The organism is Stenotrophomonas sp. 93052_Sma, from assembly GCF_056481145.1.
In genome coordinates this window covers 3,304,175-3,415,668 of record NZ_CM151134.1, presented here as the reverse complement: position 1 = coordinate 3,415,668, position 111,494 = coordinate 3,304,175, and the positions used below count along the sequence as shown (strand labels likewise).

Here is a 111,494-nt window from a genome sequence, read left to right as displayed (position 1 = left end):
CACCAGCGCCCGTTGCCACGGGCCGGGCGGCAGCCACGCCAGCAGGCCGGTGACGGCGGCGGCCAGGAGGAAGCCGGCCACGATGCCGGCGAAGGCGCGCGGCCACATCACGGCGACTCCGTACCGGGGCGGTGCCAGGCCGCCAGCGCCGGCAGCAGCATGGCGGCCAGCATCCAGGTGCACAGCATCGCCACCAGGCCGGCGGCAAAACCAAGCTCGGCCATCCACAGCCACAGCGCGGCGGCAGCGGCGACCAGGCCGATCTGGCGGCCAAGGCGGCCGGCACGGCGCAGGCGCGGCCAGCGGCAGTGTGGCGAGGCGGCATAGAAGGCCAGCGCCGAGAACATCGCCGCCAGCATGCCCAGGCTGCAGAAGCCGAGCGTGGAAAGGCCGACGGTGATCATCGCGGGCAGCCGGCGCGGCGGCGGGCCGGCGAACGCGGGACACGGGCGGGGCCGGCGGGAGCCGGTCGGAGCGGGTGGCGCATCACGGGGTCCTGGGGGAAAGCGGGCAGGCTGGCACGGGGCGACCTGCGGCGACATGGTAATCATTGCAATTTCCCCCCGCCAGCGAGGCCCATTCAGCGGACCGTACGGTAGCCCTTGGGCTTTCCGCCGGGCTGGTTTAAGATCATCGCAGAACCCTGACTGGAACAAGGTGGCCCGCGCCCAGCGCCGGCCGAGCGTGCGACATGAGCACTACCACCGCCCACTGTTGACCTGCCCCCGAAGGCCCTGTGTTCCAGGCGCCCTCGCGGCGCTTTTTTATTGCCCGGGCGCCGCCCCGGGAACGCTTTCCAGCCCGCCCAGCGGGCCCCGCACGAAGCCACTGCGATGATCAACATTACTCTTCCCGACGGCAGCCGCCGCGAATTCGAAAATCCCGTCAGCGTCATGGAGGTCGCCCAGTCGATCGGCGCCGGCCTGGCCAAGGCCACCATCGCCGGTGCCGTGGATGGCGTGCTGGTCGATGCCAGCGACGTCATCGACCACGATGCCAGCCTGCGCATCATCACCGCCAAGGACGAGGAGGGCGTGGAGATCATCCGCCACTCCTGCGCCCACCTGGTCGGCCACGCCGTCAAGCAGCTGTACCCGGACGTGAAGATGGTGATCGGCCCAGTGATCGCCGAGGGCTTCTACTACGACATCTACTCCGAGCGCCCGTTCACCCCGGACGACATGGCCGCGATCGAGAAGCGCATGGGGGAACTGATCGCCCAGGACTACGACGTCATCAAGAAGGTGACGCCGCGCGCCGAAGTGATCGAGATCTTCAAGGCCCGTGGCGAGGACTACAAGCTGCGCCTGATCGAGGACATGTCCGACGACATCCAGGCGATGGGCATGTATTACCACCAGGAATACGTGGACATGTGCCGCGGCCCGCACGTGCCGAACACGCGCTTCCTGAAGGCCTTCAGGCTGACCCGCATCTCCGGTGCCTACTGGCGCGGTGACGCGCAGAACGAGCAGCTGCAGCGCATCTACGGCACCGCCTGGGCCGACAAGAAGCAGCTCGAGGCGTACATCAAGCGCATCGAAGAAGCCGAGATGCGCGACCACCGCCGCATCGGCAAGCAGCAGGACCTGTTCCACCTGCAGGAAGAAGCGCCGGGCCTGGTGTTCTGGCACCCGAAGGGCTGGGCACTGTGGCAGGTGGTCGAGCAGTACATGCGCAAGGTGTACCGCAAGACCGGCTACGGCGAAGTGCGCTGCCCGCAGATCCTGGACGTGAGCCTGTGGCAGAAATCCGGCCACTGGGACAACTACCAGGACGCGATGTTCTTCACCGAATCGGAGAAGCGCACCTACGCGCTCAAGCCGATGAACTGCCCGGGCCACGTGCAGGTGTTCAACCAGGGCCTGCACAGCTACCGCGACCTGCCGATCCGCTATGGTGAGTTCGGTGCCTGCCACCGCAACGAGCCGTCCGGCGCGCTGCACGGCATCCTGCGCGTGCGTGGTTTCACCCAGGACGACGGCCACGTGTTCTGCACCGAAAACCAGGTCGAGGCGGAAGTGACCGCGTTCCACCAGCAGGCGCTGGCGGTCTACCAGCACTTCGGCTTCGATGAGATCCAGGTCAAGATCGCGCTGCGTCCGGAATCGCGCCTGGGCGATGACGCCACCTGGGACAAGGCCGAGGGCGCGCTGCGCTCGGCACTGTCCAGCAACGGGGTGGAGTGGCAGGAGCTGCCGGGCGAGGGCGCCTTCTACGGCCCGAAGATCGAGTACCACCTGAAGGACGCGATCGGCCGTACCTGGCAGCTGGGCACGATGCAGGTCGACTTCATGATGCCGGGCCGTCTGGGCGCCGAGTACGTGGACGAGAACAGCCAGAAGAAGCACCCGGTCATGCTGCATCGCGCCATCGTGGGCTCGATGGAGCGCTTCCTGGGCATCCTGATCGAGCACCATGCCGGCCAGTTCCCGACCTGGCTGGCGCCGACCCAGGTGGTGGTGGCCAACATCACCGACGCCCAGGCCGAGTACGTCTCGGGCGTGACCAAAACCCTTGCGGAGCAAGGCTTCCGCGTCAGCTCGGATTTGCGTAACGAGAAGATCGGCTATAAAATCCGCGAGCATACGTTGCAGCGCGTGCCCTACCTGCTGGTCATTGGTGACCGCGAGAAGGAAAATGGGGCTGTGGCGGTGCGTACGCGTTCTGGCGAAGACCTGGGCAGCATGAGCCTGCAGGCCTTCATCGAGCGGCTCCAGGCCGAGGGCGCGTAAGCAAAGGTCCGGTCCGGGGGCACAGGCACCCGGACCGGTTCGATACCCTTGGGAGAACGTAATATCAGCACCCCTGACAACAAACAGAACCGCAAGAATCAGGAAATCCGTGTGCCGCGCGTCCGCGTGATCGGCAGTGACGGAGAAATGATCGGCGTGTTGTCGCGCGACGAAGCGCTGTCCATGGCCGAAGATGAAGGCCTGGACCTGGTCGAAATCCAGCCGCAGGCCGATCCGCCGGTCTGCAAGATCATGGACTTCGGCAAGTTCAAGTTCGAAGCGCAGAAGAAGGCCAGCGAGGCCAAGAAGAAGACCAAGCAGGTCGAGATCAAGGAAGTGAAGTTCCGTCCGGTCACGGACGAGGGCGACTACCAGATCAAGCTGCGCAAGATGCGCGGGTTCCTCGAAGATGGTGACAAGATCAAGGTCAACATCCGTTTCCGTGGCCGTGAAATGAGCCACCAGGAACTGGGCCGCGAAATGGCCAACCGGATCGAGACCGATCTGGGCGAGGACATCGTCATTGAATCCCGTCCGCGCCTGGAAGGGCGTCAGATGGTCATGATGATCGCGCCGAAGAAGAAGACCTGAGGCCTGACGGGCCGCCTTCCGGGGCGCCTGGCTGAATGGTTCAGGGTAGAGGGACGCCATGGGCGTCCCTTTGCTTTTGCAGGAAGCCGGTGAATTGCCGGCGAAAGGGTTGCAGGGGCTGGTGGCAGGGCGGTTTTGCCTGTATCATGCCCGGCTCGACCCACCCAGGACGGGTCGTACGCCGATCATGGCAGGACGGAAAGAGCGGCCCAGGCCGCCGCCAGATCAGTCAGAAACCAGGGTCATATCCCATCAAGGACATTGCAATGCCCAAGATCAAGACCAACCGGGCAGCGGCCAAGCGTTTCCGCAAGACCGCCTCGGGCAAGTACAAGTGCGGCCACGCCAACCGTAGCCACATCCTCACGAAGAAAGCGACCAAGCGTAAGCGTAATCTGCGTCAGACGGGCCATGTCCGTGCAGAAGACGCAGGCCGTCTGGACCGCATGCTCCCTTACCTCTGAGGAACTGAAAAATGGCACGAGTTAAGCGTGGCGTACAGGCGCGTCGCCGCCACAAGAAGATTCTGGATCTCGCCAAGGGCTATTACAACGCCCGTCGCAAGGTCTTCCGCGTCGCCAAGCAGGCGGTCATCAAGGCACAGCAGTACGCCTACATCGGCCGTAAGCAGAAGAAGCGCAACTTCCGTTCGCTGTGGATCACCCGTATCAATGCGGCTGCCCGCATCAACGGCCTGAGCTACAGCCGCTTCATGAACGGTCTGCTGAAGGCCGGCATCACCCTGGATCGCAAGGTCCTGGCTGACATCGCCGTGCACGACGCAGCCGGCTTTACCGCGCTGGCCGAAAAGGCCAAGGGCGCGCTGGCGGCATAAGTCCTTCCCGATGCCGTAACCGTTCACTCGGAACGGTGTCAGGTCAAGGCAATGCATGGGGAAGGGCGCAAGTCCTTCCCCATTCTTTTTTGGGTCCCGGCGAGGCCATGACGGCAGCGCGGGGACGGCGGTGGCGACAGGGGTCGGCCCTTCGCGCATCGCGATGGCAGATCGACTGGAGTTCCGGCCCCCCATGAGCGACATCCAATCCCTCACCGCCCAGGCGCTGGCCGATGTGGCCGCCGCACAGAGCCCCGACGTGCTGGAACAGCTGCGCGTGGCCCTGCTTGGCAAGAGTGGCAGCATCACCTCGCAGCTCAAGCAGCTCGGCGCCCTGCCGGCCGACGAGCGCAAGGCCGCCGGTGAAGCGATCAACCAGGCCCGCGACGCGCTGACCCGCGCGCTGGGCGAGCGCAAGGCGCTGCTGGAAGACGCGGCACTGGATGCGCGCCTGGCCGCCGAAGCCATCGACATCACCCTGCCGGGCCGCAATGGCGACCGCGCCGGCCTGCATCCGATCACCCGCACCCTGGAGCGCATCACCGGCATCTTCGGCCGGCTGGGCTACGAGCTGTCGGAAGGGCCGGAGATCGAGGATGACTGGCACAACTTCGAGGCGCTGAACTTCCCGCCGCACCATCCGGCGCGCCATGCACGACACCTTCTACTTCGGCGACGGCCGCCTGCTGCGCACGCATACCTCCGGTGTGCAGGTGCGCTACATGGGCGACCACGCGCCGCCGCTGCGCATGATCGCCGCCGGCAAGGTGTACCGCAGCGACAGCGACCAGACCCATTCGCCGATGTTCCACCAGGTGGAAGGCCTGCTGGTGGACGAGCATTCGACCTTCGCCGACCTGAAGGGCACGCTGGCCGAGTTCGTGCGCGCATTCTTCGAGCGCGACTTCGAGATGCGCTTCCGCCCCAGCTACTTCCCGTTCGTTGAACCGGGCGCGGAAGTGGACATCGCCTGGCAGCAGCCCGATGGCAGCACCCGCTGGCTGGAAGTGCTCGGCTGCGGCATGGTCCATCCGAACGTGCTGCGAAACGTCGGCATCGATCCGGAGCGCTACACCGGCTTTGCCTTCGGCATGGGCGTGGAGCGCTTTGCGATGTTGCGTTACGGCGTCAACGATCTGCGCGCGTTCTTCGAGAACGATGTGCGCTTCCTCAAGCAGTTCGCGTAAGCGCCGGTCCGTAGAGTCGAGCTTGCTCGACTGCTTCTAAATTCGCAGGCCCAGGCGCATGCGCCGGGCCCACCAGGGTGACACCATGAAATTCTCCGAAAACTGGCTGCGCAGCCACGTCCCGACCCGCGCTTCGCGCGATGAACTGAGTGCGGTGCTGACCGCCATCGGCCTGGAAGTGGAAGACGTGACCGCGCTGGGCGAAGGCCTCGAGCACGTGGTCGTGGCGCGCATCGTCGACGCCGTACGCCATCCGGAAGCCGACCGCCTGCAGGTGTGCAAGGTCGATGCCGGGCAGGGCGAGCTGCTGCAGATCGTGTGCGGCGCACCGAACGCACGTCCGGGCCTGGTTGCGCCGCTGGCGATGGTCGGCGCGCAGATTGGCGAGCTGAAGATCAAGCCGGCCAAGCTGCGCGGTGTCGAGTCCAACGGCATGCTGTGCTCGGCTAAGGAGCTGGGCCTGGACAACGATGCCTCCGGCCTGCTGGAGCTGCCGGATGACGCACCGGTCGGCCAGGCTCTGGTCGAGTACCTGGGCCTGCCGGACGCCAGCATCGAGATCAAGCTGACCCCGAACCGCGCCGACTGCTTCAGCCTGCGCGGCATCGCCTACGACGTCGCCGCCGCCACCCGCAGCGACGTGCTGGATTTCACCGCCGAGACGATTCCCGCCATCGGCAGCCGTGAGCTGGCCATCCAGCTCGACGCCGGCGCCGAAGCACCGCGTTACCTGGGCCGCGTCATCGAAGGTGTCAACGCCGCCGCCGAGACCCCGCTGTGGATGGCCGAGCGCCTGCGCCGCAGCGGCGTGCGCCCGGTCTCGCTGCTGGTCGACATCACCCAGTACGTGATGCTCGAGCTCGGCCAGCCGATGCACGCGTACGACCTCGGCACCCTGCAGGGCAGCATCGCCGTGCGCCGTTCGCGTGCCGGCGAGAGCCTGAAGCTGCTGGACGGCCGCGACGCCGCGCTGGACGACAGCTTCCTGGTCGTGACCGACGCCGATCGTGCGGTCGGCCTGGCCGGCCTGATGGGCGGCTTCGACACCCGCGTCACCGACGCGACCACCGCCGTGTTCCTGGAAGCCGCGCACTTCGCGCCGGCCGCGATCATGGGCCGTGGCCGCAAGCTGGGCCTGCACACCGATGCCAGCCACCGCTTCGAGCGCGGTGTCGACCCGGCACTGCCGCGTACCGCCATCGAGTACGCCACCCGCCTGGTGCTGGACCTGGCCGGCGGTACCCCGGCGCCGGTCACCGAGGCCGTGCGTGAGGCTGACTTGCCGCAGCCGGCAACCATCGTGCTGCGCCGCGCCCGCATCACCCGCGTGCTCGGCATCACCATCGACGATGCGGAAGTGGAGCGCATCCTGCGCGCGCTGGGCATGGACGTGGTTGCCACCGCCGATGGCTGGCAGGTGGCCGCGCCGAGCCGCCGCTTCGACATCGCCATCGAAGAAGACCTGATCGAGGAGCTGGCCCGCATCCACGGGTACGAGCAGATCCCGACCACGCTGCCGGGAGGTGCCTCGCGCGTGGCGATGCCGAGCGAGACCCAGCTGGACGCGCTGAGCGTGCGCCGCCAGCTGATCGCCCGTGACCAGCAGGAAACCGTCAATTTCGCCTTCGTCGACGACGCGCTGCTGACCCAGTGGCAGCTGCGCGACGGCCTGGTGCCGCTGGCCAACCCGCTGTCGGCCGAACTGGCGGTGATGCGCCCGTCGCTGCTGCCGGGCCTGGTCGCCACGTTGGGCCGCAACGCCGCCCGCCAGATCGGCCGCGTGCGCCTGTTCGAGTTGGGCCGCGTGTTCGCCCAGCAGGCCGGCGACGGCCGGCCGGCGCCGCTGGAAACCCCGCGCGTGGCCGCTGCGGTCTGTGGTGATGCACAGGCACTGCAGTGGGGCCTGCCGGCCCGCAAGGTCGATTTCCATGACCTGAAGGGCGATCTGGAATCGCTGGCGGCTGCCAGTGGTGCGGTACTGGAGTTCCGCCCGTCGGCCCGCCCCTACGGCCACCCGGCCCGTTCGGCCGAGGTGTTCCGCGATGGCGTGGCGATCGGCTGGATCGGCCAGATCCACCCGCGTCTGGCCAAGGCAATGGACATCGAAGCCGACGTCTATGCCTTCGAACTGGACCTGGAGCCGCTGACCGCCCGCCGCCTGCCGCGTGCCGGCGAACTGTCGCGCTTCCCGGCAGTGCGTCGCGACCTGGCATTCCTGGTGCCTGAACAGGTGGCCTGGGCCGATCTCGCGGCCACCGTCCGCCAGGCTGCTGGCCCGCTGCTGCGCGACCTGAACCTGTTCGACCGCTACGTCGGCCAGGGCGTCGAGCCGGGATTCAAGAGTCTCGCTATGGGCTTGATTTTGCAGGACAAGTCGCGCACTCTGACGGACCGCGACGTGGATGCGGTGGTGGCCGAGGCGGTCACTGCCATCGAGCGTGAACATCACGCCCGGATCCGCGGCTGAGCGGGCAGCACTCGGGGGTAGCAGGCAATGGCATTGACCAAGGCGGAGATGGCGGAAAAGCTGTTCGACGAAGTCGGTCTGAACAAGCGGGAAGCCAAGGAATTCGTCGACGCGTTTTTCGATGTGCTGCGTGAAGCATTGGAACAGGGACGTCAGGTGAAGCTGTCGGGCTTCGGTAATTTCGATCTGCGGCGCAAGAACCAGCGCCCGGGTCGCAACCCCAAGACCGGCGAGGAAATTCCGATTTCCGCCCGTACGGTGGTCACCTTCCGTCCGGGCCAGAAGCTCAAGGAGAGGGTGGAAGCTTATGCTGGATCCGGGCAGTAACCGCGAACTACCGCCGATCCCGGCCAAGCGCTACTTCACCATCGGTGAAGTCAGCGAGCTGTGCGACGTCAAGCCGCACGTCCTGCGCTACTGGGAAACCGAGTTTCCCAGCCTTGAGCCGGCCAAGCGCCGAGGCAACCGCCGCTACTACCAGCGCCACGACGTGCTGATGGTGCGGCAGATCCGCAGCCTGCTGTACGAACAGGGCTACACCATCGGTGGTGCACGCCTGCGTCTGGACGGTCCCGATGCCCGAGAGGAATCGGCGCTGAGCAACCAGATCATCAAGCAGGTGCGCATGGAGCTGGAAGAAGTGCTGCAGTTGTTGCGCCGCTGATCCCATTTCCATCGTAATCCGCTATACTTCACGGCCCGCCGCACTGGCGGGCACATCGCAGCATCAGTCGGGGCGTAGCGCAGCCTGGTAGCGCATCTGCCTGGGGGGCAGAGGGTCGTCGGTTCGAATCCGGCCGTCCCGACCACTGTGATGAATCAAGAAGCCTGCGCAGCGATGCGTGGGCTTTTTTGTGCGCGCGGTGTATGCTGCGCGCCACTCGTACTACCGCGGCTGCTGAACCCGGTACTCACGAGAACACATCATGGAATCTGCAAGAAACCGTGCCTGGCGTCGCAGCCAGGCGCGCAACCGTGGTGGCGACCGCGCCACGACCGCCTACAGCTACAAGCCCGAGAAGAACTGGAAGCTGCTGTACACGCGCGATGCCAAGCTTGCGCGCGCACGCCAGCTGGGCTTCACCTATCCGGTGCTCAGCGCCCGCCAACTGCAGGAACAGGAATGATCAACCTGCTGTTCGTCTGCAGCCGCAACCAGCTGCGCAGCCCGACCGCCGAAGCCATGTGGCGAGGGCGGCCCGGCTTCACTGCGCTGTCGGCCGGCACCAGCCCGCATGCACGACGCCCCATCGGCCCGGCGGACATCCGCTGGGCCGATGTCATCTTCGTGATGGAGGCCAAGCATCAGCATCGACTGCAGGCCGCATACGCGCGCCTGCTGGAACACAAGCGCCCGCATTGCCTGGATATCCCGGACGACTATCGCTGCATGGATCCCGTGCTGATGGATCTGCTGGACACCAAGGTGACCGCGTATCTCGATCAGCTGCCGGCAAAGCGGTAGATCAGCTCCGGGTCGCCGTCATCCAGTCCATGCACGATGCCGCTGTCGATGAAGCCCGATGCAACGAGCAGGCGCTGCATGGCGATGTTGGAGGCATTGGTCGAGGTGAACAGCTTGCGCTGTCCACGCTGTGCGATCGCGTGCCGCAGCAGTGCGGCGCCGACGCCCTGGTTGCGCCGCTCGCGCCGACCATCAGCATTTCGACGAAGCCTTCGCCGAAGAAGTGCTCATGGAGGGTCATGTAGCCAACGATCTCGCGCTCCTGCTCGGCAACATGCACGTTGCCCCGCGCCAACCACTCGCCAATCTGTTCCGCCCGTCGAGGGTCGCTTGCCGCCACGCTGTCGAGTGCGATCAGCGCGGAGGCATCGGCGGGCGTCGCGTCGCGGAGGCGCAGCGCAGTCGCAGCGGGCATGGTCGGGCTCCTGACAGGAGGGCTCAGTCTATCGGCTCTGCCGCAGGCGCAGCCGCACCCGCCGCAGCCAGCGCGTGCTCGGCAGTCAGTACACGCGGAACTCGGCCCGGCAGCCGTCGCTGACCCACACGCCGCGGCGGTCCCAGCCCCAGTTCTGGTCCTCGATGCAGGCCGTCACCGACTTCTGCTTGATCAGGCGCACCTCGTGGCGCACACGGATACGGCATTCCTTGTCCTTCTTTTCGTAGGACTCGCAGACCAGGCGCTCGCCATCATCGTCACGGTCCCTGCCGCGGCCCGGCCAGCGTCCGCGCCCATAGCCGTCGGCGACGAACTCGGCGCGGCAGCCGTCGGTCACCCACAACGTGCGGCGGCTCTGGCCCCAGTTCTGGTTCTCCACGCAGCGGGTGACCGACAGTTGCCTGGCCAGGCGCATCGGGCCCTCGATCGGGCATTGCGCGGTCTTGTTGAACTGCGATTCGCAGCGCAGCGCCGGAATGTGATCGGTGTCGTAGTCCTGTGCGGCCACGGTGGTGGCGGCCAGCAGCAGGGCAAGGGAGGTGCCGGTGATCGTCAGCAGCAGGCGATGGGACATGTGCAGGCTCGGTGGGGATGGGGCGGCAAGAATGGCCCAGTCCGGGGCTGCCGGAACGCTTCGTTCCGAAGATGGCTCAGTGGCGGTTTAGTAGTACGCGCGGGCCCATGCAGAGGCTTACATCCCGTATCATCGCTGCACATCCGATCGCATCGGTTTACACCCTCTTACATGTCTCCCACGCCGGTCCGCACAGCCTGTGGCTGTTGTCACTGGCATGCGGCCGGCGCGTGGAGGAGGATGCGCGGACCACGACGACCACAGGGGGTTGCGTTGATCAGCAGTACCGTCATTCATCGCTCGGCCGACGCAGGTGGCGCCGAGGTGCGGGTCCTGGACACCACGTTCAAGGGCAAGCATGTGTTCATTGCCTGGGGCCTGCGCGGGCCGGAACTGACCCGCAGCGCGGACCCGGCTGCCACCGTGGCTGCACGCAAGGCGCTGCACGCGGTTGCCGGCCACAGTGAGGGGCCGCGCAGCCCGGAAGTGTTCATCGCCAACCAGTCAGCGGTGGCGATCACGGTCTATCGCCTGCTTACCGAGGCGCGCTCCGGCGATGCCATCTTTTTCCTGTGCGATTCACAGGCGGTGGTCGAGTGGCTCATCACCGCGCTGGAAGTGCAGGGCGCGGACTGATTCCGCGCTCCGGCGCGCATCGATTCACGCCAGCGCCGCGTCCACCGCAGCCCGTGCGTGCAGTGCAGTGGTATCGAACAGCGGCACTGCGCTGTCTTCCGGTCGTACCAGCAGCATGATCTCGGTACAGCCCAGGATGATGGCTTCGGCACCGCGCGCCACCAGTCTCGCGATCACGCCGGCGTAGACCTGTCGTGAGTGCTCGCTGACCACACCGGCGATCAGTTCCTGGTAGATGATGTCGTGCACGCTGCGACGATCATCGGCTTCGGGAACCAGCACCTCCAATCCGAAGCGATCCTGCAGCCGGCCGCGGTAGAAGTCCTGTTCCATGGTGAAGGCGGTACCGAGCAGGCCCACCTTGCGTGCGCCTGCCTGCACGATGGCCTGGGCGGTGGGGTCGGCGATATGCAGCAGCGGCAGTGGGCAGACCGCCTCGATGCGGTCGGCCAGCTTGTGCATGGTGTTGGTGCAGATCAACAGGAGATCGGCGCCACCGGCCTGCAGGCGCCGTGCAGCGTCGGCCATATGGTCGCCCAGCGCATTCCAGTCGCCGTCATGCTGCAGCTGCTTGATGCCGGCGAAATCCACCGACCACAGCAGCAGCTGCGCCGAATGTGCGCCACCGAGGCGCTGCCGCACGTCCTCGTTGATGAGCCGGTAATACTGCGCCGAGCTTTCCCAGCTCATGCCGCCGATCAGGCCAAGGGTCTTCATGCACAGCTCCATGCCGGGGAGCCGTCATTGCAGCACAGCCGATGCGGGAGTTGCACTACACATTAGTGGTTGCTAATGTGTTGGTCATGATCGAGAACGCCCTCTTCAAAGCGCTGGCCGACCCCACCCGCCGCCACATCTTCGAAAAGCTGGCCGAGGGCGGGCAGCATGCCAGCGCGCTGCGCGAGGGCATGGCGATCAGCCAGTCTGCGATGTCCCAGCACCTGGCGGTGCTGCGCGATGCCGGGCTGGTGAGCGAACAGCGCCAAGGCCGTTTCGTCCACTACGAGGTCGATCCGCGCGGGCTGGCGCACATCGGCAACTGGCTGCAGCGCTACCGGGCCTACTGGCCCGCGCGGATGGATGCCTTGCAGGATCTGCTGAAGGAGATGGACTGATGGACGATGTTCTGAACGAAGCGGCTCCCGCGTTGGTGATGGAGCAGTGGCTGCCAGCGCCACCGGAACGGGTCTGGCGCGCACTGTTCGATCCGGCGCTGCGTGAGCGCTGGTTGCCTGCGGCCGATCTTGCCGATCCGCAGCCCTGCCTGTGCGAGGAGGGGCGGGAACTGGGGTTCCACCTGCGCGATGCGCAGCCCCCGCATCTGCACAGCCTGGTGTGTTTCCGGCTGCGCGCGGATGACGGCGGGGGGACGGTGCTGACCATCGTGCATCGCCTCACCGACCTGCGCGCTGCTGCCGTTGGCCGCCAACGACGATCATCGCACCATGATGCGCGCGGCCTGAGCCGGCGCCTGGATCGAACGCTACAGGGAGCAGGCACATGCGGGACAGAATGCAGCTGATACCAATGGTGGTGGAACGCAGCGAGCGCGGTGAGCGCTCCCATGACATCTACTCGCGGCTCCTGCGCGAGCGCATCATCTTTCTCAACGGCGAAGTCGATGACACTGTGTCGGCGCTGGTCTGCGCGCAGCTGCTGTTCCTGGAATCGGAAAACCCGGAGAAGCCGATCCATCTGTACATCAACTCGCCGGGTGGAGTGATCTCCAGCGGCCTGGCGATGTACGACACCATGCAATACATCTCGGCCCCGGTGCATACGCTGTGCATGGGCACCGCGCGGTCGATGGGTTCGTTCCTGCTGATGGCCGGCGAGCCCGGTCACCGTGCGGCGTTGGCCAATGCCAGCCTGCATGTGCATCAGCCGCTGGGCGGGGTGCAGGGCCAGGCGTCGGACATCTTCATCCATGCCGAGGAAATGCAGCGCACCAAGCAGCGCATCACCCGGCTGTATGCGCAGCATTGCGGACGCAGTGTCGAGGAGGTCGAGCAGACCCTGGACCGCGATCGTTTCATGAGTGCCGAGCAGGCATGCGAATGGGGCTTGATCGATCAGGTACTGGTACGGCGCGACGCGCTCGCGGCCTGAGCCTGCCTCTGTAACCACCGCATCCATGCTGCGCTGTGTGTGCCGCGCCAGGCCGGCGCACTCTATGCTGGTGGGATCTTCTGAAGTGGATGTCCGATATGGCCCTGCATACCTGGTGGTGGTTCCTCGCCACGGTGTTCGTTCTGTGTGGTACGCCGGGGCCGAACATGCTGCATATCCTCGGTCGCAGCGTCGGGCTCGGCTTTCGCGGTAGCGTGCCGGCGATGGCTGGCTGCCTGCTGGCGATGCTGCTGGTGCTGGCGGCCTCCGCAGCAGGCCTGAGTGCGCTGCTGCATTCCTCGCCGATGCTGTTTGAGGTGCTGCGCTATCTGGGCGTGGCCTATCTGGCCTGGCTGGGCCTGAAGGCATGGCGTGACAGTTGCCGGCCGGCACCACCGGTGACGGTCGATGCCGCGCTGCCGGTTGCGGCGTCGCTGGGCGCGTGGAAGGTGTTCCGTGGTGGCCTTCTGGTGGGCCTGAGCAATCCCAAGCTGCTGCTGTTCGCTGCGGCGTTCCTGCCGCAGTTCGTCGACCCGTCGCGTGGCCAGGCGCTGCAGTACAGCGTGCTGGTCGCCACCTTCGCCGGCTGCGAACTGTTCTGGTACGTGATGTATGCCGCCGGTGGCCATGGCCTGCGCCGATGGTTGGCCAAACCCTTCGCGCGGCGCTGGTTCGAGCGGCTGGTGGGCAGCGTGTTCCTGGCCTTTGCAGTGGCCCTGCTGCGTTTCCGCCCGCGCTGATTCACGCCGCGCACGCGGCCTGTTCACGACTGCCGCATCGGCTACGGCCTAGCCTGATCATCCAGTACGCAGTCCCCACGGGGAAAGGTTTGACATGATCAAGTGGGCCATCATCTTCGCCATCATCGGCGTCATTGCGGGCGTGCTCGGCTTCGGCGGCATTGCCGGCGCCGCGGTCGGCATCGCCAAGTTCCTGTTCTGGGCCGGCATCATCATCGCCGTGGTGCTGTTCCTGCTCGGCATGACCGTAGCGAAGAAGGTCAGCTAGCGTTGATCGCGCAGCAGCGTACTCAGTGTGCGCTGCTGCGCGAGAACAGATTGATCACCAGTACGCCAGCACAGATCAGGCCGATGCCGATCAACGCCGGTGCATCCAGGCGCTGCTTGAACACCACCAGCCCGATCAGCGAGATCAGCACGATGCCGACGCCGGACCAGATCGCGTAGGCGATGCCGGTCGGGATCGACTTCATGGTCATCGACAGCAGGTAGAAGCACAGTCCATAGCCGACCAGCGCGCCCAGTGTCGGCGCCAGCCGGCTCATGCCGTCGGATGCCTTCAGCAGCGACGTGGCAATTACTTCCAGCACGATGGCAGCGGCAAGGTAGAGGTAGGGATTCATTGAGCGCTCCTGCTTACTGCGGGTCGCATAGTTTCAGGGCCTGTTCGGCCATCGCCAATGCGTTGGCGCGTTCTTCCTCGTCCAGCGGTCGCCCATAGGCCGTGGCCCAGTAGCCATCGGCAGCGCAGCGCGCCGCATACAGTCGGGGATCGTTGGCTTCGCCGGCGAACTCGGCCAGCATCGCACGCTTCCAGGTACGCCAATGCGCGAGCAGGGCTGGTTCCATCAGGTTGCCCAGGGTCAGGCCGATGTCGTTGTCCTGTTCCTGCTGCAGCAGATGCTCGAAATTGGCCTGCACATAGGCGCGGCTGAAACGGCCATGCCCTTCGGGGTTTTCCTGCAGCAGGGCACGCACCCGCGCTTCGAATTCGCCGATGAGCGCTCCGATGGCTTCATCCACCAGCGCCTGCTTGCTGCTGAAATGATGGAACAGCGCACCCTTGCTGACACCGGCGGCCTGTGCGACGTCCTGCACGGTCAGCGCGGCCAGGCCATTACGGCCGATCACTTCAATGGTGGCCTGCAGCAGTGACTGGCGCACGCTGTCGGGCGCCTTGCGGCGCGAGCGGGAGGGGGATGCGGACATGGCGGGAAGAAACCGACTGGACGGTACGATTGTAACGCAGGCCCGTGGTGTTACCGCGCTGCCGGCCAGGGCCGGCAGCGGAACCGTCATGCGTCGATGCGGGCGAAACGCGGCTGCGGTCCGTGTTCGCCCGGTACCTGTTCGACGAACATGGCATACGGGCGCACCCACAGGCCGCCTTCGCCATAGAGCGCGCGATACAGCACCAGTGGCTCCAGCGTCTCGCTGCTGCGGACGATATCGAGCACTTCGTACTCGCCGCCCTTGAAGTGGCGGTAGCGACCCGGGGCCAGGGTGGGTAGCGGGCTCAGCTCAGCCATGGGGTGCGCGCCTCACTCGGGCGCACCCACAGGCCGCCTTCGCCATAGAGCGCGCGATACAGCACCAGTGGCTCCAGCGTCTCGCTGCTGCGGACGATATCGAGCACTTCGTACTCGCCGCCCTTGAAGTGGCGGTAGCGACCCGGGGCCAGGGTGGGTAGCGGGCTCAGCTCAGCCATGGGGTGCGCGCCTCACTTGCGTGCCGGGCTGGCCGGCTTCGCGCAGTAGGCATCGATGGCCTCGGCGGTATTGGCCAGGCCCTGTGCCTGTGCCAGTTCCCACGGGCGTTCGCAACGCTGGCTGTGCTCGCACCACTGGTAGCCGGCCGAACCAATGCATCCGTGGGCATCGCGATCGCCGCCCACCTTCGGTATCGCAGACGAGGTGGGCGCCGCATCTGCATGTGCGGCGGCGTCGTGCTGGTTGGCGCACGCGGTCAGCACCAGCAGGGCTGGAATCAGAAGAAGCGCTTTCATCGGGCGGGCTCCGTGCCTAAAGCGACAGTGTCTGACGCAAATAGCCCTCCAGCAAGCGCTCAGTGAATGGCGGCGCGGATCAGCTCTTCAATCAGCACCAGATAGCTGGCCACGAAATAGAACTTCAGCAGCGTCCAGCGCTGCTGCGAGAAGAAGGTGCGCATGTGGAAGGGGCCCCTGTTGGTGACGGTAGTGTGAAGCTCCGTCAACTCCGTGACAAGGGTCACGGAACGCCTTCACTAAACAGCCTCAGGGATGTGAGGGTTGGGAAGCGCCCGACCGAATCCTGAGGCATTTTCGTACAAATCTGATGGGCCATCTCCGACGCGATCGATAGCCTGAGGGTGTACTGGCACGTGGCCCTGCCGCCTGTCACCGCCTCTTTCCTTCCGCAGGAGCTTCTCATGGTCTTTACCGTCCAATGCACTGCCCGGCACTGGTCCGTGTTGCATCCGAAGGCGGGTGACGCCACCCGTTACGCCCGCGGTGCCGATGCCTTCGACGCGGCCGCTGCGCTGGCCCTCGAGCACCATCGTCGCACCGGCCAGCGCAGCACGGTCCGGGTCGAGGCGCTCGGCAGCACCGTGGATGCGCTCCATATCGGGGAGTGACGCCACCGGCCGAGGCGCAGTCAGCCACGGTTGAGTTGTTTGAATGGGGAAAAAACCGCCGTGGTGCGCCCCCCTGTGCGCCGCGCCACGAATCCCGGATGCTTGCGCCATCGTATTCATCCGGAGATTCCGATGGGCAAGGCACTCACCTGGCGCACCCTGGCCTGCACGCTGCTGCCGATGCTGGCGGCCGCAGGCGGCGCGCAGGCGCAGAGCTATGGCTACGGTTATGACGACGATCGCTATGGCGGTCGTGATGGCGGCGGCATCGTCCGCTGCGAATCGATCAAGAACCGCAGCAATGAATGCCGCCTGGAAGGCCGTGCCCGGATGATCCGCCAGTTGTCCGGTTCGCCGTGCGTGGAAGGCGAGACCTGGGGGCAATCGCGCTACGGTGTGTGGGTCACCCAGGGCTGCCGTGCCGAGTTCGTTGGCGAGTACCGCCGTGGCGGTGGCTGGGGTGGTCGCCATGGCAACGGCTGGGGCAACGGTGGCAATGGCTGGGGCGGGGGTGAGGTGATCACCTGCCATTCCAACGGCCACCGCCAGGAGTACTGTGATGCCCGCATCCGTCGTGGTGTGCGCCTGGTGCGTCAGGATTCACGCAGCGCCTGCATCGAGGGCCAGACCTGGGGCTGGAACCGTCGTGGCATCTGGGTCAGCGACGGCTGCCGGGCGCAGTTCCAGGTGAATTGAGCTCGCCCATCGAAAATCAGAATAATCTGATACAGCTCACATTTTGAACGTCGTATCTTCTGTGATCAGGGCACCCCTGCGTGCCCCTGATCCGTCGCGATGAAGTCTGCCGTAACCGGCACGCCCGTCCCGCCACCGTCGATACGCTGCCTCAAGGAGTGAGCTGCATGTTGATCCGCCTGCAATGCGAGCAACGCCAATGGCGCGTGCTGCACCCGGACCGGCCGGAACCGATCGAGTTCCGCGATGGTGCCCGGGCCTACGATTTCGCTGAAACCCTTGCACGCCTCCACTTCGTCGACACCGGGCAGCGCGCTGCGGTGCGGGTGGAGGCCAGCGGTGCGTTCGTGGAAGCGGTCAGCTACGGCTGAGGGTTGGGGTTTCCGGCCAGATCATCGTTCCGGAGCCCGCCATCCACGCACGGTGGATCTACTTTGCATCTGTCTCCACGCATGGCGTGGATCGACCCCTGTTCCGCAGTAGATCCACGCCATGCGTGGATCTACTGGTGGTGACCGGCCTCAGCCCGCCGCGCTGAGCGGCGGGGTCCCGGCAGCCAGCTGCGGCCAGCGCTTGAGTACCGCCGCGCGGATGCCCGCCGCATCGATACCGGCTTCGGCCAGCAGGTCCTCACGGCTTGCGTGGTGCTGGTAACTGTCGGGCAGGCCCAGGTGCAGGATCGGGCGCAGTACGCCTTCGGCGTTGAGCAGTTCGCCGACGCCGGAGCCGGCGCCGCCGGCCACCACGTTGTCTTCGATCGTGACCAGGCCCTCGTGCTGGGCGGCCACGGCCAGCACCAGTTCGCGGTCCAGCGGCTTGATGAAGCGCATGTTGACCACGCTCAGCCCCAGTTCGCGGCCGACCTGCTCAGCGGCGGCCACGGTGCTGCCGAAGGCGAGCAGCGCGACGCGGCTGCCCTGCAGGCGCAGCTCGCCCTTGCCGATCGGCAGGGTGGACAGGTCGGTACCGGCGGCAACGCCGGTGCCGGTGCCGCGCGGATAGCGCACGGCGGCCGGGCCCGGGTGCTGCAGGCCAGTGCTGAGCATCTGCCGGCACTCGGCTTCGTTGGACGGTGCCATCACCACCATGTTCGGCACGCAGCGCAGGAAACTCAGGTCGAGGTTGCCGGCATGGGTCGCGCCGTCCGGGCCGACCACGCCGGCGCGGTCGATCGCGAACAGCACGTCCAGGTCCTGGATGGCCACGTCATGCACCAGCTGGTCGTACGCGCGCTGCAGGAAGGTGGAATAGATCGCCACCACCGGCTTGCCGCCCTGGGTGGCCATGCCGGCGGCGAGGGTGACCGCGTGCTGCTCGGCAATTGCCACGTCGAAATAGCGCTGCGGGTATTCCTTGCTGAAACGCACCAGGCCGGAGCCTTCGCGCATCGCCGGGGTGATGCCGTACAGGCGTGGCTCGGCAGCGGCGGCATCGCACAGCCAGTCGCTGAACACATCGGTGTAGGTCGGCTTCTTGGCACCGGCCTTGGCCACCAGTCCCTTGTCCGGATCGAACGGGCCGACGGCGTGGTAACCGATCTGGTCGCCTTCGGCCGGCTCATAGCCCTTGCCCTTGGTGGTCATCACGTGCAGCAGCTTCGGGCCCTTGGAGGCGCGTAACGTCTTCAGCGTGGACAGCAAGGCAGGCATGTCGTGGCCGTCGATCGGGCCGGTGTAGTGGAAGCCCATTTCCTCGAACATCGTGGACGGCACGAACATGCCCTTCCAGTGTTCTTCCCAGCGCTTCACGAAGCGCGCCGGGTTGTTTTTCTTGTCGCCGAGGATCTTCTTGCCGCCTTCGCGCAGCGCATTGAGCGTGCGACTGCCGGTGGCGCGGCCGAGCATCTTGGTCAGACCGCCGACCGCCTCGGAGATCGACATGTTGTTGTCGTTGAGGATCACCAGCAGGTTCGGCTCGGGCTCCATGCCGCCGGCGTGCATCAGTGCTTCGAACGCCATGCCGGCGGTCATTGCGCCATCACCGATCACTGCAACGACCTGGCGGTTGTCGCCTTCGGACTGGCGGGCGATGGCCATGCCGAGTGCGGCCGAGATCGAGGTCGAGGAGTGGCCGACGCCGAAGGTGTCGTACTCGCTCTCTTCGCGCTTCGGGAACGGCGCGACGCCGTCCTTCTGCTTGACGGTGTGGATCTCGTCGCGGCGACCGGTCAGGATCTTGTGCGGGTAGGTCTGGTGACCGACGTCCCAGACCAGCTGGTCCTGCGGGGTCTGGTACAGGTAGTGCAGGGCCACGGTGAGTTCGATCACGCCCAGGCCGGCGGCGAAGTGGCCGCCGCTCTTGCCCACCGACTCGATGAGGTAGGCGCGCAGTTCGTCGGCGACCGCCCTCAATTCGGATTCGTCGAACGTGCGCAGGTCATCCGGTGTCTGGATGCGCGCGAGGCGGGGATAGCGGGCAGAGTCGATCATCATGTTCGCACTTGTTCTGAACGCCCATTTTCGCCCTCAAACGGGGGTGGGGCAAGCAAACGCCGCCGCCCGTGACAGGACGGTGAGGGTTGCATTTTCAGCGATTCAGGTGCTCAGTTTTGACCGCTTGGGCAATTGCGCCTTCAGGAAGGCCATCTGGTCGGCCAGGATGTTGCGGTTGGACAGGATCAGATGCTCGATCCAGCTGGGCCGGTAAGGCACCGCCAGCAACGGCATTCCGGCCTGCTGCGGGGTGCGGTCGCTCTTGCGCGAGTTGCAGTGGAAGCAGGCGGTGACCACGTTTTCCCAGCAGTCCAGGCCACCCTTGGACAGCGGCATGACGTGGTCGCGGGTGAGCGTGGGGCGGTTGAACTGCTGGCCGCAGTACATGCACAGGTGCGCGTCGCGGGCGAACAGGGCCGGGTTGGTCAGGTTTGGCGTGGGGTCGATCGCGCGGGAGCGGGCGTGGCCGCGGGCGGCGATGATCGGGTGCAGGTCCATGCCGCTCTGCAGGCCGCTGAAGCGGTTGGTGCCGCCGTGGATGTGCAGGCAGGGATCGCCGAGTGTCCAGGCGACGGCTTCGCGGGCGTAGAGGCACGCCGCATCCTGCCAGGTGATCCAGTCCAGTACGCGTCCGTGGGCATCAAGCGAGAGCAGCCGGACCGAACCGGGGCGATGCAGCGTCGTGGCGTTGGGCGATGCTTCGGCGCCCGGAGCAGAAAACGGAGCTCCGGCTTCGATCAGACCCAAGCGTGTAGTGTCTGTCTCCATCGGGAGAACAGCTTATACCTGAATGTTGACGATTTGTGTATCGCCTGTCGGCGATACACAAATCGTCAACATTCAGGTCCACGCATTCCTCCTATCCCCCGCACCTGTCGGTGCGCCCCCTTTAGCAACCCAGCCCGCCGTTGGCGCGCTGGGTTGCCCGCGCATTCTTCCTAATCCCCGCGCCTGTCGGCGCGCCCCCTTTAACAAAAGGGGGCTTTTCTCCAGATGGATTTCGGTGGTTTCCATCCACGCATGGCGTGGATCTACGGTGTCGACCAAGGTCGACACCTACCAGCAGCAGAAATCTGTCGAGGGCGGGGTGGGTCCGGTTGCGGGGGCGTGAGCGCCATGGATGGCGCGACCGAGGCTACAGGGACGTACTTGCGCCGTCCCCCGCAATTGGACCCACCTCGCCACCCTGCAGGAAGCCAGCTCTTGCCGTTGATGTTGCTGTTGCGGTGGCCGGCCAGCGGCCGGCACTACCGCGGGTGCCGGGCGCAGCCCGGCTCAGGCGCCGAAGCGCTCGTCGTCCATCGCCATCAGCGGGGCGGCGCCGGCCTGGATCGCGGCGGCGTGGCTGAGGGTGCGCGGCAGCACGCGGGCGAAGTAGAACCGTGCGGTCTCGCGCTTGCCCTGGGCGAAAGCGGCGCCGTGCGCGCTGGCATCGGCGGCCGCCACGCTGCGGGCCCACCAGTAAGCCAGCACCACGTAGCCCGAATAGAACAGGTAGTCGTAGCTGGCCGCGCCGAGTTCGTCCGGATTGGAAGCCGAACGCTGCAGCACATCCATGGTCAGCTTGCCCCATTCGGCGGCCTTGGCGCGCAGCGGGCCGATGAACTCGGCCAGCGCTTCGTTGCCCTCGTTGGCCTTGGCGAAGGCTTCGATCTCGGCCAGCATCAGCTTCAGGCCGGCGCCCTGGCTGGACGCGGTCTTGCGGCCGATCAGGTCCAGCGCCTGGATGCCGGTGGTGCCTTCATACAGCGTGGTGATGCGCGCATCGCGGGCCAGCTGCTCCATGCCGTGTTCGCGGATGTAGCCGTGGCCACCGAAGCACTGCAGGGCGTTGTAGGTGTTCTCGATGCCCCATTCGGTCTGGCAGGCCTTGGAGATCGGGGTCAGGAAGCTCACCAGGGTGTCGGCGCGCTCGCGCTCGGCGGCATCCTCGGCGTGGTGGGCGACGTCGATCAGGGTGGCGGCGTGCAGGGCCAGCAGGCGGCTGCCCTCGACCAGTGACTTCACCGTCAGCAGCATGCGGCGCACATCCGGATGGACCAGGATCGGGTCGGCCGGCTTGTCCGGGAACTTGGCGCCGCTCAGGGCGCGCGACTGCAGGCGCTCACGGCTGTACTTCAGTGCGTTCTGGTAGGCGCGCTCGGACAGGCCGATGCCCTGCAGGCCGACGCCCAGGCGCGCGGTGTTCATCATGGTGAACATGGCCTGCAGGCCCTTGTGCGGCTGGCCGACCAGGTAGCCCTGCGCACCATCGAAGTTCATCACGCAGGTGACCGACCCCTTGATGCCCATCTTGTGCTCGATCGAGCCGCAGCGCAGTGCGTTGCGCTCGCCGACGTTGCCTTCGCGGTCGACCTTGAACTTCGGGGTGACGAACAGCGAGATGCCCTTGGCACCCGGAGGGGCGTCGGGCAGCTTGGCCAGCACCAGGTGCACGATGTTGCCGGTCAGGTCGTGCTCGCCGGCGGTGATGAAGATCTTGGTGCCGGTGATCGAGTAGCTGCCATCGGCATTCGGCTCGGCCTTGGTCTTGAGCAGGCCCAGGTCGGTGCCGCAGTGCGGCTCGGTCAGGCACATGGTGCCGGTCCAACGGCCCTCGATCAGCGGCTTCAGGAAGGCCTCGTGCTGCCAGGCCTCGCCGTGCTGCTTCAGCGCTTCGATGGCGCCGTGCGAGAGCAGCGGGAAGTTGCCCCACGCCAGGTTGGCGGCGTTGATCATCTCGTTGAGCGGCACGCCCAGGGTGTGCGGCAGGCCCTGGCCGCCCAGCTCCGGCGAGGCGGTCAGGCCGGTCCAGCCGCCATCGACGAACTGGTCGTAGGCCTGCTTGAAGCCGGGCGGGGTGGTCACTTCACCGGTGGCCTGGTCGAGCACGCAGCCGATCTCGTCGCCGACGCTGTTGAGCGGGGCCAGCACGGTGGCGCTGAAGCGGCCGGCTTCTTCCAGCACGGCATCGACCACGTCGGCGGTGGCGTCGGTGAAGCCCAGGCGGGCGAACAGGGGTTCGACCTTGAGCACATCGTGCAGGGCGAAACGGAGGTCGGAAAGCGGGGCGGTGTAGCTGCTCATCGGTACGTCTCGATTTGATCAGGGACAGGGGGAGCGGCGCCGGGCGCCGCGGCGGAAAGCGGGAGTCAGCGCAGCACGCCCGGCAGGCCCGGGGCCTGGTTGAGGGTGCTGCGGCTGCTGATGTCGAAGCTGCGCTGCTTCTTTTCCTGCGGCGTTGCTGCCACCGTTCCCTTCAGGCCATAGGCCAGGGTGCGGTTGCTGGCCAGCGCATCGGCCACCACCAGGCGTGCGGCCGAGCTGGGCACCAGATCGACCTGGATGACGTCGGCCGAGGTGCCGCCGATGGAAATGCCCGGCTTGGCCTGCAGGGTGCCGGCGTCGCTGTCGCCGACGGTCAGCGCCAGCGCGACGTCATCGAAGGTCATGGGCATGGAGCTGTAGTTCTGCAGGCGCAGGGCCACGGTCCAGTTGCCGTCGGCGCGCACGGTCAGCTGCTGCAGGCTGGCTGCCGGTTCCGAAACACGCTTGACGATGCCGTTGTTGCAGGCAACAAGGGCGAGGGTGCACAGGACGATCAAGGCGATACGGAAGCGGTGGAGCATGGGCGCAGGTCCTCTGGAGGGGTGCGTTGGATAAGCATACTACGGCGTATGGTCGTTTGGATCGCCTGTGGCGACCCGTCGCAGAGGGTAGCGCGTGAAGATGGCGGCCGGGCGTGCGCGGCGCCGGATGGCGCGCGTGGTGCGCCGGATGCGGCGCGGTTCAGTCGGTGGGCGTGTCGCGAATCGGAGCCATCAGGCGCAGTGGGCCGAGGTCGTAGCCCATCGTCTCGGCTTTCTCTTTCAACTGTTCGAACCGGGCGCGATCCATTTCCGGCAGGCGCGAGAGGATCCACAGGTACTTACGGTCCGGCTCACCGACCAACGCCCACTGATAGTCCGGGTCCAGTGCCAGGACCCAGTAGTCCGCCCAGACCAGTGGCACCCAGCTCAGCCAGTCCGGCACGAAGCGCACCTGCAACTGGCCGGGATGGCCGGCAACCGGGCGTGCAACGCCTTCAGCAACCACGCGTTCTCCGTCGCCGTTGCGGCAGGCATTGGTGACACTGATGCGGCCATCGCGGCGCAGCCCGTAGTTGGCGGTGATTTCGCCAACGCACTGCTTCTGGAACGACACCGGAAGATGCGCGATCTCGTGCCACTGGCCTGCGTAGCGGTCGATGTCCAGCGTGTCGACTGCGCGCACCGGTTCGGCGGCGATCACCGGGGAGGCGGCCAGCAGCAGGCAGGCAAGCAGGGTGGGGCGCAGAGGCATCGGCAGGCTCCAGGCAGGAGTCTGGAGCGTAGGTGCCACCGCACATGCCGGTGTAAATGTTTCGTCAACCGGGTGGTGTGGCCGCCGCTTGCGCGGAGCGCGAACAAAAAAAAGACCTGCATTTCTGCAGGTCTCTGAAGATGGTGGCCGAAGACGGAATCGAACCGCCGACACGGGGATTTTCAATCCCCTGCTCTACCAACTGAGCTACTCGGCCAAATTGTGTGGCAACCGTGATCAAACCCGGTTTCCGGAAAAAAAAAGACCCGCATTTCTGCAGGCCTTCGAAAGTGGTGGCCGAAGACGGAATCGAACCGCCGACACGGGGATTTTCAATCCCCTGCTCTACCAACTGAGCTACTCGGCCACATGTTTCGTTGCAGCGAGGTCGCTGCCAAGGACGCGTATATTACGGAGGTCGGCTGCCTTCGGCAAGCGTTTTGCCAAGATTTCTTCACATTGCCGTCTGCGCGCTCGCAAGTGCTTGATCCTCCGTTCTGGGGCGGGGTGTGGCCAGTCGATCATCGTCTGCGGTGGAAATCAGCAGATCGCCGCGATCGCCAAAGCTGCAAGGGCAAGGGCTGCGCCGGACCTGCGCCGGTCCGGGCGATGGAACGCTGTTTTCGTGGCCGCCATCGGGGATGGCTGCGGCGTAGTGTCGGCACTCCTTTCCTGATGCTGGCAACAGCAGAGACCTGGCCATGTCCGATCCCTCGACCACCTCCCGCATCGTGCTTGCGTCGCGTCCGCAGGGGGCGCCAAGTGCAGCCAACTTCCGCCTGGAACAGGTTGCGTTGCCGTCATTGGCCGATGGCGAAGTGCTGCTGCGCAACCGCTACCTGTCGCTGGACCCGTACATGCGTGGGCGCATGGACGAGGGCCCCTCGTATGCCGCGCCGGTGGCGGTGGGCGCGGTGATGGAAGGGCAGACCGTGGCCGAGGTGCTGCAGTCCAACGCCGAGGGCGTAGCCGCAGGTGAGCTGGTGCTGGCGCCGGGTGGCTGGCAGACCCACGCGGTGCTGCCGGCCAAGGCACTGGGGCGCCGCCTGGACCCGGCCGGACTGCCGCTGAGTACCGCGCTGGGCGTGTATGGCATGCCCGGCTTCACCGCCTATTCCAGCCTGCATGAAATCGCCCGTTTGAAGCCGGGTGAGACGCTGGTGGTGGCTGCCGCGACCGGGCCGGTGGGCGCGACCGTGGCCCAGCTGGCCAAGCTGCAGGGCGCGCGTGGTCGCCATCGCCGGCGGCGAAGCCAAGCGTGCCTATCTGCAGACGCTGGGCGTGGACGTGGCGCTGGATCATCGCGCCGCTGATTTCGCCGCGCAGCTGCGTGCGGCGGTGCCCAGGGGTATCGACGTGTATTTCGAGAACGTAGGCGGGCACGTGCTGGATGCAGTGCTGCCGCTGCTCAACGATTTCGCCCGCATTCCGGTGTGCGGCACCATCGCCACCTATAACGAGCGGGGCGTCGAGCAGCCCGGCCCGGACCGGTTGCCCGCACTGTTCAGCCAGATCCTGCGCCAGCGCCTGACCGTGCGTGGTTTCATCGTGCACGACTTCAACCACCTGTGGCCGGAGTTCGAACGCGAGATGCCGCAATGGCTGCGCGACGGCCGCATCCAGTACCGCGAGGATGTGGTGGAAGGGCTGGAGAATGCGCCGGAGGCGTTCTTCGGGCTGTTGCAGGGGCGCAACTTCGGCAAGCTGGTGGTGAAGCTGGATTGAGGCCTTGGCGGTGTGCCTACCAAGGTCGGCACCTACGGGAAGCTGAGTGTGCCGACCAAGGTCGGCAGCTACCGGAAGCTGGGTGTGCCGACCAAGGTCGGCACCCACGTCAGGCAGTCGAGGCCTTTTCCCGGCGCAGCAGTTCGCGCTTGCGCGCTACGCCCCAGGCATAGCCGGACAGGTCGCCATCGCGGCGCACCACGCGGTGGCAGGGCACGGCCACCGCCAACGGATTGCTTGCGCATGCGCGTGCGACGGCACGGCTTGAGCGCGGCGCGCCGATACGCGCGGCGATATCCGCATACGAGGCAGTCTGCCCACGCGGAATCTGCTGCAGCGCCTGCCACACCCGTTGCTGGAACGCGGTGCCGCGGATGTCCAGTGGCAACGTGGCGCCTCGCGAAGGATCCTCGACCAGGCCTACGACCTGTGCCACCAGTTGCTCGTAGCCCTGGTCGGCGCCCACCAGTTCGGCCTGTCGGAAGCGTTGCTGCAGCGACTGCAGCAGGGTCTCCGGATCGTCGCCGAGCAGGATCGCAACCACGCCGGTCCCGCTGCTGGCCACCAGCACGCTGCCCAGTGAGCTTTCGGCAAGCGCGAAGTGGATGACTTCGCCGCGCCCCCCTCGCGCCATTGCTTGGGCGTCATGCCCAGCAACTTCGGTGCGTTCTCGTAGAAGCGTCCACTGGAACCGAAGCCAGCGTCGTGGAAGGCGTCGGTGATGCGTTCCTGTTGTTCCAGCCCGGTGCGCAGGCGGTCGGCGCGCAGCGCGGCGGCGTACTGCTTGGGGGTCAGCCCGGTGGCCTGCTTGAACAGGCGATGCAGGCGCGTCGGGCTGCAGCCAGCGATATCGGCCAGTTCCTGCAGCGAGGGTTCGTCGAGGCTGGTCTGCAGGTGGCGGCAGACCCGTTCGATGCGGTCATCGAGGGCGGTGGTGGCGGTACTGTCCATGGCCGGATTCTGGCACGTGCCGGTGCTGCGGAAACTCCGTTTCCTGCACTCACCTGTGAGGCCCGGAAACGGAGTGTTGGCGGGCCGAACGCACGGCATCGTGGCGGCCACTTCACAACCGGTACCACGACCATGCGCCTGAACAACAAGATCGCTCTCATCACCGGTGCCAGCGCCGGTATCGGCCGCGCCAGCGCGCTGCGCTTCGCCGCCGAAGGAGCAAAGCTGGTGCTCAACGCACGGCGGCCGGAGCCGCTGCAAGCGCTGGCCGAGCAGATTCGCGCTGCCGGTGGCGAAGCCGTGGTGCATGCCGCCGACGCGGCCAACCCGGGCACGGCGCAGGCGCTGGTCGATCTGGCCCAGCAGTCATTCGGCGGCCTGGACATCGCGCTCAACAATGCCGGCATGCTCGGCCCGGGCGTGCCGGCGGCGGAGTTTCCGGTGGATGTCTGGCGCGAGGTGATGGCCACCAATCTCGACGCCGCCTTCCTTGCGGCACGCGCGCAGCTGCCGGCACTGCTGGCGCGCGGCGGCGGCTCGCTGGTGTTCGTCGGTACCTTCGTCGGCCACACCGTGGGATTCCCGGGCATGGCGGCCTATGCGTCAAGCAAGGCCGGGCTGATCGGCCTTAGCCAGGTGATCGCTGCCGAATACGGTGCGCGCGGCGTGCGCAGCAACGTACTGCTGCCCGGTGGCACCGATACGGAGATGGGCCGGCAGGCCGCACCGACCGGCGATGCCCGCGACTTCGTGCGCTCGTTGCACGCACTCAAGCGCCTCGCCGAGCCGGAGGAAATCGCCAATGCGGCGCTGTTCCTGGCCAGCGATGAGAGCAGTTTCGTTACGGGTACCGCGATGCGCGTGGAGGGTGGGGTGTCGATCACCCGTACCTGAGCGCGGTCACGTGCGTGGTGAGTAGCGAATGCCGCTGCTGGCCATGAAGCCTTTCGGATCGAAACGGGCCCAGGCTTCGCCCCAGTTGAACCGGGCTTGGCCGCCGCTCAGCTTGCGACCCAGCGCCGCACCCAGCGTGCGGCGCATGAAGGCGACTTCTGCATCGATTGCGGCCTGGGTCGGCCAGCCGTCTTCCAGTGCTGCACCGGGTAGATCGACCCCCATCGTCACCATGTCGAGCTGTTGTCCGAGGAAGCACAGGCTGATGCCAGCGGGCGCACCGCCCAGGCTGAGCCGGTGCAGGCTCAACCAGTGATAGCCGGTGCCGACATCACGCTCCCCACTTACCAAGGCGGTAAAGGCGATGCGCGCTTCATCCAGTGAGAGCGTGGGGCAGATCAAGGCCGGCAGATTGCCGAGCTGGATGCTGCCGTCGGTCGCATCGAGGCGCATCGGCACGGCGTGTGCTGCGTGCTGGGCAGAAGAGGGCATGGCATACCGGTGGGCGTGGTGCCTCGGATTCTGGCTGCAGGGGGCCGCAGCGGCAAGCCAGTGCCTGCACATGACGTTGGCACAGGACTGACCTGTGGCTTACCCGGCAACCTCTAGCGTGATGGGCAACGTTGGCGTTCCGCCGGCGAGGGAGATTTCAATGAACGAGCGAGGCAAGGATCAGGACCCGAAGCAGGGCATCCAGGAAAGCCGCCAGGACAGGAAGCAGGACGACGTGGCCAAGCAGCGGCCGGGGCAGCGCGATCAACAGGTGCGCGATACGCACTCGCGCAGCCCGCAGCGCAAGGACGGCGGCGAGGAGCCGGCCTGAGCCGGGGGGGCTGAAAAGAAAAAACCCGCAGATCACGGAGATCTACGGGTTCTTCTGAATAGTGGTGGAGCCAAGGAGGATCGAACTCCTGACCTCGTCATTGCGAACGACGCGCTCTCCCAGCTGAGCTATGGCCCCACGGCAGGGCTTCAGTCTAGCCAAGCGCCTGCCGCTTGCCAAGCCGATCAAAGGAATTCCATGTCGAGACGCGAGGCACATCAGCGGGTGACTGTGCCGAAACCGCTTGTTTCGCCGGGTTTGGGTGCTGCGCAACGAAATCGTAACAATTTGGGGGATAATGGCGGCTTGCGCAGTTATCCTCCTTTTTGCCGCCCGGCTCGCGCAGGCCGCACGGACGCCTCCTCAGAGCATTTCATGCCCTCCCATTCCGATTCCCGCCGCCTGTCGGGTATGTCGTCTTCTTTTGTTTCCTTCCGCCGCCATCCGCTGGCCCTGGCCTGTGCCGGCCTGGCCCTGGTCGGCAGCTTCGGCGCCGCCGCACAGGACAGCGCGCCGACCCCGACCGGCCTGGACACGATCACCGTGACCGCCGAACACCGTGAGCAGAACCTGCAGGAAGTGCCGGTCTCGGTGGGCGTGGTGCAGGGCGAGCGCATGCGCGACTTCACCGCCGGCGGCGACGACACCCTGCTGGCGCTGTCCGGCCGCGTGCCGAGCCTGTATGCGGAAACCACCACTGGCCGCATCTTCCCGCGCTTCTACATCCGTGGCCTGGGCAACATCGACTTCTACCTCGGTGCCTCGCAGCCGGTGTCGATCATCCAGGACGACGTAGTGCTGGAACACGTGGTGCTGAAGTCCAACCCGGTCTATGACGTGGACCAGGTGGAAGTGCTGCGCGGCCCGCAGGGCTCGCTGTTCGGCCGCAACACCACCGCCGGCATCATCAAGTTCGATACCCTGAAGCCGACCCAGGACTACACCGGCCGCGTCAGCGCCAGCTATGCGACCTACAACAGCGTGTCGATCGACGGCGGCTTCGGCGGCCCGATCAACGACATCGCCTCGTTCCGCGTGTCGGCCCTGTACCAGCACCGCGACGACTACGTCGACAACACCTACAAGGGCCCGAGCGCCGACGGCACGGTCAGCCCGAAGAAGAACGCCATGGGCGGCTTCGATGACCGCAACGTGCGCGCGCAGCTGCTGCTGACCCCGAGCGACCAGTTCTCGATCCTGGCCTCGGCCCACGCCCGTGATTACGAAGGCACCTCAACCCTGTTCCTGCGCGGTGCGCTGACCAAGGGCTCGAACAAGACCGACGTGCCGCGCGACAAGGTCGCCTACGACGAAGCCGGCAACAACCCGCAGGCGTACAAGACCTATGGCGGTTCGGTGAAGGCGCGTTATGACTTCGGCGCGATCGACTTCACTTCGATCACCGCCTACGAAACCACCTCCGGCTACAGCCGTGGCGACACCGACGGCGGCGCCGCGGTGAACTTCCCGGTGAACGGCGTGCCGAACGGCTACGGCCAGTCGATGGGCCGCATCCGTGATCTGGACCAGTGGACCCAGGAATTCCGCCTGGCCAGCCATGACGACAGCGCCCTGCAGTGGCAGGCCGGTGCGTTCTACTTCAACGGCAGCGACACCACCGACTTCTACCAGCGCGCGTGGTTCCTGCAGGGCGCCGCCCGCAACCCGAACAACTGGGTGCGCCTGCGTAACAAGAACACCTCGTGGGCCGGGTTCGGCCAGATCAGCTACGCCTTCACCGACAAGTTCACCGTCACTGCCGGCCTGCGCCAGACCAAGGACGAGAAGCACACCCGCCTGCTGAAGACGGCTGACACTGCCGCTGGCGTGGTCACCTACAAGGGCCGCACCGACGTCAAGATGTCCGACACCACCCCGAGCTGGGATCTGAGCGCGATGTATCAGATCACGCCGGACGTGAGCGTCTACGCCAAGGTCGCACGCGGCTTCCGCGGCCCGACCATCCAGGGCCGTTCGGCGGTGTTCAATGCCGACTTCACCACCGCTGATTCCGAGACCATCCTGTCCTGGGAAGCGGGCGTGAAGAGCAGCCTGTGGGACAACCGCCTGCGCCTGAACGCCACCGCGTTCACCTACACCGTCAACGACATCCAGCTCAACGGCAACGATTCGGACGGCAACGGCGTGCTGTTCAACGCCGACAAGGCCAAGGCCTACGGTTTCGAAGCGGACATGGAGCTGCGTCCGATCCCGAACCTGACCCTGAGCGCCGGCCTGAGCCTGCTGCACAGCGAGATCAAGGACAAGCGCGTGTACGCGCAGGTCTGCGGCCTCAATGGCCAGGTGGTCTGCACCGTCGGCGACCCGACCATCAAGGTCGGTGCCAACACCTTCGCGCAGATCGACGGCAACCCGCTGCCGAACGCGCCGAAGTACAACGTCAACCTGGCGGCCCGCTACGACTTCCCGGTGAGCGACGCCGGCACCATGTTCGTCTCCACCGACTGGAACAAGCAGGGTTACACCAGCTTCGTGCTGTACGACAGCAAGGAGTTCAACTCCAAGGGTGACTTCGAGGGTGGCCTGAAGATCGGCTACTCGGGCAACTACGGTGCCTACGAAGTGGCGCTGTTCGCGCGCAACATCACCAACGAGAAGAACCTCAAGGGTGTGATCGAGAACTACATGGCCGCGGTCTACAACGAGCCGCGTACCGTCGGTGTCTCGCTGAACATGAACTGGTAAGCCCACCCCGTCGTGTAACGGAAACGGCGCTCATCGAGCGCCGTTTTTCGTTGCTGGCCAGGCATCATCCGTGCTCAAGGCGTGGCGCTGACACCCTTGCCCAGCGCTGCATCGGACGGCGCACTGGGGCCCAGCACCTGCAGCTGCATCGCCTCCATCCGCTCCAGTACCTTGCGCTGCTTGCCGTTGAGGCCGCGCGAGGTGATTGCGATGTGCTTGCGTGCAGCGTCCAACGGCGCGGGTTGGTAGTGCACCCTGAAGCGGCGCAGGGCGCAGCCCGTCAGCTTGTCGACCGGTGCGCAGTCGTTCGCGTTGAAATCGATATCGCCGTCGGCGGCAACAATGAAGGGGCTGAGCAGGATCTGCCCTTCGTGGGCAGTGAAGGCCAGTGGCGCGTGGGCCTTGGCGATGACCGCCTGGATGCGTACGGCAGGGATGTCTTCAGGGACGATCCTGTCATCCCAGTAGCCTTCGGTGGGGCGCGAGGTTTCATAGTTCTGGGTGCCCCATGCCACGCAGTTGCCGGAAGCCACGTGCACCGAGATGCAGACCTGCTGGGAGTGCTGATCGGTCAGGACGCCCGGTGGTACCCAGACCTTCTTCCAGGAATAGAAACGGTAGTCGACGTCGGCAAGGCGGGTGGCGCCGATGTCCTTCGATACTTCGTCCATGGTCCCCAGCGGCTTCAGCTTGGCCACGCGGGTGTTCAGGCGGTAGTTCTCCGCACCGTTCAGCAGATAGGTGCCCGGCGGAATCAGATGCACCTCGAACACGTCCATCAACACCGTCCGCTGCGGGCCGGTTTCCAGTTCGTTGGTGTTGAACAGCTGCACATAGCCCTGGGAGGGAATGTCCTTGTGCTGGAAGGACACCCGCGTCGAGAACCCGGGCAGGTCGGTCGAGCGGTTGCCCAGATGAAAGCCGGGGACCGGAGAGCCGACGCCTGGCCCGCCGTTGTGCACGACATACGGGGCCGGCACCAGCACGGCAACCAGACCATCGCGGGTGGCACCGTCAATGATGTCCACCAGCTTGGCTGTGTTCTCCTTTTCCTGTGCATAGGAAAGCGGTGCGGCCTGCCCAGCGCATGCCAGGACCAACGGGGTTAGCAGCAGTGCGCAGGCGGTCGCGATCTTGAGGGTCTGCATCGACGTCTCCTTGTCAGTACCGGCAAACCCTAGCACGGCCCCAGCAGGCCTGAGGTGCACGGCGCCGGCGTGGTCCGGCGCCTTGTGCCATCAACGTGCCGGCAGCAGCGCCTGCAACCGCGATTCCAGTTCCTGCTGGCGCCAGCCGGCCAGTGCTGCCGGCCATTGGCGGCGTTCCAGATAGCTTTCCAGATGCTTGCGGGAGGCCAGCACGCCATCCGGCAGGCCCAGCTCGCGGCTGCGCTCGGCCACCGCGTCTTGAAGCTTCTTCACCGCCTGCTTGTTGCTGTCGTTGGCGGGTAGCGCCAGCGGTGCCCCGGCCTCATCGGCCAGCGGTGTGGACAGCGCCTGCCAGACCGCGCCGGCAAGCTTGCGCGGTGCCTTCGGGAACTGCTCGAACAGCTTGCCCAGCGCAGCCTCGTCGGCCGGTGGCGTGCGCGCCAGGGTGGTGGCCAGTTCGTTGTCCAGGATCCAGCTTCGCGGGCGGTCGCTGTTGCGTGCCTGTACATCACGCCAGCGCAGCAGGCGCAGCAGGCGGTGCTGTGCGGCCGCGTCGAGGAACTGCGCCGAGCGCATCGCCAGATGCGGCCAGCGGTCTTCGTCATTGGCGACGCTGGCCAGCAGGCGCTCGCCATCGTCGTGCAGCCACTGCTGGCGGCCGAGTGCCTGCAGCTTGGCATCAATGGCGTCATGCAGCGCGAACAGGTGCTCGACGTCGTCGGCGGCATACTGCAGCTGCGACTCCGAAAGCGGGCGGCGCATCCAGTCCGAACGGGTTTCGCCCTTGGCCAGGGCGACGCCGGTGATTTCCGCCACCAGCTTCTGGTAGCCCATGCCGCCGCCGATGCCGGCCAGCGCAGCACCGATCTGGGTGTCGAACAGCGGCCGTGGCAGCACGCCGCACGCCCACTTGAAGGCGACCAGGTCTTCGCTGGCGCTGTGCATCACCTTGGTGATGGATTCATCGCCCAGCCACGGCGCCAGCGCCTCGGTCATGCCGGGAATCAGCGGGTCGATCAGCAGGATGTCCTGCCCGATCGCCATCTGCACCAGGGCCAGCTGCGGCCAGAAGGTGCGTTCACGGATGAATTCGGTGTCCAGGCCGATGCGGGTCGGGCGCTGCTGGAAGTACGCATCCAGCTCGGCGGGGGTGGTGATCCAGGTTGCCACGGGTCAGGGCCTACTACTCGGGTTTGCTCAGGCAGGGGAGAATAGCCTAACGTCGGTGCGCGTCCGTGCCGAAGGAGGCTCTGCTTGCGTTTTTCGTTGTCGCCCGTGCTGTGCACCGCCCTGGCCTTGGCCCTGGCCGGCTGCACGCCGTCGCCCCCCACGGCAACGGACCGGAGTGCCGGGGAACAGGCGCGCCCGTCCGCGGACGCAGACAGCGACGAGCGCCCGCAGGCCGGGCAGGGCAGCGTGACCATCGCCGGTGAGGATGCCGCCGAGGATGTACAGCAGTGGACGCCGCCGCGGGTGGACCGCCAGGGCCGCAGCCTGGCCCAGTTGCGCCGCGCGGCCGAGCAGGCGTTCGCCGAAGGACGGCTCTATGAGGATGCCGATGCCGCCATCCCGCTGTGGCTGGCGGTACAGGAAGAGGATCCGGATGACCGCCAGGCCCGCCAAGGCCTGCAGCGCGCCCGCCAGCGCCTGCAGCAGCAGGCGGATGCGTTGCTGGTGCGGCCGCTGAAGCAGCGCGAGGCGCTGGCCGAGGCCAGCCGCCAGGCGCTGGTGCTGCTGACCCTGGCGCCGAAGGACGAGAAGGTGCGTGCGCTGCAGGGACGGGTGGAGCTTGCCCAGCGGGTCGTGGCCTATAACCGCGCCGGCGAAGAGGACCTGCGCTCGGACCGGATCGGTGAAGACGGGGACGGGGCCATCGGCAACTTCCGTGAGGCACTGGCACTGGATGAGGACAACAGCCGCGCACGGCAGGGACTGGCCGCGGCCGAAAGTGGACTGATCCGCCGCGCCGAAGACGCGGCACGCACGCGTGATTTCGCCAGCGCCGGCACCTGGCTGGCCGAAGCGAGCAAGGTGCGCGACTCGTCGCCCACCATCGCCGACGCGTTCGAGCGCATCGAGCAGATCCGTGCGGCGGCATTGCTGCAGCTGCGCGATGACGGCCTGCGCGACCTGTCCACGCCGCAGGGCCTGAAGCCGGCGCGCGAGAAACTGGCCGAGGCCCTGCGCATCGCCCTGCCGGGAGACGCGGTGGTGGCCCAGCTGCGTGAGCGTATCGACCTGGCCACCCACTACGGCAGCTTCCGCCCTGGACAGGTGTTCAGCGACGCCATGCGCGATGGCGGACGCGGGCCGCAGATGGTGGTGGTGCCGCATGGCGGTTTCCAGATGGGCGCCGGCGATGCCGAGCCGGGCTCGAGCGATGCCGAGCGACCATCGCACTATGTGCGCTTTGATCGAGGCTTTGCGATGGCGATCACCGAGGTCACGGTCAGCGATTTCCAGCGCTACGTGAAGGCGACCAATGCGCGCCCACGGGCGACGCGGCGCGGCCATTCGGTGGTCTATGACGAACGCAGCGGCAACTTCATCCGGCGCAGCGGCGTGGACTGGCGCTCGGATTACGACGGTGGCCGCGCGATGGCCAATTCGCCGGTGATGCACGTCAGCATCCGCGATGCCGAAAACTATGCGGCGTGGTTGTCCGAGCAGACCGGGCGCAGCTACCGGTTGCCCAGTGAAGCAGAGTTCGAGTACGCGCTGCGCGGTGGCAGCAGTGGTCGCTACCCCTGGGGCGATGCCGGCACGCCGCCGCCGGGCAGCGGCAATTTCACCGGCAGCAAGGACGTGTCGCCGTCCGGGCGGCATTGGCACAACGCCTTCATCGGCTATGGCGATGGCTGGTGGGGGCCGGCACCGGTAGGGAGTTTCCAGGCCAATGCCTTCGGCCTGCACGACATGGGCGGCAATCTCAGCGAATGGGTGGCCGATTGCTGGCATGCCAGCTACCGGCGCGCCCTCCGATGGCGCCGCCTGGTTCAACCCGGGCTGCCGCGCACGGGTGATCCGGGGCGGCAACTGGGCCAATGCGCCGGAGCAGACCCGTGCCGCCTGGCGGCAATCCCAGGACTCGGATACCACCAACGCGCGCATCGGCTTCCGCCTGGTGCGCGGCATCTGATCGGCGGCCGGCTTCACCCGTTGCTGGCATCGGCGCACTAAGATTGCGCCGTGCCCGCCGGCCGGCGGGGCCCGCTGGAAGCCGACCCGATGCGCAATGATCCCTTCTCCCGCTCGCCGCAAGGCCCGCAACGGCGCGGCCTGTTCGGCAACATCCGCTGGTGGGTGCTGTTGCTGGCCGCCGGCTATGCGGTCTTCTACTGGTTTTCCAACCGCACGGTGGATCCGTATACCGGCGAGAAGGTGATGATCGACAGCAGTCTGGATGCGCGGCAGGAGACCGCTTTGGGGCTGCAGGCCTACCAGCAGATCCTGTCGCAGGAACGGCCGATGGATCCCAATGCGCCGATCGCGCGATGTGCGCGACATCGCCCAGCGGCTGATTGCCAAGGTCGATGTGGTGGAGACCGCGCTGGCCCAGGAGCACGGCGTGCAGCCGGCGCATTTCGCGCGGGATTTCCAGTGGGAAGTGAATGTGATCCCATCCGAGCAGGCCAACGCGTTCTGCCTGCCGGGCGGCAAGATGGCGGTCTACACCGGGCTGGTGCCGGTGGCGCGCACCCGTGATGCGATGGCGGTGGTGATGGGCCATGAGATTGCCCATGCGCTGCTGCGCCACGGTGCACAGCGCATGGCCCAGCAGAAGCTGACCCAGATCGGGCAGGTGGCCGGCGCCGCCAGCGGCATGGATGCGCAGCAGCAACAGATGATGATGTCGGCGATGGGTTATGGGTATCTGCTGCCGTATGCGCGCAGCCACGAGACGCAGGCCGATGAAGTGGGGCTGATGCTGGCCGCGGCAGCGTGCTTCGATCCACGCGAGGCGGTGCCGCTGTGGCAGCGCATGGGCCAGGCCAGCGGTGGCCAGTCACCGCCGGAATTCTCCTCGACCCATCCCAACCCGGGTACCCGCATCCAGAACCTGCAGGCGTTGATGCCGAAGGCGCTTGAGTACCGGCAGAAGTTCTGCGAGCAGGCAAAGTAGAGGGTTGTTCGGCAGGGCTGCGCCCTGCACCTGCCGAAGCAACAGCAACAGCGTGCATTCCGTGGGATGGCGGGGTGGGTCCGGTTGCGGGGGCCGCTGCAAGTCCCCCTCCGGGGCCCGGCCCAGCCGCTGGCGGCTGTGCGTTCGGGCGCTTGCGAAGCAGTGCTTCGCAAGCAAAGCGCCCTCACCCATGTAAGCTCGGTCGCCGCTTGCTCGTGTGCGCAGTCCTGCGCACACGGCAAGACCGGGGTTGGGCGTCGTGCCCAACCCGCCCGAGGCATGCCTCGGGCCCATGCGGCTTACGCCCCCGCAACCGGACCCACCCCGCCTTCGACAGATTCTCGCAATCTGTTCGCTCTTCTGTAGAGCCGAGCCATGCTCGGCTCAAATCGTTCCGATATCGAAATATTCGATTCCGATGGAGATTCATCCACGCATGCGTGGATCTACCGTGTCGACCAAGGTCGACAACTACCAACAGCCTCCGGAATCTGTCAGAGGCGGGGCGGTGTGGTTGTGCGGGACCGTTGGCGCCATGGATGGCGCCATCGAGCCCCCATGGATGGGTTTACGGCGTGTCCTGCACAGCCACACCGCCCCGCCATCCCACGGAATACCAGCTTTGGCTGTTGCTTCGGCTGTTGCTGTTGCTTGAACGCTTCTGCAGGTGCAGGGCGCAGCCCTGCCGAACCCCCCTTTACTTGACCTGCACCTCGATCACGCCGTCGCCAACGCGGGCCTGCAGGGCGTCACCCGGCTGCACCTGGTCGACGTGCCGCACCAGGGTACCGTCGTCGCTGCGGGTCAGGATGCTGTAGCCACGTGCCACAGTCGCCAGCGGGCTGACCGCTTCCAGCGAACGCGCCAGCCCGCGCAGGCGCAGTGCATCGCGTTCCAGAAGACGCTGCATCGCAATCTGTGGGCGCCCGCGCAGGGCAGCCAGGCGGCGCTGCATCGCGTCGAGCTGGCGCTGCGGATGATGCCCGCGCAGCACCGCCGCCGCATGGCGCAGGCGTGCGGCACGGCGTTCCTGCTGCTGGTTGAACGCGGCATGCAGGCGCCGGCCCAGATCGAGCTGGCGGCGGCGCAGCAGGTCCAGCCGCGCCTGCGGGCTCTGTGCGTTCAGGCGCAGCAGGGCACGATCGGCGCGCTGCATCGCCTGCTGCATCGCATGCCGTTGCAGCTGCACCATGCGCGCTGCAGTCCGGCGCAGGCGCAGGGCCAGTTCGCGCTGGTCGGGTACCAGCAGTTCGGCCGCCACCGACGGCGTCGGTGCGCGCAGGTCGGCGGCAAAATCGCTGAGGCTGAAGTCGGTTTCGTGTCCCACCGCCGACACCACCGGGGTGCGGCTGGCGGCGATCGCTCGGGCCAGCGCTTCATCGTTGAACGCCCACAGGTCTTCCAGCGAGCCGCCACCGCGGGTCAGCAGGATCACGTCGTAGCGGCCACTGGCATCGGCCGCCTGCAGCAGGCGGGTGATCTGCGCGGCGGCGCTGCTGCCCTGGACCAGGGTAGGCAGCAGGTCCACTTCCAGCAGCGGGAAGCGGCGGCCGAGCACGCTCAGCACGTCGCGCACGGCGGCACCGGTGGGCGAGGTGATCACTGCCAGGCGCTGCACGTGCGCCGGCAGCGGCCGCTTGCGTGCCGGGTCGAACAGGCCCTCGGCCTCCAGGCGTGCCTTCAGCTCCTCGAAGGCGCGGCGCAGCGCGCCTTCGCCGGCTTCTTCCATGTGGTCCAGCACCATCTGGTACTCGCCACGGGCGTCGTACAGGGTCACCTTGCCGCGCACCAGCACGCGCATGCCTTCGCGCGGCACGAACTTCAGGTACTGCGCCTTCATCCGGAACATTGCCGCGCGCAGCTGCGCACGTGCGTCCTTCAGGGTGAAATACAGGTGCCCGGAGGCAGGGCGCGCCACGCTGCCCAGTTCGGCCTCGACCCAGATCGCCGGGAAGCTGCCTTCCAGCAGGTCGCGGGCCAGGGTGTTGAGCTGGCTGGGGGTGAGGATGTCGTTGTTGCGTGGCTGCATGGGAACGGCGTGCTGCGGGCGGAACGGGGGCTCAGGATCGCACGTCAGCGCACCGTGTGCTGGCCCAGCGCCCACTGCACGTGTTCACGCACCAGCGGCGAGGGATCGTCGACGCGGGTGTGCAGGGCGGCAAGCGCGTCGGCCGAGGGCGGTGCATTGCCCAGTGCCACGGCGATGTTGCGCAGCCAGCGCTCGTGGCCGCTGCGCCGGATCGGGCTGCCTTCGGTGCGGCGCAGGAACTCGGCTTCATCCCAGGCGAACAGCTGGTCCAGCCGCGCGGTATCGAGGTTGTTGCGCGCGCGGAAGTCGGCTTCGTCGGTACGCTTGGCGAACTTGTTCCAGGGGCAGACCAGCTGGCAGTCATCACAGCCGTAGATGCGGTTGCCGATCAACGGCCGCATCTCTTCGGGAATGGCGCCGTCGTGCTCGATGGTCAGGTAGGAGATACAGCGCCGCGCGTCCAGCCGCTGCGGGCCGGTGATGGCCTGGGTCGGGCAGACATCGATGCAGCGCGTGCAGGTACCGCAGTGTGCTGTGGCCGCTGCATCGATCGGCAGCGGGATATCGATGTAGATCTCGCCGATGAAGAACCAGGAGCCGCCATGGCGGTCGATCAGGCAGGTGTGCTTGCCGATCCAGCCCAGGCCGGCATTGCGCGCCAGTGCGCGTTCCAGCACGGGGGCGGAATCGACGAATACGCGGTAGCCCAGCGGTGCCACTTCATCGTTGATCTGCGTGGCCAGCTTCTGCAGGCGGTTGCGCATCAGCTTGTGGTAGTCGCGACCCAAAGCGTAACGGGCCACGTAGGCGCGGCCCGGGTCGGCCAGGGTTGCCCAAGCTACGGTGTCGTCCTTGTGGCTGTAGTCCATGCCCACCGAGATCACCCGCACGGTGCCGGGCAGCAGTTCGGCCGGGCGCGCGCGCAGGGTGCCGTGGCGCGCCATCCAGTCCATCGTGCCGTACAGGCCCTGGCCCAGCCAGTCGGCCAGGTGCGCTTCATCCTCGCCCAGCTCGACGCCGGCGATGCCACAGCGCTGGAAGCCATGCGCACGGGCGAGTTCGCGGATGCGCTGCACGGCCTGGGCCGGATCGACAGGGGCGGGGACGGGGGACATGTGCACCAGTATAAAATCCCCGCATGGCCAACCTTGCCGATCTGTTCGATTCCGCTGCCGCGCGTGCGCTTGATGCGCAGGCCTCGGCGCTGGCCGCCGAGGGCGGTTGGGGCCTGATGGCACAGGCCGGCCAGGCCGCCTGGCAGTGCCTGCTGCAGCATTGGCCGCAGGCGCAGCGGATCGGCGTGGTGGTTGGTGCGGGCAACAACGGCGGCGACGGCCATGTGCTGGCCCGCCATGCGCTGCAGGCCGGACGTGAGGTGACGGTGATCGCCTTGCCGGGGAAGCCACCGTCAACCGCGCTGGCACAGCGTGCAGCATCGGAATTCACATCCGACGGCGGCACCATCACCGATTTCGACGGCGCGCTTCCCGAGGCCGATATCTGGGTCGATGCCCTGTTCGGGCTGGGCTTCGATCGCGTGCCGGAGGGCGTGGCTCAGACGCTGATTGCCGCGCTCAACGCGCAGGCGGCACCGGTTCTGGCGCTGGACGTCCCCAGTGGCGTGGATGCCGACCGCGGCGCCGTACCGGGCGAGGCGGTGAGGGCGGCGCTGACCGTGCAGTTCATCGTGCCGCATCGCGGGCTGTACACCGGCGATGCGCTGGACCATTGCGGGCGGAAGGCGCTGGCGCCGCTGCAGCTACCCACGGCCGCATGGCAGGGCGTGTCACCCGCTGCGCAGCTCTGGACGCAGGTGCGCCTGCCAGCCCTGCTGCCGCCGCGCCGCACCAATACCCACAAGGGCGAATCCGGGCACGTGCTGTGCGTCGGCGGCAACCATGGCAGCGGCGGCGCCATCGCCATGGCGGCTGAAGCGGCGTTGCGCGCGGGTGCTGGATTGCTGAGCCTGGGCACCCGCCGCGACCACGTTGGCCCGTTGCTGGCTCGGCTGCCCGAGGCCATGACCCATGCACTGGAAGATGGTGACGCGCTGCCGGCACTGCTGGACAAGGCCAGGGTGGTGGCGATCGGCCCCGGTCTGGGCCAGGACGAATGGGCGCGCACTGTTTGCGCGGGTGCTGGCCAGCGCCAGGCCACTGGTGGTCGATGCCGATGCACTGAACCTGCTGGCGCAGGATCCGCGCGCGCTGCCCGACGCCATCCTTACGCCACACCCGGGCGAGGCCGCGCGCCTGCTGGGTTGCAGCACGTCTGACATCCAGGCCGATCGCTTCACCTGCGCACAGGCACTGGCCGAGCGCTTCCACGCCGTGGTGGTGCTGAAGGGCGCCGGCAGCATCGTCGCAGCGCCGGGGCAACGGCCACGACTGATCGCGGCTGGCAATCCCGGCATGGCCGTGGGTGGCATGGGAGACCTGCTGACAGGCATCATCGCCAGCCTGCGTGGGCAAGGCCTGGCCGCCTTCGATGCCGCCGCCGCTGGTGCGCTGCTGCATGCGCTTGCCGGCGACGTCGCTGCCGCCGACGGCGCGCGCGGCCTGCTTCCTACTGATCTGCTGTCGCCGCTGCGGCGACTGGCCAACCCGGAACTCTCCCGATGATCGATTTCTTCCTTGCCGACAGCGCTGCCACTGAACTGCTCGGGCAGTGGCTGGCCGCCACCCGACCGCCGCAGGCGCTGGTCGAACTGCGCGGCGACCTGGGCGCCGGCAAATCCACCACCGCCCGCGCACTGCTGCGCGCACTGGGCGTGCAGGGGGCGATCCGCAGCCCGACCTACACCCTGGTCGAGCGCTATCCGCTGGCCAGCGGTGGCGAGGCCTGGCATCTGGATCTGTACCGGATCGGCCAGGCCGGCGAGCTCGATTTTCTCGGACTGGACGAGGGCAGCGCGGTGTTGTGGCTGGTGGAATGGCCGGAACGCGGCGCTGGCGCGCTGCCGCCGACCGACCTGGTGGTGGCGCTGGAGATCGAGGGGCAGGGGCGTCGGGTCCGTCTCACTGGAGCCAGCGACGTCGGACATGAATGGCTGGAACGGCTCCCCCAAGGGGGCGACTTGCAGGCCATTTCTGTCGGCTGACGAGAACAAACACCGGCAGGTTACGGATTATTAAGGAAAAAGGTGTTGCATTCCGTTCAGCGCGGTGATTGAATCCTGAGCCATGCGCCCCGGGAACCGTCTCATTGCCATCTGTGCCGCCGTCGGACTGAGTCTGGCGAGCGTCAGTGCGTGGGCCGGTGAAGTCCGTCAGGTCCTGCTGAATACCGGCGCCACCGGCACCCGTGCCGAGATCTCGCTGGTCGGCAGCGGCGGTTACAAGACCTTGTCGCTGGCCGGACCGAACCGCCTGGTGGTCGATTTCCCGGACTCCAGCGCCATACGCAACCTGAAAATGCCGGCCGCGCAGGGCGTGGTCACGGCGGTGCGTACCGGACAGCCGGTGCCGGGGACCTTCCGTGTCGTTTTCGACCTCGCTGAATCGGTAGCGCCGTTCCGCCCACAGATGCAGCGCGAAGGCAATGAATCCAAGCTGGTGATCGAATGGCCGGGCGATGGCCCGGCCGTGGCCGCCAGCCGCCCGCCAGCGACGCCGGCGGTGCAGCCGCAGGCACCGGTCAACACGCCCGCACCGACTCCGGCCGAGAGCGCGCAGTCGCGCAACGACGCCGCGCGCCACCGCGCTGTTGACCGCGCAGGTACAGCAGCAGGCCAGCGCCGCCGCTGCCACACCGGCCACACCGACCCCGGCCCCGTCCACTGCACCGGCCCAGGTCGCGGCAGCGGGCACGGCTGCCAGCAGCACGCCGTCCGCATCGCCGGCTGCGATCCTTGCCGGCCAGCGTACCGCCGCCGTGGTAACCACGCCGCCGGCCACAGCGCCTGCACCGGTTCCAACCACGGTGGTGCCACCGCGTCCGGCCATGCCCAGCGATGCCTCGCGCATCCGCATGCAGGCTGGCATGCGCCACCTGGTGGTGGCCATCGATCCGGGCCACGGCGGCCAGGACCCCGGTGCGATCGGCCCGACCGGCAAGCGCGAGAAGGATGTGACCCTGGCCGTAGCGCGTGAACTGGCCCGTCAGGTCAACGCGACGCCGGGCCTGAAGGCCTACCTGACCCGCGACAGCGACGTGTTCATTCCGCTGCCGATGCGCGCGCAGAAGGCGCGTGCGAACAAGGCCGACATCTTCATTTCGATCCATGCAGACGCGGCGGAAAACCGTTCGGCCACGGGCTCGTCGGTGTACGTGCTGTCGACCAAGGGAGCCTCTTCGCAGCGCGCCCGCTGGCTGGCGGACAAGGAAAACGCGGCCGACCTGGTCGGTGGCGTGCGCCTGCAGCAGACCGAAGGCACGCTCGCCAACGTGCTGCTGGATCTGGCCCAGAGCGGCTACATGAAGGCGTCCGAGGACGCGGCCGGCCATGTGCTGGGCGGCCTGAAGCGGATCGGCAACAACCACAAGCCGAACATCGAGCGCGCCAACTTCGCGGTGCTGCGTACTTCGGACATGCCGGCGATGCTGGTGGAAACCGCGTTCATCTCCAATCCGGATGAAGAGCGCCGCCTGATCGACCCGGCCTACCAGCGCAAGATCGCCGGTGCGGTGCTGGACGGCGTGCACACGTTCTTCAGCCGTCAGCCGCCGCCGGGCACGTTGTATGCCGCCCGGGCCCAGGCCGAGATCGACGCCGCCGGCACCATGGCCGGCGGCAGCAAGTAACCCGCCGAAGGCGGGTTACTGCTTTCTGTAGAGTCGAGCGGCGCTCGACTGGGCCTTCCCGGTAGCCCGTCAGTCGAGCATGGCTCGACTCTACCCTCGGCCGCTCCGTTATCATCCCCGCATGACGTCTGCTACCCATCCGCGCCCGATCCGGCCGTTGCCGGAGATCCTCATCAACCAGATCGCCGCCGGCGAAGTGGTCGAACGTCCCGCGTCGGTGGTCAAGGAGCTGGTCGAGAACGCGATCGATGCCGGCGCCAGCCGCGTTGATATCGATCTTGAAGAGGGCGGTGTCCGCCTGATCCGCATCCGCGACAACGGTAGTGGCATCGCGCCGGAACAGTTGCCGCTGGCGGTGTCGCGCCACGCCACCAGCAAGATTGCCGATCTGGACGATCTTGAATCGGTGGCCACGCTCGGTTTCCGGGGTGAAGCGCTGCCGTCGATCGCCTCGGTCAGCCGCTTCACCCTGTCCTCGCGTCGCGCACATGACGAACACGGTTCGGCGCTGCAGATCGAAGGCGGCAAGATCGGCGAAGTGACGCCCCGCGCGCATGCGCCGGGCACCACGGTGGAAGTGCGCGAGCTGTTCTACAACGTACCGGCGCGGCGCAAGTTCCTGCGCGCCGAGCGCACCGAGCTGGGCCATATCGAAGAATGGCTGCGTTCGCTGGCGCTGGCGCGGCCGGATGTCGAACTGCGCGTCTCGCACAACGGCAAGGCCTCGCGTCGCTACAAGCCGGGCGATCTGTATTCCGATGCGCGATTGGCCGAAACGCTGGGCGAGGATTTCGCCAACCAGGCCGTTCGCGTCGACCACAGCGCTGCCGGCCTGCGCCTGCACGGCTGGATTGCGCAGCCGCATTATTCGCGCGCCAGCGCCGACCAGCAGTACCTGTACGTCAACGGCCGCTCGGTGCGCGACCGCAGCGTCGCCCATGCGGTGAAGATGGCCTATGGCGATGTGCTGTATCACGGCCGCCAACCGGCCTACGTGCTGTTCCTGGAGCTTGACCCGACCCGCGTCGACGTCAACGTGCACCCGGCCAAGCACGAGGTGCGCTTCCGCGACTCGCGGCTGGTGCATGATTTTGTCTACCGCACGCTGAAGGATGCGCTGGCCGATACCCGCGCCGGCATATCGGTGCAGGACATCGGCGCCGGCTCCGCGCATCCGGTGGATGCAGGCGCGGCACCGATGCTCTCCAGTGCGGGTGCCTCCGGTTTCGGTCTGGTACGCGGTGCCGCACCTGGGGCCGGTTCGAGTGGTGGCGGTGGTGGATTCTCGGGTTGGCGCCCGCAGCAACCGCTGGGATTGCAGGTGGCCGATGCACCGGCGGCTTATGCCGCGCTGTATGCCGCACCGGCCGGCGCTGAACGCGGTGCTGCGCTGCCGCCGATGCCGACCGAGAACGGGCTGCCGGTCACCAGTGCCGACGCTGGCGTGCCACCGCTGGGCTACGCGATCGCGCAGCTGCATGGCATCTACATCCTGGCCGAGAACGCCGAAGGCCTGATCGTGGTCGACATGCATGCGGCACACGAACGCATCGGTTACGAGCGGCTGAAGAACGCGCACGATGGCATCGGCCTGCAGTCGCAGCCGCTGCTGGTGCCGATCACGCTCGCAGTGGGCGAGCGCGAAGCCGACACCGCCGAGAATGAAAGTGAAACCCTGGCCGCACTGGGCTTCGAAGTGACCCGTGCCGGTCCAGGTGCGCTGCACGTGCGCAGCATTCCGGCGCTGCTGGCGCATGCCGAACCGGAAGGCCTGCTGCGCGACGTGCTGACCGACCTGCGCGAACACGGTCAGAGCCGGCGCGTGGCCAGTGCACGCGATGAACTGCTGTCGACCATGGCCTGCCATGGCGCGGTGCGCGCCAACCGGCGCCTGACCGTGCCGGAAATGAACGCGCTGCTGCGCGACATGGAAATCACCGAGCGGTCCGGCCAGTGCAACCACGGCCGGCCGACCTGGGCCCGTTTTTCGCTGGCGGAGATCGACCGCTGGTTCCTGCGCGGACGTTGAGGGGAGCATCGATGCGTTATCGGGGAATGGGCGGCCTGCTGGCCGCTTTGGTGTTGGCCGCCTGCAGCCCGGCGACGCCGCCGGCACCAGCCTCGGCCGCGGAGGATCCGTCCTATGCCGCCGAGCAGCAGCAGTGGCGGGTGGCACGCTATCAGGACCTGACCCGGCCCGATGGCTGGACCGCGCTGGTCGGCCTGCACTGGCTGCAGAACAAATCCCACTTCGTCGGCAGCGGCGCGACCAATGGCATCCGCCTGGCGGTTGGGCCGGACAAGCTGGGCCTGCTGCGCCGTGAAGGCAGCCAATGGTGGTTCACGCCCGAAGCCGGCGTGGATGTCAGCCATGATGGCCAGCCGGTGCGCGGCCGCATCCGCATCGACACCGACAAGGATCCGCAGCCGACGCTGCTGGCGTTCGATGGCGGCAAAGGCCAGCTCAGCATCATCCGCCGCGGTCCGCGCGATGCGCTGCGGGTCAAGCACGCCGAAGCGCCGGCACGTCGCGATTTCGGTGGGCTGGAGTACTGGCCGGGCGGCCCGGACTGGCAGGTGCAGGCGCGCTTCATCGCGCACCCGCCGGGCAAGACCCTGCCCATCGTCGACATCACCGGCCTGACCACCGAAATGCCCAATGCCGGCGCGGTCGAGTTCCAGCGCGATGGCCGCAGCTGGCGGCTGGAGGCGATCGGTGCGCCGGGGCAGCCGCTGTTCCTGATCTTTGCCGATCGCACCAGCGGCCGCGGCAGCTATCCGGCCGGTCGCTATCTGGATACCGATGCACCCGCTGCCGATGGCACCGTGCGCATCGATTTCAACCATGCCTACAACCCGCCGTGTGCATTCACCGCCTATGCGACCTGTCCGCTGGCGCCGCCGGAAAACCGGTTGGACCTGCGCGTGGAAGCGGGCGAGAAGGCCTACCACCTGCCTGAAGGAGAAGGCTGATATGCCGATCAGATCCCTGTTGCGTGCCACCGTTCTGTTGGCGGCCTGTGCGCTGGCACCGCTGGTTGCAGCGCGTACCGTGCAAGCCGATACCGCTGGCGCAGCGGCGGGCAAGCCGCCGGTGCCGTTGCTGTGGAAAGTGACCGGCCCGGGTGACTCGCGCCTCTACCTGCTCGGTTCCTTCCACCTGCTGAAGCCGCAGGACTACCCGTTGTCGTCCGATGTCGAACAGGCGTTCGAAGCCTCGCAGCGGGTCGTGTTCGAACTGTCGCCGGAAGACATGCAGTCGCCGCAGCTGGCCAGCCGCATGGTGCAGGCGGCGGTCCGCACCGATGGCAGCGAACTCAAGCGCGATCTTGATGCTGCGACCTGGCAGAAGCTGCAGGTGTTCTCCACCGAAAACAAGCTGCCGCTGGCGCAGATGCAGGGGATGAAGCCGTGGTTTGTCGGCCTGAGCATTTCGGTCGGGCAGATGCAGAAGCTGGGCCTGGACCCGGCACTGGGCCTGGACCGTCACTTCATGGAGCGTGCGCAGAAGACCGGGCGCAAGACCGCGGGACTGGAAGACATCGACACCCAGATCGGCATGCTTGACGGAATGACGCTGCAGGAACAGCGGCAGATGCTGGCCGAAGCGCTGGACCAGGCCGGCAAGGCCGACGAGCAGGCACGCCAGCTGCACGACGCCTGGCGCCGCGGTGACGAGCGCGTGCTGTGGACCCGGATGGCGGCGGAAATGCGCCAGCAGTATCCGCAGCTGTATCAGCGCATCAACACCGGCCGCAATGACGCCTGGGTGCCGAAACTGCTGCCGTACCTGCAGGCCGGGCAGGGCGGTACGCTGGTGGTGGTCGGCACGCTGCACCTGCTGGGCAGTGATGGCATGGTCGAGAAGCTGAAGGCGAAGGGCTACAAGGTCGAGCGCGTATGCACGGGGTGCAAGGCGAAACGCTGACATACGGTTGGCGCGATGCCAAACAAAACGGCGCGCCAGTGGCGCGCCGTTTTCGTATCAGCTGTTGCAGCAGCTCAGCGGCGGGTCTTGCCGCCGGTGCCGGTGCCGGTGCCCGGTTCGTTCGGCTTGTTGCCGGTACCTGCGCCGGTTCCGGTTCCGGTGCCGCCCGGACGCGGGCCACCGAAGCCGGTGCCCATGTTGCGCTGGAATTCCTGCCACAGCTCCAGGTTGCGCTCGGTCAGCTGGTTCATCATCGCCCACGGGGTCTGCCCCAGCAGGTTGCCCATCTGCTGGCGGAACTGCTGCTGCTGGTCGAGGAAGACCTGCATGCTGCGCTCCAGGTAGTTGCCCATGAAGCCCTGCAGGGAGTCGCCGTAGAAGCGGATCAGCTGGCTCAGCAGCTGGGTGGACAGCATTGGTTCGCCGTCCTGTTCCTGGTCGGCGATGATCTGCAGCAGGACCGATCGCGTGAGGTCGTCGCCGCTCTTGGCGTCGCGGACTTCGAAGTCTTCACCGTCCAGGATCAGCTGGCGCACGTCCTCGATGGTGATGTAGCTGGAGATCTCGGTGTCGTAGAGACGGCGGTTCGGATACTTCTTGATGATGCGGGTCGCAGCCATGAAGCGGTACTCGTCACAGTAGACGCGCAGCATGGCGCAGTGCAGCAGCCGTTGCAACCGCCTCAGCCCCCGCCAGGCTTGGCTTTCGGCGGCGATCATGTTGCGCAACAAGGGTTTGCGTGTTGCGCAGCATGACCATCGGCAGGGGCCGGCGGCGTTCGCCGCGAGGGCCCGCTGCGCGGCTTACCAACCCATATGGTGGCCGCCGTTGATGTCCAGGTTGCTACCGGTGATCCACGAGGCTTCGTCGGCGACCAGGAACGAGACGCCGTACGCGATTTCCTCCGGCTTGCCGAGGCGTCCGGTGGGGATGTCGGCGATGATCTTGGCACGCACCTCCTCCGGCACCGCCATCACCATGTCGGTAGCGACGTAGCCGGGCGAGATGGTGTTGACGGTGATGCCGAAGCCGGCGTTCTCGCGGGCCAGCGAGATGGTGAAGCCGTGCATGCCGGCCTTGGCCGCCGCGTAGTTGGCCTGGCCGTACTGGCCCTTCAGGCCGTTGATCGAGCTGATCTGGATGACCCGGCCCCAGCCGCGGCGGCGCATGTCCTCGATGACCGGACGGGTGACGTTGAACACCGAATTGAGATTGGTGTTGATCACATCGTGCCACTGGTCCGCGCGCATGCGGTGGAAGGTGGTATCGCGGGTGATGCCGGCGTTGTTGACCAGGATCTCGACCGGACCCAGTTCGGCCTCGACGGCGCGCACCAGCGCTTCGGCGCTGTCCGGATCGGAGACATCGCCCGGGAAGATCGACACGCTGTAGCCGCGTTCGGTCATCGCCTGCTGCCAGGCGCGGGCCTTGGCCTCGTCGCGGTAGTTGGTGGCGACCCGGTGGCCCTGGTCGGCCAGGCGTTGGCAGATGGCGGTACCGATGCCGCCGGTTCCGCCGGTGACCAGTGCGACGCGAGATGTCATGGAATGCTATCCGGGTATCAGGTGGGGGAAGGGGGATTCTGCAACATCGGCGCGGAAAGTGCGCCGGCTGGCAACAGGATGTCGGCACGCGGCAGCCGCGCCGGGTCGAAGGCCTGTCGAGCGGCGGCCAGCAGCGCGTCCAGATCGCGTGCCTGCGCCAGCGCCTCAGGGGCTTGGCCGAGCAGCTGCCAGAGCTGGCGAAGCACCGGCAGCGGGCGTGCGCTGTCCACCGGCAGCGCCGCCAGTGACTTGGACAGTTTGTGGCCCGGCGCATCCAGCAGCAGCGGCAGGTGCCAGTAGCGCGGCACCGCCAGGCCCAATGCCTGCTGCAGCAGGATCTGCCGTGCCGTGGAGTCGAGCAGGTCGGCACCGCGCACCACTTCGGTCACCCCCTGCGCGGCGTCATCGACCACCACCGCCAGCTGGTAGGCCCAGCAGCCGTCCGCACGGCGCAGCACGAAGTCACCGACCTCGGCATGCACGTCCTGCTGCTGCGGGCCGCGCAGGCCATCTTCGAAGCGCACGATGCTGCCCGCTGGCACGCGGAAGCGGACGGCAGGGTCCGGTCGTGGTTGCCGTGCGACGCAGCGATGATGGATGCCGCCACTGGCGGCCAGTTCGCTGCGGCTGCAGTGGCAGACAAAGGCCTGGTCGCTGGCGAGCAGTACTTCCAGCGCAGCCTGGTAGGCCTCGCCGCGCGTGCTCTGCCAGAGCACCGGGCCATCGTGGGCCAGGCCGAACGCCGACAGTGCCTGGAGTTGCGCATCCGCTGCACCGGGCACGGTGCGCGGCGGGTCGACGTCTTCGACGCGCAGCCGCCACAGGCCGCCGTGGTGGCGGGCGAGCAACCAGCTGCCGAAGGCGGCGAGCAGGGATCCGGGGTGGAGCAGGCCGGTTGGCGAAGGGGCGAAGCGGCCGCAGGGAATGGGGGAGGTCATGCTGGCTGAATCGTCGGTCAGGTTGGCGCTTGAATTCAAGCTGACCGCACCGCAAATTGATCGATATCGACCCCTTCCGAGCCGGAATTTCCCATGTTCACCCGTATTGCCCTCTTTCTAGCGACCAACCTTGCGGTGCTGATCCTGGCCAGCATCGTGATGTCCCTCCTGGGCGTGGACTCGCGCTCGATGAGCGGCCTGCTGATCATGGCCGGTATCTTCGGTTTCGGTGGCTCCTTCATCTCGCTGCTGCTGTCCAAGTGGATGGCCAAGCGCTCCACCGGTGCGGTGGTCATCACCGAGCCGCGCAACCAGACCGAGCGCTGGCTGCTGGCTACCGTCGAGCGTCAGGCCAAGGCGGCCGGCATCGGCATGCCGGAAGTGGCCGTGTACGAAGGTCCGGAGATCAATGCCTTCGCCACCGGTGCCAACCGCAACAAGGCGCTGGTGGCGGTGTCCACCGGCCTGCTGCACAACATGAGCGAAGACGAAGCCGAAGCGGTGCTGGGCCACGAGATCGCCCACGTCGCTAACGGTGACATGATCACCATGGCCCTGCTGCAGGGTGTGCTGAACACCTTCGTGATCGTGCTGGCCCGCGTGGTCGGCGGCATCATCGACAGCGCGCTGTCGGGCAACCGCGAAGGCGGCGGCCGCGGCTTCGCCTACTACATCATCGTGTTCGTGCTGGAGATGGTGTTCGGCCTGTTCGCCACCATGATCTCGATGTGGTTCTCGCGCCATCGCGAGTTCCGCGCCGACGCAGGCGGTGCCTCGCTGGCCGGCCGCCAGAAGATGATCGCCGCGCTGGAACGCCTGCAGCTCAACCACGGCCAGAGCACGTTGCCGACCCAGATCGCGGCGTTCGGTATTGCCGGTTCGACGGCGAAGAAGCTGTTCATGAGCCACCCGCCGCTGGAAGAGCGCATCGCCGCGCTGCGGGCGTCGACGGTGGCGTAAGCCTCCGTACTTCCACGGTTGTGCAGGAACGCCTGGCCTCGCGCCGGGCGTTTTTGTTTGCGGGATGCATTGCGGATGCCGGGTCGTGCCCGGCGGATCGTTTCCGCGCCTGCGGAGAGGTGTCACTTTCTTTGCTCGTGCAAAGAAAGTAACCAAAGAAACACGCCGCCAGGGCGCGAGCCGTCGCTACGCGCCGGTACCCTGCGCTTCTCGGCGAATCAGGGGACGGCGCCGAACTCGCTGCGCTCAAACACCGGCGCCTCTTCGCCCCTGATTGCCCTGCGATGCTCGGCTCGCTCAAGGCGGACTGGAAGGTCAAGATCAACGGCAACAGCATCCACGCATGGCGTGGATCAATCGGGTGCGGCTGTGGCATTTGACCTTGGGTCCGCCTTGAGCGAGCCGAGCACCGCAGGTCCGGCGAGGGCGAAGAGGTGCGGGTGTCTGAGCGCAGCGAGTTCCCGCACCGCCCCTCGACGGACCGAGGAGCGCAGGGTACCGATGCGCAGCATCGGCTCGCGCCCCGGCGGCGTGTTTCTTTGGTTACTTTCTTTGCACGAGCAAAGAAAGTGACACCTCTCCGCGGTCGCGGAAACGAATCTCCGTGCGCGCAAACGAAAACGGCACCTTCGCAGGTGCCGTCTCCATGAACCGCTTTACGCGAAACCTCAGAACTTCGCGTCGAACTCGGCGGCGTAACCGGTGTTGACCAGCACCTTCTGCAGCGACTCGGCCACCTTCAGGTTGCCGGCCACGATCTGGTGGGTCTCCGGGCCACGGTTGTCCATGCGGCCCAGGGTTGCGCCCTTGAAGTCGCAGACCTTGCCACCGGCCTCGCGGACCAGCAGCAGGCCGGCAGCGATGTCCCATGCCTTCACGCCGGCTTCGAAGTAGGCATCGGCGCGTCCGCAGGCCACGTAGGCCAGGTCCAGCGCGGCCGAGCCGGTGCGGCGGATGTCCTCGCCGTGCACCAGCAGGGCGTCGACCGCCTTCAGCTGGGCGCTGGCGCGGCTGCGTTCGCGCGGGGCGAAGCCGGTGTGGATCATCGTGCCTTCCAGATCCTTGCGGTCGGCCACGCGGATGCGGCGGTCGTTCAGCACGGCGCCGGCGCCACGGCTGGCGGTGAACAGTTCATTGCGCAGCGGGTCGAAGATGACCGCATCGGTCGGCTCGCCATTCTCGACCAGGGCGATCGACACGCAGTAGTGCGGCACGCCGCGCAGGTAATTGCTGGTGCCGTCCAGCGGGTCGATGACCCACATCTGGCGGCGCTCGCCCTGCACGCCACCTTCTTCGCCGAAGATGCCGTAGTCCGGGTAAGCGCGCTTGAGTTCCTTGACGATGACCTTTTCCGCGTCCGCATCCACTTCGCTGGCGTAGTCCATCCGGCCCTTCTGCACCACGTTCAGTGCCTCGAGCTTGTTGATGTTGCGCAACAGGACGTTGCCGGCGAGGCGGGCGGCCTTGACCATGACGGTTACGGCGGGTTTCTGCATGGCGTGGGCTCCCGGAAAGGCAGAAGAGATGGACTGGCGGGGGAAAAGAGCGGGTCCGGCGCAGTGGCCGGCCGCACAGTTTACCATTGGTCATCGTCCAGCTCGACCTTTTCCCTGTTCATGTCCCAGTTTCCTGCCGCCACCCGCCTCCGATTCGTCCTGGTCGGTACCCAGCACCCCGGCAACATGGGCGCCGCCGCCCGCGCCCTGAAGACCATGGGCCTGGCCCGCCTGGTGCTGGTTGCCCCCGAAAAGCCACTGGACGAGGAGGCCTTCCGCCGCTCGGCCGGTGCCGAAGACGTGCTGGGGGATGCCCCGGTGGTGGCCACCCTGGCCGAGGCGGTGGCCGATTGCCGCCTGGTACTGGGCTGCACCGCCCGTGCACGCCGCGTCCAGCTGGAGGAGTACCTGCCCGCCGATGCCGCTGCCCGCGCGGTGGTCAAGGCCGGCGAGGGCGCCGAGGTGGCGCTGGTGTTCGGCCGTGAGCGCACCGGCCTGACCAACGAGGAACTGCAGCTTTGCCATGCAGCGGTGCACATCCCGTCCGACCCTGAGTTCAGCTCGCTCAACCTGGCTGCCGCCGTGCAGGTGCTGGCCTATGAAACGCGTATGCAGCTGCTGGGCGCGCAGCCGGCCACCGATGCCGAGCCCGGCTTCCGCGAACAGGCGGCCAGCCACGAGCAGATGGAGAGCTTCTTCGCCCAGCTTGGCGACACGCTGGACGAGATCGATTTCCACAAGGGCCGCGCCCCGGAATCGGCGATGCGCAAGCTGCGCCGCCTGTTCCTGCGCAGTGAGCCGAGCGAGCAGGAAGTGCGCCTGCTGCGCGGCATCCTCGCCGACACCCAGCGCATGGCGCGACTGGCCCAGGCAGGCGGCAAGGACAGCTGACGACGTTCTCATTTTTTCGGGTAGTCTGTCCGGATACCCAGGGGGGATGAAGCCTGTGTCGGGTCTGCGAAAGGCAATGCAGGGGGGACTGCTGAGCCTGGCCATGGTCCTGCTGGCCGGGACGGTGCGTGCAGCACCGGACCCGGTGCTGGTGCTGGGCCGGATCAGCGATGATCCCAAGGCCCATTACGAGCAGCTGCAACCATTGCTGGACTACGTGGTGGCGCGCATGCACGACGTTGGCATCAAGGAGGGGAGGATCCTGATGGCACGCGACCCGCAGCAGATGGCCAGCTATCTGCGGCGGGGCAGGGTCGACTGGGTCACGGAAACCTCCGGTACGGCGGTGGCGCTGGGCCAGCGCAGTGGCGCCCGTCCACTGCTGCTGACCGAGCGCAACGGCGTGCGTGATTACCAGACGGTGTTCTTCGTGCGCCGCGACAGCCCGATCCAGCGCGTGCAGGATCTGCGGGGCCATCGCCTGGCCCTGCAGAACACGGCGTCCACCAGTGCCTATCTGGTGCCGGTGATGACGTTGCTGCAGGAGGGCCTGTCGCCCCAGATCCTGGCCGGTGCATGGGACATGCCGGGCCGGGACAGTGTGGGTTACGTATTTGCACGCAGCGAGCTGAACATCGCGACGTTCGTGCACAAGGGGGTGGTTGACGTGGGGGCGGTGAGCAGCGTGGACTGGAACGACGAGCGGCGGATGCCGGCAGCGTTCCGGCGCGACTTCCGCGAGCTGCTGCGCACCGATCCCTACCCGCGTGCGGTGGAGATGGTCCGCGCCGACCTTGATCCACGCGTGCGCGATCGCCTGCAGGAAGTACTGCTGCAGGCAGCCAGCGACCCGCAGGCACAGGGGGCGCTGCATCGGTTTTTTGGCACTTCCGGGTTCCATCGCGTCGATGCGCATGCGCAGCAGCGGTTGGATGAATTGAAACAAGGATTGACGCGCGTGCGGATGGAAGTGGAATGAAGTGGCTTGGCTCGGGGATGCAGGCCCGGTTCCTGCTCGCGATGGGCGGGGCGATGGTCGTGGTGATCGCGATCCTTGCGGTGTTGTTGGGGCGGCAGGCCGCGATGCAGGGCGAGGTGCGCAACCTCAGCGGCGGCGTCATCCATGAATTGTTCGACCGCAGCGTGCGCAGTCGCGGCGAGGCGATGGCGCGTGAGCTGTCCGACGCGCTAGCCAACCCGTTGTACTACCGTGACCTGGACCAGGTGGGCGTACTGGTGCGCAGTACCGCGCGCCAGCCCGTGGTGCGCTATGTACTGGTGTTCGATGAACGCGGCCGGCTGGTACACGATGGCTCGGTCGAGGTGTCCGGATTCGGTCAGCCGATGGCCGATCCACTGGCACCCAAGGCCGCGGCCGCGCAGATGCTGGTCGTGCAGGAATCGCCGAAGGTGCTCGACAACACCATGCCGATCATGATCGGCAACCAGCGCATTGGCGGCGTCCGGGTCGGCATGGCGCTGGATGAGGTGCAGCAGCGCGAGCAGGCGGCCAACGCCACGCTGGGCGAGCGCCTGCAGCAGGTCGGCAGCCGTCACCTGGGCTGGCTGCTGCTGATGCTGGGCCTGCTGGTGGTGATCGGCGTGGTGGTGATCCTGTACGTGCAGCGCACCCTGGTCGCGCCGATCCGTGATCTGGCCGTCGCCGCCCGCCGCATCGAGGCCGGTGACTACCAGACGCCCCTGGCCGAGAACACCCGCGACGACGAGGTCGGCGAACTGGTCCGCGGTTTCGCCCGGATGCGCGATGCGATCGCCCGCCATGACCGCGAAGTGCGGCGCATGGCCTATACCGACGCGCTGACCGGGCTGACCAACCGGCTGGCATTCCGCGAGGCGCTTGATCATCGGTTGATGGCTGCCCGTGCCGCCAATCACCGGTTGGGGCTGCTGTTCGCCGATATCGACGACTTCAAGCGGGTCAATGACACCCTTGGCCACGAGGCCGGCGATGAGGCATTGCTGCAGTTCGCCCAGCGTATCGGCCGCGCGGTCACCGAGGCCGGGGGCGATGAAGCCCTGCTGGCCCGCTTCGGCGGCGACGAGTTCGTGATCCTGGTCGGCGATGGTGATGTTGCCGCCAACGCGCGGCTGCTGGCCGAAGTGCTGGTGCGCGAGCTGGGCAAGCCGCTGGTGGTGCAGGGCAGGGAACTGTTCCTGGGCACCTCGATCGGCGTGACCCTGTTCCCCGACGATGCTGCTGATGCGACCACGCTGCTGAAGAACGGCGACATCGCCATGTACCAGGCGAAGATGGCCGGCAAGAACTGCTATCGCTATTACAGCCGGGCGATGGACCATGCGGTCGAGCGTCGCGTGCATATGGAACAGGAGCTGCGCGGCGCCTGGGAGCGCGGTGAGCTGCGCCTGGCCTACCAGCCGATCTTCCGCATGCGCGACCGCCGCATGGTCGGCGTTGAAGTACTGCTGCGCTGGCAGCATCCGACCCTGGGCACGATCCCGCCCTCGGTGTTCATCGAGGTGGCCGAGCAGAGTGGCCTGATCGAGATCATTGGCCCGAAGGTGCTGCGTGCGGCCTGCATGGAGGCCTCGCAGTGGCCGCGCGGGGCAGCGGGCGATGAGCTGTTCGTGTCGGTCAACGTGTCACCGCGGCAGCTGCGTGGCGGCGAACTGCCGGCACTGGTCGCGCAGTGCCTGCATGAGTCCGGGCTGCCGGCGTCGCGCCTGCACCTGGAGCTGACCGAAACCGCCGTGATCGGCGACGAGATGGTTGCCGCGCAGCTGCTGGACAAGCTGCACCGCACCGGCGTGAAGGTCTGGCTGGACGATTTCGGTACGGGCTTCTCCGGGCTCAGTCATCTGCGCCAGGTGCCCGTGGACGGCGTGAAGATCGACAAGAGCTTCGTTGCCGACATGCAGCGCGATCCCGACGACCTTGCGCTGACCACGGCGATCATCGCCATGGCCCACGCGCTGGGCATCACCGTGGTGGCCGAGGGCATCGAGCAGCAGGCACAGTTCGAGCTGCTGGCGCAGCGCGGCTGCGATCTTGGCCAGGGCTACTGGTTGAGCCACCCGGTGACCGCCACCGAAGTGGTGCGGATGATCGAATCGGGCGTCTGACCCCCAAAAAGGGGACGGAGGGAATTAAGTCGCAAATGCATAAGCGACTTAATTCCCTCCGTCCCCTTTTTTGTTACAGCGGGCGCTTGCTCGGGTCGCCGGGCAGTTCGCGCACCAGCTTCGGGATCAGATAGCCGGACAGGCGCGCGGTCAGGCCGGCAATCAGCGCCTTGGCCTGGGTGTCGTCCACTTCGAAGTGGGCCACGCCCTCGACCCGGTCCAGCTGGTGCAGGTAATAGGGCAGCACGCCAGCAGCAAAGCTGCGCTCGCTCAGGTCCTGCAGGGCCTGCACGCTGTCGTTGACCCCGCGCAGCAACACCGCCTGGTTCAGCAGCTGGGCGCCGGTGCCGCGCAGGCGGGCCATCGCTGCGTCCACGCTGGCGTCGAATTCATTGGCGTGATTGGCATGGACCACGATCGCCAGCGGCCAGGGCAGGCTGCCCAGCCAGGAGACCAGCTCCTCGTCCACGCGCTCCGGCAGCACGATCGGCAACCGGGTATGGATGCGCAGGCGGCGGATGTGCGGTATCTGGCGCAGGGCGTCGGTCAGTTCCACCAGCTTGTGCGTGGCCAGCGACAGCGGGTCACCGCCGGACAGGATCACCTCGTCGATGTCCGGGTCGGCGGCGATGGCGGCTACGGCCTCCTGCCATCCCCCCTTGGCGGCGTTCTCCGCGCCATAGTCGAAGTGGCGGCGGAAACAGTAGCGGCAGTTGATCGCGCAGCTGCCGGTGGCGACCAGCAGGGCGCGGCCACGGTACTTCTGGATGACGCCGGTGGCCTTCTTGGCGGCGCCATCGCCCACCGCATCGAAGCTGAACCCGGGCGCCGGGTGCATTTCCTCGTCGATCGGCAGCACCTGGCGCAGCAGCGGGTCGGCCGCATCGCCCACGCGCATGCGCGCCACGAAGCCCTCGGGCACGCGCAGCGCGAACTGGGCCATGGCCGCTTCCGAGACACCCAGCGCGGCCGGGTCCAGCTGCAGCCGGGCCAGCAGGGCGTGCGGGTCGCGCAGCGCCTGGCGCCAGAGCTGCTGCCAGCGCGCGGGCGCACCTGGCGACTGGGGCCGTGGGAAGGCGGAAAGCTGCATGGAGAGGGGGCCTGCGGTTATCATGGGGGCAGAAAAACAGTCGCCCACCGGCATCCGGTGGGCTTTCCATTCTAACGGCTCGCCGCACCCGCGGCGTTTTTGCCACTCAGGAGTTTACGCATGGCCAGCTACGGCATGAACGACGTCAAGAACGGGATGAAGATCCTGGTCAACAACCAACCGGCCGTCATCATCGACACCGAATACGTCAAGCCGGGCAAGGGCCAGGCCTTCACCCGCGTGAAGTACCGCCTGATCAAGGACGGCCGTACCCAGGAAGTCACCATGAAGTCGACCGACTCGCTGGATGCAGCCGACGTCGTCGATACCGACATGAACTTCATGTACAGCGACGGCGAGTACTGGCACTTCATGGACCCGGAATCCTTCGAGCAGGTCCAGGCCACCAAGGCCGGCATGGGCGGCGCCGAGAAGTGGCTGAAGGGCGAAGAGTCCTGCGTGGTCACCCTGTGGAACGGTGAGCCGATCTTCGTGCAGCCGCCGAACTTCGTTGAACTGAAGATCACCGAAACCGATCCGGGCGTCCGTGGCGACACCTCGGGCGGCGGCGGCAAGCCGGCCACCCTGGAAACCGGCGCCGTGGTCCGCGTGCCGCTGTTCGTGAACCAGGACGAAGTGATCCGCGTCGACACCCGTTCGGGCGAATACTCCGCACGCGTCAAGTAATCCGGCGCAGCCGGATTACGGTAGTGCCGGCCGCTGGCCGGGTACGCGCCATCGCATTCGCGCTGGCGCTCCCATGATCTGCTTCGGCAGATCATGGGCCCCGCTTCACGAGTCTCCAGACCCCGCCGCTTCGCGGCAGCCCCTTACTCAGGGGCGTGTCCCCCAGAAGTATCTCGCCCCACAGCCAGTGAGCCCGCATGAGCGATAGCCCGCACCTCCCCGAAGCCTGCGACCTGCTCATCGAAGCCGGTTACGTCGTTCCGATCGAGCCGCATGCGGTGGTGCTGGAAGACCATGCCGTTGCCGTGCGTGGCAGCGAGATCGTGGCCATCCTGCCGTGTGCCGAGGCGCGCGCACGGTTCCGCGCCACCCAGGTGGTCAGCCGCCCCGAGGCGGCGCTGATGCCGGGCCTGGTCAATGCGCACACGCACAACCCGATGACGCTGCTGCGCGGCGTCGCCGACGACCTGCCGCTGATGACCTGGCTGCAGCAGCACATCTGGCCGGTGGAAGCGGCGGTGATCGGCCCCGAATTCGTCGCCGACGGCACCACCCTGGCCATCGCCGAGATGCTGCGCGGCGGCACCACCTGCGCCAACGAGAACTACTTCTTCGGCGATGTGCAGGCCGCCGTCTACAAGAAGCATGGTTTCCGCGCGCTGGTCGGCGCGGTCATCATCGATTTCCCCACCGCCTGGGCCAAGACCGACGACGAGTACTTCGCCAAGGCCGGTGAACTGCATGACCAGTGGCGCACCGATCCGCTGATCGGCACCGCGTTCGCGCCGCATGCGCCCTACACGGTCAACGATGCCAACTTCGAGCGGGTGCGGATGCTGTCCGACCAGCTCGACATGCAGGTGCACCTGCACACCCACGAGACCGCGCAGGAGATCAACGATTCGATCAAGCTGCACGGCCAGCGCCCGCTGGCGCGGCTGGATCGGCTCGGCCTGGTCAACGACCGCCTGATCGCGGTGCACATGACCCAGCTGACCGATGCGGAAATCCACCTGTGCGCCGAACGTGGCGTCAGCGTGGTGCACTGCCCGGAATCGAACCTGAAGCTGGCCTCCGGTTTCTGCCCGGCCTGCGCCCTGCAGCGCGCCGGCGTGAACCTGGCCATCGGCACCGATGGCTGCGCCAGCAACAACGACCTGGACATGTTCAGCGAGAACCGCACCGCGGCGATCCTGGCCAAGGCCGTGGCCGACGATGCGACCGCGCTCGATGCGGCGACCACGCTGCGCGCCTCCACCCTGGGTGGCGCCCGCGCACTGGGCTTCGGCGACCGCATCGGTTCCATCGAAGTCGGCAAGCAGGCCGATCTGGTCTGCGTCGACCTGTCCGCGCTGGAAACCCAGCCGCTGCACAACGTCCTGTCGCAGCTGGTGTACGCCACCGGCCGCCAGCAGGTCAGCGACGTCTGGATTGCCGGCAAGCCGAAGCTGGTACAGCGCGAGCTGGTCGGCATGGACCTGCCGGGCATCATCGCCAACGCGCGCCAGTGGCGCGAGCGCATCCGTCATATCCGCGCCTGAACCCCGGCGCCGCAAGGACCCCTCATGACTGCCCCCCACGCTTCCTCCAATTTCGATCAGGCCGAGCTGGACAAGTTCGCCGCGCTGGCCAACCGCTGGTGGGACGCTGACGGCCCGCAGAAGCCGCTGCATGCGCTGAACCCGGTGCGCCTGCAGTACGTGGCCGATCGCGTGCCGCTGCGCGGTGCGCGCGTGCTCGACATCGGTTGTGGTGGCGGCCTGTTGAGTGAAGCGCTGGCCCAGGCCGGTGCTGACGTCACCGCCATCGACCTGGCCCCGGAACTGGTCAAGGTCGCGCGCCTGCATGCGCTGGAAAGCGGCGCCAAGGTCGATTACCGGGTGCAGGCTGCCGAAGATCTGGCCGCCGAGCAGCCGGGCAGCTTCGATGTGGTCACCTGCATGGAAATGCTCGAACACGTGCCCGACCCGGGCGCGATCATCGAGGCCTGCAAGCGCCTGCTGAAGCCGGGCGGCCACCTGTTCCTGTCGACCATCAACCGCACCGCCGCCGCCTTCGCGGTAGCGATCGTCGGCGCCGAGTACGTGGCGCGGCTGCTCCCCAAGGGTACCCACCACTACCAGGAATTCATCAAGCCTGCCGAGCTGGCGCGCTGGCTGCGCGAGGCCGACATGCAGCTGGTGGATGTCAGCGGCATGGCCTACGAGCCGTGGCGCAACCAGGCCCGCCTGAGCAGCCGTACCGACATCAACTACCTGGCCTACGCGGTCAAGCCGGCATGACCGCGGCACGCTTCCCGCGCGGTGCTGTTCGACCTGGACGGCACCCTGCTGGACAGCGCACCGGACTTCGTCGCCACCTGCGACGCGATGCTGGCCGAGCGTGGACGCGCACCCATCGATCCGGCCGCGCTGCGCCCGGTGGTGTCGAAGGGCTCGCGGGCGATGGTCTCGGCTGCGTTCCCGGAACTGGACGTAGCCGCACGTGACGCGCTGATCCCGGAATTCCTGCAGCGCTACGAAGCATTGATCGGCCAGCACGCGGTGCTGTTCGATGGAGTGGCCGGCATGCTCGCCGCGTTGGACGACGCCGGTACGGTGTGGGGCATTGTCACCAACAAGCCTGAATACTTGGCGCGCTTGATCCTGCCGCAGCACGGCTGGCAGCAGCGCTGTGCGGTACTGGTGGGTGGTGACAGCCTGGCCGAACGCAAGCCGCATCCGCTGCCGCTGCTGCACGCCGCACAAGCCATCGGCATCGCCGCCGAAGACTGCGTGTACGTGGGCGACGACGAGCGCGACATCATCGCGGCACGTGCCGCCGCCATGCCGTCGGTGGCGGCGCTGTGGGGCTACCGCCTGCACAGCGACGATCCGCTGGCCTGGCAGGCCGACGTGCTGGTCGAGAACGCCGAACTTCTGCAACTGGCCAGTCTCTGGCCGACCCGGCCGGCAGCCCCGGCCCAGCCGTAAGGAATCACGTAGTGAGCAGTACCGCGCTGGACAGTTTCCTCGACAAGTGGCGCAGCCGTTGGCCGGAGTGGTCGGTGGCCGCCCCGTTCGTGGCCGAATCGCAACGCGAGCTTGCGGTGGCGTGGTTCGCGCTGCTGCAGGAATTCGACGACATGCTCAACACCAGCGGCGACCCGTTGCCGGCCGACGCCAAGCTGGCATGGTGGGGCGAGGAGCTGCGCAGCTGGGCCGCGCATCGTTCGCGCCACCCGCTGGGCCGCCTGCTGGAGCCGGTGCGTGCGCCGTGGGCGCAGCTGGCCGAAGCACTTCCGGATCTGGTTGAAGCGCGCACGGTCGCGCTGGATGTGGCCGGCGCCGAGCGCGCTGGCGAACTACGCAGAGGCCGTGGCCGCGGTGGAGGCAGCCCTGTTCGCGGACAAGCCGCGAACTGGCGCCGGTCGTGCGGTGCAGCTGCAGACCCTGGCCCAGCGCCTGCAGGATGCCGGCGTAGCCGGTGTGCCGCGCAGCCTGCTGGACGGTGATGCCAGCACGGCCGCACAGCGCTGGGCGCAGCATCTGTTGAAGGGCTGGGGCAGCCGCGTGCCCGGCCCGCGCCCGCGCCGCGTGTGGTCCAGCCTGGCGCGTGCACGCGTTGCCGCGCAGGCGGCAGGCAAGCCGATCGAAGCCACGCCGGTACGCACCCTGCTGCGTGTGTGGTGGGCTGCGCGCGGCTGATGCCGCTGCGCTCGCCGGGCATGGCCCGGCGCTACCGGGCGCGGTAGTCGGGTAGCGCCGGGCCATGCCCGGCGGCCGTTCGTCGCGCGTTACTTCCGTTCCAGCACCAGTAACGGGTCGATACGGGTATCGAACCAGTTCATGCCCCAGTGCAGGTGCGGGCCGGTGGCACGACCGGTGGCGCCGACCGCAGCGATCACCTGGCCCTGTTCCACACGGTCGCCAACTTTTACGTCGATGCGCGACAGGTGCAGGAAGTTGGAGCTGACACCGAAACCGTGGTCGAGCAGCAGCGTGCCGCCGGTCAGGTACAGGTCGGGGCCGGCGAAGGTGACGATGCCGGCCGCCGGCGCCTTCACCGGCGTGCCGGTCGGTACCGCGATGTCCATGCCGGAATGACCTGCGCCGGGCTGTCCGTTGTACACGCGTGCGTTGCCGAAGCGGCCGCTGATGCGGCCCTGCACCGGCCAGATGAAGGTCTGGGTGAAGTCGGTACGGTCGTCATCACGGGCACGCGCGGCGGTCACCTGTGCTTGTTCGCGCTTGATCCGCTCGGCAATCGCCGGCGGCGGGTTGACCGTCTTCGGTGGCACGCCGTTGACCCGCTCGGTGGGCCAGTCGCGCGGGGTCACCGCAATGGTCGCGGTCTCGCTGCCACCATCAGGGCGTTGCACCTGCACGCGCAGCGGACCCTTCTCGTCGCGGCCGATGCCGAACACCACGCTGCCATAGCCGCTCACCCGCAGTTGGCGGCCGGCGTACTGCACGCGGCTGCCGGCAGGTACCTTGCCGATCACCAGTGCGCCCTGCGATGCGCTGGCCGGGAACACCACGCGGCTGTCGATCAGGCTGCCGATGCCGTCCTGTGCCTGCGCCGACGGTGCGGTGAACAGGGGCGCGGCCAGCAGCAGCGCCCCGATCAGAAGTGCGGAGCGCATCAGCGGTCGTAGGTCATGCGCTGGCCGGCCGGCTCGCCCACCAGTTTGCTGCCGTCCCACACCAGTTGGCCATTGACCCAGGTGGAGGCCACGCGCGAGCGGAAGGTCGTGCCTTCAAACGGCGACCAGCCGCACTTGGACAGCACGTCCTCGCGCTTGACCATGAACGGCACGTCCTCGACCAGCACCAGGTCGGCGAAGTAACCCTCGCGCAGGAAGCCACGTTCTTCCACGTCGAACAGCTGTGCCGGCGCGTGCGCGAACTTCTGCACCACCTGCTCGCGGGTCAGCTTGCCTTCGTGCACGCGTTCCAGCGCGGCCACCAGCGCGTACTGCACCAGCGGCAGGCCCGACGGCGCCTGTGCGTAGGGCTTCTGCTTCTCTTCCCAGGTGTGCGGCGCGTGGTCGGTGGCCAGGACGTCCAGCACGTCATCGGCCAGCGCGGCGGTGATCGCCTCGCGGTCGGACACTTCCTTGATCGCCGGGTTGCACTTGATCAGGTTGCCCTTGGTCGCATAGTCCGGGTGCGCGAAGTGCAGGAAGTGCACGCAGGTTTCGGCGGTGATCTGCTTGCGGCTGCCGTCGGCGCGGATCAGCGGACCCTTCTCGAACAGCGCCAGCTCATCGGCGGTGGAGATGTGCAGCACATGCAGGCGGGTGCCGTGCTTGCGCGCCAGCGACATCGCCAGGCGGGTCGACTTGATGCAGGCCTCGCGCGAGCGGATGTCCGGATGCATGTCCGGGGTCAGCGCGTCGCCGTATTTCTCCTGGAAGGCCTTCAGGTTGGCGTCGATCATCGGCGTGTCTTCGCAGTGCGTGATGATCGGCGTCGGGCATTCGCGGAAGATCGCGTCCAGCGTTTCCGGATTGTCGACCAGCATGTTGCCGGTAGAGGCGCCCATGAACACCTTCACGCCCGGGGCCTTCTTCGGGTCCAGCGCACGGATGGCATCCAGGTTGTCATTGCTGGCGCCGTGGTAGAAGCCGTAGTTGGCCCAGGCGCGGCCGCGTGCGAGCTCGTATTTGGCTTCCAGGATGGTCGAATCCAGCGTCGGCGGATTGGTGTTGGGCATGTCCATGAAGCTGGTCAGGCCACCGGCCACCGCAGCCGCCGATTCGCTGGCGATGTCCCCCTTGTGGGTCAGGCCCGGTTCGCGGAAGTGCACCTGGTCGTCGATCATGCCAGGCAGCAACCAGCGTCCGGCTGCGTCCACCACCTGCTCGCCGTCGCGCGGCGCCAGCCCGTTGCCGATCTGCGCGATGCGGCCGTTCTCGATGCGCAGGTCGCCGTCGAAGGTGCGGCCTTCGTTGACCATGCGGGCGTTGGTGATGAGGGTGGAGGACATGTCAGTGTTTTCCTGTGCAACGGCAAGAGGGGGCGTTGGGAGACTCGGGCACGGGGTCGAAGCCGCCGGGATGGAACGGGTGGCAACGGCCCAGCCGGCGCGCAGCCAGCCAGCTTCCGCGCAGCGGGCCGTGCCGCGAGATGGCGTCCATCGCGTATTCAGAACAGCTCGGCACGAAACGGCAGCGTGGCCCCAGCAGGGGGCTGATGAAGCGCTTGTAGAAGCGCAGCAGGGCAATGAGCAGGCGCGAGATCACCCAGTCATCTTATGCCAGTTGGCATGAAGGCCGCATTTGTGCAGGATGGGCCGTTGGTCGCATGTCGCCGATGGCCTGCGACCGGTACCAGCGCCTTCGGGTGCTGGCCAGGTTCCGTACCGCGCAAGGCGGTCCGTGTTCGTCGGACTGCCTCCAAGGGCGCCTTGACTCCAGGACTGAATGGAGCAGGGGGTCGAGGTTGCTGCTGCGGGTCGGGTAGGCTATAAAGGCCCGCTTTCCCGGGCCCCGGGGAATCCAAGGAAGAGCGTTTCGTGGCTGCTAAAAAAACTGCAAAGAAGGCCGCAACGGCCGCCAAGAAAACCGCCAAGCCTGTTGTGAAGAAGTTGGCGGCAAAGCCCGTTGCCAAGAAACCGGCCAGCAAGCCGGCGACCAAGGCAGCGTCCTCGCAACCGGCGGCCAGGAAGGCCACCGCAAAGAAAACGCCGGTCAAGGCAACCAAGCCGGTGGCGAAGAAGGCTGCTGCGCCCGCCAAGGCCAAGCCTGCCGCTGCCAGCAAGAAGGCGCCGGTGGTGAAGAAGGCCGCCAGCAAGGCCGCGCCGGTGAAGAAGGCCGCCGCCAAGCCGGTGGCGAAGAAGGCAGCAGCCAAGCCGGCGCCGAAGGCGGTGGTGAAGAAGGCTGCGGCCAAGCCGGTCGCCAAACCTGCAGCGAAGAAGGTTGCTGCGGCTAAACCGGTGGCCACGCCTGCCGCTGTAAAGAAAGTCACCAAGAATGTTGCCGCGCCGGCCGCAAAGCCGACCCCGGCCCCCGTAGTGAAGTCCGCACCGAAGCCTGCCCCCAAGCCGGCTCCGGCCAAGCCTGTCCCGGCCAAGACCGTGGCAGTGGCAGCAGCCCAACCGGCCCCCAAGCCGGCCCCGGCCGCCGCTCCTGCTGCTTCGAAGGCCCCGCAATCCAAGAATCCCGTGCCCGTTTCGAAATCGCCTGCCAAAACCGCCGTGAAATCCGATTCCGCCCCGAAGACCGTGTCGCGCCCTGTCGGCAAGGTTGCCGTGGCCGTCGCCGCCCGCTCGGCGGCACCGGCCCCGCGCAGCAAGTACAAGGTGGTCGAGTACAAGACCGACGAGGCCACCGGCCGCCCGATCCTGCCGGCTGGCTACAAGCCGTCCTCGGAAGAGGAATACATGAGCCCGCTGCAGCAGGAGTATTTCCGTCAGCGCCTGCAGAACTGGCGCGCGGACCTGGTGGAAGAGTCCAAGCAGACCATCGAGAACCTGCGCGAGGAAGTGCGTGACATCGGCGACGAAGCCGAGCGCGCGACCCGCGAGACCGAGAACTCGCTGGAACTGCGTACCCGCGACCGCTACCGCAAGCTGATCGGCAAGATCGACAGCACCCTGAAGCGCCTGGAAGCGGGCGACTATGGTTACTGCGTCGACACCGGCGAAGAAATCGGCCTGGAGCGCCTGGAAGCGCGCCTGACCGCCGAACGCACCATCGACGCCCAGGAGCGTTGGGAGCACCTGCAGAAGCAGCAGGGCGACTGATTCCTGATCGTTGTCTGGTCATGCGAAAAACCCGGCCTCGGCCGGGTTTTTTTGTTGGGTGTGGTTGGCTGTGTAGAACGGCGCCTTCCGGGTATCGGAGGGAGCCTGCGGGTGGGGCCGGGCAGGAGACGCTGCAAGTACATCCCTGTAAGCTCGGCCGCGGCATCCATGCCGCGGACGGTCCTGCCCGGCCCCACCCGCAGGCTCTCTACGGTTTCCTGCGTGCGCGGTTGCTGTAAAGCCGAGCTCATGCCCGGCTCGGGCCGAAGGCGGAGAGCAAGGAGGAGCAAAAGCAAAAGCAAAAGCAAAAGCAAAAGCAAAAGCAGCCAAGCATGGCTTGGCTCTACCAAGGGCGGTCATGCGTGCGCTCACGGCTGTTGGGTCCGCCTTGTAGCGAGCCGAGCACCGCAGGGGAATCAGGGGCGAAGAGGCGGCTCTATCCTGTAGAGCCGACTGCTAGTCGGCTGGCTCTCCGCGCCGTCCCCTGATTCACCGAGGAGCACAGGGCACCGGCGCGCAGCGCCGGCTCGCGGATGGCGGAGCGTTTCTTTGGTTACTTTCTTTTCGCGAAAAGAAAGTGACAAGCCCAATCATCGAGGGAGAGCAACGGCCCCCAGCCAAACGCCCGGCGCCGCCGAATCCGCTGTTCGCAGCATCACTGCAGGTCGCGAAGATTCAGCTTCCGCAACGTCGGGTTCTTCCACGCCGTGATCCCGGCCACGCTCAGCACCGCGAACCCACCCAGCACCACTGCCGGCACCAGGCCGAGCAGCTTTGCCATCGTGCCGGCATAGAACGCGCCCAGTTCGTTGGACGAACTGATGAAGATGCCGTTGATCGACGACACCCGGCCGCGCATCTCTTCCGGCGTGGCCAGCTGCAGGATGGTCGAACGGATCACCACCGAGACGCCATCGAAGGCCCCGTAGAACAGCAGGATCAGCGCCGACAGCCAGAAGTGCTGCGACAGCCCGAAGCTGATCACGCACAGGCCGAAGCCGGCCACCGCGAACAGCAGCACGCGGCCGGCATTGCGGTGCAGCGGGTGGCGCGCCAGCCACAGGCCCACGCAGACCGAGCCCAGCGCCGGCATTGCACGCAGGATGCCCAGGCCTTCCGGGCCGTGGTGCAGGATCTCGTGCAGGAACGCCGGCAGCATCGCCACCACGCCGCCCAGCAGCACCGAGAACATGTCCAGCGCCATCGCCCCGACCATGATCCGGTTGCCGACCACGAAGCGCGCCTTCAGCGATGCTCTTGAAAATCGGGGCGGCCGGACCGGTATGCACCGGTTCTTCCACCTTCAGCGTGGCCAGGCAGGCCATCGCCACCAGCGCGAAGCCCGTGGCCACCGCGTAGGACAGGCCCTTGCCGCCGAAGCCGACCAGCACGCCGCCCAATGCCGGACCGGCCACCATGCCGGCCTGGAACACCACGGCGCCGAGGCCAGCGCCACGTGCGAACTGGTCACGGGCCAGCACGCGGGCGAACAGTGCGTTGTAGATCGGCGACAGGAAGGCGCGGACCATGCCGGTCAGCGCAATGGCCGCATAGATCGGCCACACGCCTTCGAACGGCAGCCAGCCCTTGGCCACGCCGGTCAACACCAGCGCGGTGGCGATCAACCCGGAGCAGGCGACCATGCCGAGCCGGCGGCGCGGCAGGTGGTCGACCAGATAACCGGCGAACGGTGCGACGCAGAAGAACGGCAGCACCTCGGCCAGGCCAACCAGGCCCAGCGAGAACGGATTGCGGGTGACTTCGTAGATGTGCCAGCCGACGGTGACCGCGACCACCTGGTAGGACAGCATCGCGAAGATGCGGTAGGCCAGCAGCTTGGCGAAACCGGGCCGGGACAGCAGCCCCAGCGCGGTGTCTTCGGCCGTGGCGGGTCCGCTCACGACGGGTCGCGCTGCAGCTGGGCCTGCGCGGTCTCGCGGATGAAGGCCAGCATCGCCGCCACGCCGTTGCTGCGGGTGGGCGAGAGGTGGCGGGCCAGGCCGATGTCCTGGATGTAGCTCGGTTCGGTGGCCAGGATCTCCTGCGCCGAGCGCCCGGAGTACACGCGCAGGGCCAGGAAGATCAGGCCGGAAACGATGGCCGAATCACTGATGGCGTGGAAGCGCAGCGACTGCGCATTGCCTTCCGGCACGATCCAGACCATCGACTGGCAGCCGAGCAGGCGGTGCTCTTCGGTCTTCCATTCGTCCGGGAAGGCGGGCAGCTTACGGCCGAGGTCGATCAGATACTGGTAGCGCTCGGACCAGTCGCCGAAGAAGCCGAATTCCTCGGCGATGGCGGTCTGGGCCTCGGCGGCGGTGGGTTCAAGCGGGAACGGAGAGTCGGTCACAACAGTCTCTACAGTGGAGCGTGGCCGGCGGACCGGCCACGGGGCAGGGTGGGTCAGCCGCGCTTGCGCGACCAGCGCACGCCCTGCGGGGTGTCTTCCAGCACGATGCCTTCGGCGGCCAGCTGGTCGCGGATGGCGTCGGAACGGGCGAAGTCGCGTGCCTGCTTGGCGGCGGCACGCTCGTCGATCAGGCCCTGGATGCGGGCATCTTCGCCATCATCGCTGGCCGCGGTGCCGAACCACTGCGCTGGATCGGCCTGCAGCAGGCCCAGGGCCAGGCCGGCACCGAGCAGTTCGCCCTTCAGGCGCGCCTGTTCGGCCGGGTCGGTGGCCCGGCGTGCGTCTGCGGCGATGCGGGCCACTTCGGCCAGTGCCTGCGGGGTGTTCAGGTCGTCATCAAGAGTCGCCTCGACCGTGGCCGGGATCGCCACGACCGCCTCGACCGACGCCAGCTCGCGCAGCGTGCCGTACAGGCGGTCCAGGGTGCGCACCGACTGCTCGATGAGGCCATCGGACCAGTCCAGCGGCTGCCGGTAGTGGGCCGACAGCAGGGCCAGGCGCAGCGCTTCCGGCGGGTGCTGGCGGACCAGATCGTGCACGCGTTCGATGTTGCCCAGCGACTTGCTCATCTTGGCGCCGCCGAAGTTGAGCATGCCGTTGTGCAGCCAGAAGCGGGCGAAGATCTTGCCGCCGTGGGCGCATTCGCTCTGCGCAAGCTCGTTCTCGTGGTGCGGGAACTGCAGGTCGACGCCGCCGGCATGGATATCGATGGTCTCGCCCAGGTGGGCGGCGGCCATCGCCGAGCATTCGATATGCCAGCCCGGGCGGCCACGGCCCCAGGGAGACTCCCAGCCAGGGAGGTCATCGCTGGACGGCTTCCACAGCACGAAATCGCCTGGGTCGCGCTTGTACGGGGCCACGTCGACGCGGGCGCCGGCCAGCATCTCTTCCGGGTCGCGGCGCGAGAGCTTGCCGTAGCCTTCGAAGCTGGCCACCGCGAACAGCACGTGGCCTTCGGCGGCGTAGGCATGACCATTGGCGATCAGCTGCTCGATCATGGTGATGATCTGCGGGATGTGCGCGGTCACTTCCGGCTCGATGTCCGGCGGCACCACGCCCAGCGCGGCCATGTCTTCACGGTAGGCGGCGGCGAACCTGTCGGTGATGGTGCTGATCGGCACGCCCTGCTCACGCGCGGCGTTGTTGATCTTGTCGTCCACGTCGGTGATGTTGCGCGCGTAGCGCAGGCCACCGAAACGGCGTCGCAGCAGATCGGCCAGCACCCCGAACACTACCGGGCCACGGGCGTTGCCGATGTGCACGTAGTTGTAGACCGTCGGGCCGCACACATACAGGGTCGGACAGGCCGGGTCGAGCGGGGTGAACGGTTCGAGCTGGCGAGTCAGGTTGTTGTGCAGGCGCAGGGTCATGGGGCTGTGGCTGGGGGACAAGCCTGTGATTTTAGAACGTGTCGGCCCCCTTTGGGGGCACCGCCTGCCACCGGTGGACGCCGGGTCCAACCAGGGTGGGGTGGGCAGGAGCAGCGTGGACGGGTAATGTTCAGCCCCTTGCGCTCGCCACTGCCTACACTATTGCCGTGTCCTTGCTCCCTTCGCCAATGAAATCCACCGCGTTGCTGACCCTGGCCTGCCTGTCGGCGCTGGCCGCCGTGGCCCAGGCGCAGGAGGCCGAGCCCCGCAACCGGGTGGTGATCGTGGAGAACGTGAAGTTCGACTACGCGCAGGTACTGAACGTCGAACCCGTGTTCCAGACCCTGCGCGCGACCCGTACCGAAGAACACTGCGAGCCGGTCTCGACCCGGACCCTGGCGCCGGTCAATGTCACTGGTGAGGAGCCGGTCGAGGACAAGGGCCGGATCAGCCGCTTCTGGGACTCGGTACGCTCGATGTTCAAGCGCAGCGATGAAGAGGTCTCCGAGGACACCGCCGCCGAGTCACCGGCCCCGGCGCCGGCACCGGCCAACAATGGTCCGATGCTGACCCGCGACTGTCGCATCGTGCCGGTGGGACGTGAATTCCGCCGGCCCATCGCCTACGACGTGGACTACGTCTACAAGGGCACCAAGTACCGCTCGCGGCTGCCGGAAGATCCCGGCAACCGGCTCAAGATCCGGGTGTCGATCACCCCCTGGGTCGGCCCCGAGCAGGGCGCCGCCGGCAATCCCTGATTCTGCGACCCCGGCCCCTTGCGTCGACCCCGGCCGCATGCAAAGATGGTTGACCATGAAGCTCACCGACTTCCAGCACGACAGCAGCGCAGCCCGACAGGCGTCGGGCATGACCTCGCGTGCGCGTCGACCGGAACCCCACATCCTCGCTGGGTAACCGGAGCTTTTTGCTGTTCGTCCGAAAAAAACCCAGCCCGCCGGCTGGGTTTTTTCGTTTTCGCGTTCTGAAAGCTGCAACTGCAACCTTTTCGTTCCACCTTTGGTTCCTGTTTTCCCTTCCACCGCGTCGAAGCCGGCGCCGCCACGCAAGGAAAGATGATGTCCCCCAAGCACTTCCTGAACACCCAGGACTGGAGCCGCAGCGATCTCGATGCGCTGTTGACCCAGGCCGCGCTGTTCAAGCGCAACAAGCTCGGCGACCAGCTCAAGGGCAAGTCGATCGCGCTGGTGTTCTTCAACCCGTCCATGCGCACCCGCACCAGCTTCGAACTGGGCGCGTTCCAGCTCGGCGCCCACGCGGTGGTGCTGCAGCCGGGCAAGGATGCGTGGCCGATCGAGTTCAACCTCGGCACGGTGATGGACGGCGATACCGAAGAGCACATCGCTGAAGTGGCCAAGGTGCTGGGCCGTTACTGCGACATCATCGCCGTGCGTGCGTTCCCCAAGTTCATCGACTGGGCCTACGATCGCCAGGACATCGTCCTCAACAGCTTCGCCAAGTACTCGCCGGTGCCGGTCATCAACATGGAGACCATCACCCACCCGTGCCAGGAGCTGGCCCACATCATGGCCCTGCAGGAGCACTTCGGCACCCAGGACCTGCGCGGCAAGAAGTACGTGCTGACCTGGACCTACCACCCCAAGCCGCTGAACACCGCAGTCGCCAATTCGGCGCTGACCATCGCCACCCGCATGGGCATGGACGTGACCCTGCTGTGCCCGACCGCCGACTACATCCTCGACGACCGCTACATGGGCTGGGCCGAGCAGAACGTGGCCGAGAGCGGCGGCTCGCTGAAGATCAGCCATGACATCGACAGCGCCTACGCCGGTGCCGACGTGGTCTACGCCAAGAGCTGGGGCGCGCTGCCGTTCTTCGGCAACTGGGAACCGGAAAAGCCGATCCGCGACCAGTTCAAGCACTTCATCGTGGACGAGCGGAAGATGGCGCTGACCAACAACGGTGTGTTCAGCCACTGCCTGCCGCTGCGCCGCAACGTGAAGGCCACCGACGGCGTGATGGATTCGCCGCAGTGCATCGCCATCAACGAAGCCGAGAACCGCCTGCACGTGCAGAAGGCGATCATGGCGGCGGTTGCCGGGCGCTGATTCCCAAGCATTGAAACAATCCGCCGGGCATGGCCCGGCGCTACCCCACCTGATTGGACATTACCCCCATGAGCAAAGACGTCGTTCTCGCCTTCTCCGGCGGCCTGGATACCAGCTTCTGCGTGCCGTACCTGCAGGAGCGTGGCTACAACGTGCACACCGTGTTCGCCGATACCGGCGGCGTGGATGATGAAGAGCGCGATTTCATCGAGAAGCGCGCCGCCGAGCTGGGCGTGACCAGCCACGTCACCGTCAACGGTGGCCCGGCCATCTGGGAAGGCTTCGTCAAGCCGTTCGTGTGGGCCGGTGAGGGCTACCAGGGCCAGTACCCGCTGCTGGTCTCGGACCGCTACCTGATCGTCGATGCCGCGCTGAAGCGTGCCGCCGAACTGGGCACCAACATCATCGCCCACGGCTGCACCGGCATGGGCAACGATCAGGTCCGCTTCGACCTGGCGGTGAAGGCCCTGGGTGACTACCAGATCATCGCGCCGATCCGCGAGATCCAGAAGGAACACACCCAGACCCGCGCCTACGAGCAGAAGTACCTGGAAGAGCGCGGCTTCGGCGTGCGCGCCAAGCAGCAGGCCTACACCATCAACGAGAACCTGCTGGGCCTGACCATGTCCGGCGGCGAGATCGACCGTTGGGAAGCGCCGGGCGAGGGCGCCCGTGGCTGGTGCGCACCGCGCAGCGAGTGGCCGGAGCAGGCGCTGAACGTGACCCTGAAGTTCGTCGAGGGCGAAGCCGTCGAACTGAACGGCAAGGCGTTGCCGGGCGACCAGATCCTGGCCCAGCTCAACAAGCTGTTCGCCCCGTACGGCGTTGGCCGCGGTGTCTACACCGGCGACACCGTGATCGGCCTGAAGGGTCGCATCGTGTTCGAGGCCCCGGGCCTGGTGTCGCTGCTGGCCGCGCACCGCGCGCTGGAAGATGCCGTGCTGACCAAGCAGCAGAACCGCTTCAAGCCGGACGTGGCGCGCAAGTGGGTGGAGCTGGTCTACGAAGGCTTCTACCACGACCCGCTGAAGACCGACATCGAGGCCTTCCTGAAGTCCTCGCAGGCCAAGGTCAACGGCGAAGTGGTGCTGGAAACCCGCGGCGGCCGCGTCGATGCAGTGGCGGTGAAGTCGCCGCACCTGCTCAACACCAAGGGCGCCACCTACGCGCAGTCGGCCGACTGGGGCGTGGAGGAGGCCGAGGGCTTCATCAAGCTGTTCGGCATGAGCTCCACTGTCTATGCGCAGGTCAATCGTGGTTGACCTGTGACGGGGTGCCGGCCGCTGGCCGGCGCCTCGCAACGTCGATGGAGGGTAGTGCCGGCCGCTGGCCGGCTCGTGGCACGGCTGGATCATTGCGGAGCCGGCCAGCGGCCGGCACTACCGATTTCGAACCCTACGGATATTCAGACACATGCTTGAACAGACGCTCGATCACCTGCAGGCCCTGGTGTCCTTCGACACCCGCAACCCGCCGCGTGCGATCACCACCGGTGGCATCTTCGATTACCTGCGCGCGAACCTGCCCGGCTTCAACGTCGAGGTGATCGACCATGGCGCCGGTGCGGTCAGCCTGTACGCCGTGCGTGGTACGCCGAAGTACCTGTTCAACGTGCATCTGGATACCGTGCCGGATTCGCCGCACTGGAGTGCCGACCCGCACGTGATGCGGCGTCTGGACGACCGTGTGGTCGGCTTGGGCGTGTGTGACATCAAGGGCGCCGCCGCTGCACTGGTGGCCGCGGCCAACGCCAGTGATGGCGATGCCGCGTTCCTGTTCTCCAGCGACGAAGAAGCCAACGATCCGCGCTGCATCGCCGCGTTCCTGGCCCGTGGCCTGCCGTATGAAGCGGTGCTGGTGGCGGAGCCGACCATGAGCGAAGCGGTGCTGGCGCACCGTGGCATCAGTTCGGTGCTGATGCAGTTCGCCGGCCGCGCCGGGCACGCTTCGGGCAAGCAGGATGCGGCCGCCAGTGCGCTGCATCAGGCCATGCGTTGGGGCAACCGCGCATTGGACCATGTGGAATCGCTGGCCTCGGCGCGCTTCGGCGGGCTGACCGGCCTGCGCTTCAACATCGGTCGCGTGGAAGGTGGCATCAAGGCCAACATGATCGCGCCGGCCGCCGAAGTGCGGTTCGGGTTCCGTCCGCTGCCGTCGATGGACATCGATGGCCTGTTGGCGACCTTCGCCGGTTTTGCCGAACCGGAAGCGGCACTGTTCACCGAAACCTTCCGTGGCCCCAGCCTGCCGGCCGGTGACATCGCCGAGGCCGAGAACCGCCGCCTGCTGGCACGCGACGTGGCCGATGCGCTGGAACTGCCGATCGGCAACGCGGTGGACTTCTGGACCGAAGCCTCGCTGTTCTCGGCCGGCGGCTACACCACGCTGGTGTTCGGCCCGGGTGACATCGCCCAGGCCCACACCGCCGATGAGTTCGTGACGCTGGAGCAGCTGCAGCGCTACACCGACGCCGTGCACCGCATCATCGCCGCCGGCGCCTGATCGACCCCACAACGCCGCCCGGCCCTGGCCGGGTGGAACTGCAACGCGGCGACCGCCGCCTGTGACGAAACCGAAATGTCTCCTGCCCTCCAGCCCCACCGCCAGACCCGCCAGACCATCGTGCGCCTGCTTTCCAGCATGGCCAGCGCGAAGGAGATCAGCCAGTACCTCAAGCGCTTCTCGCAGCTGGACGCCAAGCGCTTTGCCGTGGTCAAGGTCGGCGGCGCGGTGCTGCGCGACGATCTCGACGCGCTGACCTCTTCGCTGTCGTTCCTGCAGGAAGTCGGCCTGACCCCGATCGTGCTGCACGGCGCCGGCCCGCAGCTGGATGCCGAACTGTCGGCCGCCGGCATCGAAAAGCAGACCGTCAACGGTCTGCGCGTGACCTCGCCGGAGGCACTGGCGATCGTGCGCCGGGTGTTCCAGCAGTCCAACCTGCGCCTGGTCGAAGCCCTGCAGCAGAACGGCGCGCGTGCCACCTCGATCACCGGTGGCGTGTTCGAGGCGGAGTACCTGGACGTGGACACCTACGGCCTGGTAGGTGAAGTGAAGCGGGTCAACCTGGCGCCGATCGAGGCCAGCCTGCGCGCCGGTTCTATCCCGGTCATCACCAGCCTGGGCGAAACCGCGGGTGGCCAGATCCTCAACGTCAACGCCGACTTCGCCGCCAACGAGCTGGTGCAGGAGCTGCAGCCGTACAAGATCATTTTCCTGACCGGCACCGGCGGCCTGCTGGACGAGCAGGGCAGCGTGATCGATTCGATCAACCTGTCCACCGAGTACGACCACCTGATCGCGCAGCCGTGGATCCACGGTGGCATGAAGGTGAAGATCGAACAGATCAAGGACCTGCTCGACCGCCTGCCGCTGGAATCGTCGGTGTCGATCACCCGACCGGCCGACCTGGCCAAGGAACTGTTCACCCACAAGGGCTCGGGCACGCTGGTGCGCAAGGGCGAAAAGGTGCTGCGCGCCACTGCCTGGAACGAGCTGGACCTGCCGCGCCTGAAGGGCCTGATCGAATCCAGCTTCGGCCGCACCCTGGTGCCGGACTACTTCGAAAAGACCAGGCTGCTGCGCGCCTATGTCAGCGAGAACTACCGCACCGCGGTGATCCTCACCGACGAGGCCGAAGGCGTGTACCTGGACAAGTTCGCCGTGCTCGACGATGCACAGGGCGAAGGCCTGGGCCGCGCAGTGTGGAACGTGATGCTGGAGGAAACCCCGCAGCTGTTCTGGCGCTCCCGCCACGGCAACCCGATCAACCACTTCTACTACGCTGAATCCGACGGCTGCTACAAGCAGGGCCATTGGAAGGTGTTCTGGTACGGCGCCGATGGCATCGACCGGATCAGCACCTATGTCGACCACTGCGCCCAGCGCGCACCGAGCCTGCAGGGCTGAATGATGGACCATTCCGATCACTGGACTACGATTCCCACCCTGCGCGGCCAGCACGTGACACTGCAGCCGCTGCAGCCCGAGCATGTGCCTGGCCTGCGCGCCGCCGTGGAGGGCAGCGGCCTGGACCAGCTCTGGTACACCCAGGTGCCTTCGCCGGAGCGGGTCGAGCACTATGTGCAGGCCGCGCTGCAGGCACAGGCAGAAGGCAAGGTGCTGCCGTTCGTGATCCTCGATGCGGCGGGTGACATCGTGGGTACCACCCGCTTCTACGACCTGGATGCTGGCGTGCCCAAGCTCAGCCTGGGTTACACCTGGTATGCACCGCGCGTGCAGCGTACCGGCGTCAACACCGAAACCAAGCTGTTGCTGCTGCAGCACGCCTTCGAAACCATGGGCTGCATCAGCCTGGTGCTGGAAACCAGCTGGTTCAACTTCACCTCGCGCACCGCCATCGCCCGCCTGGGCGCCAAGCAGGACGGCGTGCTGCGCAACCACAAGCGGCACGCCGACGGCACGCCGCGCGACACCGTCATCTTCTCCATCATCGATACGGAATGGCAGGGCGTGAAGCGCCACCTGCAGTACCGCCTGGACAGCCACGCATGAACGATTCGACTTTCACCCTGGGCATCGTCGGCGCCCGTGGCCATACCGGTGCCGAGCTGATCAAGCTGGTGGCCGCACATCCGCGGCTGAAGCTGGCCTTCGTCTCTTCGCGCGAGCGCGCCGGGCAGCGCCTGTCCGACCACCATCCGGAGTTCCAGGGCGAGCTGCAGTACGAGAATCTGGACGCCGACGCGGTGGCCGCCAAGGGCGTGGACGCGGTGATCCTGGCCCTGCCCAACGGCCTGGCCGCACCGTTCGTGGCCGCACTGGAAGCGGCGAAGCCGGACACCGTCATCGTCGACCTGTCGGCCGACTACCGCTTCGACAACAGCTGGTACTACGGCCTGCCGGAGCTGACCCGAGGCCGCTACAACGGCCAGAAGCACATCAGCAACCCGGGCTGCTATGCCACGGCGATGCAGCTGGCGGTGCATCCGCTGCTGGACCTGCTGGCCGGCCCGCCGCAGTGCTTCGGTGTGTCCGGCTATTCCGGTGCCGGCACCACGCCGTCGGACAAGAACAACGTCGAACTGCTCGCCGACAACCTGATGCCGTATGCGCTGACCAACCACGTGCACGAGCGTGAAGTGTCGGTCCAGCTGGGCGTGGCGGTTGAATTCATGCCGCATGTCGCGCCGCATTTCCGTGGCATCACGCTCACCGCCAACCTGTGGCTGAACCGCGTGCAGACCCGCGAACAGATCGTCGAGCGCTTCCAGCAGGCCTATGCGGGCGAACCGCTGATCGAGGTTTTGGATGAAGCGCCGTGGGTCAGCCGCATCGCCGGCCGCCACGGTGCGCAGGTCGGTGGCTTCACACTGGCCCCGGGCGGCAAGCGGGTGGTGGTGGTGGCGACCCTGGACAACCTGCTGAAGGGCGCGGCCACCCAAGCCATGCAGAACCTCAACCTCGCGCTGGGCATCGACGAACTGACGTCGATCCCGCACTGAACACGTATTCCGGAGCCCCCATGGCAGACCTTCTTTGGCAGAAGCCCGGCGTCGCCGTCGACGCCCAGATCCAGACCTTCCTCGCCGGCGATGACGTGATCCTCGATCGCGAATTCTTCCTGCACGACATCGCCGCCAGCGCCGCGCATGCACAGGGCCTGCAGCACATCGGCATCCTCAGCGCCGATGAGCTGGCCGGCCTGCTGCGCGAGCTCGACGTGCTGGCGCAGGACTTCCGCGAAGGCCGCTTCGTGCTGGACACGCAGTACGAAGATGGTCATTCGGCGATCGAAGCGCGCTTGACCGAACGCCTCGGCGATGCCGGCCGCAAGATCCACACCGGCCGCAGCCGCAATGACCAGATCCTGGTCGCCACCCGCCTCTGGCTGAAGGAGAAGCTGCAGCGTGTGGCCCAGCTCAGCGCCGAGGTTGCCAAGGTCGCGCTGGACCGTGCGCAGGCCGAGAAGGATCTGCCGATCCCCGGCTACACCCACATCCAGCGTGCCGTGGTGTCCTCGGCCGGCATGTGGTGGGCCGGCTGGGCCGAGGCCTTCATCGACAACGCCATCCGCGCGCGACACCCATGCGCTGGTCGACGCCAATCCGCTTGGCACGGCTGCCGGCTACGGTGTGAACCTGCCGCTGGACCGTGAGCACACCACGGCCGCGCTCGGTTTCGCCCGCATGCAGGTCTCGCCGATCTACGCGCAGCTGTCGCGCGGCAAGTTCGAACTGGCCGCGCTGGAAGCGCTGGGCGGCGCCACGCTGGACCTGCGCCGCATTGCCTGGGACCTGTCGCTGTTCACCAGCGCCGAGTTCGGCTTCGTCGCGCTGCCGGCGCAGTACACCACCGGCAGTTCGATCATGCCCAACAAGCGCAATCCGGACGTGATCGAGCTGATGCGCGCGACCCACGCCAGCGTCGCCGCCGCGCGTACCGAGATCGAGCAGCTGCTGTCGCTGCCGTCGGGCTATCACCGCGACCTGCAGTCGTCCAAGGGCGCCATCTTCCACGGCTTCGGTCGCGGCCTGTCGGCGCTGGAACTGCTGCCGGCGCTGCTGGCCAACCTGGAATGGCGCGACGACAAGGTTCGCGCGGCAATCGACTCGGGCATGTACGCCACCGACGTGGCGGTGGAAGCGGCGGTGGCCGGCGTGCCGTTCCGCGAGGCCTACAAGGCTGCTGCCGCCGGTGCCGACAGCGCAGGGCAGGGGCGTACTCCGGAAGGCAGCCTGGCCGCACGCGTATCGCCGGGTTCGGCCGCCGACCTGCGCCTGGACGAACTGCACGCGCTGGCAGGCGCTGTCCTGATGGCCGGCACCGTCTACCTGGTGCTGGCCATGCGCCGGCCCGATTTCAACGCCGCCGCCGTGCAGCCGCACCGTGACTTTCTCGATGCGTTGCAGGCACAGGGCAAGCTGCAGCTGACCGGCGGTTTTGCCGATGGCAGCGGTGGCGCCTATGTGCTGTGCAACGTGGACAGCCTGGCGCAGGCGCAGGCCATCGTCGCCACCGATCCGCTGGTGACGATGCAGGCCTCCGCGCTGACCGTGCACGAATGGAACACCCGCTGAGAGCCTGACCGATGATCCAGCACGCTGCCCACGTCGCCTCGCCGTTCCCCGAACAAGCGCTGCCGCCGTGGCGGCGTGCGGTGCTGAAGGTCGGCAGCAGCCTGCTGGCTGCCGATGGCGGCGGCCTGTCACCTCGCCACGCGCTGGGCCTGGCACAGTTCGTGTCGGCCAATGTACTGGCCGGGCGTGAGGTGGTGATCGTGTCTTCCGGCGCGGTCGCTGCCGGGCGCGCGATCCTGCCGCGGGCCGATGAGCCGGGCGCAGCGATGGCAGCGCGGCAGGCGCTGGCTGCGCTCGGTCAGGCGCAGCTGATCGGGCTCTGGCAGCGCTTCTTCGAGCGCCCCGTGGCGCAGGTGCTGCTGACCCACGACGACCTGCGCAACCGCCGCCGCTACCTCAACGCACGCGCCACGCTCAATGAGTTGCTGCGGCTGGGCGCGTTGCCGGTGGTCAACGAGAACGACACCGTGTCGGTGGACGAACTCAAGCTCGGCGACAACGACAACCTGGCTGCCACCGTGGCCGCGCTGGTCGATGCCGATGCACTGTTCATTGCCACCGACATCGACGGCCTGTACAGCGCGGACCCGCGCACCGTGGCCGATGCGCGGCCACTGCACGACGTGCCGGAACTGAGTGACGAGGTGCTGGCGATGGCCGGCGGCGCAGGGTCGCGCGCCGGTACCGGCGGCATGCGGACCAAGCTTGAGGCGGCGGCCAAGGCGGGTCGTCTCGGCATCGAGACCTACCTTTTCAACGGCCGCAGCAGCGACGTGGTGCGTGCACTGGCGCAGGACCGCCTGTTCGGCACCCGCATCCACGCCGCGCAGCCGCGAGGCGGCCCGCAAGCACTGGCTGCGGCATGCACCGCTGACCGAAGGCGCGATCGTGATCGATGCCGGTGCGGCACAGGCCATGCGCGAGAAGGGCGCCTCGTTGCTGCCCGGTGGCATCACCGGTGCGGAGGGCACGTTCCGGCGTGGCGATATGGTGCAGGTGTGCTGGAATGCACCACAGGGCCGTGTCTGCATCGCCCGCGGTGTCAGCCAGTACGCCGCCGATGATGTGCGCCGGATCGCCGGTCGCCATTCGCGCGACATCGAGGCCGTGCTGGGCTACAACTACGGTGGCAGTGTCGTCCATCGCGACGATCTGGTGCTGCCATGACCGGTTTGAAGGACACCCCGATGAGCGAAATCGAAGCGCAGGCGCGTGCCTGCCGTGACGCGGCCCAGATCGTTGCCGGCCTCGACAGTGCGGCGCGCCGCACGCTGCTGCTGGCGATGGCGCAGGCACTGGAAGTGAATGCCGGGCTGATCCTGGCCGGCAATGCGCGTGACCTCGCCGCCGCGCGACAAGGGCGTTGGCAGTGCCATGCTCGACCGCTTGGCGCTGGACCCGGCACGCCTGTTCGCGATGGCCGAAGCCGTGCGTGAGGTCGCCGCGCTGCCCGATCCGGTCGGCCAGATCACCCGCGACGATGTGCGTCCAAACGGCATCCGGGTGCAGAAGGTGCGCGTGCCGCTGGGCGTGATCGCGATGATCTACGAAGCCCGCCCGAACGTGACCGCCGAAGCGGCCGCGCTGTGCCTGAAGGCCGGCAATGGCGTGATCCTGCGCGGCGGTTCCGAGGCGATCCACTCCAACACCGCCATCGCCCAGGCGCTGTCCGGCGCATTGAAGGCCAACGGCGTACCGCCGGCTGCGGTGACCGTGCTGACCGACCTGCGCCGCGAAGCGATGCTGGGACTGCTGCAGTTGCATGAGCTGATCGACCTGGCCATTCCGCGTGGCGGCGAAGGCCTGATCCGCTTCGTCGCCGAGCATGCGCGGGTGCCGGTGATCAAGCATTACAAGGGCGTGTGCCATCTGTTCGTGGATGCCAGCGCCGACCTCGGCAAGGCCATTGACCTGCTGGTGGATGGCAAGTGCAGCCGCCCTGCAGCCTGCAACTCGCTGGAAACGCTGCTGGTGCACCGCGAGGTGGCCGAAGCGTTCCTGCCCCGCGTGGCGCAGGCGCTCGGCGAGCGCGGCGTGCAGCTGCGCGCCGATGCGCAGGCGCAGCCGCTGCTGCCGGGCAGCATGTTGGCCACTGAAGACGACTATGCCGCCGAGTTCCTTGATCTGGTGCTGGCGGTACGCGTGGTTGACGATCTCGACGCTGCCATTGCGCACATCCGTGCCTACACCTCCGACCATACCGAAGTGATCGCCACCGAAGACGCGGGCAACGCCGAGCGCTTCGTCACTGCGCTGCGCTCGGCGGTGGTGATGGTCAATGCGTCCTCGCGTTTCTCCGACGGCGGCCAGCTGGGCCTGGGCAGCGAGATCGGCATCTCCACCACGCGCCTGCACGCGTACGGCCCGATGGGGCTGGAGGCACTCACCGTCGAACGATTTGTCGTGCGCGGTGAAGGGCAGACCCGCAAATAGATCCACGCCATGCGTGGATGCTCTTCGCGGTAGACCCCGGTGCCGACCAAGGTCGGCACCCACCAGGCCCAAGCGCCGACTGAGGTCGGCATCTACCGTGCAGCAGGGCTACACCACCTCGCGGCGGATGCCGATCGGCCGCGCGTGATCGTCCATGTGCAGCGTGGCGGCCTTGCAGCCCAGCAGGCGCTCGGCCAGCCCGGTGCTGGCCCCCAGGTCGGCGGCCACTTCGTTGAGGCTGGCCAGCGGCCGCGGCAGGCGCCGGTCGTGGCCGCGGAAGCGCGCGCGGTTGTACTCGGCCCAGCCGATCAGCAGTACGCTGGCGCACAGCAGCATCAGCGGCAACGCCACCAGCACATAGGGGTCGAACTGGCTTTGCCGTTCGTACAGCTGCTGCCAGGCCAGCTGGCCGCCGACCAGCCACGACACCAGGGTGACCAGTGGGGCCCACAGGTAGAAGTAGAACCCCCAGAACGCGAGGGTGACGAAGCCCCAGGCGGTGCGTTGGAAGCGTGGTTGGCGATGCGGCTTGCGGATCATCCGCGAGTCGAAGCGGTTGGACGGGCGTTGTGCGTTCATCGGATCCCCCGATCGGGACTGGTCCAGGTGGCGCGCTTGCTGCGACGGCGCAGCAGGGTTTTCGGCAACGCCACCAGGGTGGTGGAAAGGCTGATCAACCAGTACGCCATCGGGTACCAGATGACCCAGAAGTAGTTGCGTCCAATCTGTGTTTCGTAACGACGGTCGATGATCAGGCTGCTGGCGAACTGCAGCAGGCAGACCAGGGCCAGGATCACGCCATGCCACTCCGGCAGCAGGCTGGCGATATGCAGTTGCGGGGGCAGTTCGATGAACTTGCCCAGCGCCCACAGCACCACGATGAACAACATGGTGTAAGCCCAGATCACGCTGAGCACGTACTCCAGCAGTACGCCCCACATGCGCCGCTCCTTCCAGTGCAGCAGCGAGCGGGCGTGGCGCAGCATCACCTCCACGCCGCCCTGGGCCCAGCGCAGCCGCTGCCGCCACAGCCCCTTCAGGGTTTCCGGCATCAGGATGAAGCATAGTGCGTTGGGTTCGTAGCGGATGTCCCAGTGCGCGCGCTGCAGGCGCCAGCTGATGTCGATGTCTTCGGTCACCATGTCATCGGACCACCAGCCGACCTGGTGCAGGGCGGTGCGGCGGAAGCCGGCGATCACGCCGGAGATGGTGAAGATGCGCCCGTACACCCGCTGCGCGCGCTTGATCATGCCGATGATCGAGGAGAACTCGGCCACCTGCAGGCGTCCGAGCAGGGTGGAGCGGTTGCGGATGCGCGGGTTGCCGGTGACCGCGCCGACCCGGTTGCCGCTGACCAGGTGCCAGATCATCCAGTGCAGCGCGTGTTCTTCCAGCATCGCGTCGCCGTCGATGCACACCAGGTATTCCGAGCGTGCGGCGAGCGCCCCCATGCGCAGCGCATTGGCCTTGCCGAGGTTGCGGTCCAGGTGCAGCACGCGCAGCCGTGGGTGCTTTGCCGCCAGGGCGTCCAGCCGCGCACCCGTGTCGTCGCTGCTGCCGTCGTCGATGGCGATCACCTCATAGTCGGCCGGGTAGCGCTGGGCCAGCGCCGCGCCGAGTGTGTCGTCGAGGTTTGCCGACTCGTTGTGGCAGGGAATCAGCAGGCTCGCGAACGGTGGATCGACCATCAGCGGCGGGTCGTTGCGTGGGCGCGAATGGCGTTCGCGCCGGAAGTAGTAATACAGGCCGCCCGACATCCAGAAGAATGCCATCACCATCGGGTAGTAGAAGGCGAACTGGAACAGGACCTGCAGCAACGGATGCATGTCCATGTCACTTCTCCGGGTACGGGAAGTTGCCGGCGGACATTGCCGCGCGGGCATCGCGGGTGGAGGGCTGGTCGGCGATGAAGTCGTCCGGGTACCAGGCGAAGTGGTGCACGCCCTGCGCCTGCAACTGGCGGATCTGCGCGCGCAGTCGCTCGGCGGGAATCGGTTGCCCGCTGCGCCAATCGACGGTCTGCAGTTCGAACAGGGTGTGCTGCAGCTGTGGGTCATGTGCACGCACCGCGGCCAGCAGCTGGTCGAGCCAGCGCTCCGGATGCCTGCTGCCTTCCATCCACGGCATCGCCATCAGTGCGGTCTGGTCGTAGGCCTTGTTGAACAGGTCCAGGCGCTGCGCGAACCAGGCTTCGCTCTGCGGGCGCAGCACCGGCTCCGCGTACAGGTTGCGCACCGTGGCCAGCTTCGGCCGCCAGCGCTGCGCGCTGTTGCGCAGCGCCAGGGTGAAGTCGATCAACGCCTGCGTGCGTGCGCTGCCCCCATCGCCGGCCGCCAGCGTGGGCAGCTCGGTATCGCGCAGGTACCCATCGTCATGGAACAGCAGGCCCTCGAAGTAGGAGTTGACCGCCAGATCCTCGTAGAGGTCGAGCATGACCTGGCGCGCCTGGGGATTGGTGAAGTCCAGCCGGTACATGCCATCGGCATCGCCGTTGCGGATCGCCAGCGCCTTGCGCTGCACCGGGTCGGGCAGCTCGAAGCCGAGTACCGGCAGCCATGCGTAGACCTTCACCCCCGCACGCGATTTCAGCTGCCAGGCAACGCGACTGAACAGGTCCGCGCGCATCGGCATGTGGCGGTTGGGGAAGTACAGTGCATCGGCGGTGTTGTTGCCGTCCGGGTCGGCGAACGCCTGCAGGTAGACGTGCGTCGGTGCGATGCGCTTGACCCGCTCGATCAGTGCATCCAGATTGCGCGCCTGCTGTGCGGGCTCCGGGTCGTAGACATCATCCAGGTCGATCTGCAGGGCACGGATGCCATCGAGCGCGACGTCGCGGCGCAGCTCGTAGGCCAGCCCTTCCACGGTCGGGTTGTCGCTGACCAGGAAGCGTGCCAGGCCATGCAGGTCGCTGGCCACCGGCGTGCTGCGGCCCTCCAGATCGAAGGACACCGGCATGCCCAGCTGCTCGGCGATGTCGTTGCTCAACTGGTTGTAGGCCGCGTATGGCCAGACGATGGCGCGCGGGCGCACGCCCAGATGCTGCTCGATGCGCTGCACGCTGCGCGAGAGATCGGCGCGCAGGCGTTGCGCGTACTGCGCCTCGCTCTCATAGCTGCGCGTGGCGGGGTTGTAAACGCGGGTCACGACAGCCGGGGTGGAGTTCCCCTGTGGGTTGGCGAGCACCCCGTGGTGCAGGTCGTCGGTATGGCTGGCCACTTCGATCAGGCCGCTGTCGTGCATCTGCTTCAGCTGTGCCCAGGTGATGAAGTCGTCGCGGCGGAACGGCCGGTAGCCATAGTCGATGGTGCGGCCAGGTGCCATGTCCACATAGTCGGTGATCACCGCCACCAGCGCCGGATAGCGGTAAGCCTGCAGCAACGGGAAGGCCTTGTCGTAGACGCTGCGCAGGCCGTCATCGAAGGTCAGCAGTACCGGTTTCGGTGGCAGCGTGGCGCGTCCCCGGGAGGCGTCGATCACCTGCGACAGCGACACCGGGTGGTAACCGTGTGCCCCCAGCCAGTCCAGATGGGCGGCGAAGTTCTGCGTGCTCACCGCATAGGTATCGGCATCCCCCTTGGCTGCGACCTGGTCGCGGATGTCGTGGTAGCTGAGGATCAGCAGGCCATTGTCGATCGCATCGAGATGCAGGGCCTGCTGCGCGAAGGCCGGCGGCGCAGCCGACAGCAGCAGGAGCACGATCAGGCGCAGGATGCGGGTCATGTCAGTCTCCCCAGCGCAGTGCGGCTTCGAAGCCGATATGGCGTTCGCGATGGCCGTCGTAGACCGGCCGCGACCAGCGCACGCCATACTCGAACACGCGGCCCTGGCCCAGCTGCCACTCATGCATGTATGACACCGACGGCACCAGTGCACTGCCGAAGCCGTCCTGCCAGTAATCGCCCAGCGAGACGGTCAGCCGGTGGCGGAAGTGGCGTTCGTAGTGGCGCCACAACTGCTGGTCGATGCGCAGGCCGATCTCGACCATGCGATCACGCTTCGGGTTGAAGTAGGGAGCATCATCGCGGCTGCCGCGACTGGTGTAGGCACTGCCCAGGCCATCGATCAGCCACCGTGGGCGTGTCAGCAGCCGCTGCTCGACGCTGGTGCTGAACAGTTCGCGATGGTTGCCATCGTCGTAGCGGAAGCGGCTGGCGCCGAACATCCAGTGCGTGCGTTCGCTGCGCCGGTAGTCGACCTGCGCGCTGACGCTGTCGGCAGTGATGCCGGCCACGCGCGCCTGCATTGATGCATCCGGATCATTGCGTGCGGCGGTCAGTCCGGCATGCCAGTAGTCGTTGAACTGCCAGCCCGCGCCGACGCGCAGGCCGGTATCACCGATGTGGTCGTTGGCGCGCAGCACTGCAGCTTCCGCATCCAGACGGCCGAATCGGTAGCGTACGCCCGCGCCCAGCCACAGCGGGTCGATGCGCTGGTCTTGGAAATCGACCGAGCGCCGGTCGGCGAAGGCGAACAGCCGCCAGCGATCGTCGAGTACGGGTGTCTGGACTTCCATGCCATAGCGGCGGTCGTTGTTGCCCAGTGGCGAAGTGCCGCCACCGCCGGAGCTGCGGCCGATGTCGGTCCATGCCTTCAGCTGCCAACCGCGGTGCGCGCCAGGCCTGGTCCATGCGTTCGACGGCGGGCTGGGTGGGGTAGCGCGCGACCAGATCGTCGTGCAGCGGTCGCGCCAGGTCATCGCGTTGCAGGGCGACGTAGGCTTCCTGCATGCCCAGCCGTGGCTCGATGTCGCGCGGGTCCAGCGCATGCGCCATCTGTTGCCGTTGCAGCGCCCTGCGTGGCCAGCCGCGCATCATGTACACGCTGCCCAGCGCGCTCTGCAGGCCGCCGTTGCCCGGTGCGATGTCGACCATCGATTCCAGATCGCGCTGCGCGGTGGGCAGGTCACCGCTGTAGGCGCGCACCATCGCCAGGTTGAGGTCGGCTTCGTAGCGCGACCAGTTTGGATACGGCGACTTGCCGTTGCTCCAGCGCCAGGCAGGTTCCTTGTCGCGCCACGCCTGCAGCAGGTCGACGGCCTTTTCCTGCTGCTCGCTTTCCAGGTAGGCGTAAGCCAGTTCCGAATGCGAGGCGTCGCGCGTCGGATCGCCTGCGACGGCCGCCTGCAGCACCGGAATGGCTTCTTCCGGATGCAGCGTGCCCATCAGCGAATCGCCGACCGCAGGCAGAACATAGTCGGGCAGGGCATGGCCTTCAGCCTGCAGTGCGCGGGCTTCCTCTCGCGCCTGCGCATGGCGGCCCAACCGGTTGAGCAGGATCAGCCGGTCCATGCGGATGCGCAATGGCGCCTGCACAGGTGGGGTGCCTTCGCTGCCCAGATAGCGCTGCATGCGCGCCAGGGTCGATTCGGCTTCTTCCAGCCGGCTGTCTTCGCTGCTGCTGTAGGCCAGGCTCCAGACCACCAGCTTGGCCAGGTAGTCGCCTTCGATGCGTTGCTTCTGAGCAGCGTCGAACAGTTGCGGGCGCTGCTGGTACAGCTCCCAGGCGCGCCAGGCATTGCCGATGTCGCCCAGAGTCAGGACGCGCAGCTTGAACAGCAGGTCGTCGTTGGGCTGCTGCTGGCTGGCGCGCTCGATCGCGCCGAGCGCATCCAGCCAACGGGCCTGGTCGCGGTAGCGGCCGATCTCGGCCAGGGCCGCCTCGCGGTCAGGCGGGGCAGCGCTGCTGGCCCAGGCCAGGGCGGTACAGGCAAGGCCGACGCAGAGCGCCAGCCGGCGGTGGACAACCATTGGGGACCCCCTTGGCTTCCGAACCAGACAACCTGAAAAATGTGACGCACATCACATGCCAGATTTTGGGATGGCCGTGGCCTGCGTCACTCCCCTCGCGAACTCCCATCCAGCAGGGATGGGCGAAACCAGGACAGCGACCTGCAATGTCTTGTCTGAAACGAGAGTCCCCCGCACACCGAGTGGTGGCCTGGGCGGCGCTGCCGCCCCCATGCCCGATGCCGGCACGCGGCAAGGATGGGCATTCGTGGGCACTATCCGCCCGGAATTGTCAGCCCGGCGTCAAAATGCGCAGACGGGCTGACGAGCGGTAGGTGGGGCCGGTTGCGAGGCCCCACGTGGCTTACCAGAGGTCTTCCAGCTTGCGCGGCTTGCAGGCCACCCAGGAGGCGCACGGCATCAGGGTGGCGCAGCCGAACAGGAAGCTGAATGGGATCGTCCAGCCGTCGCTGACGGTGTGCAGCCAGCCGACCAGGAACGGCCCCAGGCAGCTGAAGCTGTAGCCCACGCCCTGCATGAACCCGGACAGCGCGGCCGAGCCGGTGGGGGTGCGGGTGCGCAGGTTGATCAGGGTCAGCGCCAGCGGGAAGGTGGACGGACCGACGCCGAGCAGGCAGGCCCACAGCAGCGGCGCCTTCATCGGGGCCACAAGCAGGCCGGTGAAGGCGATCACGAACGAGAAGAAACCGATCAGCACCAGCGGGAACGGGTTCTGCAGGCGCACCGCCATCGACGGAATGACCAGCGACGGCAGCAGGCCCAGTGCCGAGAACACGGCGACCATCACGCCGCCGAACGCGGGCGTGCCACCGGCCTCGACCACGATGCGCGGCAGCCAGGTGAACATCGAATAGGTCATCAGCGAGGTCATGCCGAACATAAGCGTCATGCTCCAGCCCAGCGACGTGCGCCAGACCTTGCCGTGCGGCTGTGCGGTGGGATCGGTGGCGTCGGCCTGCGGCTTCGGTGCGCGCCTGGCCAGCAGCAGCCACGGCAGGGCGGCGGCCAGCGCCAGCAGCGCCCACATGCCCAGCGACACGCGCCAGCCCGCAGCATTCGCCACCGGCACTGCCAGCAGCGCCGGCAGCATCGTGCCCAGCTGCAGCACGCTGATGTACAGCGTGCTCATGGTGCCAACCTTGTTGGCGAAATAGCGCTTCACCAGCGGCGGCACCACCACGTTGCCGATGCCCATGCCGGCCAGTGCAACCACCGAACCGAGCAGCAGCGTGCCGACGTTGCCGGCGCTGGAACGCAGCAGCAGGCCGGCCATCGCCATCACCATCGCCAGCAGCGTGGTGCGTTCCAGGCCCAGGCGCCGCGCCAATGCCGGCGTGGCCACGCCGAACAGCGCGAACGAGGCGGTCGGCAGCATGCCCAGCACGCCGGTCATGGTGGTGCCGAAGCCGAACTGCTGGCCGAGCACGTCCAGCAGCGGGGTGATCGAGGTGACCGCAGTGCGCAGGTTGACCGCTGCCAGCAGGATCGCGGCAAACGCGAGGACACGGCCGTGCAGCAGCGACGGCGAATCGGAAGGGGAGGAACTCATCGGTGGTCCTTGCAGGTGTCGCACGCCGCAGCAACGGCATGCAGCGCCGGCATCGGTCTACGCCGAAGCGGCAGGTGGGGGTGGGGGCTGCAGGAGGGCCGGCAGCGCGGCCATTGTACGTGCGCTGCGCGGCAAGGTCCCGTCACGCGGGCGGCCTGGCGCTTGATACAAAAAAACCCGGAGGACAGTGATGTCTTCCAGGCTTCTTGGTGACCACCGAAGTGGTCGGGGAGACAGGATTCGAACCTGCGACCTCTACGTCCCGAACGTAGCGCTCTACCAGACTGAGCTACACCCCGAAGGGAGCCGCCTATTCTAGCGATTCACCCCGATGGCGGCAAGGGGTGAATGCTGTTTTCTTCACACTGCCGAAGCAGTGCCACTTCAGGGAACAAAAAAAGCCTGGACGACTTCACCAGGCTTCAATGCGACCACTTGAGTGGTCGGGGAGACAGGATTCGAACCTGCGACCTCTACGTCCCGAACGTAGCGCTCTACCAGACTGAGCTACACCCCGAAGGAGCCGCCTAAGATACCGTGTGAAGGCCAAGGCGGCAAGGTTTTTTTACAGCTCAGCGACGATTTTCTTTCTCGATGCGGTTCTGCTCGCGGGCTTCGAACCACATGCCATTGAGGATGGCCACCGTCGAGGCGAGGCCGGCGCCGAGAATCCAGGCGAAATACCACATGATCAGTCTCCTTCATTCCGGGTAGGTGCCGACCGTTGGTCGGCACACATGCAAGCGATCAATACGCGTTCGGGTTGTTGCCCATCTCTTCGGTGGTGGTCTTGCCCTTCAGCACGCGGTACACCCAGGTGGTGTAACCGATGATGATCGGCAGGAACACCGCCGTGGCCAGCAGCATGATCCACAGGGTCAGGTGGCTGGACGAGGCATCCCACACGGTCAGGCTGGAGGTGGGCTGGCTCGAGGACGGTAGCAGGAACGGGAAGATGGCGAAGCCGACGGTCAGGATGATGCCGGCGATGGCCGCACCGGAGGCGATGAAGGCCAGGCCGCCGCGACGGGCACGCAGCAGCACCGCACTGGCCAGCAGGCCGGCCAGGCCGAGCAGCGGGGCCAGGATCGTGGCCGGCATCGTGCTGTAGTTGCGCATCCAGCCACCGGCGGCGCCGAGTTCGGCGGTCTTCAGTAGCGGATTGGTGGCGCCATCGGTGACCACCTGCGAGGTGATCTGGTAACCCGGCAGGCCGAAGGCCACCCAGGCGCCACCGACGGCGAACAGCACGAAGGCGATGATCGCGGCGATGCTGCCGAAGCGGGCCGCACGCTCGGCCACCGGGCCATCGGTCTTCAGCACCAGCATGGCGGCACCGTGGGCGACCAGCATCGACACGCTGAGCAGGCCGGCCAGCAGTGCGAAGGGCATCAGCAGGCCGAAGAACGAGCCGGTGTAGAAGATGCGCATGCTGTCATCGAAGTGGAACGGCACGCCCAACACCACGTTGCCCACTGCCACGCCCATGATCAGCGCCGGGATGAAGCCGCCGATGAACAGCGCCCAGTCCCAGGTGTTGCGCCAGCGCTCGCTGGGCATCTTGCTGCGGAACTTGAAGCCGACCGGACGCAGGATCAGGGCGAACAGGATCACGAACATCGCCAGGTAGAACCCGGAGAAGCTGACCGCATACAGCGGCGGCCAGGCGGCGAAGATCGCACCGCCACCGAGCACCAGCCATACCTGGTTGCCTTCCCAGACCGGGCCGATGGTGTTGATCACCAGCCGGCGCTCGGCATCGTTGCGGGCGACGAAGGGCAGCAGGGTGCCCACGCCCAGGTCGAAACCATCCATCACGGCGAAACCGATCAGCAGGATGCCGAGCAGCAACCACCAGATCACGCGCAGCGTGGTGTAGTCCAGAAGAATGAAATCCATCTTGGTTCTCCTGCCTCAGGCCTGGCCGGCGGCCGGCGCCGAGGCATTGTGGGAAGCATGCGGCTGGGGCGACTGCAGCGACGGCAGCACCTCGTCCGGACCCTTGCGGATCGCCTTGAGCATCAGCTTGATCTCGACCACGATCAGCGCGGTGTAGATCGCGGTGAAGCCGGCCAGGGTCAGCACGATTTCATGCAGGGCCAGGCCCGATGCTGCATAGAAGGTCGGCAGCACGCCGTCGACCGCCCACGGCTGGCGACCGTATTCGGCTACGAACCAGCCACATTCGATCGCGATCCACGGTGCCGGCAGCGTCCACAGGGCCAGGCGCAGGAACCAGCGCTTGTCCTGGAAGTTGTTGCGGCAGGAGTAGTAGAAGGCCAGCGCGAAGAAGGCGATCAGGTAGAAGCCCAGTCCGGCCATCACGCGGAAGGTCCAGAACAGCGGCATCACGCGCGGCACGGTGTCCATCGCCGCCTGCGAGATTTCCTGCGGGGTGGCGTTGAGGATGTCATCGCGGTAGCGCTTGAGCAGCAGGCCATGGCCTAGGTCCTGCCAATGGCGGTCGAACATCTCGCGCGCTTCAACGTCGTTCTTGTTCGCGCGCAGGCGTTCCAGCGCACCGTAGGCCAGCTGGCCGCCGCGCACGCGGTGTTCGGCGCGCTCGACCAGTTCCAGGATGCCCGGGATCGGCTGGTTCAACGAACGGGTGGCGATCAGGCCCATCAGGTACGGGATCTTCACCGCGTAGTCGTTCTGGTGGGTTTCCTGGTTCGGGATGCCGAAGGCGGTGAAGTCGGCCGGTGCACGCTCGGTCTCCCACATCGCTTCGATCGCGGCCAGCTTCATCTTCTGGTGTTCGCTGGCGGCGTAACCGCTCTCGTCACCCAGCACCACCACCGACAGCGACGACAGCAGGCCGAAGGCTGCGGCCACGGCGAACGAACGACGGGCCAGGTCCTTGTGCTTGTTGCGCAGCAGGAACAGGGCGCTGATCGCCATCACGAACACTGCACCAGTCACGTAACCGGCGCTGACGGTGTGCACGAACTTGGCCTGCGCCACCGGGTTGAACACCACGGCCATGAAGTCGACGACTTCCATGCGCATGGTTTCCGGGTTGAACACCGCGCCGGTCGGGTTCTGCATCCAGCCGTTGGCGATCAGGATCCAGATGGCCGACAGGTTGGTGCCCAGCGCCATCAGCCAGGTCACCATCAGGTGCTTGACCTTGGTCAGGCGGTTCCAACCGAAGAAGAACAGGCCGACGAAGGTGGCTTCCAGGAAGAACGCCATCAGGCCTTCGATGGCCAGCGGTGCACCGAAGATGTCACCCACGTAGTGGCTGTAGTAGGACCAGTTCATGCCGAACTGGAATTCCATGACGATGCCGGTGGCGACGCCCATGGCGAAGTTGATGCCGAACAGGACGCCCCAGAACAGGGTCATCCTGCGCCAGATCTCCTTGCCGGTCATCACGTACACGCTCTCCATGATGGCTACCATGAAGGACAGGCCGAGGGTGAGCGGTACGAATAGGAAGTGGTACATCGCGGTCAGCGCGAATTGCAGCCGCGACAGTTCTACGACTGTCTGATCAATCATGGCCTGGCTACCTCGTTGGATAGTGCCGTTGCAGGTGGCGGGAAGGGTGGTCTACGACGTGAATGATGTGACCGACTACTTCAAACAGCCTTGATCCAGATCAATGTATGAACAGGTGCCCCGGTTGATCGTATGCCAACCTGATGAAGACTGCGACCGCTGGCCGCAGAGGCCGGCTATTGCCTGCGCCTACAATGCCGTGTCTCCCCTGTTACCCGTGAAGACCCCTTGAGCGCTGCCGAAACGACCCCTGACGGCCTTTCCCCGGAAGCCGAAACGACCCGCCAGCGGCGTGCCCGCACCGCCTGGCTGGCCGATCTTGCGCGCTCCGCTCGAGGTCGCCAGCGGCTGGCGGCGCTGTGCATCAGCCTGTCCGGCGCGCTGCTGATCGGCCAGGCCGCTGCCATCGCCTGGCTGGTGCAGCAGGTGCTGGTGGAACGCGCACCGCTGGCGTCGGGCCTGCTGGTGCTCGCTGGGCTGGCGGTGATCCTGGTGCTGCGCACGCTGCTGGGCAGCGCCACCCAGGCGGCTGCCGGTGATGTGGCCGATGCCGCGCGGTTGGCGCTGCGCGAGCGTGTGTTCGCGCGCCTGCTTGGGCATGGGCCGCTGTGGCTGCGCCAGCGCCGCACCGGCGAGCTGGGCGAACTGATGCTTCATCACGGTGATGCGATCGAGAGCTATTACAGCGGCTTCCTGCCGGTGCGCACCGAAGTGGTGGTGGTGCCGCTGCTGATCCTGGCCGCAGTGGCCTGGGTGGATTGGGTGGTGGCGCTGATCCTGCTGTTCACCGCACCGCTGGTGCCGTTCTTCATGATGCTGGTGGGCTGGGGCGCTGAAGCCGCCGGCCGTGCGCAGCTGGGCGAGCTGGCGCGGATGAGCGGCCACTTCGCCGACCGCATCAAGGGTCTGGGCCTGCTGCGCCTGTATGGCCGGGGCGAGGCCGAACTGGACGGCATCGCGGCCGCCGCCGAAGGCGTGCGCGTGCGCACGATGAGGGTGCTGCGGATCGCCTTCCTGTCGTCCACGGTGCTGGAATTCTTCGCCTCGGTGAGCGTGGCGATGGTTGCGCTGTACCTGGGCCTGAGTTATCTGGGCCTGATGACGCTGCATGCAGCAGTGCCGACGCTGGGCGCCGGGCTGTTCTGCCTGCTCCTGGCGCCGGAGTTCTACGCGCCGCTGCGGCGTCTGGCCGCGCACTACCACGATCGTGCCAACGCACTGGCTGCCGCCGCCGAGGTGGAGCGCCTGCTGCAGTCGCTGCCCGATGAGCAGGGCCTGATCGAGAACGAGATCGCGCCGCTGGCGGCGGAGCCGGCCGAGGCCGCATTGCCGCCGCTGCAGGCGCAGGGGCTGGTGCTGCGCCCGTTGGGCGCGCCGCAGGACGTGCTGCAGGATCTGGACCTGCTGCTGGAGCCGGGCCAGCGCCTGGCCCTGGTCGGTCCCAGCGGGTCCGGCAAAAGCACGTTGCTGGAGGCGCTGGCCGGCTGGTTGCCGCCGCGTGCCGGCAAGCTGCAGCTGCGGCCCGGCGTGCAGGTGGCCTATGCCAGCCAGCGACCGTACCTGTTCCACGGCAGCATCGCCGACAACCTGCGCCTGGCCGATCCCGGTGCCAGCGATGCGCGGTTGCGCGCAGTGGCCGAGGCCTCGCAGGTGCTGCAGTTCGCACAGCGCCTGCCGCAGGGGCTGGATACCGTGATCGGCGAGCGCGGCTTCGGCCTGTCCGGTGGTGAAGCACGCCGCATCGGCCTGGCCCGCCTGCTGCTGCGCGACCCGCAGGTGCTGCTGCTGGACGAACCCACTGCGTTCCTCGATGCCGATACCGAAGCCGCGCTGCTGCGCAGCCTGGCCGCCTATGCACGTGGACGCAGCGTGGTGGTCGCCACCCACAGCCCTGCGGTGATCGCGTGGGCTGACCGTTGCCTGCTGTTGCCGGAAGGCCGCCTGGTCGAGCCGGCACAGGCGGTGCGCGCATGAGCCGTTCGCCTGATTCGCTGCGCGCGGTGTTCCTGCGCCATCGCCCGCGCCTGCTGCTGACCGTGCTGCTGCTGTGGATCACGATGCTGGCCGGCACCGCCCTGCTGGGCCTGTCCGGTGGCTTCCTGACCGCCGCTGCGTTGGCTGGCGCGGCCGGCCTCGGCCAAGGCTTCAACTTCTTCTCACCGTCCGCGGGTATACGCGGGCTGACGATGGCGCGCATCGTGTCGCGCTATTTCGAGAAGCTGGTCGGCCACGACGCCACGCTGCGCATCGCCCGCGACCTGCGCGTGTGGTTCTTCCGCCGCGCGTTGCCGCTGGCACCCGCACGGTTGGGGGCTACGCGCACCGGCGACCTTCTGGCGCGCCTGCTCGGCGACATCGGTGAAGTGGACGGCCTGCTGGTGCGTGCGATCGGGCCGCTGGTGGCGTTGGGCGGATTGTCGCTGGTCGCGATCGTTTCGGCAGCGCTGATCCTGCCCTCGGCAGCGGTACTGCTGGCGGTGCTGGCGCTGCTGATCGCCTTCGGTGTGCCCTGGCTGGGCGTGCGTGGCCATGACGACGAAGAGGCCGATCGTGCCGCGCACCGCGCTGCGTTGCGCACCGCTGCATTCGAAGGGCTGGAAGGGGCCGGTGATCTGGCTGCGCTGCATGCCGATGCGGCCTGGCAGCTGAAGGTGCGTGTGGCCGCCAAGCAGCTGGCTTCGCGGGATCGTCGTCGGCGCTGGCGCCTGATCGCGGCCTCGACCCTGCATGGCCTGGTCGCCGGGCTGGGCCTGGTGGCGATGCTGGCATTGGCCCTGCATGCGGCCGAACAGCAGCGCATCGCGCCGGAGATGGCCGCGGGCCTGGTGTTCCTGACCGTGGCGTTGATCGAGCTGTGGGCCGGCATGGGCCTGGCCTGGCAGTCGCTGCAGTCCGGGCGCATTGCCGCCGATCGGTTGCAGGCCATCGTCGAGCAACCGCCGACGGTGGAGGACCCGCAGGTGCCGCAGGCAGTGCCGCAGGCCGCGCGCGTGCACTGGGATGACGTGCACTTCCAGTGGCCCGGTGCGGCGCGGCCGGTGTTGTCCGGCCTGCAGCTGACCCTGGCGCCGGGCGAGCGTATCGCGATTCGCGGCGACAGCGGCAGTGGCAAGACCACGCTGTCGAGCCTGCTGCTGCGGCTATGGGATCCGCAGCAGGGACGGCTGACCTACGGTGGCCGCGACCTGCGTGATTTCGCCCAGGCCGACTGGCACCGGCAACTGGCGTGGCTGCCGCAGAACGCGCCGGTGTTTGCCGGCAGCGTGGCCGAGAACCTGCGATTGGGTGATCCCGATGCCAGTGACGCAGCGTTGTGGGCGATACTGCGTCGCGTGCGCCTGGGCGAGTGGGCCGAGCGCAACGGTGGCCTGCAGGCCTGGGTGGGCGAGAACGGCGCGACGATGTCGGCCGGCCAGGCACGACGCCTGGCGCTGGCGCGCGCTGCTGCGCAATGCGCCGATCCTGCTGCTGGACGAACCGACCGAAGGCCTGGATGTGGATACCGCACGTGCGTTGCTGCAGGACCTTTCCGGGTTGCTGGACGGGCGCAGCCTGCTGATGATCACCCACGACGACCTGCCGGACGGCGTGGTGGATGCGCAGTACCGGTTGCGTGATGGGGTGTTGGAGCGCGAAGCGTGAAAACATCCCGGTAGTGCCGGCCGCTGGCCGGCAACCTCATGGCGCTTGATACAGATACGGAATTGCCGGCCAGCGGCCGGTACTACCGATTGCGAGGGTTACCGCGAAAACTCGCGCAGCATCACCGCGATCGAGGCGACGTTGGCCAGCACGCACAGCCAGAACACCCACTGGAACTCGGCTTTGCGGTGCTTGTGGCGGAACAGCGCCTGGCCCAGCAGCGCGCCCGGCCAACCACCGGCGAAGGCCAGCAGCTGCAGGGTGCGCTCGGGAATCCGCCATTGCTTGCGCTGCGCCGCGCGCTTGTCGTGGCCATACAGCCCGAACGACACCGCGCTGGCCAGCAGGCACCAGCCACCCAGCCACAGCGGCAGCACACCGCTGATCATCAAGGCGGCCAGCGCGCCGAATGCAGCCAGCGCGAGGTTACGCCGCCACGCCACTTACAGCGCGTCGAGGAAGCCGCGCACGGCCGGGCCGAAACGCTCGAAATCGACGAGGAAGGCATCATGGCCCTGCGGCGATTCCAGGCCGATGAAGCGCGCATCGGCACCGCCGGCACGCAGGCCGTCGGCGACCTGTTGCTGCTGCTGCACCGGGAACAGGATGTCGGTGTTGGCACCGATCGCCAGCGCCTTCTCCACCTGGATCTTCGCCAGCCCGGCCAGCACATCGCCGTCGGCGTACTCGGCCAGATCGAACCAGTCCATCGATCGGCTCAGGTACAGGTAGCAGTTCGGATCGAAGAAGCGCACGAAGCGCCGTGCATGGCCTTCCAGGTAGCTTTCCACCTGGAATTCGAGGCCGAACGGATCGTCGTCGGCCTGGTCCGAATCCAGCCGCACGCGGCCGAAGCGGCCATCCCATTCCAGTGCCGAGCGGTAGGTGATCACGCCCAGCTTGCGCGCCATGCGCATGCCGGACTCGGGGTACTCGGCATCGTCGTAGCGACCGCCATTCCAGCGCGGATCAAGGCGGATCGCCTCGCGCTGCAGCGAGCGGATCGCGATCGAGAACGGCAGTGCCTGCGCACTGCCGGAAATGTTGACGTGGCTGCGCGCGATGCCCGGGTGCAGCATCAGTACCGCCAGCGCGGTCATGCCGCCCATTGAATTGCCGACCACGCAGGCCAGCTGTTCGATGCCCAGTGCACGCACGACTTCAATGGCGGCGCGTGCGCCGTCTTCGATCGACAGCTCGGGAAAGTCCAGGCGGTAGGGTTCGCCGTTGGCAGGATTGAGCGAGGCCGGACCGGTCGAGCCCTTGCAGCTGCCCAGCGAGTTCACGCAGACCACGAACCAGCGGCCGGTATCGATCGGCTTGCCCGGGCCAACCATCGCTTCCCACCAGCCTGGTGCCGGGTTGGCCTCGTTGGCCGCCGCATGCGCGTCCGGCGACAGCCCGGTCACGATCAGGATTGCGTTGCTGGCGTCGGCAGCCAGTGTTCCCCAGGTTTCGTAGGCCACGCGTGCGCCATGCAGTGCGCCACCGCGCTTGAACGGGAATGGCGAGGGCAGGGCGTGGAAGCGGGTGCCGGGCGGGATGAATTCGGTCATGCAGTCATTCTAGCGGGGCCGCATGTGGAGCTGGCGACACGCTGGTTTCCATCGGCGATGCCCCCGGTAGTGCCGGCCGCTGGCCGGCAACCTCATGACTCTGGATGCGCCCGCGTGGTTGCCGGCCAGCGGCCGGCACTACGGGAACCGCAGCTCCACCACGCCTTCATGCGGCAGGCTCACCTTTACCGGCACGCTCTGCAGATCGTCCTCGCTGCGGTTGGCACTGCCGCTGCGCGAGATGCGTGCCAGCACTTCCACTTCGCGATGCGCGGACAACGGTGCGGTCGGCATCGGGCTGTCTGCGTCGCCCAGCCCGACCGTGGCCGGGAAACCGGCCAGAGGCAGCTTGCGTGCGGCCACCGGCATCGGCGGTCCACCCACGGCGCGGGCCAGCACGAATACCTGGGTGCTGGTGGGCCACTCAGCGTTGTTCAGCGCAGGCAGTTGCACGCGCACCTGCAGCAGCGCCGGTGGCGCCGCAGCGGGCGCCTGGCCGGCGGCTTCGCGGGCGATGGCGATCTGCGCCTGCAGCGCCTGCGCGGCGCCGGGCTCAAGCCGTGGCAGCAGGCCGCTCCAGATGTCGGCAGCCTCGGCATTCTTTCCGCGCTGGCGCAGGGCGATGCCCAGCAGCCAGCTGGCGCGCTCTGCATCGGGCGCCAGCGCACGGGCCTGCTGCAACCAGGCCATCGCGGTGTCATCGAACTGCTTGCCGGCATCGGCCTGCGCACGTGCCTGCGCCGCTTCCACCAGCACGCCAGGGTCTTCCGGGGCGAGAGCGGCAGCACGTGCGAAGGCATCCGCTGCGGCGGCGGCGTTGCCCAGTTCGGCCTGCGACCGGCCCAGCAACGCCCAGCCATCGGCTCGCTGCGGGTCTCGCTTCAGTGCATCCTGCAGGGCCTGCACACCATCGCGCAGGGTGGCTACCGACGGGGTCGGTTGTACCTGTGCTGCACGCGGATCACCAACCAGCAGATACAGGCAGGCACCGGCCACGCCCAGCGCGAGCACGCCCACCACGAAACCGCGGCGACCGTGGTGGCGCAGCGGCCACAGCACCAGCGCCGCCATCAGTGCGGCCACCAGTCCAGCCAGCATCGGCAGCCAATGGCTCACCATCCGTCTCCTTCATCGGTCTCGCTGGCGGGGGCGGCAGCAACCGTGCGGCCACGGCGGCGGACGATGCCCAGTACCACCAGCGCGCCGGCGCCCAGCACCAGCAGCGGACCGCCCCACAGCAGCCAGGTGCCCGGCTGCAGAGGCGGTTGATAGAGCACGAACTCACCGTAGCGCGCGACCAGGAACTGCTTGATCTGTGCGTCGTCGCGGCCCTGCTGCATCAGCTGCAGCACCTCGCGGCGCAGGTCCTGCGCGATCTGCGCGTTCGAGTCGGCCAACGACTGGTTCTGGCACTGCACGCAGCGCAGCTGCGCGGCCAGGTCGTGGAAGCGGCGTTCTTCGGCGCCATCGCGGAACTGCAGTGGCTGCGGATCATGCAACGGCTGCTGCGCCAGCACGGCCAGGGGCAGCATCAGAAGCAGCAATGCCAGCAGCCAGCGCATGGGCTCAGGGCGCCGTGTGCAGCGTGCTGCCGGCATTGCCCTGGGCCTTCTCGATCTTCTCCAGTGCCGGGATCAACTTCTCGTCGACCACGCGCTGGGTCATCGCACCGCTGTACTTCCAGCGCACGACACCGCTGCCATCGACCAGGAAGGTTTCAGGTGCCGCGGTCACGCCCCAGTCGATCGCGGTGCGGCCTTCCACGTCGCTGAGCACGACCATGAACGGGTTGCCCAGCTGTTCCAGCCAATGCAGGGCATCGGTCGGTTCATCCTTCCAGTTGTAGCCGATCACGCGCACGCGCTTGCTCTCGGCGAAACGGGTCAGCACCGGGTGTTCCTCGCGGCAGGCCGCGCACCAGCTGCCCCACACGTTCAACAGGTAAGGCGCGCCGCGCAGTTCGTCGCTGTGCACGATCATTTCCGGGTCGTGCAGCACCGGCAGCGCGAACGCCGGCGCCGGCTTGTCGATCAGCGCGGATGGCAGCACGTCGCGCTGCGGGTCACCCGATTTCATCACCCCGTAGATCATCAGCCCGAGCAGGCCGAAGAAGAACAGCACGCCGATCACGATGGCTACCGGCGGCAGCGGGCGGGAGGGGCGCGGGGTTGGGGACTCGGACATGGGAACTCCTACGGACGACGGAAGCGGCGGTCGGCGGCGGTGATGAATCCGCCCAGGGCCATCAGCAGCGCGCCCAGCCAGATCCAGCGCACGAACGGCTTGATGTGCACCCGGACCGCCCATGCATTGTTGCCCAGCGGCTCGCCCAATGCCACGTAGACATCCCCATCGAAGCGTGCATCGATGCCGGCCTCGGTCATCACCTGGCCGCCGCTGGCGTACTGGCGCTTCTCCGGATGCAGCAGGGCCAGCTCGCGGCCGTCGCGGAACACGCGCAGGTGGCCGCGGTCGGCGATGAAGTTCGGTCCTTCGCGATGGTCCACGCCCTCGAAGCGTACTTCGTGGCGGCCGACCACCACCTGCTGGCCCGGTGCCAGCGCCACTTCACGCTGTACATTGAGGGCTTCCACCAGCAGCGCACCGGCCAGGAACACGGCGATGCCGGCATGGGCGACGATCATGCCGAGCATTTCGGCGGTGAAGCGGCCATTGCCGCGCAGTCGCTGCCAGACGAAGCGTGCGGTACCGAAGCCGACCCAGACCGCGGCAGCGACACCGAGACCGGCCTTCCAGCCGTTCTGCGGCGCCTGCCACCAGGCCAGCGCACCCAGCAGCACCGCCAGCCCCAGCCAGGGTGCCAGCAGCGCGAACGAGCGCGAGGGCTGGTCGCGTTGCCACTTCACCAGCGGGCCGAACGGCAGCAGCAGGATCATCGGTGCCATCAGCAGCAGGAACAGGCTGCCGAAGTAGGGCGGGCCGACCGAGATCTTGCCCAGCGACAGTGCATCGGCCAGCAACGGATACAGTGTGCCGAGCAGCACCATCGCGCAGGCGGTGGCCAGCAGCAGGTTGTTGGCCAGCAGCAGGGTCTCGCGCGAGGTGGCGGTGAAGCCACGGCGCGGATCGTCGGCGTCCACGCTCAGCTGGCTGGCACGCAGCGCGTACAGCAGCAGGCTGCCGCCGACCAGCACCGACAGGAACACCAGGATGAACAGGCCGCGCGAGGGATCGGCAGCGAACGAATGCACGCTGGTCAGCACGCCGGAGCGCACCAGGAACGTACCCAGCAGCGACAGCGCGAAGGCGGCGATCGCCAGCAGCAGCGTCCAGCTGCCGAAGGTGCCACGCTTTTCAGTGACGGCCTGCGAATGGATCAGCGCCGCACCGACCAGCCACGGCATGAAGCTGGCGTTCTCCACCGGGTCCCAGAACCACCAGCCGCCCCAGCCCAGCTCGTAATACGCCCACCAGCTGCCCAGCGCGATGCCCAGGGTCAGGAAACTCCAGGCGACGTTGGTCCACGGCCGCGTCCAGCGCAGCCAGCGTGCGTCGACGCGGCCTTCCAGCAATGCGGCCACCGCGAACGCGAACGGCACCGCGAAGCCGACATAGCCGATGTAGAGCATCGGTGGGTGGATGATCAGCCCAGGATCCTGCAGCAGCGGGTTGAGGTCGCGGCCTTCCAGCGGCGCCGGGTTCAGGCGCAGGAACGGATTGGAGGTGAAGATCAGGAAGGCGAGGAAGCCGACGCTGACCACGCCCATCACCGCCAGTACGCGCGCCTGCACCGGCGCGGGAAGGTGCCGCGAGAACAGCGCCACCGCGCCGGTCCACAGCGCCAGCACCAGCGCCCACATCAGCAGCGAGCCCTCGTGCGCGCCCCAGACCGCCGAGTAGCGGTAGACCATCGGCAGCAGCGAATTGGAGTTCTCGGCCACGTAGCGCACCGAGAAGTCCTGCTGCACGAACGCGGCGGTCAGCACGGCGAATGCGCCGGCAAGCAGCAGCAGCTGCGCGAACGCGGCAGGTCGTGCCACCGCCATCCACGCCGTGTTGTTGCGCTGCGCGCCGACCAGCGGCAGGCCGGCCTGCAGCAGCGAGGCCAGTAACGCGCACAGCAGCAGGATCTGACCCAGTTCGGGCAGCACTCAGCGCACCTCGGGTGCCGTCACCGGCACATCGTGCTTGCGATGCGCGTCGCCCATCTTGTCGGCCACTTCCTTCGGCACGTACTTCTCATCGTGCTTGGCCAGCACCTCGTCGGCGACGAACACGCCGTCCTGCAGGCGGCCACTGGCGACCACTGCGGTGCCTTCGGCGAACATGTCCGGCAGGATCCGCGACGTGGTCACCGCCAGCTGGGCATCGCCGTCGGTCACTTCAAAACGTGCTTCCAGCGAACCCACCGGGCGGTTGAAGGAGCCCTTCACCACCATGCCGCCCAGGCGGAACCGCGACTTCGCATCGACATCGCCGCGCAGCACTTCCGAAGGCGTGTACAGGTAGGCGATGTTGCGTTCCAGCGCCATCGCCACCAGCGCGGTGGCCAGCCCGGAGGCGAGCAGGGCCAGCAGCACCCAGACCAGGCGGCGACGTTGTACCGGCGTCATCGTTCCAGCTCCGTCGACAGCGGCGCCGCAGCGTCCTGTTTGACGGCGCGGGTCTGCTGCCGCTGCTGGCGTGCCAGCGCCAACCGGCGTGCCACGCGCAGGCGCAGCCACGAACCGATGGCATCGGCGCCGAGTACCAGCACGAACACGGCGTAGGCGCCGATCACATAGGGCAGGTGGGTCATGGCTGGGCCTCCCCGGCCGCACGTGCGGCATCGACGCGACCACCGACCCAGGCCTTGCCGGCCTCGCGGTCGAGATTGTCGGCGCGGGCCTTGGCCAGCACCGAACCAGCGAACCAGAACTTGGTGCCGATCACCATCCACCACAGTGGCGCGATCATCGCGCTGCTGATCGCCGATTCACCGAACACGTTGATCGACTGGCGCTGGTGCAGGCCGCCCCACCAGTCCACCGAGTAGCGGATCACCGGCAGCAGGCTGACACCGACGATAGCCAGCAGGCCAGCCGCGCGCGGCGCTGCGACGGTCCTCGATGGCGTGGTAGAGGCCGATCACGCCCAGGTACAGGAACAGCAGCACCAGCTCACTGGTCATGCGCGGGTCCCAGTCCCACCAGGTGCCCCAGGTACCCTTGCCCCAGATGCTGCCGGTGAGCAGGGTGATCAGGGTGAAACCGGCACCCATCGGTGCGCAGGCCATGGCCAGGATCTCGCAGACCTTGATCCGCCAGATCAGGGCGATGGCGGCATACAGCGCCATCAGCGCGAACACGAACAGGCTCATCCAGGCGCTGGGCACGTGGATGTAGAGGATGCGGAAGCTGTCCAGCTGCTTGGCTTCCGGCGGCACCACCAGCAGCGCCTGCCACATGCCGACCAGCAGCACCGGCACCGCCGCGAGGTAGAACACCCGCGACCAGCGGGCAGCGAATCGGTCGAACGTGGGGGGCGAACCGAGTTGGTGGAACCAGCGGACAATCGGATTCATGCGTGGCGGCTATCCAGCAGGGGTGGATTGGCTCTCAGCTCGGTCAACTCAGAGAAATACGTATTGCAGCGGCGGTGGCCAACGGCGCCAGCACCAGCGCGACCAGCAGGCCGGCGCCCAGCATCAGCAGCGCACCGACCGGATCCTGTCCGCGTCCCGCCGCTGCCAGGCTGCCTGCACCGAACACCAGCACCGGCACGTACAGCGGCAACGACAGCAACGCCACGAGAATACCAGAGCGCCGGATGCCTACGGTCAGTGCAGCGACCACGCCACCGATCAGGCTCAGCAACGGTGTTCCCAGCAGCAACGATGCCAGCAACATCGGCAGCTGGTCATGCGGCAGATGCAGCATTTCGGCCAGCAATGGGCTGACCACGATCAGCGGCAGCGCAGTGGTGGCCCAGTGCAGCAGCACGCGCACCAGCACCAGCCAGGCCAGCGGCACCGGCGCCAGCAGCCATTGCTCCAGCGAGCCGTCTTCGGCATCGGAGCGGAACAGTGAATCCAGTGACAGCTGGCCGGCCAGCAGCACGGCCAGCCACAGCACCGCGCCGGCGGTGGCGGCCAGCAGTTGCGGTTCGCGGCCCTGGGCGAGCGCGAACAGCACCACCACCAGTACCGCGAACAGCAGCGGCTGCAGCGCATCGCCGCGGCGGCGCCAGAGCAGGCGCAGGTCGCGCTTGAGCAGGGCCGCTGCGGTCTGCCACAGGCCCGGTTCGGTGCCTGGCGCGATCATGCGGTACCGCCGAGGTCGAGCTGGCGGGTACGCACCGGTGGTGCGGCATAGGCGCCGTGGGTGGTGACCAGTGCAGCGCCGCCGGCACGCAGATGCGCGGAAATCATCCGGTTGACCAGGGTGATGCCCTCCAGGTCGAGGTTGGCATAGGGTTCGTCGAGCAGCCACAACGGCGCCGGTGACAGCCAGATGCGTGCCAGTGCCAGCCGCCGCTTCTGTCCGGCGGACAGATGCCGAACGAGAGTGTCCTCATAACCGGCCAGGCCGACAATGGCCAGCGCGTTGCCCGGCATCTGCCGTGCGCGACGGCCGTGCAGGCCACACAGGAAATGCAGGTTCTCCAGCGTGTCCAGATCGGGCTTCAATGCGGGCAGGTGGCTGAGGTAGGCGACGTAACGCGCGCGCTCGGCATTGCCGGCCGGCCTGCCATCGATCTGCACCTGCCCGGCACCAGGCCGGGCCAGGCCCGCCAGCACGCGCAGCAGGGTGGTCTTGCCGGCGCCATTGCCGCCCTGAACCAGCAGGGCTTCGCCGGCGTCCACATGGAAGTCCAGCGGGCCGAACACCGGCTCGTCATTGCGGGAAAAGCTCAGGCCGCTGGCGGCCAGCAATGCAGGGGTGTTCAAGGGGCAAAGGTCTTCATGCCGGAGTGCGGCGGCAATTGTAGCGGTGAATTCACAGGGTAGTACCGGCCGCTGGCCGGCAGGTGCGACCCAGCGTCGCAGATTGCCTGGGGTTGCCGGCCAGCGGCCGGCACTACCGAAGCAGGGATTGCGTAAACTCAGGGGTCTGTCTCCCCATATCCCCAGGCCGATGCAACCCACCACCAAGCTGCCCAAGGTCGGTACCACTATCTTCACCGTGATGTCCCAGCTCGCCGCCGAACACGGCGCAGTCAACCTCGGTCAGGGGTTCCCGGACTTTTCCGCACCGCAGCGCCTGATCGACGAGACTGCAAAGGCGATGGCCGCCGGGCTGAACCAGTACCCGCCGATGACCGGTGTGGCGCCGCTGCGTCAAGCCATCGCGCAGAAGGCGCTGGACTGCTACGGCGCGCAGGTCGACGCGGACAGCGAAATCACCGTCACCAGCGGCGGCACCGAGGCCATCTTCAACGCCATCCATGCCGTGGTGCGTGCGGGCGAGGAAGTGATCGTGCTCGACCCGGCGTATGACTGCTATGAACCGGCGATCGATCTGGCCGGCGCCAAGGCCGTGCACGTGTCGCTGGATCCGCAGACCTTCGCCGTCGACTGGGACCGCGTGCGTGCGGCGATCACCCCGCGTACCCGCATGCTGATCGTCAACACCCCGCACAACCCGTCCGGCGCGATGCTGTCGGCGCAGGACATGCAGGCACTGGCCGAGCTGCTGCGTGGCACGCAGATCTACCTGATCTCCGATGAGGTGTACGAACACATCATCTATGACGGCCGCCGCCATGAATCGGCGCTGCGCTACCCGGAACTGCGCGAACGCGCGTTCGTCATCTCCAGTTTCGGCAAGACCTACCACTGCACTGGCTGGAAGATCGGCTATGCGATCGCCCCGCCGGCGCTGACCGCCGAGTTCCGCAAGGTGCACCAGTACAACACCTTCACCAGCTTCGGCCCGGCGCAGTACGGCTTCGCCGCGATGATCCGTGACGAGCCCGAGCACCACCTGGAGCTGGGTGCGTTCTACCAGGCCAAGCGCGACCGCTTCCGCGAGCAGCTGGCCAGCACCCGGCTGAAGGCGCTGCCGGTGCCGGGCGGTTACTTCCAGCTGGTCGACTACTCGGCCATCAGCGACCTGCCGGACCATGAGTTCGTGAAGTGGCTGACCATCGAGAAGGGCGTCACTGCCATTCCGCTGTCGCCGTTCTACGAGAACCCGCCGGCCGGCCAGCGCCTGGTGCGCCTGTGCTTCGCCAAGAATGAAGCAACGATGGACGCGGCGATCGAACGCCTGCGCCTGCTCTGAGCGAGGCTTGAACATGCAGGACCTGCGCATTTCCCTCGTCCAGGGCGACACCCGCTGGCATGACCCGGCGGGCAACCGTGAGTACTACGGCGCGCTGCTGGCACCGCTGGCCGGCAACACCGATCTGGTGATCCTGCCGGAGACCTTCACCAGTGGTTTCTCCAATGAAGCCATCGCCCAGGCCGAAGGCATGGACGGCCCGACCGTGGCCTGGGTGCGCGAACAGGCCAAGGCGCTGGACGCGGCGGTGATCGGCAGCGTGCAGCTGCGCGAGGGCGAGGGCGTCTACAACCGCCTGTTGTTCGCCACGCCCGATGGCGGGCTGCAGTACTACGACAAGCGCCATCTGTTCCGCTACGGCGGTGAACACGAACGCTATGCCGCCGGCCGTGAGCGCCTGAGCGTGGAATGGAAAGGCTGGCGGATCAATCCGCAGGTCTGCTACGACCTGCGTTTTCCGGTGTTCTGCCGCAACCGCTTCAACGTTGAACGTCCGCAGCAGATGGATTTCGATCTGCAGATCTTCGTTGCCAACTGGCCGTCGGCACGCGCCTATGCGTGGAAGACGCTGCTGCGTGCACGTGCGATCGAGAACCTGTGCTTCGTTGCCGCGGTGAACCGTGTCGGCGTCGATGGCAACCAGCTGCATTACGCCGGTGACAGCGCGGTGCTGGATTTCCTCGGCCAGCCGCAGGTGGAAATCCGTGAGCGCGAACAGGTGGTCACCACCACCATTTCGGCCGAGGCGCTGGCCGCCCATCGCGCGCTTCCCGGCGATGCTTGATGCCGATGCCTTCCATCTGGACGAGCAGGCCTGAGCGACGGCCTGAACGCCGCCGCACCAGCGCGCGCCTGCATCCAACGTGCACGCGCGCTGCTAGATTCGCCGCCAGTCCGACCGAACTGAAAGTCCTGCCATGAACACGTCCTTCGCCCTGCTGCTGGCCCTGTCGGCCGCATCGCTGGCCCCGGCCGCGCACGCCGCCGGCAACCTCGACTGCCAGCTGCGCTACAACCTGTCCGGCTGGTCGCTGATCTACAAGACCGCCTCCGGCAATGGCACGGTCACCTGCAGCAATGGCGCCAGCATGCCGGTGCGCATCCAGATGAGGGGCGGCGGCCTGACCGTGGGCAAGTCGAAGATCACCAACGGGCGTGGCAGCTTCACCGGCGCGGTCAGCGTCAACGAACTGCTGGGTACTTACGCCTCGGTCGGCGCGCATGCCGGTGCGGTGAAGTCCAGCAACGCGCAGGTGATGACCAAGGGCGACATCTCGCTGGCCCTGTCCGGTACCGGCAAGGGCTGGGACCTGGGCGTGGACGGCACCGCGTTCACCCTCAGCCGGCGCTGAGGCGCGACGGCTCGGCAGATCCCCAGCTGATGCGGATGTAGTGCTGTTCGGAATCGCTCAACAACCGTTCGACATCGAAACCATTCTTGAGCAGTTGTGCGGTCACGTCTTCGACAAGCTGCTCGCTGGCCATCACCTGGCTGAAGCCGAACACGAGATAGCGGCGGCCATTCTCCGAGCCGATCTGGATCGAGTTGTCGAGGTCGCGGTAGAACTGTTCGATCGGGCGCTTGGCGGCATCGGCGTTGGCGCGTGCCTGTTCGGCGGTAATGGTGATCATGGGCATCTGCCTGGTGTGGGAGAGGCGCACGATAGCCAGCGTCCTGATGTGAATTCCGGGCGTGGCGCACAATGCCTCGTGTTTGCAGCAATTCCTAACATGCGGTGTGAGCGTCGATCCGCGCCGGAAAAGTGCCGCGCGGCGGTGAGCATCCTGCATCGACATGAAGTCATCGGGCAGGGATAGGGGCCAACCGCAGTGGAGGCGGTGCAACGCACCGCCCAGAGCGGGTCCTGCAGCTATCCGACGCTGTGGGCGCGCAGTGCATTTACGTTTCCTTGACCCTGCAGTAACCCCACAATGCCTAACAGGGACGTCCCAGCGATTCTGCTGGGATCATTGGAGACGCTGGAATGGAGTTCAGAACGTCCGTGCTGCTCGTGGCCCTCATCGCCACGCCCGCCATCGCCCACGCCGAGGTCTGCCTGTCTGACAGCGGACTCGTTGTGCCGTGTCCCAGCCTGTTGCCGCATCCGGTGACGGCCAGATTCGAGATCGGCACCCTGCCGCGTGTGGCTGGCTCGCCGTCGGAAATCTACATCACAGGCGGCGGCCAGGTGGATGGAACGAGTAATTTCTCGGTCTATGCCAATGGTCAGTTCCTGTGCCGTACCAATGACAATTACGACGGTGGCAACACCACGCCCATCCGCCATTGCACCGCGACCATCGCAACACCCGGGACCTATGTGATCTCGGCGTCGCGCAACAGTCCTGGCAACTTCCTCGCGCCGATGGACGAAGTGATCAACGTGCAGTAACCCGCTGTTCGCTGATCCAGGCCCCGGGGCAGGGACCTCGGGGCCCCTGCTGCCCGCGTGGCAGCAGGAGCGAGTCCTTCATCGTTACGATCGGCAGCCAGGCCTTCCGCCGTCGACTGACCGATCCCGCTGCAGCCACAAGGCCAGCAGGCCACACACGATGAGGGTCGGTGCCAGCAGCTGCACTGCACCGACCAACGCCATTGCCGCGCCGATCAACAGGTAGTAAAGCAGGCCGAACAGCGCGCCTGCGCTGCCGAGACAGTGTGGATAGCCGCGCAGGGCCTGGCCGAGCACATTGGGAATGGCAAGACCGAAGCCCGTCACCACCGGCACCATCGCCGCGACCAGGGCAGGGTGATCATGCAGCAGCGCGGCCAGCAGGCCTCCCGTCAGAACCAGGCCTGCGGCGATGCGGATGCGCGTGGTTGCGGCAACGCCTGCACGCAGCAGGCGGCCATTGCCCCACGCGCCCAGTGCCGAGCCCAATGCCAGCACCGCGCCGCTGGCGCCGAACCAGGTGGCTGGCCAGTGCAGGCGTGCAAACACGAAGGGGCCGAGTGCATACCAGCTGTACATCGCCACGTTGAAGGCCATCACCAGCAACGCGTGTGACCAGATCCAGCGATCGCGCAGCAGTTCCCGCAGCAGCGGCAGCATGGGCGTGTGCGGGATATGTGCAGGGCGGCTTTCGCGCAGGCCTGCCAGGCATGCGACTGCCAGCAGGACAGCTATCAGCAGCAGGCCGGACTGTACGCCGACATAGCCATTGGCGGCGACCAGCAGCGTGCCCAGTGCAAGACCGATGGCCGGGCTCAGGGCCAGGGCCATGCCGATCCAGGAGAATGCCTGGGCCAACGCTGGCCCCTGCAGATGGTCGCGCAGCACGGTCTGGGTCACCACCGAAGCGGCGGCGGCGCCGACTGCGGCCAATGCCTGGGCCAGCAGCACCTGGCCGAAGCTGCCAGCCACCAGCCCGCCCAATGCGCCCGCTGCGAAAACGCCGAGGCCACAGAGAAGGGCAGGGCGACGACCGATACGATCGGCCAGGCGCCCCCACAGCAGCACGCCTGCAGCGAAGCCGAACAGGTACAGGCTCATGGCCTGGCTGGCGGCACTCGGCGGCAGGGCGAAGCGTTCGGCCAGATCGGCCAGGGCCGGGCTGTACAGGGTCTGTGCCAACTGCGGAAACATCAGCAGTGCAATGGTGAGCAGCAACAGGCGGCGCGACATGCGGGCGCTCCAGGAACAGGGCCGCGCATTGTGGTCGCGTCCGCAATGGCGCACTCTGTATATCCTGTCATCGAATACATGAAATAAGACATGGCTTGGTTGCAGCCGGATGCACACTTCGACGCCGATGCCTGGGGCGCTCCGGTGCTGGGTATCGCGGCCTCATTGGCGGATCACGACTCGGGTTGGCACCAGCATGCGCGCGCAGCTGCTGTACACCCGGCAGGGCTGTACGCGCCTGACCTATGGAGATCGCGTCAGCCTGCTGCCGCCCGCGCGCAGCGTGGATTCCGGGTGGGCTGCGCCATCGCGCGCAGATGCGCCAGGCGGTCGACTACCGTTCGTTGTACTTCGACGCCACCCTGTCAGCCCAGCTGCCCCGCCAGCCGGCCATCATCGGCGTAGGTCCGCTGCTGCAGGCCTTGCTGGAGCCGATCGCGCAGGCACCGTTCGACCATGACTGGCAGTCGCCGCGCGCACACCATCAACTGGCGTTGTGCGTGCTGGAAATCGTCGCTGCACCGGTGGCGCCGATGGACCTGCCTCTGCCGCGTGATCCGCGGATCGCACGTTGTCTGCCGCTGGCCGAACAGTTGCCGCCCGAACTGGGCGAATTGGCCGCGCGTGCGGACCTGAGCGTGCGTACCGTTGGCCGGCTAATGCAGCGTGATACCGGCATGAGCTACCAGGCCTGGCGCCAGCAATGGCGCCTGATGCGGGCCATGGAGCTGCTGCTGCTCGGCCATCGCGTCGCGCATGTGGCGCAGGACACCGGCTTCTCCGCCGAGAGCCCGTTCATCGCCTTCTTCCGCAGCATGACCGGCACCACACCCGCCGCGTTCCAGCGCCACGCAAAAGGGGACGGAGGGGATTAAGTCGCTTTCGCCCCTTTGAGGCAAAAACGACTTAATCCCCTCCGTCCCCTTTTAAAGAAAAACCCCGGCCGGAGCTGGGGTTTTTCATTTCAGTCGGATCGCTGATCAGCCGCCGCGCGGGCCGCTGCGGCGCGGGCCGCCCGGACCGCGGTTGCCGCCGGGGCCGCCCGGGCCTCGGTTGCCACCCGGACCACCGGGACCACGGTTACCGCCCGGGCCACGGTTGTTGCCACCGCCCGGACCGCGACCGCCCGGACGGGCGCCCTGTGCCGGCTTCGGGCTGCCATACGGGTTGAAGCCCGGCGTGGCGTGGTCGGACGGGAAGCTCGGGGCGTTGCCAGGATGGCCGTACGGGTGCTTGTTGCCCTGGCCCTGCGAGCGGTTGCCCGCACCGGCCGGACGACCCTGGCCGCCTGCGCCGCCTCGGCCTTCACCACCAAAACCGCCACGGCCCTGGCCGCCACCGGCGCCTGCGCCCGGGCCCTTCGGCTTGCCGTACGGACGGCCCTGGCCGCCTGCACCCGGACCACGGGCACCGGGGCCGCGTGCGCCCGGACCGGCGTTGCGATGGCCGCTCGGGCCGGTGCTCACGCCATCCGGCACGTACCAGGTGCGGAACGCGGCCGGGTTGCCTTCCGGCAGCGAACGATCGTTCTTCTGGGCACGCTGCTTGAACGGCTTCTGCGACTGCTTGGCCGCCGCTTCGCCGCTGACCGTCAGGCCGCCCTTGAAGCCGCCGCCCTTGCCGCCGCGACCACGGCCGCGGTCTTCGCGGACGTTGTCGAAGCGACGCAGCTCGCGGCCTTCGTCAGCGGTGTTGTGACCGTTGACGTAGGCGTTGCCGCGGCCACCTTCGCGCACGCGCACGGTGGTCTTGGCGGCACGGCGCTGGCCGATCACCGGCTGCAGGGTCAGTGCCGACGGTGCGCCTTCTTCCAGCTTCAGCTGCGCACGCAGGGCTTCCACCTGCGCGGTGCCCAGTTCCACTGAATGGCCACGGGCCAGTTCGCGCGGCAGGCTCACCTTGCCGTAGCGGGTGCGCTTCAGGCGGCTGACCTGGCAGCCCTGCGACTCCCACAGGCGACGCACTTCGCGGTTGCGGCCTTCCTTCACCACGACGCGGAACCAGTCGTGCGAATCGGTGCCGCCGATGCGTTCGATCTCGTCGAACTTGGCCGGGCCGTCTTCCAGTGCCACGCCACGGGTGAGGCGGTCGACGATGGCGTCGGAGACCTTTTCCTCGCCTTCCGGTGCACGCACGCGCACCACGTATTCGCGTTCGACCTCGAACGACGGGTGCATCATGGCGTTGGCCAGTTCACCGTCGGTGGTGGCCAGCAGCAGGCCGGTGGTGTTGATGTCGAGGCGGCCGATCGCGATCCAGCGCGCCCTTCAGCGGCGGCAGCGATTCGAACACGGTCGGGCGGCCTTCCGGATCATCGCGGGTGGTCACTTCGCCTTCCGGCTTGTTGTAGACCAGCACGCGCGACGGCTCGGCCAGGGCGGTGGCGACGAAGCCACGGCCATCCAGTTCGATCTTGTCGCCGCTCTTGACCGACATGCCGGTCTGCGCGACTTCACCGTTGACCTTGACCAGGCCTTCGGCAATGCGCTGTTCCAGCGCGCGGCGCGAGCCAAGGCCGGCCTGGGCCAGCACCTTGTGCAGGCGTTCTTCCAACTTGAACTGTTCGGAGGTGGCTTCGCGCTTCAGCGAGAGCTTGTTCAACGACAGCTTGCGAGGGGTGTCACTCATCAGTTTTGCTCCGGCCGACGGTTTCGAGGTCGGCCTCTGGTTCGGAATCGGCTTGGTCAACAGCCACGGTCGTCATCGCGACGGCGTTGTCTTCGCGTTCGTTCACTGGCACCGCGCGCTCGCCCGGCGCGGAATCGGGGTGCCCATCATCGAGGGGCGAAGGTGCTTGCTCATCGGAAGCCGGCGCAGGGGCTGCGTCGGCGGAATCGGGGGTGTCACTGCCGGCCAGGCCGGCATCATCGTTCGCGGCAGCGCTTTCGTCGCCGGCCGAGAGGTCAGGACCGTCGGCGCTTGCCGCTGCCGGTGCATCGCGGTCCAGGGACAGCTGGGGTTCC

General features: G+C 67.2%; 96 protein-coding genes, 6 tRNA genes and 18 pseudogenes (2 of these 120 running past the window's edge). 60 read left to right on the top strand and 60 right to left on the bottom strand.

The window, feature by feature from the left end; translation table 11 throughout:
• Together ACZK2V_RS16145 and ACZK2V_RS16140 are read right to left on the bottom strand one after the other, a co-directional pair.
• Positions 1 to 108 carry the 5' portion of a hypothetical protein gene (locus tag ACZK2V_RS16145; protein WP_049401219.1) on the bottom strand. The gene continues 156 nt to the left of window position 1, outside the view, so only the first 108 of its 264 coding nucleotides appear in the window; its start codon is at positions 106 to 108; its stop codon lies beyond the left edge, outside the window.
• On the bottom strand, positions 108 to 404 hold the full coding sequence (locus ACZK2V_RS16140; RefSeq protein WP_005410439.1) for a hypothetical protein: 297 nt from the start codon (positions 402 to 404) through the stop codon (positions 108 to 110). Before ACZK2V_RS16140 ends, ACZK2V_RS16145 begins: the two co-directional genes overlap by 1 nt.
• A 429-nt stretch (positions 405 to 833) precedes the next feature.
• On the opposite strand from ACZK2V_RS16140, the gene thrS reads away from it, so the two are divergent.
• From thrS to ACZK2V_RS16085, 11 genes and pseudogenes are all read left to right on the top strand, one after another.
• Positions 834 to 2,735 carry a threonine--tRNA ligase gene (gene thrS / locus ACZK2V_RS16135; protein WP_049423855.1) on the top strand — a complete coding sequence of 634 codons (1,902 nt, stop codon included), beginning with the start codon at positions 834 to 836 and terminating at the stop codon, positions 2,733 to 2,735.
• A 48-nt stretch (positions 2,736 to 2,783) separates the two neighbouring features.
• Positions 2,784 to 3,326, top strand: a complete 543-nt coding sequence (infC, locus tag ACZK2V_RS16130) for a translation initiation factor IF-3 (protein ID WP_005410437.1) — start codon at positions 2,784 to 2,786, stop codon at positions 3,324 to 3,326.
• A 266-nt stretch (positions 3,327 to 3,592) separates the two neighbouring features.
• Entirely contained in the window at positions 3,593 to 3,790 is a 198-nt protein-coding gene (gene rpmI, locus ACZK2V_RS16125; RefSeq protein WP_005410436.1) for a 50S ribosomal protein L35, read from the top strand.
• 11 nt (positions 3,791 to 3,801) lie between these two features.
• Complete coding sequence (gene rplT / locus ACZK2V_RS16120) at positions 3,802 to 4,161, top strand: 50S ribosomal protein L20 (RefSeq protein WP_006380762.1); 360 nt, start codon at positions 3,802 to 3,804, stop codon at positions 4,159 to 4,161.
• A 55-nt stretch (positions 4,162 to 4,216) separates the two neighbouring features.
• A pseudogene (gene pheS / locus ACZK2V_RS16115) lies at positions 4,217 to 5,348 on the top strand (phenylalanine--tRNA ligase subunit alpha).
• Positions 5,349 to 5,433: 85 nt separating this feature from the next.
• Positions 5,434 to 7,815: a phenylalanine--tRNA ligase subunit beta gene (gene pheT, locus ACZK2V_RS16110; protein ID WP_486322586.1), complete on the top strand. Its 2,382-nt coding sequence runs from the start codon at positions 5,434 to 5,436 to the stop codon at positions 7,813 to 7,815.
• 27 nt (positions 7,816 to 7,842) lie between these two features.
• Positions 7,843 to 8,142, top strand: a complete 300-nt coding sequence (locus ACZK2V_RS16105) for an integration host factor subunit alpha (protein ID WP_005410432.1) — start codon at positions 7,843 to 7,845, stop codon at positions 8,140 to 8,142.
• Positions 8,123 to 8,479, top strand: coding sequence for a MerR family transcriptional regulator (locus ACZK2V_RS16100; protein WP_005410431.1), 357 nt, complete (start codon positions 8,123 to 8,125; stop codon positions 8,477 to 8,479). Before ACZK2V_RS16105 ends, ACZK2V_RS16100 begins: the two co-directional genes overlap by 20 nt.
• A 68-nt stretch (positions 8,480 to 8,547) precedes the next feature.
• Positions 8,548 to 8,624 (top strand) — tRNA-Pro (locus ACZK2V_RS16095).
• Between the two features lie 117 nt (positions 8,625 to 8,741).
• The gene (locus ACZK2V_RS16090; RefSeq protein ID WP_014037933.1) at positions 8,742 to 8,942 is read left to right on the top strand and encodes a hypothetical protein; all 201 of its coding nucleotides are present in this window, start codon (positions 8,742 to 8,744) and stop codon (positions 8,940 to 8,942) included.
• A complete protein-coding gene (locus ACZK2V_RS16085) occupies positions 8,939 to 9,280 on the top strand; it encodes a low molecular weight protein tyrosine phosphatase family protein (RefSeq protein ID WP_486322585.1) in 342 nt (113 codons plus the stop codon). The genes ACZK2V_RS16090 and ACZK2V_RS16085 overlap by 4 nt, the downstream gene beginning before the upstream one ends.
• On the opposite strand, the pseudogene ACZK2V_RS16080 reads toward ACZK2V_RS16085, so the two are convergent.
• Both ACZK2V_RS16080 and ACZK2V_RS16075 read right to left on the bottom strand, forming a co-directional pair.
• Positions 9,259 to 9,695, bottom strand: a pseudogene (locus tag ACZK2V_RS16080) (N-acetyltransferase family protein). The gene ACZK2V_RS16085 and the pseudogene ACZK2V_RS16080 sit on opposite strands and share 22 nt — an antisense overlap.
• Before the next feature lie 85 nt (positions 9,696 to 9,780).
• Positions 9,781 to 10,290, bottom strand: coding sequence for a DUF3011 domain-containing protein (locus ACZK2V_RS16075; RefSeq protein WP_032128662.1), 510 nt, complete (start codon positions 10,288 to 10,290; stop codon positions 9,781 to 9,783).
• Positions 10,291 to 10,530: 240 nt separating this feature from the next.
• Here ACZK2V_RS16075 and ACZK2V_RS16070 point away from each other — a divergent pair, with 240 nt between their 5' ends.
• Complete coding sequence (locus ACZK2V_RS16070) at positions 10,531 to 10,926, top strand: hypothetical protein (RefSeq protein WP_012511691.1); 396 nt, start codon at positions 10,531 to 10,533, stop codon at positions 10,924 to 10,926.
• Positions 10,927 to 10,950: 24 nt separating this feature from the next.
• On the opposite strand, the gene ACZK2V_RS16065 is transcribed toward ACZK2V_RS16070, so the two are convergent.
• A complete protein-coding gene (locus ACZK2V_RS16065; protein ID WP_049423866.1) occupies positions 10,951 to 11,643 on the bottom strand; it encodes an aspartate/glutamate racemase family protein in 693 nt (230 codons plus the stop codon).
• Between the two features lie 86 nt (positions 11,644 to 11,729).
• Between ACZK2V_RS16065 and ACZK2V_RS16060 the strand changes: the two genes are divergently transcribed.
• The 5 genes from ACZK2V_RS16060 to ACZK2V_RS16040 all read left to right on the top strand — a co-directional run bounded on the left by ACZK2V_RS16060 (position 11,730) and on the right by ACZK2V_RS16040 (position 14,043).
• Complete coding sequence (locus ACZK2V_RS16060) at positions 11,730 to 12,041, top strand: ArsR/SmtB family transcription factor (RefSeq protein WP_042358872.1); 312 nt, start codon at positions 11,730 to 11,732, stop codon at positions 12,039 to 12,041.
• Positions 12,041 to 12,448 (top strand): SRPBCC family protein, encoded by a 408-nt coding sequence (locus ACZK2V_RS16055; RefSeq protein WP_486322584.1) that lies wholly within the window; start codon positions 12,041 to 12,043, stop codon positions 12,446 to 12,448. The genes ACZK2V_RS16060 and ACZK2V_RS16055 overlap by 1 nt, the downstream gene beginning before the upstream one ends.
• Positions 12,427 to 13,035, top strand: a complete 609-nt coding sequence (locus ACZK2V_RS16050; RefSeq protein WP_032128666.1) for an ATP-dependent Clp protease proteolytic subunit — start codon at positions 12,427 to 12,429, stop codon at positions 13,033 to 13,035. Before ACZK2V_RS16055 ends, ACZK2V_RS16050 begins: the two co-directional genes overlap by 22 nt.
• Positions 13,036 to 13,133: 98 nt before the next feature.
• On the top strand, positions 13,134 to 13,775 hold the full coding sequence (locus ACZK2V_RS16045; protein ID WP_032128667.1) for a LysE family translocator: 642 nt from the start codon (positions 13,134 to 13,136) through the stop codon (positions 13,773 to 13,775).
• Positions 13,776 to 13,869: 94 nt separating this feature from the next.
• Positions 13,870 to 14,043 carry a DUF1328 domain-containing protein gene (locus tag ACZK2V_RS16040; RefSeq protein ID WP_006380555.1) on the top strand — a complete coding sequence of 58 codons (174 nt, stop codon included), beginning with the start codon at positions 13,870 to 13,872 and terminating at the stop codon, positions 14,041 to 14,043.
• A gap of 22 nt (positions 14,044 to 14,065) precedes the next feature.
• Here ACZK2V_RS16040 and ACZK2V_RS16035 read toward each other — a convergent pair whose 3' ends face one another.
• The 5 genes from ACZK2V_RS16035 to ACZK2V_RS16015 all read right to left on the bottom strand — a co-directional run bounded on the left by ACZK2V_RS16035 (position 14,066) and on the right by ACZK2V_RS16015 (position 15,780).
• Positions 14,066 to 14,398: an SMR family transporter gene (locus ACZK2V_RS16035; protein ID WP_005410423.1), complete on the bottom strand. Its 333-nt coding sequence runs from the start codon at positions 14,396 to 14,398 to the stop codon at positions 14,066 to 14,068.
• Between the two features lie 13 nt (positions 14,399 to 14,411).
• The gene (locus ACZK2V_RS16030) at positions 14,412 to 14,984 is read right to left on the bottom strand and encodes a TetR/AcrR family transcriptional regulator (RefSeq protein WP_049401207.1); all 573 of its coding nucleotides are present in this window, start codon (positions 14,982 to 14,984) and stop codon (positions 14,412 to 14,414) included.
• A gap of 86 nt (positions 14,985 to 15,070) precedes the next feature.
• Positions 15,071 to 15,304, bottom strand: coding sequence for a DUF1653 domain-containing protein (locus tag ACZK2V_RS16025; protein ID WP_049423874.1), 234 nt, complete (start codon positions 15,302 to 15,304; stop codon positions 15,071 to 15,073).
• Positions 15,292 to 15,483: a DUF1653 domain-containing protein gene (locus ACZK2V_RS16020; protein ID WP_486322583.1), complete on the bottom strand. Its 192-nt coding sequence runs from the start codon at positions 15,481 to 15,483 to the stop codon at positions 15,292 to 15,294. Before ACZK2V_RS16020 ends, ACZK2V_RS16025 begins: the two co-directional genes overlap by 13 nt.
• A gap of 12 nt (positions 15,484 to 15,495) precedes the next feature.
• Positions 15,496 to 15,780, bottom strand: coding sequence for a hypothetical protein (locus ACZK2V_RS16015; RefSeq protein WP_071229150.1), 285 nt, complete (start codon positions 15,778 to 15,780; stop codon positions 15,496 to 15,498).
• A 404-nt stretch (positions 15,781 to 16,184) separates the two neighbouring features.
• Between ACZK2V_RS16015 and ACZK2V_RS16010 the strand changes: the two genes are divergently transcribed.
• From ACZK2V_RS16010 to ACZK2V_RS16000, 3 genes are all read left to right on the top strand, one after another.
• Positions 16,185 to 16,391 (top strand): hypothetical protein, encoded by a 207-nt coding sequence (locus tag ACZK2V_RS16010; protein ID WP_049423877.1) that lies wholly within the window; start codon positions 16,185 to 16,187, stop codon positions 16,389 to 16,391.
• A gap of 132 nt (positions 16,392 to 16,523) precedes the next feature.
• On the top strand, positions 16,524 to 17,087 hold the full coding sequence (locus ACZK2V_RS16005; RefSeq protein ID WP_486322582.1) for a DUF3011 domain-containing protein: 564 nt from the start codon (positions 16,524 to 16,526) through the stop codon (positions 17,085 to 17,087).
• A 167-nt stretch (positions 17,088 to 17,254) separates the two neighbouring features.
• Positions 17,255 to 17,458: a hypothetical protein gene (locus ACZK2V_RS16000; RefSeq protein WP_005417823.1), complete on the top strand. Its 204-nt coding sequence runs from the start codon at positions 17,255 to 17,257 to the stop codon at positions 17,456 to 17,458.
• A 150-nt stretch (positions 17,459 to 17,608) separates the two neighbouring features.
• Here ACZK2V_RS16000 and dxs read toward each other — a convergent pair whose 3' ends face one another.
• From dxs to ACZK2V_RS15965, 7 genes are all read right to left on the bottom strand, one after another.
• A complete protein-coding gene (gene dxs / locus ACZK2V_RS15995) occupies positions 17,609 to 19,516 on the bottom strand; it encodes a 1-deoxy-D-xylulose-5-phosphate synthase (protein ID WP_032130306.1) in 1,908 nt (635 codons plus the stop codon).
• Between the two features lie 105 nt (positions 19,517 to 19,621).
• The gene (locus tag ACZK2V_RS15990; RefSeq protein WP_019336875.1) at positions 19,622 to 20,287 is read right to left on the bottom strand and encodes an HNH endonuclease; all 666 of its coding nucleotides are present in this window, start codon (positions 20,285 to 20,287) and stop codon (positions 19,622 to 19,624) included.
• A 507-nt stretch (positions 20,288 to 20,794) separates the two neighbouring features.
• Positions 20,795 to 22,585 carry an acyl-CoA dehydrogenase C-terminal domain-containing protein gene (locus ACZK2V_RS15985; protein WP_201116893.1) on the bottom strand — a complete coding sequence of 597 codons (1,791 nt, stop codon included), beginning with the start codon at positions 22,583 to 22,585 and terminating at the stop codon, positions 20,795 to 20,797.
• Positions 22,586 to 22,650: 65 nt separating this feature from the next.
• Positions 22,651 to 23,127 (bottom strand): LEA/WHy family protein, encoded by a 477-nt coding sequence (locus ACZK2V_RS15980; protein WP_049401709.1) that lies wholly within the window; start codon positions 23,125 to 23,127, stop codon positions 22,651 to 22,653.
• A gap of 160 nt (positions 23,128 to 23,287) precedes the next feature.
• Positions 23,288 to 23,839 (bottom strand): lipocalin family protein, encoded by a 552-nt coding sequence (locus tag ACZK2V_RS15975; RefSeq protein WP_164081267.1) that lies wholly within the window; start codon positions 23,837 to 23,839, stop codon positions 23,288 to 23,290.
• A 141-nt stretch (positions 23,840 to 23,980) separates the two neighbouring features.
• A tRNA-Phe gene (locus ACZK2V_RS15970) sits at positions 23,981 to 24,056 on the bottom strand.
• Between the two features lie 74 nt (positions 24,057 to 24,130).
• Positions 24,131 to 24,206 (bottom strand) — tRNA-Phe (locus ACZK2V_RS15965).
• A gap of 334 nt (positions 24,207 to 24,540) precedes the next feature.
• Here ACZK2V_RS15965 and ACZK2V_RS15960 point away from each other — a divergent pair.
• Positions 24,541 to 25,564 (top strand): annotated as a pseudogene (locus tag ACZK2V_RS15960) (NADP-dependent oxidoreductase).
• Between the two features lie 109 nt (positions 25,565 to 25,673).
• Here the strand turns inward: ACZK2V_RS15960 and ACZK2V_RS15955 are convergent.
• A pseudogene (locus ACZK2V_RS15955) lies at positions 25,674 to 26,515 on the bottom strand (bifunctional transcriptional activator/DNA repair enzyme AdaA).
• Between the two features lie 132 nt (positions 26,516 to 26,647).
• Here ACZK2V_RS15955 and ACZK2V_RS15950 point away from each other — a divergent pair.
• Positions 26,648 to 27,409, top strand: coding sequence for an SDR family oxidoreductase (locus ACZK2V_RS15950; RefSeq protein ID WP_486322581.1), 762 nt, complete (start codon positions 26,648 to 26,650; stop codon positions 27,407 to 27,409).
• Positions 27,410 to 27,415: 6 nt separating this feature from the next.
• Here the strand turns inward: ACZK2V_RS15950 and ACZK2V_RS15945 are convergent, their stop codons facing one another.
• A complete protein-coding gene (locus tag ACZK2V_RS15945) occupies positions 27,416 to 27,901 on the bottom strand; it encodes a hypothetical protein (protein WP_049423886.1) in 486 nt (161 codons plus the stop codon).
• 160 nt (positions 27,902 to 28,061) lie between these two features.
• Between ACZK2V_RS15945 and ACZK2V_RS15940 the strand changes: the two genes are divergently transcribed.
• Positions 28,062 to 28,232 carry a hypothetical protein gene (locus ACZK2V_RS15940; RefSeq protein WP_165929940.1) on the top strand — a complete coding sequence of 57 codons (171 nt, stop codon included), beginning with the start codon at positions 28,062 to 28,064 and terminating at the stop codon, positions 28,230 to 28,232.
• A 62-nt stretch (positions 28,233 to 28,294) separates the two neighbouring features.
• On the opposite strand, the gene ACZK2V_RS15935 is transcribed toward ACZK2V_RS15940, so the two are convergent.
• Positions 28,295 to 28,370: transfer RNA gene (locus tag ACZK2V_RS15935), tRNA-Ala, on the bottom strand.
• Positions 28,371 to 28,607: 237 nt separating this feature from the next.
• Between ACZK2V_RS15935 and ACZK2V_RS15930 the strand changes: the two genes are divergently transcribed.
• Positions 28,608 to 30,938, top strand: a complete 2,331-nt coding sequence (locus ACZK2V_RS15930; RefSeq protein ID WP_486322580.1) for a TonB-dependent receptor — start codon at positions 28,608 to 28,610, stop codon at positions 30,936 to 30,938.
• 74 nt (positions 30,939 to 31,012) lie between these two features.
• On the opposite strand, the gene ACZK2V_RS15925 is transcribed toward ACZK2V_RS15930, so the two are convergent.
• Complete coding sequence (locus ACZK2V_RS15925) at positions 31,013 to 32,086, bottom strand: hypothetical protein (protein ID WP_032130293.1); 1,074 nt, start codon at positions 32,084 to 32,086, stop codon at positions 31,013 to 31,015.
• A gap of 90 nt (positions 32,087 to 32,176) precedes the next feature.
• Positions 32,177 to 33,256 (bottom strand): ribonuclease D, encoded by a 1,080-nt coding sequence (rnd, locus tag ACZK2V_RS15920; protein WP_049423888.1) that lies wholly within the window; start codon positions 33,254 to 33,256, stop codon positions 32,177 to 32,179.
• A gap of 84 nt (positions 33,257 to 33,340) precedes the next feature.
• Between rnd and ACZK2V_RS15915 the strand changes: the two are divergent.
• Positions 33,341 to 35,225: pseudogene (locus ACZK2V_RS15915) on the top strand (SUMF1/EgtB/PvdO family nonheme iron enzyme).
• 89 nt (positions 35,226 to 35,314) lie between these two features.
• Positions 35,315 to 36,209: pseudogene (locus ACZK2V_RS15910) on the top strand (M48 family metallopeptidase).
• 697 nt (positions 36,210 to 36,906) lie between these two features.
• On the opposite strand, the gene xseA reads toward ACZK2V_RS15910, so the two are convergent.
• Together xseA and queG are read right to left on the bottom strand one after the other, a co-directional pair.
• On the bottom strand, positions 36,907 to 38,238 hold the full coding sequence (gene xseA, locus ACZK2V_RS15905) for an exodeoxyribonuclease VII large subunit (RefSeq protein WP_486322579.1): 1,332 nt from the start codon (positions 38,236 to 38,238) through the stop codon (positions 36,907 to 36,909).
• 44 nt (positions 38,239 to 38,282) lie between these two features.
• A complete protein-coding gene (gene queG, locus ACZK2V_RS15900; protein WP_049423897.1) occupies positions 38,283 to 39,353 on the bottom strand; it encodes a tRNA epoxyqueuosine(34) reductase QueG in 1,071 nt (356 codons plus the stop codon).
• 23 nt (positions 39,354 to 39,376) lie between these two features.
• On the opposite strand from queG, the pseudogene ACZK2V_RS15895 reads away from it, so the two are divergent.
• The 6 genes and pseudogenes from ACZK2V_RS15895 to ACZK2V_RS15870 all read left to right on the top strand — a co-directional run bounded on the left by ACZK2V_RS15895 (position 39,377) and on the right by ACZK2V_RS15870 (position 46,909).
• Positions 39,377 to 40,859, top strand: a pseudogene (locus ACZK2V_RS15895) (NAD(P)H-hydrate dehydratase).
• The gene (tsaE, locus tag ACZK2V_RS15890; RefSeq protein WP_049401237.1) at positions 40,856 to 41,338 is read left to right on the top strand and encodes a tRNA (adenosine(37)-N6)-threonylcarbamoyltransferase complex ATPase subunit type 1 TsaE; all 483 of its coding nucleotides are present in this window, start codon (positions 40,856 to 40,858) and stop codon (positions 41,336 to 41,338) included. The pseudogene ACZK2V_RS15895 and the gene tsaE overlap by 4 nt, the downstream one beginning before the upstream one ends.
• An 82-nt stretch (positions 41,339 to 41,420) precedes the next feature.
• Positions 41,421 to 42,981, top strand: a pseudogene (locus ACZK2V_RS15885) (N-acetylmuramoyl-L-alanine amidase).
• 121 nt (positions 42,982 to 43,102) lie between these two features.
• Positions 43,103 to 45,010, top strand: a complete 1,908-nt coding sequence (gene mutL, locus ACZK2V_RS15880) for a DNA mismatch repair endonuclease MutL (protein WP_049423904.1) — start codon at positions 43,103 to 43,105, stop codon at positions 45,008 to 45,010.
• An 11-nt stretch (positions 45,011 to 45,021) separates the two neighbouring features.
• A complete protein-coding gene (locus ACZK2V_RS15875) occupies positions 45,022 to 45,954 on the top strand; it encodes a DUF1684 domain-containing protein (RefSeq protein WP_049423906.1) in 933 nt (310 codons plus the stop codon).
• 1 nt (position 45,955) lies between these two features.
• Complete coding sequence (locus ACZK2V_RS15870) at positions 45,956 to 46,909, top strand: TraB/GumN family protein (protein ID WP_049423908.1); 954 nt, start codon at positions 45,956 to 45,958, stop codon at positions 46,907 to 46,909.
• 74 nt (positions 46,910 to 46,983) lie between these two features.
• On the opposite strand, the gene phaR is transcribed toward ACZK2V_RS15870, so the two are convergent.
• From phaR to gluQRS, 3 genes are all read right to left on the bottom strand, one after another.
• The gene (phaR, locus tag ACZK2V_RS15865; protein WP_049424035.1) at positions 46,984 to 47,529 is read right to left on the bottom strand and encodes a polyhydroxyalkanoate synthesis repressor PhaR; all 546 of its coding nucleotides are present in this window, start codon (positions 47,527 to 47,529) and stop codon (positions 46,984 to 46,986) included.
• 183 nt (positions 47,530 to 47,712) lie between these two features.
• Positions 47,713 to 48,453: an acetoacetyl-CoA reductase gene (gene phbB / locus ACZK2V_RS15860; protein ID WP_486322578.1), complete on the bottom strand. Its 741-nt coding sequence runs from the start codon at positions 48,451 to 48,453 to the stop codon at positions 47,713 to 47,715.
• Between the two features lie 17 nt (positions 48,454 to 48,470).
• Positions 48,471 to 49,391: a tRNA glutamyl-Q(34) synthetase GluQRS gene (gene gluQRS, locus ACZK2V_RS15855; protein WP_049423912.1), complete on the bottom strand. Its 921-nt coding sequence runs from the start codon at positions 49,389 to 49,391 to the stop codon at positions 48,471 to 48,473.
• A 93-nt stretch (positions 49,392 to 49,484) separates the two neighbouring features.
• On the opposite strand from gluQRS, the gene htpX reads away from it, so the two are divergent.
• Entirely contained in the window at positions 49,485 to 50,351 is an 867-nt protein-coding gene (gene htpX, locus ACZK2V_RS15850) for a protease HtpX (RefSeq protein WP_486322577.1), read from the top strand.
• A 668-nt stretch (positions 50,352 to 51,019) separates the two neighbouring features.
• On the opposite strand, the gene ACZK2V_RS15845 is transcribed toward htpX, so the two are convergent.
• Positions 51,020 to 51,847 (bottom strand): inositol monophosphatase family protein, encoded by an 828-nt coding sequence (locus ACZK2V_RS15845; RefSeq protein ID WP_005417749.1) that lies wholly within the window; start codon positions 51,845 to 51,847, stop codon positions 51,020 to 51,022.
• Between the two features lie 120 nt (positions 51,848 to 51,967).
• Between ACZK2V_RS15845 and ACZK2V_RS15840 the strand changes: the two genes are divergently transcribed.
• The 3 genes from ACZK2V_RS15840 to ACZK2V_RS15830 all read left to right on the top strand — a co-directional run bounded on the left by ACZK2V_RS15840 (position 51,968) and on the right by ACZK2V_RS15830 (position 55,840).
• Positions 51,968 to 52,738 carry an RNA methyltransferase gene (locus ACZK2V_RS15840; RefSeq protein WP_201116877.1) on the top strand — a complete coding sequence of 257 codons (771 nt, stop codon included), beginning with the start codon at positions 51,968 to 51,970 and terminating at the stop codon, positions 52,736 to 52,738.
• 76 nt (positions 52,739 to 52,814) lie between these two features.
• A complete protein-coding gene (locus ACZK2V_RS15835) occupies positions 52,815 to 53,717 on the top strand; it encodes a phosphate/phosphite/phosphonate ABC transporter substrate-binding protein (protein WP_429000648.1) in 903 nt (300 codons plus the stop codon).
• Positions 53,714 to 55,840 carry a putative bifunctional diguanylate cyclase/phosphodiesterase gene (locus tag ACZK2V_RS15830; RefSeq protein ID WP_049423917.1) on the top strand — a complete coding sequence of 709 codons (2,127 nt, stop codon included), beginning with the start codon at positions 53,714 to 53,716 and terminating at the stop codon, positions 55,838 to 55,840. The genes ACZK2V_RS15835 and ACZK2V_RS15830 overlap by 4 nt, the downstream gene beginning before the upstream one ends.
• Before the next feature lie 73 nt (positions 55,841 to 55,913).
• Here ACZK2V_RS15830 and epmB read toward each other — a convergent pair whose 3' ends face one another.
• Positions 55,914 to 56,954 carry an EF-P beta-lysylation protein EpmB gene (gene epmB / locus ACZK2V_RS15825; protein ID WP_201116873.1) on the bottom strand — a complete coding sequence of 347 codons (1,041 nt, stop codon included), beginning with the start codon at positions 56,952 to 56,954 and terminating at the stop codon, positions 55,914 to 55,916.
• A gap of 96 nt (positions 56,955 to 57,050) precedes the next feature.
• On the opposite strand from epmB, the gene efp reads away from it, so the two are divergent.
• From efp to ACZK2V_RS15800, 5 genes and pseudogenes are all read left to right on the top strand, one after another.
• Positions 57,051 to 57,617, top strand: coding sequence for an elongation factor P (gene efp, locus ACZK2V_RS15820; protein WP_005410381.1), 567 nt, complete (start codon positions 57,051 to 57,053; stop codon positions 57,615 to 57,617).
• 197 nt (positions 57,618 to 57,814) lie between these two features.
• Entirely contained in the window at positions 57,815 to 59,158 is a 1,344-nt protein-coding gene (locus ACZK2V_RS15815; RefSeq protein WP_049423924.1) for a TRZ/ATZ family hydrolase, read from the top strand.
• Positions 59,159 to 59,182: 24 nt separating this feature from the next.
• A complete protein-coding gene (gene ubiG / locus ACZK2V_RS15810) occupies positions 59,183 to 59,899 on the top strand; it encodes a bifunctional 2-polyprenyl-6-hydroxyphenol methylase/3-demethylubiquinol 3-O-methyltransferase UbiG (RefSeq protein WP_049401248.1) in 717 nt (238 codons plus the stop codon).
• A 21-nt stretch (positions 59,900 to 59,920) separates the two neighbouring features.
• Positions 59,921 to 60,589, top strand: coding sequence for a phosphoglycolate phosphatase (locus ACZK2V_RS15805; RefSeq protein WP_486322576.1), 669 nt, complete (start codon positions 59,921 to 59,923; stop codon positions 60,587 to 60,589).
• An 11-nt stretch (positions 60,590 to 60,600) separates the two neighbouring features.
• Positions 60,601 to 61,303 (top strand): annotated as a pseudogene (locus ACZK2V_RS15800) (squalene/phytoene synthase family protein).
• Between the two features lie 89 nt (positions 61,304 to 61,392).
• Here ACZK2V_RS15800 and ACZK2V_RS15795 read toward each other — a convergent pair.
• Genes ACZK2V_RS15795 through yidD form a run of 3 tightly spaced genes read right to left on the bottom strand, consistent with a single transcriptional unit; the run spans position 61,393 to position 63,843 of the window.
• Positions 61,393 to 62,241: a M23 family metallopeptidase gene (locus tag ACZK2V_RS15795; RefSeq protein ID WP_049401255.1), complete on the bottom strand. Its 849-nt coding sequence runs from the start codon at positions 62,239 to 62,241 to the stop codon at positions 61,393 to 61,395.
• A complete protein-coding gene (locus ACZK2V_RS15790) occupies positions 62,241 to 63,587 on the bottom strand; it encodes a dihydroorotase (RefSeq protein WP_201116868.1) in 1,347 nt (448 codons plus the stop codon). Before ACZK2V_RS15790 ends, ACZK2V_RS15795 begins: the two co-directional genes overlap by 1 nt.
• A gap of 1 nt (position 63,588) precedes the next feature.
• Positions 63,589 to 63,843, bottom strand: coding sequence for a membrane protein insertion efficiency factor YidD (gene yidD / locus ACZK2V_RS15785; protein ID WP_014037867.1), 255 nt, complete (start codon positions 63,841 to 63,843; stop codon positions 63,589 to 63,591).
• A 272-nt stretch (positions 63,844 to 64,115) separates the two neighbouring features.
• Between yidD and dksA the strand changes: the two genes are divergently transcribed.
• Positions 64,116 to 65,345 carry an RNA polymerase-binding protein DksA gene (gene dksA, locus ACZK2V_RS15780; protein WP_049401259.1) on the top strand — a complete coding sequence of 410 codons (1,230 nt, stop codon included), beginning with the start codon at positions 64,116 to 64,118 and terminating at the stop codon, positions 65,343 to 65,345.
• Between the two features lie 655 nt (positions 65,346 to 66,000).
• Here dksA and ACZK2V_RS15775 read toward each other — a convergent pair.
• From ACZK2V_RS15775 to cysS, 3 genes and pseudogenes are all read right to left on the bottom strand, one after another.
• A pseudogene (locus tag ACZK2V_RS15775) lies at positions 66,001 to 67,156 on the bottom strand (MFS transporter).
• 86 nt (positions 67,157 to 67,242) lie between these two features.
• Positions 67,243 to 67,695 carry a SufE family protein gene (locus ACZK2V_RS15770; protein ID WP_049423936.1) on the bottom strand — a complete coding sequence of 151 codons (453 nt, stop codon included), beginning with the start codon at positions 67,693 to 67,695 and terminating at the stop codon, positions 67,243 to 67,245.
• Positions 67,696 to 67,748: 53 nt separating this feature from the next.
• Entirely contained in the window at positions 67,749 to 69,125 is a 1,377-nt protein-coding gene (gene cysS / locus ACZK2V_RS15765) for a cysteine--tRNA ligase (RefSeq protein WP_032129396.1), read from the bottom strand.
• Positions 69,126 to 69,313: 188 nt separating this feature from the next.
• Here cysS and ACZK2V_RS15760 point away from each other — a divergent pair, with 188 nt between their 5' ends.
• From ACZK2V_RS15760 to ACZK2V_RS15710, 11 genes and pseudogenes are all read left to right on the top strand, one after another.
• Positions 69,314 to 69,883 (top strand): glycine zipper 2TM domain-containing protein, encoded by a 570-nt coding sequence (locus tag ACZK2V_RS15760; RefSeq protein ID WP_032129397.1) that lies wholly within the window; start codon positions 69,314 to 69,316, stop codon positions 69,881 to 69,883.
• A gap of 318 nt (positions 69,884 to 70,201) precedes the next feature.
• Entirely contained in the window at positions 70,202 to 71,212 is a 1,011-nt protein-coding gene (locus ACZK2V_RS15755) for an N-acetylornithine carbamoyltransferase (RefSeq protein WP_486322575.1), read from the top strand.
• 68 nt (positions 71,213 to 71,280) lie between these two features.
• Positions 71,281 to 72,474, top strand: coding sequence for an argininosuccinate synthase (locus ACZK2V_RS15750; protein ID WP_486322574.1), 1,194 nt, complete (start codon positions 71,281 to 71,283; stop codon positions 72,472 to 72,474).
• A gap of 151 nt (positions 72,475 to 72,625) precedes the next feature.
• Positions 72,626 to 73,714, top strand: a complete 1,089-nt coding sequence (locus ACZK2V_RS15745; RefSeq protein WP_032129400.1) for an acetylornithine deacetylase — start codon at positions 72,626 to 72,628, stop codon at positions 73,712 to 73,714.
• 75 nt (positions 73,715 to 73,789) lie between these two features.
• Positions 73,790 to 75,118 carry an acetylglutamate kinase gene (locus tag ACZK2V_RS15740; RefSeq protein ID WP_486322573.1) on the top strand — a complete coding sequence of 443 codons (1,329 nt, stop codon included), beginning with the start codon at positions 73,790 to 73,792 and terminating at the stop codon, positions 75,116 to 75,118.
• A 3-nt stretch (positions 75,119 to 75,121) separates the two neighbouring features.
• The gene (locus ACZK2V_RS15735; RefSeq protein ID WP_049401159.1) at positions 75,122 to 75,724 is read left to right on the top strand and encodes a GNAT family N-acetyltransferase; all 603 of its coding nucleotides are present in this window, start codon (positions 75,122 to 75,124) and stop codon (positions 75,722 to 75,724) included.
• Positions 75,721 to 76,674 (top strand): N-acetyl-gamma-glutamyl-phosphate reductase, encoded by a 954-nt coding sequence (gene argC, locus ACZK2V_RS15730; RefSeq protein WP_049423945.1) that lies wholly within the window; start codon positions 75,721 to 75,723, stop codon positions 76,672 to 76,674. Before ACZK2V_RS15735 ends, argC begins: the two co-directional genes overlap by 4 nt.
• Before the next feature lie 20 nt (positions 76,675 to 76,694).
• Positions 76,695 to 77,986 (top strand): annotated as a pseudogene (gene argH, locus ACZK2V_RS15725) (argininosuccinate lyase).
• Complete coding sequence (locus ACZK2V_RS15720) at positions 77,986 to 78,249, top strand: YciI family protein (RefSeq protein ID WP_032129404.1); 264 nt, start codon at positions 77,986 to 77,988, stop codon at positions 78,247 to 78,249. Before argH ends, ACZK2V_RS15720 begins: the two are co-directional and overlap by 1 nt.
• Positions 78,250 to 78,260: 11 nt before the next feature.
• Positions 78,261 to 79,416 (top strand): annotated as a pseudogene (gene proB, locus ACZK2V_RS15715) (glutamate 5-kinase).
• Positions 79,413 to 80,682, top strand: a pseudogene (locus tag ACZK2V_RS15710) (glutamate-5-semialdehyde dehydrogenase). The pseudogenes proB and ACZK2V_RS15710 overlap by 4 nt, the downstream one beginning before the upstream one ends.
• 108 nt (positions 80,683 to 80,790) lie before the next feature.
• On the opposite strand, the gene pgaD reads toward ACZK2V_RS15710, so the two are convergent.
• The 10 genes and pseudogenes from pgaD to ACZK2V_RS15660 all read right to left on the bottom strand — a co-directional run bounded on the left by pgaD (position 80,791) and on the right by ACZK2V_RS15660 (position 91,482).
• Positions 80,791 to 81,261, bottom strand: coding sequence for a poly-beta-1,6-N-acetyl-D-glucosamine biosynthesis protein PgaD (gene pgaD, locus ACZK2V_RS15705; protein WP_032129407.1), 471 nt, complete (start codon positions 81,259 to 81,261; stop codon positions 80,791 to 80,793).
• The gene (gene pgaC, locus ACZK2V_RS15700) at positions 81,258 to 82,514 is read right to left on the bottom strand and encodes a poly-beta-1,6-N-acetyl-D-glucosamine synthase (RefSeq protein WP_010486660.1); all 1,257 of its coding nucleotides are present in this window, start codon (positions 82,512 to 82,514) and stop codon (positions 81,258 to 81,260) included. Before pgaC ends, pgaD begins: the two co-directional genes overlap by 4 nt.
• Before the next feature lies 1 nt (position 82,515).
• Positions 82,516 to 84,402 (bottom strand): poly-beta-1,6-N-acetyl-D-glucosamine N-deacetylase PgaB, encoded by a 1,887-nt coding sequence (pgaB, locus tag ACZK2V_RS15695; RefSeq protein WP_486322572.1) that lies wholly within the window; start codon positions 84,400 to 84,402, stop codon positions 82,516 to 82,518.
• Position 84,403: 1 nt separating this feature from the next.
• Positions 84,404 to 86,429: pseudogene (gene pgaA, locus ACZK2V_RS15690) on the bottom strand (poly-beta-1,6 N-acetyl-D-glucosamine export porin PgaA).
• Between the two features lie 343 nt (positions 86,430 to 86,772).
• On the bottom strand, positions 86,773 to 87,978 hold the full coding sequence (locus ACZK2V_RS15685) for a CynX/NimT family MFS transporter (RefSeq protein ID WP_486322571.1): 1,206 nt from the start codon (positions 87,976 to 87,978) through the stop codon (positions 86,773 to 86,775).
• Positions 87,979 to 88,200: 222 nt separating this feature from the next.
• Positions 88,201 to 88,277: transfer RNA gene (locus ACZK2V_RS15680), tRNA-Pro, on the bottom strand.
• A 141-nt stretch (positions 88,278 to 88,418) separates the two neighbouring features.
• A tRNA-Pro gene (locus tag ACZK2V_RS15675) sits at positions 88,419 to 88,495 on the bottom strand.
• Between the two features lie 55 nt (positions 88,496 to 88,550).
• Positions 88,551 to 88,667 carry a cytochrome bd-I oxidase subunit CydX gene (gene cydX, locus ACZK2V_RS15670; RefSeq protein ID WP_005410354.1) on the bottom strand — a complete coding sequence of 39 codons (117 nt, stop codon included), beginning with the start codon at positions 88,665 to 88,667 and terminating at the stop codon, positions 88,551 to 88,553.
• Positions 88,668 to 88,725: 58 nt separating this feature from the next.
• Positions 88,726 to 89,877 (bottom strand): cytochrome d ubiquinol oxidase subunit II, encoded by a 1,152-nt coding sequence (cydB, locus tag ACZK2V_RS15665; RefSeq protein WP_014037846.1) that lies wholly within the window; start codon positions 89,875 to 89,877, stop codon positions 88,726 to 88,728.
• 15 nt (positions 89,878 to 89,892) lie between these two features.
• Positions 89,893 to 91,482: a cytochrome ubiquinol oxidase subunit I gene (locus ACZK2V_RS15660; protein WP_071229725.1), complete on the bottom strand. Its 1,590-nt coding sequence runs from the start codon at positions 91,480 to 91,482 to the stop codon at positions 89,893 to 89,895.
• A gap of 228 nt (positions 91,483 to 91,710) precedes the next feature.
• Between ACZK2V_RS15660 and cydD the strand changes: the two genes are divergently transcribed.
• Both cydD and cydC read left to right on the top strand, forming a co-directional pair.
• Entirely contained in the window at positions 91,711 to 93,456 is a 1,746-nt protein-coding gene (gene cydD / locus ACZK2V_RS15655) for a thiol reductant ABC exporter subunit CydD (protein WP_201116847.1), read from the top strand.
• Positions 93,453 to 95,124: pseudogene (gene cydC, locus ACZK2V_RS15650) on the top strand (thiol reductant ABC exporter subunit CydC). Before cydD ends, cydC begins: the two are co-directional and overlap by 4 nt.
• A 98-nt stretch (positions 95,125 to 95,222) precedes the next feature.
• Here cydC and ACZK2V_RS15645 read toward each other — a convergent pair.
• From ACZK2V_RS15645 to ccmA, 11 genes and pseudogenes are all read right to left on the bottom strand, one after another.
• Positions 95,223 to 95,567, bottom strand: a complete 345-nt coding sequence (locus ACZK2V_RS15645) for a DUF1294 domain-containing protein (protein WP_014037842.1) — start codon at positions 95,565 to 95,567, stop codon at positions 95,223 to 95,225.
• A complete protein-coding gene (metX, locus tag ACZK2V_RS15640) occupies positions 95,568 to 96,680 on the bottom strand; it encodes a homoserine O-acetyltransferase MetX (RefSeq protein ID WP_100473379.1) in 1,113 nt (370 codons plus the stop codon).
• 138 nt (positions 96,681 to 96,818) lie between these two features.
• Positions 96,819 to 97,799, bottom strand: a complete 981-nt coding sequence (locus ACZK2V_RS15635; protein ID WP_486322570.1) for a tetratricopeptide repeat protein — start codon at positions 97,797 to 97,799, stop codon at positions 96,819 to 96,821.
• Positions 97,793 to 98,242, bottom strand: coding sequence for a cytochrome c-type biogenesis protein (locus tag ACZK2V_RS15630; protein WP_049423971.1), 450 nt, complete (start codon positions 98,240 to 98,242; stop codon positions 97,793 to 97,795). Before ACZK2V_RS15630 ends, ACZK2V_RS15635 begins: the two co-directional genes overlap by 7 nt.
• 4 nt (positions 98,243 to 98,246) lie before the next feature.
• On the bottom strand, positions 98,247 to 98,864 hold the full coding sequence (locus ACZK2V_RS15625) for a DsbE family thiol:disulfide interchange protein (protein ID WP_049423972.1): 618 nt from the start codon (positions 98,862 to 98,864) through the stop codon (positions 98,247 to 98,249).
• An 8-nt stretch (positions 98,865 to 98,872) separates the two neighbouring features.
• The gene (locus ACZK2V_RS15620; RefSeq protein ID WP_486322569.1) at positions 98,873 to 100,792 is read right to left on the bottom strand and encodes a heme lyase CcmF/NrfE family subunit; all 1,920 of its coding nucleotides are present in this window, start codon (positions 100,790 to 100,792) and stop codon (positions 98,873 to 98,875) included.
• Positions 100,793 to 101,254 carry a cytochrome c maturation protein CcmE gene (ccmE, locus tag ACZK2V_RS15615; RefSeq protein ID WP_201116832.1) on the bottom strand — a complete coding sequence of 154 codons (462 nt, stop codon included), beginning with the start codon at positions 101,252 to 101,254 and terminating at the stop codon, positions 100,793 to 100,795.
• Positions 101,251 to 101,439, bottom strand: coding sequence for a heme exporter protein CcmD (locus tag ACZK2V_RS15610; protein ID WP_032129786.1), 189 nt, complete (start codon positions 101,437 to 101,439; stop codon positions 101,251 to 101,253). The genes ccmE and ACZK2V_RS15610 overlap by 4 nt, the downstream gene beginning before the upstream one ends.
• Positions 101,436 to 102,204, bottom strand: a pseudogene (gene ccmC / locus ACZK2V_RS15605) (heme ABC transporter permease CcmC). Before ccmC ends, ACZK2V_RS15610 begins: the two are co-directional and overlap by 4 nt.
• A 43-nt stretch (positions 102,205 to 102,247) precedes the next feature.
• Positions 102,248 to 102,943: a heme exporter protein CcmB gene (ccmB, locus tag ACZK2V_RS15600; protein ID WP_032129785.1), complete on the bottom strand. Its 696-nt coding sequence runs from the start codon at positions 102,941 to 102,943 to the stop codon at positions 102,248 to 102,250.
• Positions 102,940 to 103,569, bottom strand: coding sequence for a heme ABC exporter ATP-binding protein CcmA (gene ccmA, locus ACZK2V_RS15595; RefSeq protein ID WP_032129784.1), 630 nt, complete (start codon positions 103,567 to 103,569; stop codon positions 102,940 to 102,942). The genes ccmB and ccmA overlap by 4 nt, the downstream gene beginning before the upstream one ends.
• A gap of 187 nt (positions 103,570 to 103,756) precedes the next feature.
• Here ccmA and ACZK2V_RS15590 point away from each other — a divergent pair, with 187 nt between their 5' ends.
• The 3 genes and pseudogenes from ACZK2V_RS15590 to ACZK2V_RS15580 all read left to right on the top strand — a co-directional run bounded on the left by ACZK2V_RS15590 (position 103,757) and on the right by ACZK2V_RS15580 (position 106,257).
• On the top strand, positions 103,757 to 104,905 hold the full coding sequence (locus ACZK2V_RS15590) for a pyridoxal phosphate-dependent aminotransferase (protein ID WP_049423978.1): 1,149 nt from the start codon (positions 103,757 to 103,759) through the stop codon (positions 104,903 to 104,905).
• Positions 104,906 to 104,918: 13 nt separating this feature from the next.
• Positions 104,919 to 105,723, top strand: a pseudogene (locus ACZK2V_RS15585) (amidohydrolase).
• Between the two features lie 99 nt (positions 105,724 to 105,822).
• On the top strand, positions 105,823 to 106,257 hold the full coding sequence (locus ACZK2V_RS15580; RefSeq protein WP_201116831.1) for a hypothetical protein: 435 nt from the start codon (positions 105,823 to 105,825) through the stop codon (positions 106,255 to 106,257).
• Here ACZK2V_RS15580 and ACZK2V_RS15575 read toward each other — a convergent pair.
• Positions 106,244 to 106,537, bottom strand: a complete 294-nt coding sequence (locus tag ACZK2V_RS15575; protein WP_121505078.1) for a hypothetical protein — start codon at positions 106,535 to 106,537, stop codon at positions 106,244 to 106,246. The two genes, ACZK2V_RS15580 and ACZK2V_RS15575, sit on opposite strands and share 14 nt — an antisense overlap.
• A gap of 353 nt (positions 106,538 to 106,890) precedes the next feature.
• Between ACZK2V_RS15575 and ACZK2V_RS15570 the strand changes: the two genes are divergently transcribed.
• The gene (locus tag ACZK2V_RS15570) at positions 106,891 to 107,298 is read left to right on the top strand and encodes a hypothetical protein (RefSeq protein ID WP_010486702.1); all 408 of its coding nucleotides are present in this window, start codon (positions 106,891 to 106,893) and stop codon (positions 107,296 to 107,298) included.
• An 84-nt stretch (positions 107,299 to 107,382) separates the two neighbouring features.
• Here ACZK2V_RS15570 and ACZK2V_RS15565 read toward each other — a convergent pair whose 3' ends face one another.
• A complete protein-coding gene (locus tag ACZK2V_RS15565) occupies positions 107,383 to 108,531 on the bottom strand; it encodes an MFS transporter (protein WP_329809898.1) in 1,149 nt (382 codons plus the stop codon).
• Between the two features lie 245 nt (positions 108,532 to 108,776).
• On the opposite strand from ACZK2V_RS15565, the gene ACZK2V_RS15560 reads away from it, so the two are divergent.
• The gene (locus ACZK2V_RS15560; protein WP_486322568.1) at positions 108,777 to 109,406 is read left to right on the top strand and encodes an AraC family transcriptional regulator; all 630 of its coding nucleotides are present in this window, start codon (positions 108,777 to 108,779) and stop codon (positions 109,404 to 109,406) included.
• Positions 109,407 to 109,511: 105 nt separating this feature from the next.
• On the opposite strand, the pseudogene ACZK2V_RS15555 reads toward ACZK2V_RS15560, so the two are convergent.
• Both ACZK2V_RS15555 and scpB read right to left on the bottom strand, forming a co-directional pair.
• A pseudogene (locus tag ACZK2V_RS15555) lies at positions 109,512 to 111,159 on the bottom strand (pseudouridine synthase).
• A protein-coding gene (scpB, locus tag ACZK2V_RS15550) for an SMC-Scp complex subunit ScpB (protein WP_049423988.1) crosses the window boundary here: on the bottom strand, positions 111,152 to 111,494 show its final stretch. It continues 533 nt past the right edge of the window; 343 of the gene's 876 nt are visible here — the last part of the coding sequence; its start codon lies off the right edge, out of view — the gene reads right to left on this strand; its stop codon occupies positions 111,152 to 111,154. Before scpB ends, ACZK2V_RS15555 begins: the two are co-directional and overlap by 8 nt.

Coding starts and splice junctions, on each gene's coding strand:
- ACZK2V_RS16065 (WP_049423866.1), bottom strand. CDS start 11,643: ATGAAGACCCTTGGCCTGATCGGCGGCATGAGCTGGGAAAGCTCGGCG.
- ACZK2V_RS15990 (WP_019336875.1), bottom strand. CDS start 20,287: ATGGAGACAGACACTACACGCTTGGGTCTGATCGAAGCCGGAGCTCCG.
- metX (WP_100473379.1), bottom strand. CDS start 96,680: ATGACCGAATTCATCCCGCCCGGCACCCGCTTCCACGCCCTGCCCTCG.
- phaR (WP_049424035.1), bottom strand. CDS start 47,529: ATGGCTGCGACCCGCATCATCAAGAAGTATCCGAACCGCCGTCTCTAC.
- ACZK2V_RS15795 (WP_049401255.1), bottom strand. CDS start 62,241: ATGCGCTCCGCACTTCTGATCGGGGCGCTGCTGCTGGCCGCGCCCCTG.
- phbB (WP_486322578.1), bottom strand. CDS start 48,453: ATGACATCTCGCGTCGCACTGGTCACCGGCGGAACCGGCGGCATCGGT.
- ACZK2V_RS16050 (WP_032128666.1), top strand. CDS start 12,427: ATGCGGGACAGAATGCAGCTGATACCAATGGTGGTGGAACGCAGCGAG.
- ACZK2V_RS16045 (WP_032128667.1), top strand. CDS start 13,134: ATGGCCCTGCATACCTGGTGGTGGTTCCTCGCCACGGTGTTCGTTCTG.
- ACZK2V_RS15930 (WP_486322580.1), top strand. CDS start 28,608: ATGCCCTCCCATTCCGATTCCCGCCGCCTGTCGGGTATGTCGTCTTCT.
- ACZK2V_RS15790 (WP_201116868.1), bottom strand. CDS start 63,587: ATGTCCTCCACCCTCATCACCAACGCCCGCATGGTCAACGAAGGCCGC.
- ACZK2V_RS16035 (WP_005410423.1), bottom strand. CDS start 14,398: ATGAATCCCTACCTCTACCTTGCCGCTGCCATCGTGCTGGAAGTAATT.
- ubiG (WP_049401248.1), top strand. CDS start 59,183: ATGACTGCCCCCCACGCTTCCTCCAATTTCGATCAGGCCGAGCTGGAC.
- htpX (WP_486322577.1), top strand. CDS start 49,485: ATGTTCACCCGTATTGCCCTCTTTCTAGCGACCAACCTTGCGGTGCTG.
- ACZK2V_RS16140 (WP_005410439.1), bottom strand. CDS start 404: ATGATCACCGTCGGCCTTTCCACGCTCGGCTTCTGCAGCCTGGGCATG.
- ACZK2V_RS16085 (WP_486322585.1), top strand. CDS start 8,939: ATGATCAACCTGCTGTTCGTCTGCAGCCGCAACCAGCTGCGCAGCCCG.
- gluQRS (WP_049423912.1), bottom strand. CDS start 49,391: ATGACCTCCCCCATTCCCTGCGGCCGCTTCGCCCCTTCGCCAACCGGC.
- rplT (WP_006380762.1), top strand. CDS start 3,802: ATGGCACGAGTTAAGCGTGGCGTACAGGCGCGTCGCCGCCACAAGAAG.
- ACZK2V_RS16070 (WP_012511691.1), top strand. CDS start 10,531: ATGCGCGGACCACGACGACCACAGGGGGTTGCGTTGATCAGCAGTACC.
- ACZK2V_RS16030 (WP_049401207.1), bottom strand. CDS start 14,984: ATGTCCGCATCCCCCTCCCGCTCGCGCCGCAAGGCGCCCGACAGCGTG.
- queG (WP_049423897.1), bottom strand. CDS start 39,353: ATGTCCCCCGTCCCCGCCCCTGTCGATCCGGCCCAGGCCGTGCAGCGC.
- mutL (WP_049423904.1), top strand. CDS start 43,103: ATGACGTCTGCTACCCATCCGCGCCCGATCCGGCCGTTGCCGGAGATC.
- ACZK2V_RS16015 (WP_071229150.1), bottom strand. CDS start 15,780: ATGAAAGCGCTTCTTCTGATTCCAGCCCTGCTGGTGCTGACCGCGTGC.
- ACZK2V_RS16020 (WP_486322583.1), bottom strand. CDS start 15,483: ATGGCTGAGCTGAGCCCGCTACCCACCCTGGCCCCGGGTCGCTACCGC.
- ACZK2V_RS15870 (WP_049423908.1), top strand. CDS start 45,956: ATGCCGATCAGATCCCTGTTGCGTGCCACCGTTCTGTTGGCGGCCTGT.
- ACZK2V_RS15840 (WP_201116877.1), top strand. CDS start 51,968: ATGTCCCAGTTTCCTGCCGCCACCCGCCTCCGATTCGTCCTGGTCGGT.
- rpmI (WP_005410436.1), top strand. CDS start 3,593: ATGCCCAAGATCAAGACCAACCGGGCAGCGGCCAAGCGTTTCCGCAAG.
- pheT (WP_486322586.1), top strand. CDS start 5,434: ATGAAATTCTCCGAAAACTGGCTGCGCAGCCACGTCCCGACCCGCGCT.
- ACZK2V_RS15940 (WP_165929940.1), top strand. CDS start 28,062: ATGAACGAGCGAGGCAAGGATCAGGACCCGAAGCAGGGCATCCAGGAA.
- ccmE (WP_201116832.1), bottom strand. CDS start 101,254: ATGACGCCGGTACAACGTCGCCGCCTGGTCTGGGTGCTGCTGGCCCTG.
- ACZK2V_RS15760 (WP_032129397.1), top strand. CDS start 69,314: ATGAAATCCACCGCGTTGCTGACCCTGGCCTGCCTGTCGGCGCTGGCC.
- ACZK2V_RS15580 (WP_201116831.1), top strand. CDS start 105,823: ATGAACACGTCCTTCGCCCTGCTGCTGGCCCTGTCGGCCGCATCGCTG.
- ACZK2V_RS15570 (WP_010486702.1), top strand. CDS start 106,891: ATGGAGTTCAGAACGTCCGTGCTGCTCGTGGCCCTCATCGCCACGCCC.
- ACZK2V_RS15610 (WP_032129786.1), bottom strand. CDS start 101,439: ATGACCCACCTGCCCTATGTGATCGGCGCCTACGCCGTGTTCGTGCTG.
- ACZK2V_RS16040 (WP_006380555.1), top strand. CDS start 13,870: ATGATCAAGTGGGCCATCATCTTCGCCATCATCGGCGTCATTGCGGGC.
- ACZK2V_RS16105 (WP_005410432.1), top strand. CDS start 7,843: ATGGCATTGACCAAGGCGGAGATGGCGGAAAAGCTGTTCGACGAAGTC.
- ACZK2V_RS15975 (WP_164081267.1), bottom strand. CDS start 23,839: ATGCCTCTGCGCCCCACCCTGCTTGCCTGCCTGCTGCTGGCCGCCTCC.
- ACZK2V_RS16005 (WP_486322582.1), top strand. CDS start 16,524: ATGGGCAAGGCACTCACCTGGCGCACCCTGGCCTGCACGCTGCTGCCG.
- ccmB (WP_032129785.1), bottom strand. CDS start 102,943: ATGATCGCGCCAGGCACCGAACCGGGCCTGTGGCAGACCGCAGCGGCC.
- ACZK2V_RS15945 (WP_049423886.1), bottom strand. CDS start 27,901: ATGCCCTCTTCTGCCCAGCACGCAGCACACGCCGTGCCGATGCGCCTC.
- argC (WP_049423945.1), top strand. CDS start 75,721: ATGAACGATTCGACTTTCACCCTGGGCATCGTCGGCGCCCGTGGCCAT.
- ACZK2V_RS15565 (WP_329809898.1), bottom strand. CDS start 108,531: ATGTCGCGCCGCCTGTTGCTGCTCACCATTGCACTGCTGATGTTTCCG.
- ACZK2V_RS15815 (WP_049423924.1), top strand. CDS start 57,815: ATGAGCGATAGCCCGCACCTCCCCGAAGCCTGCGACCTGCTCATCGAA.
- ACZK2V_RS15575 (WP_121505078.1), bottom strand. CDS start 106,537: ATGATCACCATTACCGCCGAACAGGCACGCGCCAACGCCGATGCCGCC.
- ACZK2V_RS15630 (WP_049423971.1), bottom strand. CDS start 98,242: ATGCGCTGGCTGCTGGCATTGCTGCTTCTGATGCTGCCCCTGGCCGTG.
- ACZK2V_RS15745 (WP_032129400.1), top strand. CDS start 72,626: ATGCTTGAACAGACGCTCGATCACCTGCAGGCCCTGGTGTCCTTCGAC.
- ACZK2V_RS15625 (WP_049423972.1), bottom strand. CDS start 98,864: ATGTCCGAGTCCCCAACCCCGCGCCCCTCCCGCCCGCTGCCGCCGGTA.
- ACZK2V_RS15950 (WP_486322581.1), top strand. CDS start 26,648: ATGCGCCTGAACAACAAGATCGCTCTCATCACCGGTGCCAGCGCCGGT.
- ACZK2V_RS16055 (WP_486322584.1), top strand. CDS start 12,041: ATGGACGATGTTCTGAACGAAGCGGCTCCCGCGTTGGTGATGGAGCAG.
- ACZK2V_RS15735 (WP_049401159.1), top strand. CDS start 75,122: ATGGACCATTCCGATCACTGGACTACGATTCCCACCCTGCGCGGCCAG.
- ACZK2V_RS16060 (WP_042358872.1), top strand. CDS start 11,730: ATGATCGAGAACGCCCTCTTCAAAGCGCTGGCCGACCCCACCCGCCGC.
- ACZK2V_RS15660 (WP_071229725.1), bottom strand. CDS start 91,482: ATGATTGATCAGACAGTCGTAGAACTGTCGCGGCTGCAATTCGCGCTG.
- cysS (WP_032129396.1), bottom strand. CDS start 69,125: ATGACCCTGCGCCTGCACAACAACCTGACTCGCCAGCTCGAACCGTTC.
- ACZK2V_RS15685 (WP_486322571.1), bottom strand. CDS start 87,978: ATGAGTTCCTCCCCTTCCGATTCGCCGTCGCTGCTGCACGGCCGTGTC.
- ACZK2V_RS15925 (WP_032130293.1), bottom strand. CDS start 32,086: ATGCAGACCCTCAAGATCGCGACCGCCTGCGCACTGCTGCTAACCCCG.
- ACZK2V_RS15875 (WP_049423906.1), top strand. CDS start 45,022: ATGCGTTATCGGGGAATGGGCGGCCTGCTGGCCGCTTTGGTGTTGGCC.
- ACZK2V_RS15845 (WP_005417749.1), bottom strand. CDS start 51,847: ATGCAGAAACCCGCCGTAACCGTCATGGTCAAGGCCGCCCGCCTCGCC.
- ACZK2V_RS15740 (WP_486322573.1), top strand. CDS start 73,790: ATGTCTCCTGCCCTCCAGCCCCACCGCCAGACCCGCCAGACCATCGTG.
- ACZK2V_RS16000 (WP_005417823.1), top strand. CDS start 17,255: ATGTTGATCCGCCTGCAATGCGAGCAACGCCAATGGCGCGTGCTGCAC.
- ACZK2V_RS15590 (WP_049423978.1), top strand. CDS start 103,757: ATGCAACCCACCACCAAGCTGCCCAAGGTCGGTACCACTATCTTCACC.
- xseA (WP_486322579.1), bottom strand. CDS start 38,238: ATGCAGCCACGCAACAACGACATCCTCACCCCCAGCCAGCTCAACACC.
- ACZK2V_RS15830 (WP_049423917.1), top strand. CDS start 53,714: ATGAAGTGGCTTGGCTCGGGGATGCAGGCCCGGTTCCTGCTCGCGATG.
- ACZK2V_RS15835 (WP_429000648.1), top strand. CDS start 52,815: ATGCAGGGGGGACTGCTGAGCCTGGCCATGGTCCTGCTGGCCGGGACG.
- cydB (WP_014037846.1), bottom strand. CDS start 89,877: ATGGATTTCATTCTTCTGGACTACACCACGCTGCGCGTGATCTGGTGG.
- tsaE (WP_049401237.1), top strand. CDS start 40,856: ATGATCGATTTCTTCCTTGCCGACAGCGCTGCCACTGAACTGCTCGGG.
- ACZK2V_RS15635 (WP_486322570.1), bottom strand. CDS start 97,799: ATGGTGAGCCATTGGCTGCCGATGCTGGCTGGACTGGTGGCCGCACTG.
- epmB (WP_201116873.1), bottom strand. CDS start 56,954: ATGATAACCGCAGGCCCCCTCTCCATGCAGCTTTCCGCCTTCCCACGG.
- pgaC (WP_010486660.1), bottom strand. CDS start 82,514: ATGGACATGCATCCGTTGCTGCAGGTCCTGTTCCAGTTCGCCTTCTAC.
- ACZK2V_RS15750 (WP_486322574.1), top strand. CDS start 71,281: ATGAGCAAAGACGTCGTTCTCGCCTTCTCCGGCGGCCTGGATACCAGC.
- pgaD (WP_032129407.1), bottom strand. CDS start 81,261: ATGAACGCACAACGCCCGTCCAACCGCTTCGACTCGCGGATGATCCGC.
- efp (WP_005410381.1), top strand. CDS start 57,051: ATGGCCAGCTACGGCATGAACGACGTCAAGAACGGGATGAAGATCCTG.
- cydX (WP_005410354.1), bottom strand. CDS start 88,667: ATGTGGTATTTCGCCTGGATTCTCGGCGCCGGCCTCGCCTCGACGGTG.
- pgaB (WP_486322572.1), bottom strand. CDS start 84,402: ATGACCCGCATCCTGCGCCTGATCGTGCTCCTGCTGCTGTCGGCTGCG.
- ACZK2V_RS15985 (WP_201116893.1), bottom strand. CDS start 22,585: ATGAGCAGCTACACCGCCCCGCTTTCCGACCTCCGTTTCGCCCTGCAC.
- ACZK2V_RS16090 (WP_014037933.1), top strand. CDS start 8,742: ATGGAATCTGCAAGAAACCGTGCCTGGCGTCGCAGCCAGGCGCGCAAC.
- ACZK2V_RS16100 (WP_005410431.1), top strand. CDS start 8,123: ATGCTGGATCCGGGCAGTAACCGCGAACTACCGCCGATCCCGGCCAAG.
- ACZK2V_RS15720 (WP_032129404.1), top strand. CDS start 77,986: ATGGCCGGCACCGTCTACCTGGTGCTGGCCATGCGCCGGCCCGATTTC.
- ACZK2V_RS16075 (WP_032128662.1), bottom strand. CDS start 10,290: ATGTCCCATCGCCTGCTGCTGACGATCACCGGCACCTCCCTTGCCCTG.
- ACZK2V_RS16025 (WP_049423874.1), bottom strand. CDS start 15,304: ATGGCTGAGCTGAGCCCGCTACCCACCCTGGCCCCGGGTCGCTACCGC.
- ACZK2V_RS15755 (WP_486322575.1), top strand. CDS start 70,202: ATGTCCCCCAAGCACTTCCTGAACACCCAGGACTGGAGCCGCAGCGAT.
- dxs (WP_032130306.1), bottom strand. CDS start 19,516: ATGATCGACTCTGCCCGCTATCCCCGCCTCGCGCGCATCCAGACACCG.
- ACZK2V_RS15560 (WP_486322568.1), top strand. CDS start 108,777: ATGGAGATCGCGTCAGCCTGCTGCCGCCCGCGCGCAGCGTGGATTCCG.
- ACZK2V_RS15980 (WP_049401709.1), bottom strand. CDS start 23,127: ATGCTCCACCGCTTCCGTATCGCCTTGATCGTCCTGTGCACCCTCGCC.
- ACZK2V_RS16010 (WP_049423877.1), top strand. CDS start 16,185: ATGGTCTTTACCGTCCAATGCACTGCCCGGCACTGGTCCGTGTTGCAT.
- thrS (WP_049423855.1), top strand. CDS start 834: ATGATCAACATTACTCTTCCCGACGGCAGCCGCCGCGAATTCGAAAAT.